Origin of the sequence: Flavobacterium sp., from assembly GCF_965277525.1 — a bacterium.
In the GTDB taxonomy this organism is placed as follows: Bacteria; Bacteroidota; Bacteroidia; order Flavobacteriales; family Flavobacteriaceae; genus Flavobacterium.
In genome coordinates this window covers 1,440,252-1,555,594 of sequence record NZ_CBDIDC010000005.1, presented here as the reverse complement: position 1 = coordinate 1,555,594, position 115,343 = coordinate 1,440,252, and the positions used below count along the sequence as shown (strand labels likewise).

At 33.2% G+C, this 115,343-nt stretch carries 114 protein-coding genes and 2 tRNA genes (2 of these 116 cut by a window edge); 60 read left to right on the top strand and 56 right to left on the bottom strand.

The genetic code is table 11. The features are described from left to right. The 3 genes from ACQY44_RS15080 to ACQY44_RS15070 form a co-directional block, all read right to left on the bottom strand. Positions 1–94: the start of a zinc metallopeptidase gene (locus ACQY44_RS15080; protein ID WP_428231203.1), read on the bottom strand. Its footprint begins 593 nt before the window's first position; only the first 94 of its 687 coding nucleotides appear in the window; it begins with the start codon at positions 92–94; its stop codon lies beyond the left edge, outside the window. 94 nt (positions 95–188) lie between these two features. Beyond that, positions 189–824, bottom strand: coding sequence for a response regulator (locus tag ACQY44_RS15075; protein WP_428231144.1), 636 nt, complete (start codon positions 822–824; stop codon positions 189–191). Continuing rightward, on the bottom strand, positions 817–2,826 hold the full coding sequence (locus tag ACQY44_RS15070) for a tetratricopeptide repeat-containing sensor histidine kinase (RefSeq protein WP_428231143.1): 2,010 nt from the start codon (positions 2,824–2,826) through the stop codon (positions 817–819). Before ACQY44_RS15070 ends, ACQY44_RS15075 begins: the two co-directional genes overlap by 8 nt. Positions 2,827–2,992: 166 nt before the next feature. Here ACQY44_RS15070 and ACQY44_RS15065 point away from each other — a divergent pair, with 166 nt between their 5' ends. Continuing rightward, complete coding sequence (locus ACQY44_RS15065; RefSeq protein WP_428231142.1) at positions 2,993–3,397, top strand: MmpS family transport accessory protein; 405 nt, start codon at positions 2,993–2,995, stop codon at positions 3,395–3,397. 191 nt (positions 3,398–3,588) lie between these two features. Here ACQY44_RS15065 and leuS read toward each other — a convergent pair whose 3' ends face one another. Continuing rightward, entirely contained in the window at positions 3,589–6,456 is a 2,868-nt protein-coding gene (gene leuS, locus ACQY44_RS15060; RefSeq protein WP_428231141.1) for a leucine--tRNA ligase, read from the bottom strand. A gap of 162 nt (positions 6,457–6,618) precedes the next feature. Here leuS and ACQY44_RS15055 point away from each other — a divergent pair, with 162 nt between their 5' ends. The 5 genes from ACQY44_RS15055 to ACQY44_RS15035 all read left to right on the top strand — a co-directional run bounded on the left by ACQY44_RS15055 (position 6,619) and on the right by ACQY44_RS15035 (position 10,082). After that, the gene (locus ACQY44_RS15055) at positions 6,619–7,494 is read left to right on the top strand and encodes a cell division protein FtsX (protein ID WP_428231140.1); all 876 of its coding nucleotides are present in this window, start codon (positions 6,619–6,621) and stop codon (positions 7,492–7,494) included. Positions 7,495–7,571: 77 nt separating this feature from the next. Further along, entirely contained in the window at positions 7,572–7,814 is a 243-nt protein-coding gene (locus ACQY44_RS15050; protein ID WP_428231139.1) for a DUF3098 domain-containing protein, read from the top strand. Between the two features lie 104 nt (positions 7,815–7,918). After that, positions 7,919–8,716, top strand: coding sequence for an undecaprenyl-diphosphate phosphatase (locus ACQY44_RS15045; RefSeq protein WP_428231138.1), 798 nt, complete (start codon positions 7,919–7,921; stop codon positions 8,714–8,716). Further along, positions 8,716–9,405, top strand: a complete 690-nt coding sequence (gene truB, locus ACQY44_RS15040; protein ID WP_428231137.1) for a tRNA pseudouridine(55) synthase TruB — start codon at positions 8,716–8,718, stop codon at positions 9,403–9,405. The genes ACQY44_RS15045 and truB overlap by 1 nt, the downstream gene beginning before the upstream one ends. A gap of 146 nt (positions 9,406–9,551) precedes the next feature. Beyond that, positions 9,552–10,082, top strand: coding sequence for a hypothetical protein (locus ACQY44_RS15035; RefSeq protein WP_428231136.1), 531 nt, complete (start codon positions 9,552–9,554; stop codon positions 10,080–10,082). A 460-nt stretch (positions 10,083–10,542) separates the two neighbouring features. Here the strand turns inward: ACQY44_RS15035 and ACQY44_RS15030 are convergent, their stop codons facing one another. Together ACQY44_RS15030 and ACQY44_RS15025 are read right to left on the bottom strand one after the other, a co-directional pair. Further along, positions 10,543–11,283 carry a phytanoyl-CoA dioxygenase family protein gene (locus ACQY44_RS15030; RefSeq protein ID WP_428231135.1) on the bottom strand — a complete coding sequence of 247 codons (741 nt, stop codon included), beginning with the start codon at positions 11,281–11,283 and terminating at the stop codon, positions 10,543–10,545. 1 nt (position 11,284) lies between these two features. Continuing rightward, on the bottom strand, positions 11,285–11,899 hold the full coding sequence (locus tag ACQY44_RS15025; RefSeq protein ID WP_428231134.1) for a thioredoxin family protein: 615 nt from the start codon (positions 11,897–11,899) through the stop codon (positions 11,285–11,287). A gap of 189 nt (positions 11,900–12,088) precedes the next feature. Here ACQY44_RS15025 and pyrH point away from each other — a divergent pair, with 189 nt between their 5' ends. From pyrH to ACQY44_RS15010, 3 genes are all read left to right on the top strand, one after another. After that, a complete protein-coding gene (gene pyrH, locus ACQY44_RS15020; RefSeq protein WP_428231133.1) occupies positions 12,089–12,796 on the top strand; it encodes a UMP kinase in 708 nt (235 codons plus the stop codon). Positions 12,797–12,957: 161 nt separating this feature from the next. Next, entirely contained in the window at positions 12,958–13,521 is a 564-nt protein-coding gene (gene frr, locus ACQY44_RS15015) for a ribosome recycling factor (RefSeq protein WP_428231132.1), read from the top strand. Positions 13,522–13,638: 117 nt separating this feature from the next. After that, complete coding sequence (locus ACQY44_RS15010; protein WP_428231131.1) at positions 13,639–16,131, top strand: DUF5686 family protein; 2,493 nt, start codon at positions 13,639–13,641, stop codon at positions 16,129–16,131. Between the two features lie 395 nt (positions 16,132–16,526). Here ACQY44_RS15010 and ACQY44_RS15005 read toward each other — a convergent pair whose 3' ends face one another. The 5 genes from ACQY44_RS15005 to ACQY44_RS14985 all read right to left on the bottom strand — a co-directional run bounded on the left by ACQY44_RS15005 (position 16,527) and on the right by ACQY44_RS14985 (position 21,607). Continuing rightward, positions 16,527–16,898: a hypothetical protein gene (locus ACQY44_RS15005; protein ID WP_428231130.1), complete on the bottom strand. Its 372-nt coding sequence runs from the start codon at positions 16,896–16,898 to the stop codon at positions 16,527–16,529. A 298-nt stretch (positions 16,899–17,196) separates the two neighbouring features. Continuing rightward, positions 17,197–19,467, bottom strand: coding sequence for a cation:proton antiporter (locus ACQY44_RS15000; RefSeq protein ID WP_428231129.1), 2,271 nt, complete (start codon positions 19,465–19,467; stop codon positions 17,197–17,199). Between the two features lie 113 nt (positions 19,468–19,580). Continuing rightward, complete coding sequence (locus ACQY44_RS14995) at positions 19,581–20,300, bottom strand: LytR/AlgR family response regulator transcription factor (RefSeq protein WP_428231128.1); 720 nt, start codon at positions 20,298–20,300, stop codon at positions 19,581–19,583. Beyond that, positions 20,263–21,021 (bottom strand): sensor histidine kinase, encoded by a 759-nt coding sequence (locus ACQY44_RS14990; protein ID WP_428231127.1) that lies wholly within the window; start codon positions 21,019–21,021, stop codon positions 20,263–20,265. Before ACQY44_RS14990 ends, ACQY44_RS14995 begins: the two co-directional genes overlap by 38 nt. Positions 21,022–21,277: 256 nt before the next feature. Next, entirely contained in the window at positions 21,278–21,607 is a 330-nt protein-coding gene (locus ACQY44_RS14985; RefSeq protein ID WP_428231126.1) for a DMT family transporter, read from the bottom strand. Between the two features lie 177 nt (positions 21,608–21,784). Between ACQY44_RS14985 and ACQY44_RS14980 the strand changes: the two genes are divergently transcribed. From ACQY44_RS14980 to rpoN, 4 genes are all read left to right on the top strand, one after another. Further along, positions 21,785–24,151 carry an efflux RND transporter permease subunit gene (locus ACQY44_RS14980; protein WP_428231125.1) on the top strand — a complete coding sequence of 789 codons (2,367 nt, stop codon included), beginning with the start codon at positions 21,785–21,787 and terminating at the stop codon, positions 24,149–24,151. A gap of 79 nt (positions 24,152–24,230) precedes the next feature. Beyond that, the gene (locus ACQY44_RS14975; RefSeq protein ID WP_428231124.1) at positions 24,231–24,710 is read left to right on the top strand and encodes a hypothetical protein; all 480 of its coding nucleotides are present in this window, start codon (positions 24,231–24,233) and stop codon (positions 24,708–24,710) included. Positions 24,711–25,059: 349 nt separating this feature from the next. Continuing rightward, positions 25,060–26,508: an asparagine--tRNA ligase gene (asnS, locus tag ACQY44_RS14970; protein WP_078006881.1), complete on the top strand. Its 1,449-nt coding sequence runs from the start codon at positions 25,060–25,062 to the stop codon at positions 26,506–26,508. Positions 26,509–26,603: 95 nt separating this feature from the next. Beyond that, positions 26,604–28,064, top strand: a complete 1,461-nt coding sequence (rpoN, locus tag ACQY44_RS14965) for an RNA polymerase factor sigma-54 (RefSeq protein WP_072965239.1) — start codon at positions 26,604–26,606, stop codon at positions 28,062–28,064. A 501-nt stretch (positions 28,065–28,565) separates the two neighbouring features. On the opposite strand, the gene ACQY44_RS14960 is transcribed toward rpoN, so the two are convergent. Both ACQY44_RS14960 and ACQY44_RS14955 read right to left on the bottom strand, forming a co-directional pair. After that, positions 28,566–28,994, bottom strand: coding sequence for a hypothetical protein (locus tag ACQY44_RS14960; protein ID WP_428231123.1), 429 nt, complete (start codon positions 28,992–28,994; stop codon positions 28,566–28,568). Between the two features lie 31 nt (positions 28,995–29,025). Then, on the bottom strand, positions 29,026–29,616 hold the full coding sequence (locus ACQY44_RS14955; RefSeq protein WP_089478978.1) for a thymidine kinase: 591 nt from the start codon (positions 29,614–29,616) through the stop codon (positions 29,026–29,028). 236 nt (positions 29,617–29,852) lie between these two features. Between ACQY44_RS14955 and ACQY44_RS14950 the strand changes: the two genes are divergently transcribed. The 8 genes from ACQY44_RS14950 (at position 29,853) to ACQY44_RS14915 (ending at position 38,002) form a co-directional block, all read left to right on the top strand. After that, positions 29,853–30,926 (top strand): hypothetical protein, encoded by a 1,074-nt coding sequence (locus tag ACQY44_RS14950; protein ID WP_428231122.1) that lies wholly within the window; start codon positions 29,853–29,855, stop codon positions 30,924–30,926. Positions 30,927–30,969: 43 nt separating this feature from the next. Beyond that, on the top strand, positions 30,970–31,701 hold the full coding sequence (rsmI, locus tag ACQY44_RS14945) for a 16S rRNA (cytidine(1402)-2'-O)-methyltransferase (protein WP_428231121.1): 732 nt from the start codon (positions 30,970–30,972) through the stop codon (positions 31,699–31,701). Between the two features lie 73 nt (positions 31,702–31,774). After that, on the top strand, positions 31,775–32,119 hold the full coding sequence (locus tag ACQY44_RS14940) for a HopJ type III effector protein (protein WP_428231120.1): 345 nt from the start codon (positions 31,775–31,777) through the stop codon (positions 32,117–32,119). 193 nt (positions 32,120–32,312) lie between these two features. Beyond that, complete coding sequence (recJ, locus tag ACQY44_RS14935) at positions 32,313–34,013, top strand: single-stranded-DNA-specific exonuclease RecJ (protein ID WP_428231119.1); 1,701 nt, start codon at positions 32,313–32,315, stop codon at positions 34,011–34,013. Then, positions 34,003–35,283: an MFS transporter gene (locus ACQY44_RS14930; RefSeq protein WP_428231118.1), complete on the top strand. Its 1,281-nt coding sequence runs from the start codon at positions 34,003–34,005 to the stop codon at positions 35,281–35,283. Before recJ ends, ACQY44_RS14930 begins: the two co-directional genes overlap by 11 nt. After that, positions 35,283–36,197 carry an alpha/beta fold hydrolase gene (locus ACQY44_RS14925; RefSeq protein ID WP_428231117.1) on the top strand — a complete coding sequence of 305 codons (915 nt, stop codon included), beginning with the start codon at positions 35,283–35,285 and terminating at the stop codon, positions 36,195–36,197. The genes ACQY44_RS14930 and ACQY44_RS14925 overlap by 1 nt, the downstream gene beginning before the upstream one ends. A gap of 153 nt (positions 36,198–36,350) precedes the next feature. Then, positions 36,351–36,707 carry a hypothetical protein gene (locus tag ACQY44_RS14920; RefSeq protein ID WP_428231116.1) on the top strand — a complete coding sequence of 119 codons (357 nt, stop codon included), beginning with the start codon at positions 36,351–36,353 and terminating at the stop codon, positions 36,705–36,707. Between the two features lie 83 nt (positions 36,708–36,790). After that, positions 36,791–38,002, top strand: coding sequence for a cytochrome c3 family protein (locus ACQY44_RS14915; protein ID WP_428231115.1), 1,212 nt, complete (start codon positions 36,791–36,793; stop codon positions 38,000–38,002). A 3-nt stretch (positions 38,003–38,005) separates the two neighbouring features. Here ACQY44_RS14915 and ACQY44_RS14910 read toward each other — a convergent pair whose 3' ends face one another. The 4 genes from ACQY44_RS14910 to ACQY44_RS14895 all read right to left on the bottom strand — a co-directional run bounded on the left by ACQY44_RS14910 (position 38,006) and on the right by ACQY44_RS14895 (position 40,355). Continuing rightward, the gene (locus ACQY44_RS14910) at positions 38,006–38,746 is read right to left on the bottom strand and encodes a UDP-2,3-diacylglucosamine diphosphatase (protein ID WP_428231114.1); all 741 of its coding nucleotides are present in this window, start codon (positions 38,744–38,746) and stop codon (positions 38,006–38,008) included. 65 nt (positions 38,747–38,811) lie between these two features. Continuing rightward, positions 38,812–39,264 (bottom strand): 6-pyruvoyl trahydropterin synthase family protein, encoded by a 453-nt coding sequence (locus ACQY44_RS14905; RefSeq protein WP_428231113.1) that lies wholly within the window; start codon positions 39,262–39,264, stop codon positions 38,812–38,814. Between the two features lie 31 nt (positions 39,265–39,295). Further along, positions 39,296–39,472, bottom strand: a complete 177-nt coding sequence (locus tag ACQY44_RS14900; protein ID WP_428231112.1) for a hypothetical protein — start codon at positions 39,470–39,472, stop codon at positions 39,296–39,298. Between the two features lie 118 nt (positions 39,473–39,590). After that, on the bottom strand, positions 39,591–40,355 hold the full coding sequence (locus ACQY44_RS14895) for an enoyl-CoA hydratase/isomerase family protein (protein ID WP_428231111.1): 765 nt from the start codon (positions 40,353–40,355) through the stop codon (positions 39,591–39,593). A gap of 107 nt (positions 40,356–40,462) precedes the next feature. Between ACQY44_RS14895 and ACQY44_RS14890 the strand changes: the two genes are divergently transcribed. From ACQY44_RS14890 to ACQY44_RS14860, 7 genes are all read left to right on the top strand, one after another. Continuing rightward, a tRNA-Ala gene (locus ACQY44_RS14890) sits at positions 40,463–40,536 on the top strand. Between the two features lie 89 nt (positions 40,537–40,625). After that, on the top strand, positions 40,626–41,513 hold the full coding sequence (locus ACQY44_RS14885; protein WP_428231110.1) for a hypothetical protein: 888 nt from the start codon (positions 40,626–40,628) through the stop codon (positions 41,511–41,513). A 152-nt stretch (positions 41,514–41,665) separates the two neighbouring features. Beyond that, on the top strand, positions 41,666–41,959 hold the full coding sequence (locus ACQY44_RS14880; protein WP_428231109.1) for a helix-turn-helix domain-containing protein: 294 nt from the start codon (positions 41,666–41,668) through the stop codon (positions 41,957–41,959). Then, on the top strand, positions 41,940–43,214 hold the full coding sequence (locus ACQY44_RS14875; RefSeq protein WP_428231108.1) for a DUF3987 domain-containing protein: 1,275 nt from the start codon (positions 41,940–41,942) through the stop codon (positions 43,212–43,214). The genes ACQY44_RS14880 and ACQY44_RS14875 overlap by 20 nt, the downstream gene beginning before the upstream one ends. A gap of 82 nt (positions 43,215–43,296) precedes the next feature. Continuing rightward, entirely contained in the window at positions 43,297–44,511 is a 1,215-nt protein-coding gene (locus ACQY44_RS14870; RefSeq protein ID WP_428231107.1) for a site-specific integrase, read from the top strand. Positions 44,512–44,623: 112 nt separating this feature from the next. Continuing rightward, positions 44,624–45,493: an AAA family ATPase gene (locus ACQY44_RS14865; RefSeq protein ID WP_428231106.1), complete on the top strand. Its 870-nt coding sequence runs from the start codon at positions 44,624–44,626 to the stop codon at positions 45,491–45,493. Beyond that, complete coding sequence (locus ACQY44_RS14860; protein WP_428231105.1) at positions 45,468–46,526, top strand: DUF3871 family protein; 1,059 nt, start codon at positions 45,468–45,470, stop codon at positions 46,524–46,526. Before ACQY44_RS14865 ends, ACQY44_RS14860 begins: the two co-directional genes overlap by 26 nt. 15 nt (positions 46,527–46,541) lie before the next feature. On the opposite strand, the gene ACQY44_RS14855 is transcribed toward ACQY44_RS14860, so the two are convergent. Next, positions 46,542–48,350 carry a hypothetical protein gene (locus tag ACQY44_RS14855; protein WP_428231104.1) on the bottom strand — a complete coding sequence of 603 codons (1,809 nt, stop codon included), beginning with the start codon at positions 48,348–48,350 and terminating at the stop codon, positions 46,542–46,544. Next, positions 48,334–48,849: a hypothetical protein gene (locus tag ACQY44_RS14850; protein WP_428231103.1), complete on the bottom strand. Its 516-nt coding sequence runs from the start codon at positions 48,847–48,849 to the stop codon at positions 48,334–48,336. Before ACQY44_RS14850 ends, ACQY44_RS14855 begins: the two co-directional genes overlap by 17 nt. Before the next feature lie 135 nt (positions 48,850–48,984). Here ACQY44_RS14850 and ACQY44_RS14845 point away from each other — a divergent pair, with 135 nt between their 5' ends. The 3 genes from ACQY44_RS14845 to ACQY44_RS14835 all read left to right on the top strand — a co-directional run bounded on the left by ACQY44_RS14845 (position 48,985) and on the right by ACQY44_RS14835 (position 52,489). After that, positions 48,985–51,048, top strand: coding sequence for a hypothetical protein (locus tag ACQY44_RS14845; RefSeq protein ID WP_428231102.1), 2,064 nt, complete (start codon positions 48,985–48,987; stop codon positions 51,046–51,048). Between the two features lie 534 nt (positions 51,049–51,582). Beyond that, complete coding sequence (locus ACQY44_RS14840; protein ID WP_428231101.1) at positions 51,583–51,978, top strand: hypothetical protein; 396 nt, start codon at positions 51,583–51,585, stop codon at positions 51,976–51,978. A 76-nt stretch (positions 51,979–52,054) separates the two neighbouring features. Further along, positions 52,055–52,489 (top strand): JAB domain-containing protein, encoded by a 435-nt coding sequence (locus ACQY44_RS14835; protein WP_428231100.1) that lies wholly within the window; start codon positions 52,055–52,057, stop codon positions 52,487–52,489. A 116-nt stretch (positions 52,490–52,605) separates the two neighbouring features. Here the strand turns inward: ACQY44_RS14835 and ACQY44_RS14830 are convergent, their stop codons facing one another. Beyond that, entirely contained in the window at positions 52,606–52,839 is a 234-nt protein-coding gene (locus tag ACQY44_RS14830) for a helix-turn-helix domain-containing protein (RefSeq protein ID WP_428231099.1), read from the bottom strand. A 104-nt stretch (positions 52,840–52,943) separates the two neighbouring features. Here ACQY44_RS14830 and ACQY44_RS14825 point away from each other — a divergent pair, with 104 nt between their 5' ends. The 4 genes from ACQY44_RS14825 (at position 52,944) to ACQY44_RS14810 (ending at position 56,391) form a co-directional block, all read left to right on the top strand. Beyond that, positions 52,944–53,204 carry a hypothetical protein gene (locus tag ACQY44_RS14825; protein WP_428231098.1) on the top strand — a complete coding sequence of 87 codons (261 nt, stop codon included), beginning with the start codon at positions 52,944–52,946 and terminating at the stop codon, positions 53,202–53,204. Between the two features lie 17 nt (positions 53,205–53,221). Further along, positions 53,222–53,668 carry a hypothetical protein gene (locus ACQY44_RS14820; protein WP_428231097.1) on the top strand — a complete coding sequence of 149 codons (447 nt, stop codon included), beginning with the start codon at positions 53,222–53,224 and terminating at the stop codon, positions 53,666–53,668. Between the two features lie 151 nt (positions 53,669–53,819). Then, positions 53,820–54,467 carry a hypothetical protein gene (locus ACQY44_RS14815; RefSeq protein ID WP_428231096.1) on the top strand — a complete coding sequence of 216 codons (648 nt, stop codon included), beginning with the start codon at positions 53,820–53,822 and terminating at the stop codon, positions 54,465–54,467. Between the two features lie 205 nt (positions 54,468–54,672). Then, positions 54,673–56,391 (top strand): hypothetical protein, encoded by a 1,719-nt coding sequence (locus ACQY44_RS14810; RefSeq protein ID WP_428231095.1) that lies wholly within the window; start codon positions 54,673–54,675, stop codon positions 56,389–56,391. A gap of 345 nt (positions 56,392–56,736) precedes the next feature. Here ACQY44_RS14810 and ACQY44_RS14805 read toward each other — a convergent pair whose 3' ends face one another. After that, positions 56,737–56,913, bottom strand: a complete 177-nt coding sequence (locus tag ACQY44_RS14805) for a hypothetical protein (protein ID WP_428231094.1) — start codon at positions 56,911–56,913, stop codon at positions 56,737–56,739. 261 nt (positions 56,914–57,174) lie between these two features. Between ACQY44_RS14805 and ACQY44_RS14800 the strand changes: the two genes are divergently transcribed. The 6 genes from ACQY44_RS14800 to tnpA all read left to right on the top strand — a co-directional run bounded on the left by ACQY44_RS14800 (position 57,175) and on the right by tnpA (position 60,509). Further along, positions 57,175–57,621, top strand: a complete 447-nt coding sequence (locus ACQY44_RS14800; RefSeq protein WP_428231093.1) for a hypothetical protein — start codon at positions 57,175–57,177, stop codon at positions 57,619–57,621. Positions 57,622–57,685: 64 nt separating this feature from the next. Next, positions 57,686–58,204 carry a hypothetical protein gene (locus tag ACQY44_RS14795; RefSeq protein ID WP_428231092.1) on the top strand — a complete coding sequence of 173 codons (519 nt, stop codon included), beginning with the start codon at positions 57,686–57,688 and terminating at the stop codon, positions 58,202–58,204. Between the two features lie 22 nt (positions 58,205–58,226). Then, positions 58,227–58,580 carry a hypothetical protein gene (locus tag ACQY44_RS14790; protein WP_428231091.1) on the top strand — a complete coding sequence of 118 codons (354 nt, stop codon included), beginning with the start codon at positions 58,227–58,229 and terminating at the stop codon, positions 58,578–58,580. 207 nt (positions 58,581–58,787) lie between these two features. Beyond that, entirely contained in the window at positions 58,788–59,159 is a 372-nt protein-coding gene (locus tag ACQY44_RS14785; RefSeq protein WP_428231090.1) for a VOC family protein, read from the top strand. Positions 59,160–59,328: 169 nt separating this feature from the next. Beyond that, the gene (locus ACQY44_RS14780) at positions 59,329–59,724 is read left to right on the top strand and encodes a helix-turn-helix domain-containing protein (RefSeq protein WP_428231089.1); all 396 of its coding nucleotides are present in this window, start codon (positions 59,329–59,331) and stop codon (positions 59,722–59,724) included. 332 nt (positions 59,725–60,056) lie between these two features. Beyond that, positions 60,057–60,509 (top strand): IS200/IS605 family transposase, encoded by a 453-nt coding sequence (gene tnpA / locus ACQY44_RS14775; protein WP_428231088.1) that lies wholly within the window; start codon positions 60,057–60,059, stop codon positions 60,507–60,509. Positions 60,510–60,722: 213 nt separating this feature from the next. On the opposite strand, the gene ACQY44_RS14770 is transcribed toward tnpA, so the two are convergent. Genes ACQY44_RS14770 through ACQY44_RS14760 form a run of 3 tightly spaced genes read right to left on the bottom strand, consistent with a single transcriptional unit; the run spans position 60,723 to position 63,563 of the window. Next, the gene (locus ACQY44_RS14770) at positions 60,723–61,679 is read right to left on the bottom strand and encodes a lipid A deacylase LpxR family protein (protein ID WP_428231087.1); all 957 of its coding nucleotides are present in this window, start codon (positions 61,677–61,679) and stop codon (positions 60,723–60,725) included. Further along, on the bottom strand, positions 61,669–62,451 hold the full coding sequence (gene mtgA / locus ACQY44_RS14765) for a monofunctional biosynthetic peptidoglycan transglycosylase (RefSeq protein ID WP_428231086.1): 783 nt from the start codon (positions 62,449–62,451) through the stop codon (positions 61,669–61,671). Before mtgA ends, ACQY44_RS14770 begins: the two co-directional genes overlap by 11 nt. Beyond that, positions 62,451–63,563: an NAD(P)/FAD-dependent oxidoreductase gene (locus ACQY44_RS14760; RefSeq protein WP_428231085.1), complete on the bottom strand. Its 1,113-nt coding sequence runs from the start codon at positions 63,561–63,563 to the stop codon at positions 62,451–62,453. Before ACQY44_RS14760 ends, mtgA begins: the two co-directional genes overlap by 1 nt. Positions 63,564–63,815: 252 nt before the next feature. Between ACQY44_RS14760 and ACQY44_RS14755 the strand changes: the two genes are divergently transcribed. Both ACQY44_RS14755 and ACQY44_RS14750 read left to right on the top strand, forming a co-directional pair. Beyond that, on the top strand, positions 63,816–65,717 hold the full coding sequence (locus tag ACQY44_RS14755) for a S9 family peptidase (protein ID WP_428231084.1): 1,902 nt from the start codon (positions 63,816–63,818) through the stop codon (positions 65,715–65,717). 179 nt (positions 65,718–65,896) lie between these two features. After that, a complete protein-coding gene (locus tag ACQY44_RS14750; RefSeq protein ID WP_428231083.1) occupies positions 65,897–68,338 on the top strand; it encodes an ATP-binding response regulator in 2,442 nt (813 codons plus the stop codon). Here the strand turns inward: ACQY44_RS14750 and ACQY44_RS14745 are convergent. The 12 genes from ACQY44_RS14745 to pdxA form a co-directional block, all read right to left on the bottom strand. Then, on the bottom strand, positions 68,335–69,678 hold the full coding sequence (locus ACQY44_RS14745; protein ID WP_428231082.1) for a sigma-54-dependent transcriptional regulator: 1,344 nt from the start codon (positions 69,676–69,678) through the stop codon (positions 68,335–68,337). The two genes, ACQY44_RS14750 and ACQY44_RS14745, sit on opposite strands and share 4 nt — an antisense overlap. Before the next feature lie 130 nt (positions 69,679–69,808). Next, positions 69,809–70,105, bottom strand: a complete 297-nt coding sequence (locus ACQY44_RS14740) for a hypothetical protein (protein WP_428231081.1) — start codon at positions 70,103–70,105, stop codon at positions 69,809–69,811. Between the two features lie 15 nt (positions 70,106–70,120). Further along, positions 70,121–70,417, bottom strand: a complete 297-nt coding sequence (locus tag ACQY44_RS14735) for a hypothetical protein (RefSeq protein ID WP_428231080.1) — start codon at positions 70,415–70,417, stop codon at positions 70,121–70,123. Positions 70,418–70,445: 28 nt separating this feature from the next. Then, positions 70,446–70,736, bottom strand: a complete 291-nt coding sequence (locus ACQY44_RS14730; RefSeq protein WP_428231079.1) for a hypothetical protein — start codon at positions 70,734–70,736, stop codon at positions 70,446–70,448. Positions 70,737–70,766: 30 nt separating this feature from the next. Continuing rightward, on the bottom strand, positions 70,767–71,063 hold the full coding sequence (locus ACQY44_RS14725) for a hypothetical protein (RefSeq protein WP_428231078.1): 297 nt from the start codon (positions 71,061–71,063) through the stop codon (positions 70,767–70,769). A 71-nt stretch (positions 71,064–71,134) separates the two neighbouring features. Next, positions 71,135–71,431, bottom strand: coding sequence for a hypothetical protein (locus tag ACQY44_RS14720; protein WP_428231077.1), 297 nt, complete (start codon positions 71,429–71,431; stop codon positions 71,135–71,137). A gap of 304 nt (positions 71,432–71,735) precedes the next feature. Further along, on the bottom strand, positions 71,736–73,085 hold the full coding sequence (accC, locus tag ACQY44_RS14715) for an acetyl-CoA carboxylase biotin carboxylase subunit (protein ID WP_428231076.1): 1,350 nt from the start codon (positions 73,083–73,085) through the stop codon (positions 71,736–71,738). Positions 73,086–73,170: 85 nt separating this feature from the next. Continuing rightward, entirely contained in the window at positions 73,171–73,659 is a 489-nt protein-coding gene (accB, locus tag ACQY44_RS14710; RefSeq protein ID WP_428231075.1) for an acetyl-CoA carboxylase biotin carboxyl carrier protein, read from the bottom strand. 23 nt (positions 73,660–73,682) lie between these two features. Next, on the bottom strand, positions 73,683–74,681 hold the full coding sequence (locus tag ACQY44_RS14705) for a beta-ketoacyl-ACP synthase III (protein ID WP_428231074.1): 999 nt from the start codon (positions 74,679–74,681) through the stop codon (positions 73,683–73,685). A gap of 173 nt (positions 74,682–74,854) precedes the next feature. Further along, the gene (rpmF, locus tag ACQY44_RS14700) at positions 74,855–75,049 is read right to left on the bottom strand and encodes a 50S ribosomal protein L32 (RefSeq protein WP_007137315.1); all 195 of its coding nucleotides are present in this window, start codon (positions 75,047–75,049) and stop codon (positions 74,855–74,857) included. Between the two features lie 9 nt (positions 75,050–75,058). Further along, the gene (locus tag ACQY44_RS14695; RefSeq protein WP_428231073.1) at positions 75,059–75,610 is read right to left on the bottom strand and encodes a YceD family protein; all 552 of its coding nucleotides are present in this window, start codon (positions 75,608–75,610) and stop codon (positions 75,059–75,061) included. 106 nt (positions 75,611–75,716) lie between these two features. Beyond that, on the bottom strand, positions 75,717–76,766 hold the full coding sequence (gene pdxA / locus ACQY44_RS14690) for a 4-hydroxythreonine-4-phosphate dehydrogenase PdxA (RefSeq protein WP_428231072.1): 1,050 nt from the start codon (positions 76,764–76,766) through the stop codon (positions 75,717–75,719). A 57-nt stretch (positions 76,767–76,823) separates the two neighbouring features. Between pdxA and ACQY44_RS14685 the strand changes: the two genes are divergently transcribed. After that, positions 76,824–77,414 (top strand): riboflavin synthase, encoded by a 591-nt coding sequence (locus ACQY44_RS14685; protein WP_428231071.1) that lies wholly within the window; start codon positions 76,824–76,826, stop codon positions 77,412–77,414. Between the two features lie 31 nt (positions 77,415–77,445). Here the strand turns inward: ACQY44_RS14685 and ACQY44_RS14680 are convergent, their stop codons facing one another. The 5 genes from ACQY44_RS14680 to ACQY44_RS14660 form a co-directional block, all read right to left on the bottom strand. Further along, positions 77,446–77,664 carry a hypothetical protein gene (locus tag ACQY44_RS14680; RefSeq protein WP_428231070.1) on the bottom strand — a complete coding sequence of 73 codons (219 nt, stop codon included), beginning with the start codon at positions 77,662–77,664 and terminating at the stop codon, positions 77,446–77,448. A 349-nt stretch (positions 77,665–78,013) separates the two neighbouring features. Continuing rightward, positions 78,014–78,087 (bottom strand) — tRNA-Ile (locus ACQY44_RS14675). 147 nt (positions 78,088–78,234) lie between these two features. Further along, positions 78,235–78,639, bottom strand: a complete 405-nt coding sequence (mce, locus tag ACQY44_RS14670) for a methylmalonyl-CoA epimerase (protein WP_428231069.1) — start codon at positions 78,637–78,639, stop codon at positions 78,235–78,237. Between the two features lie 34 nt (positions 78,640–78,673). Continuing rightward, positions 78,674–81,046 carry a hypothetical protein gene (locus ACQY44_RS14665; RefSeq protein WP_428231068.1) on the bottom strand — a complete coding sequence of 791 codons (2,373 nt, stop codon included), beginning with the start codon at positions 81,044–81,046 and terminating at the stop codon, positions 78,674–78,676. Next, positions 81,006–82,010: a hypothetical protein gene (locus ACQY44_RS14660; RefSeq protein ID WP_428231067.1), complete on the bottom strand. Its 1,005-nt coding sequence runs from the start codon at positions 82,008–82,010 to the stop codon at positions 81,006–81,008. Before ACQY44_RS14660 ends, ACQY44_RS14665 begins: the two co-directional genes overlap by 41 nt. 171 nt (positions 82,011–82,181) lie before the next feature. On the opposite strand from ACQY44_RS14660, the gene ACQY44_RS14655 reads away from it, so the two are divergent. Next, the gene (locus ACQY44_RS14655) at positions 82,182–83,870 is read left to right on the top strand and encodes an Ig-like domain-containing protein (RefSeq protein WP_428231202.1); all 1,689 of its coding nucleotides are present in this window, start codon (positions 82,182–82,184) and stop codon (positions 83,868–83,870) included. Here ACQY44_RS14655 and ACQY44_RS14650 read toward each other — a convergent pair. Beyond that, positions 83,867–84,634: a nitrilase family protein gene (locus tag ACQY44_RS14650; RefSeq protein ID WP_428231066.1), complete on the bottom strand. Its 768-nt coding sequence runs from the start codon at positions 84,632–84,634 to the stop codon at positions 83,867–83,869. The genes ACQY44_RS14655 and ACQY44_RS14650 overlap by 4 nt on opposite strands. 232 nt (positions 84,635–84,866) lie before the next feature. Between ACQY44_RS14650 and ACQY44_RS14645 the strand changes: the two genes are divergently transcribed. The 8 genes from ACQY44_RS14645 to ACQY44_RS14610 all read left to right on the top strand — a co-directional run bounded on the left by ACQY44_RS14645 (position 84,867) and on the right by ACQY44_RS14610 (position 95,752). Next, the gene (locus ACQY44_RS14645) at positions 84,867–88,022 is read left to right on the top strand and encodes a SusC/RagA family TonB-linked outer membrane protein (RefSeq protein ID WP_428231065.1); all 3,156 of its coding nucleotides are present in this window, start codon (positions 84,867–84,869) and stop codon (positions 88,020–88,022) included. Positions 88,023–88,056: 34 nt separating this feature from the next. Next, on the top strand, positions 88,057–89,586 hold the full coding sequence (locus ACQY44_RS14640) for a SusD/RagB family nutrient-binding outer membrane lipoprotein (protein WP_428231064.1): 1,530 nt from the start codon (positions 88,057–88,059) through the stop codon (positions 89,584–89,586). A gap of 196 nt (positions 89,587–89,782) precedes the next feature. Next, a complete protein-coding gene (locus ACQY44_RS14635) occupies positions 89,783–91,102 on the top strand; it encodes a GntP family permease (RefSeq protein ID WP_428231063.1) in 1,320 nt (439 codons plus the stop codon). Positions 91,103–91,106: 4 nt separating this feature from the next. Next, entirely contained in the window at positions 91,107–91,574 is a 468-nt protein-coding gene (locus ACQY44_RS14630; protein ID WP_089478791.1) for a RidA family protein, read from the top strand. A gap of 179 nt (positions 91,575–91,753) precedes the next feature. After that, on the top strand, positions 91,754–92,785 hold the full coding sequence (locus tag ACQY44_RS14625) for a PfkB family carbohydrate kinase (RefSeq protein WP_428231062.1): 1,032 nt from the start codon (positions 91,754–91,756) through the stop codon (positions 92,783–92,785). A gap of 9 nt (positions 92,786–92,794) precedes the next feature. Further along, the gene (locus ACQY44_RS14620) at positions 92,795–93,442 is read left to right on the top strand and encodes a bifunctional 4-hydroxy-2-oxoglutarate aldolase/2-dehydro-3-deoxy-phosphogluconate aldolase (RefSeq protein ID WP_428231061.1); all 648 of its coding nucleotides are present in this window, start codon (positions 92,795–92,797) and stop codon (positions 93,440–93,442) included. A gap of 4 nt (positions 93,443–93,446) precedes the next feature. Continuing rightward, positions 93,447–94,562 (top strand): D-TA family PLP-dependent enzyme, encoded by a 1,116-nt coding sequence (locus ACQY44_RS14615; protein WP_428231060.1) that lies wholly within the window; start codon positions 93,447–93,449, stop codon positions 94,560–94,562. 119 nt (positions 94,563–94,681) lie between these two features. Further along, the gene (locus tag ACQY44_RS14610; protein ID WP_428231059.1) at positions 94,682–95,752 is read left to right on the top strand and encodes a dipeptidase; all 1,071 of its coding nucleotides are present in this window, start codon (positions 94,682–94,684) and stop codon (positions 95,750–95,752) included. Positions 95,753–95,903: 151 nt separating this feature from the next. On the opposite strand, the gene ACQY44_RS14605 is transcribed toward ACQY44_RS14610, so the two are convergent. After that, positions 95,904–96,683: a DeoR/GlpR family DNA-binding transcription regulator gene (locus tag ACQY44_RS14605; RefSeq protein WP_428231058.1), complete on the bottom strand. Its 780-nt coding sequence runs from the start codon at positions 96,681–96,683 to the stop codon at positions 95,904–95,906. Positions 96,684–96,872: 189 nt separating this feature from the next. Between ACQY44_RS14605 and ACQY44_RS14600 the strand changes: the two genes are divergently transcribed. Then, on the top strand, positions 96,873–99,176 hold the full coding sequence (locus ACQY44_RS14600; RefSeq protein WP_428231057.1) for a family 20 glycosylhydrolase: 2,304 nt from the start codon (positions 96,873–96,875) through the stop codon (positions 99,174–99,176). Positions 99,177–99,239: 63 nt separating this feature from the next. On the opposite strand, the gene ACQY44_RS14595 is transcribed toward ACQY44_RS14600, so the two are convergent. The 3 genes from ACQY44_RS14595 to ACQY44_RS14585 all read right to left on the bottom strand — a co-directional run bounded on the left by ACQY44_RS14595 (position 99,240) and on the right by ACQY44_RS14585 (position 102,760). Beyond that, positions 99,240–99,986, bottom strand: coding sequence for a succinate dehydrogenase/fumarate reductase iron-sulfur subunit (locus tag ACQY44_RS14595; protein WP_428231056.1), 747 nt, complete (start codon positions 99,984–99,986; stop codon positions 99,240–99,242). A 92-nt stretch (positions 99,987–100,078) separates the two neighbouring features. After that, on the bottom strand, positions 100,079–102,079 hold the full coding sequence (locus ACQY44_RS14590) for a fumarate reductase/succinate dehydrogenase flavoprotein subunit (RefSeq protein ID WP_428231055.1): 2,001 nt from the start codon (positions 102,077–102,079) through the stop codon (positions 100,079–100,081). A gap of 15 nt (positions 102,080–102,094) precedes the next feature. Continuing rightward, the gene (locus ACQY44_RS14585) at positions 102,095–102,760 is read right to left on the bottom strand and encodes a succinate dehydrogenase cytochrome b subunit (RefSeq protein WP_428231054.1); all 666 of its coding nucleotides are present in this window, start codon (positions 102,758–102,760) and stop codon (positions 102,095–102,097) included. A gap of 321 nt (positions 102,761–103,081) precedes the next feature. Here ACQY44_RS14585 and ACQY44_RS14580 point away from each other — a divergent pair, with 321 nt between their 5' ends. Then, positions 103,082–104,443, top strand: a complete 1,362-nt coding sequence (locus tag ACQY44_RS14580) for a hydroxymethylglutaryl-CoA synthase family protein (protein WP_428231053.1) — start codon at positions 103,082–103,084, stop codon at positions 104,441–104,443. Positions 104,444–104,509: 66 nt separating this feature from the next. Here the strand turns inward: ACQY44_RS14580 and ACQY44_RS14575 are convergent, their stop codons facing one another. Then, on the bottom strand, positions 104,510–105,076 hold the full coding sequence (locus ACQY44_RS14575; RefSeq protein ID WP_428231052.1) for a hypothetical protein: 567 nt from the start codon (positions 105,074–105,076) through the stop codon (positions 104,510–104,512). Between the two features lie 101 nt (positions 105,077–105,177). Beyond that, positions 105,178–105,918, bottom strand: a complete 741-nt coding sequence (locus ACQY44_RS14570; protein WP_428231051.1) for a LytTR family transcriptional regulator DNA-binding domain-containing protein — start codon at positions 105,916–105,918, stop codon at positions 105,178–105,180. Positions 105,919–106,179: 261 nt separating this feature from the next. On the opposite strand from ACQY44_RS14570, the gene ACQY44_RS14565 reads away from it, so the two are divergent. After that, positions 106,180–106,386 (top strand): bacteriocin-like protein, encoded by a 207-nt coding sequence (locus ACQY44_RS14565; protein ID WP_428231050.1) that lies wholly within the window; start codon positions 106,180–106,182, stop codon positions 106,384–106,386. A gap of 80 nt (positions 106,387–106,466) precedes the next feature. Here ACQY44_RS14565 and ACQY44_RS14560 read toward each other — a convergent pair whose 3' ends face one another. The 3 genes from ACQY44_RS14560 to ACQY44_RS14550 are packed head-to-tail and all read right to left on the bottom strand — an operon-like array spanning position 106,467 to position 108,912. After that, on the bottom strand, positions 106,467–106,904 hold the full coding sequence (locus tag ACQY44_RS14560; protein ID WP_428231049.1) for a GNAT family N-acetyltransferase: 438 nt from the start codon (positions 106,902–106,904) through the stop codon (positions 106,467–106,469). Between the two features lie 27 nt (positions 106,905–106,931). Then, positions 106,932–107,549, bottom strand: a complete 618-nt coding sequence (locus ACQY44_RS14555; protein ID WP_428231048.1) for a hypothetical protein — start codon at positions 107,547–107,549, stop codon at positions 106,932–106,934. Positions 107,550–107,556: 7 nt separating this feature from the next. Further along, positions 107,557–108,912 (bottom strand): polymer-forming cytoskeletal protein, encoded by a 1,356-nt coding sequence (locus tag ACQY44_RS14550; protein ID WP_428231047.1) that lies wholly within the window; start codon positions 108,910–108,912, stop codon positions 107,557–107,559. Positions 108,913–109,105: 193 nt separating this feature from the next. Here ACQY44_RS14550 and ACQY44_RS14545 point away from each other — a divergent pair, with 193 nt between their 5' ends. Continuing rightward, on the top strand, positions 109,106–109,519 hold the full coding sequence (locus ACQY44_RS14545; RefSeq protein ID WP_428231046.1) for a helix-turn-helix domain-containing protein: 414 nt from the start codon (positions 109,106–109,108) through the stop codon (positions 109,517–109,519). 71 nt (positions 109,520–109,590) lie between these two features. Here ACQY44_RS14545 and ACQY44_RS14540 read toward each other — a convergent pair whose 3' ends face one another. Continuing rightward, positions 109,591–110,274 (bottom strand): hypothetical protein, encoded by a 684-nt coding sequence (locus tag ACQY44_RS14540; protein WP_428231045.1) that lies wholly within the window; start codon positions 110,272–110,274, stop codon positions 109,591–109,593. Between the two features lie 484 nt (positions 110,275–110,758). On the opposite strand from ACQY44_RS14540, the gene ACQY44_RS14535 reads away from it, so the two are divergent. Continuing rightward, the gene (locus tag ACQY44_RS14535) at positions 110,759–112,051 is read left to right on the top strand and encodes an aminopeptidase P family protein (RefSeq protein ID WP_428231044.1); all 1,293 of its coding nucleotides are present in this window, start codon (positions 110,759–110,761) and stop codon (positions 112,049–112,051) included. Positions 112,052–112,315: 264 nt separating this feature from the next. Continuing rightward, a complete protein-coding gene (locus ACQY44_RS14530; RefSeq protein ID WP_428231043.1) occupies positions 112,316–113,092 on the top strand; it encodes an alpha/beta fold hydrolase in 777 nt (258 codons plus the stop codon). Between the two features lie 77 nt (positions 113,093–113,169). Here the strand turns inward: ACQY44_RS14530 and ACQY44_RS14525 are convergent, their stop codons facing one another. Both ACQY44_RS14525 and ACQY44_RS14520 read right to left on the bottom strand, forming a co-directional pair. Then, positions 113,170–113,544: a hypothetical protein gene (locus ACQY44_RS14525; RefSeq protein ID WP_428231042.1), complete on the bottom strand. Its 375-nt coding sequence runs from the start codon at positions 113,542–113,544 to the stop codon at positions 113,170–113,172. A gap of 18 nt (positions 113,545–113,562) precedes the next feature. Next, positions 113,563–113,883 carry a hypothetical protein gene (locus ACQY44_RS14520; protein WP_428231041.1) on the bottom strand — a complete coding sequence of 107 codons (321 nt, stop codon included), beginning with the start codon at positions 113,881–113,883 and terminating at the stop codon, positions 113,563–113,565. A gap of 279 nt (positions 113,884–114,162) precedes the next feature. On the opposite strand from ACQY44_RS14520, the gene ACQY44_RS14515 reads away from it, so the two are divergent. Further along, the gene (locus ACQY44_RS14515) at positions 114,163–114,315 is read left to right on the top strand and encodes a hypothetical protein (RefSeq protein ID WP_428231040.1); all 153 of its coding nucleotides are present in this window, start codon (positions 114,163–114,165) and stop codon (positions 114,313–114,315) included. 7 nt (positions 114,316–114,322) lie between these two features. Here ACQY44_RS14515 and ACQY44_RS14510 read toward each other — a convergent pair whose 3' ends face one another. Continuing rightward, positions 114,323–114,997, bottom strand: a complete 675-nt coding sequence (locus tag ACQY44_RS14510; protein WP_428231039.1) for an ATP-binding cassette domain-containing protein — start codon at positions 114,995–114,997, stop codon at positions 114,323–114,325. 293 nt (positions 114,998–115,290) lie between these two features. Further along, positions 115,291–115,343: the final stretch of a PD-(D/E)XK nuclease family protein gene (locus tag ACQY44_RS14505; protein ID WP_428231038.1), read on the bottom strand. It continues 2,713 nt past the right edge of the window; 53 of the gene's 2,766 nt are visible here — the last part of the coding sequence; its start codon lies beyond the right edge, outside the window; its stop codon occupies positions 115,291–115,293.

The window sequence follows — 115,343 nt, the reverse complement described above, 5'->3', positions numbered from 1 at the left end:
TTGAATATAATTCAAATTTGCTCTTGAGTTTTGAACTCACTATCCAGCTGAACAACATAATTGCTCCAGCAAGAATTAAATATCCACTTCCCATATCTTTGTTTTGTTTGATTATTATTAAAGTTACAAAACAATCAGCAATTTCTGAACCAATTTCAAAAAATGTCATTTTGGCATTCTAAACTCAACTAATTTAAAAGGTTGTTTTTTAGCAGAAACGCAATCAATTCAGCTACATTTTTAGTTTTATACTTCTGAAGAATATTACGTCTGTGTGTTTGAACAGTTAGAAAACTTAAAAACAATTCATCTGCAATTTCCTGAGTTGATTTACCTTTTGAAAGTAACAAAGTAATATCTTTTTCTCTCCTGCTCAAACTTGGAATATGCTTTAAATCATCCGACAAGGGCTGACTGATAATCGTTTTAACTTCATCACTAAACACAATTTCACCCTCAATCGCTTTATTAATACAACGTTTAAATTCTTCAAACGAAGCACTTTTAAGAATATAACCATTACCACCATTCTGAATAAACTGCATCACCAGACTTCTTTCAGATTGACTGCTCATCCCGATAATAATGATTCGAGGATACCTTTGTTTAATTGTTTTACAAAGATCAACACCATTAATAACCGGTAAAAAAATATCCATTAAAATCAAATCAACCTGATTTTCTTCTATATAATCAACCAGAATTACTCCGGATTGCAATTTCCCTACGATCTCTACAGTTTCTAAATCCGAAAGCAATCCCGAAATTCCCGAAATCACAATCGGGTGATCGTCTACAATTATCGTTTTATATACATTATCCATTTGATACTGTTTCGTTTTTTATTTTTAATTCAATGTAAGCAGAAGTTCCTTTGTTTAATTCACTTTCGATTTCCAGTTTTCCTTTTAGAATTTCAACACGATTTTTAATATTTCTTAATCCCATTCCGCTGTTGTTTTTATTCGAAACATCAAAACCAATCCCATTATCCTCAACCGTAATAAAGAAAGTATCCTTGTTCTGAGAACAGGAAACCAAAATTTCTGATGCACCGGAATATTTTAGAGCATTATTCAATAACTCCTGAATAATTCTGTATATCACAATTTCATAATTCTTGGGTAAATTTGGTTTTTGCACCAAATACTGAAATTCAATTTTAGTCTTAGCATTTGAATTTGCTGTACACAAATCTCGCAACGCATGCTCCAAGCTCAACTTTAACAAACTTTCCGGCATTAAATTTTGCGAAATATTCCTTAATTCTTTAATCGAATTATCTAATAAGGTATTGATTTCTGCCGGACTTAGTGCATTTTCTTTCTCAGCCAGTTTCAAATGAATTTTTAATCCGGAAAGCATACTTCCTAATCCGTCATGTAAGTCTCTGGCGATTCTTTTTCTCTCGACTTCTTCTCCTTCAATCAAAGCATTAGAAACTGATAATTTTTGCTGATTTTCCAGTGCACTTAACTCCTGCTCATGATTAATTTCTTTTTGAACACTTAGCTTTTTCTGATTTTTATTCAGGATCCATAAAAACAGAACGATTAGAAACAACAGAACTGACAACACCGCAAAAAGAATAGAATTCAGACGATTATTATTTACCAACAATGCCGCTTTTTCGTTTGCTGACTGAAGTAAGGTTATTTTCTTCTCATTTTCGGCTTTTTTATATTTTGCCTCAAGTTCTACTATTTCAGTTTGAAATTTGGTATCATTCAAACTATCATTTATAACATTATACTTATTCGCATAAAAATAAGCTTTATCATAATTTTTAGTTGCATTGTAAATCTTCGACAACTCATTGTAATAATTCTTTTTATCTACAATAAAAGGCGTCTTTTCAAGGAGATATTCTAAATTAGCTTTTGCTTTATCATAGTTTTTTAATTTAAAAAGAACTTCATATTCAGCAAATTTCAATCTATTTAGCGCAATCTGATTGAAATGCTTTTCCGCTGATTTAATTCCCTTTTCATAACTCTCCAAAGCTTTTTCATGTTTATTTTGCTTCGCATAATATATTCCCTCCGAATAAAAATAAGAATCATTTAAATTCGATTCCGGATGATTTTCCAATGTAGAATAAGCCTTGTCAAGTACTTTCTTTGCATCATAGAATCTTTTTAATTCGACTAAATTCTCGGCATTAATAATATAAGTCTCCATTTTAGACTCTGCTAAAGTTGGGGATTTTTTAGTAGCCAATTCTATATAATATTGTGCGTCCCGCAAATACTCACTGGCTTTTTCACGATCGTTGTTATTCATAAAAATAATAGCAACAGCCTTATACAAACCACTTATCAATTCATAATCGCCGCTTTTTTTAGCAACAGGAATCGCTTCATTGACTAATATTCTCATATAGCCTTTTTCATTATTGCGTCTTTGCTGCATCACACCATAATTCTGAAGTACAATAGCCCGCAACCTGTAAGCTTCAGTATTGTTGTATTTTTTCAATTTAGTATTCGCTTCAAGCAGCGCTTTCTCAAAACCATTAGCATCTCCCTTTTCCAAAAAATTATACGAATTGTAAAAAATCGATGCATCATTCAAAAAAGGGAATTTAGTTTTTAGCCTGTTGGCCTGTTGCAGATATTCTTTGGATTTTTGAACATCCTGAATCATCAAATATAATTTTGACAATTTGAAGCTATAAATACTTTTTACACTATCAGAATGAGCATTTTTAGCAATAGCAGCAATACTATCGATGTAAATCCTGTCATCGTCTAAAGAAAGAATAACTTGTGAATAAGAAATGGCAGAAAATAGCAACAAAAATAAAAAGGAGTAAAATTTCTTCATGAAGGGTGGTTTCCCCAAATTTATTAAAATTAAAAATATTTCAAAAAAAACGACTCATTTTTACCTGATATCAGGTAATGCAAATTACACTTAATCAGGTATTGACGTTTCGTTAATAAGCGTCTAATTTTGTTAGAACAAATATTAATTATTAAAGAATTTTATTATGAAATCAATTTTGAAAACTCTGGCAATTGTACTGACTCTTGCTTTTACAGCGGTATCTTGCAGCAGCGACAACGATAACAACTCAGGATCAACCACATCAAGAGATGTTAAATATGAGATAACAGGAAATTATGCGGGAAAACTTAGTGTAACTTATCTTGAAAAAAGCAGCTCTGCGCTCATCGAAGATATTACAACACTACCATGGACTAAAGAATTCACAGCAAATGCTGATGCTCAGGCAGCAGCTGTACAAACAAGCGGTTACGGTGGTGTAAAAGGACAAACTTTAACTGCTAAAGTTTATATCGGAGGAAAAGTGGTAAAGGAATTAACTGCAACTGCAACTGAAGACGGGATTATTGTATTAGTACCAGGCACTTATGTGTTTCCTATAAAATAATGCTTAGTTGGTAATTTAATTTTAAAAGAAGGCTCTGTAAACCATAGGGAGCCTTCTTTTTTTACCACAATTGATTGTTAACTTCTTCAAATTTTTCAATCAGACTATTAAAAAATAGACATAAAAAAAAATTCCAAACCCCAACAAAAGTTGGAATTTGGAATTTTAAATTATTGGAGTATTAAAATTACTTACCCTACAAGGTTAATTATCTTCCCAGGAACAATAATCACTTTATTTGGTGTTTTACCATCTAATTGTTTCAATGTTCTTTCATCTTTCATGATGATTTCTTCGATTTCTTCCTTAGTTAAATCCAAAGGCAATTCGATAGTGAAACGCATTTTTCCGTTGAAAGAAACCGGGTATTCTTTATTCGTCTCCACTAAATGTTTGGCTTCAAAAACCGGAAAGGCAACTGTTGCAATAGAAGTGGTATGACCTAATTGAAACCATAATTCTTCTGCTATATGCGGTGCATAAGGCGAAACCAAAATAGCCAAAGGTTCTAAGATTGCTTTGGAATGACAGTTTTGAGCCGACAATTCGTTCACACAAATCATAAACTGGGAAACCGAAGTATTAAAAGAGAAACTCTCGATATCTTCTGCTACCTTCTTGATGGTTTTATGTAATGATTTTAAATTGTCTTTTGTTGGTTCGTCGTTGTTTACAATTAAACCATTATTCTCATCAAAGTACAAACGCCATAATTTTTTCAGGAAACCAAAAACTCCCGAAATTCCAGCGGTATTCCAAGGTTTAGCTTGCTCTAAAGGCCCTAAGAACATCTCGTATAAACGCAAGGTATCAGCGCCGTATTCATTACAAATATCATCCGGAGTTACTACATTATAATATGATTTCGACATTTTTTCAACTTCACGGCCTACAATGTATTTTCCGTTTTCATCAAAAATAAATTCGGCAGTATTAAAATCTTCTCTCCAGCTTTTGAACTTTTCAATATTCAATTCATCAGAAGAGTTTACGAAATGAACATCTACACGAATTGGCTGCACATTTTGGTCTGTAATTTTATTTTTAGAAACAAACGTATTCGTTCCTTCTAGCCTGTAAACATAAGCAGTAGTCCCTAAAATCATACCCTGATTGATCAGTTTTTTAAATGGCTCTTCAGTTGGCGCAAAGCCTTTATCTTTTAAGAATTTATTCCAGAAACGAGAATACAACAGGTGTCCGGTTGCGTGTTCACTTCCTCCAATATACAAATCAACACTTTCCCAATATTTCAACGCTTCTTTACTTGCAATTTCGTTCTCATTGTGCGCATCCATATAACGCATCCAATACCATGAACTTCCCGCCCAACCTGGCATGGTGTTCAATTCAAGAGGAAATATTTCGAAATTATCAACCAAATCCGTATTTACAACTTCATTGTTTTTAGTATCCCAAGCCCAGATTGTTGCGTTTCCTAACGGAGGCAAACCATCTTCGGTTGGTAAATATTTCTCTACTTCTGGCAAAATAATTGGCAAATGCTGCGCATCGATCATCTTTGGCAAACCATTTACATAATATACAGGGAAAGGTTCTCCCCAATAACGCTGACGAGAGAAAACAGCATCACGCAGACGATAATTTGTTTTTCCGGTCCCTTGTCCTATTTTTTCTAATTCAGCTATCGCCTTTTGAGTTGCCGCTTTATAATTTAATCCGTTTAAGAAATCAGAATTGGCAATTTCAACATTGTCTTTCGAACCGTAAGCCGCTTCAGAAATGTCAACATTGGCAAAAATATTCCTGATTTCCGGCATTCCGTTTTGACCTTTAAAGAAATTCGTAAAAGCGTAATCTCTTTCGTCTCCACAAGGAACCGCCATTACAGCACCCGTTCCGTAACCTGCCAAAACATAATCACCTATCCAAACCGGAATTGGTTCCTTTGTAAAAGGATGTTCTGCATACGCTCCGGTAAATACTCCCGAAATGGTTTTTACATCGGCCATACGCTCACGCTCTGAACGTTTTGCTGTTTTTTCGATATATGCCTCAACTGCTGCTTTTTGTTCCGGAGTTGTAATTTTAGCCACCAAATCATGTTCCGGTGCCAAAGTCATAAACGTTACTCCAAAGATGGTATCAGGGCGAGTAGTGAATACTTCGATAATTTCGTCATGACCTTTTACATTAAATCTCACTAAAGCTCCTACCGATTTTCCAATCCAGTTTCTTTGTGATTCTTTAATAGATTCGCTCCAGTCAACATCATTCAAACCTTGCAACAAACGTTCTGCATAAGCCGAAATTCGCATGCTCCATTGGGTCATTTTTTTACGAATAACAGGATATCCTCCACGTTCAGAAACTCCGTTTACGATTTCGTCATTTGCCAAAACAGTTCCTAAACCTGGACACCAGTTGACTTCTGTTTCTGCCAAATAGGTCATTCTGTATTGCAAAAGGATTTTTTCTTTTTGATCTTCAGAATATGAATTCCATTCTGCTGCAGTAAAAATGGCAACATTATCATCGCAAACTGCCTCAACCAAAACATTTCCTTCTTCCTCAAAAACAGTTATCAGATGCGAAATATCAAAAGCTTTGCCTTCTTTTCTGCAATACCAGGAATTGAACAATTGGATAAAAATCCATTGTGTATGTTTGTAATAATCAGGATTTGAAGTACGCACTTCACGACTCCAGTCAAATGAAAATCCTATTTTATCTAATTGTTTACGGTAACCCGCAATTTGTTTTCCTTCTTTATCAACTCCACCGTCAATATTTACACGTGTTGTATCTTCGGGACGCTGCCCTGTTTGTATGGCGTATTGTTCTGCCGGCAATCCAAAACTGTCATACCCCATTGGGTGCAAAACGTTAAAACCCTGATGTCTTTTGAAACGAGAATAAACATCTGAAGCAATATAACCCAGCGGATGCCCAACGTGTAATCCTGCACCTGACGGGTAAGGAAACATGTCTAATACATAATGCTTCGGTTTTTCAGAGTTGTTTTCTGCAGCAAAAGTTTGGTTTTCAGCCCAATATTTTTGCCATTTTTCTTCGATTTCGTTTGGATTGTATTTCATTATAAAAAAGTTCAAAGTTGCAAAGTGACAAAGGTTCAAAGTTTTTATCACTGAATTAAGTCCGCAAATTTACATTTATTGTACGAAAGTTAAAACTTTGGTCGTTATTAACTTCAAATAAAGAAATTCTTTATTATTTTTACCACATAATTTAAGCAAACTATGAGTTCTAACTTTGATAAATTTCAAAAGCGCAGGTTAATTTCCTCTTATTTTTCGGTTGTACTAAGTGTATTTCTGGTTTTATTCCTTTTAGGAGTGCTGGGATTATTCATTATCAATTCTAAAAAACTGGCTAATGATTTTAAAGAAAAAATCGCAATGACGGTTTTCTTTAAAAATGAAGCTAATGATAGTGTGATAAAAGCATTTAATACCCAATTGAAAAGAGCACCTTTCGCAAGATCTTATGTTTACGTTTCTAAAGAAAAGGCCGCAAAAGAACATACGGATATTATTGGAGAAGATTTCCTTACTTTTCTGGGAGAAAACCCGTTATTGAACTCTTATGACATTCACTTAAAAGCAGATTATGTTGAAAGAGACAGTATTACTAAAATTGAAAGCAGTTTACGCCAAAATACCATGATCGAAGACATTGTTTACGACAAACAATTAGTAAACCTGGTAAACGACAACATCAAAAAAGTAAGTATGTGGATTTTGATTATTAGCGGTTTCCTTGCCATAATAGCTGTTTTATTAATCAATAGTTCCTTGCGTTTATCGATACACTCCAACCGTTTCATCATTAAAACCATGCAAATGGTGGGCGCTACAAAAGCCTTTATCCGTAAGCCTTTTGTAATGCGTAGCGTAAAATTAGGAATGTTAGGTGCAGGATTGGCGATTATCGCTCTAATTGGAGTTTTACTGTATGTAGAAACCAATTTCCCGGGACTAGGCATTTTAGAAGACAAAGCTTTAATTGGATTGGTCTTATTAGCCGTTTTCGGATTAGGAGTTTTAATCACTTGGGTAAGTACACATTTTGCAACACAACGTTTCCTTAATTTAAGAACTGACGATCTGTATTAATTTTAGATTGTTCATTTTAGATTGAAACAGTTATAATAAAGACCTTTGATTTTGCTCAGGTTTACAAAATAAAAACAATGGAAAATAATAAAAAAGAACAAAAACAAGAATTCCTTTTTGATGGTATTAATTACAAAATTCTATTAATCGGGATTGGTGTTATTGCATTAGGCTTTATCTTAATGTCTGGTGGAGGAAGTAAAGACCCTAATATTTTTAATGAAGATGTTTTTAATTTTAGACGTATCCGTTTAGCTCCAACAACTGTTTTAATTGGTTTTGGAATCACGATTTATTCTATTTTCAAAAAATCTAAGTAGACTTCCTTAGACTGTTTAGACAACTTAGATCTTTAGATTATTCAATTAATCTCTTTAAAAAGTCTGTCATTTAAGAAGTCTAATAATCTGACAATCTAAATTAAATGAATACATTACAAGCTATTGTTCTTGCTATAATTGAAGGAATCACAGAATTTTTACCTGTTTCTTCAACTGGCCACATGATTATTGCCTCTTCTTTTTTCGGAATTGCTCACGAAGATTTTACTAAACTTTTTACGATTGTTATTCAGCTTGGCGCTATACTTTCTGTAGTTGTTTTATATTTCAAACGTTTCTTTCAAACACTGGATTTTTATTTCAAACTTTTAGTAGCATTTATTCCAGCTGTGGTTTTAGGATTATTATTAAGCGATTTTATTGATGGTTTATTAGAAAATCCCGTTACCGTTGCCGTTTCACTTTTAATAGGAGGATTGATTTTATTGAAAGTTGACGAATGGTTCAACAAACCAAACACTGCCGAAACATCTCAGGAAATCACCTATTTACAAGCTTTCAAAATTGGAATGTTTCAGTGTCTTGCTATGATTCCGGGAGTTTCAAGAAGTGGTGCAAGTATTGTGGGCGGAATGTCTCAAAAATTAACCCGAACAACAGCAGCAGAATTCTCATTCTTTTTGGCTGTACCCACTATGTTAGGTGCAACAGCAAAAAAATGCTACGATTACTATAAAGCGGGGTTCGAGTTATCACACGATCAAATCAACTTATTGGTTATTGGAAATGTTGTTGCTTTTATTGTAGCTCTTTTAGCCATTAAAACCTTCATTGGATTTTTGACTAAAAATGGCTTTAAAGTTTTTGGTTATTACCGTATAATCGCCGGAATCGCTTTATTGTTGATTCACTTTTTCATTCATAGACTTACTATTATATAATGACAACTGAAGAATATTTAGACGGACAAATTTTATTGATAGACAAACCTTTAAAATGGAGTTCGTTTCAAGCTGTCAATAAATTAAAATATCTTTTGATCAATAAAGTCGGACTTCCTAAAAAGTTCAAAATTGGTCACGCCGGAACATTAGATCCTCTGGCAACCGGCTTGCTACTGATTTGTACCGGAAAATTCACCAAAAGAATTACTGAGCTGCAAGGACAGGCCAAAGAATATACAGGAACTTTTTATATCGGTGCCACTACTCCATCCTATGATTTAGAAACCGAAATCGACGAAACTTATCCAACTTCACATATCGATGAAGCTTTGATTCATGAAACCGTGAAACAATTTTTAGGAGAAATTGATCAAAAACCTCCTATTTTCTCCGCTATCAAAAAAGATGGTGTTCGCTTGTATGAACATGCTCGTGCTGGGGAAACAATAGAAATTGCCAGCAGAAAAACTACCATTCACGAATTTGAGATTACCCGAATTGCTTTGCCTGAAATCGACTTTAGAGTCGTTTGCAGCAAAGGAACTTACATTCGTTCTCTAGCGTATGATTTTGGAAAGGCCATGAATTCAGGATCACATTTAACCGTTTTACGCCGGACAAAAATTGGGGACTATGATGTAAAAGATGCCATTGATGTTACTTTATTTGAAGAAAGCTTACAATAAAAAGCCTTTTTTATCTATTTTAAATATTCTTTTTTGCTCTCTACAAATTATCACGATTTTTAAATATCTTTCACAAAATCATTTTGCAAATTCTGAGCTTACTGAAACAAAATATTTCACAGCAAAGACAAGCCTAAATCAATTTTATGAAATATTGTTTATTCGCGATTTTTACTTTTTTTTACTTCGCCACGACACTTTACGCTCAGGAAAGAAAATTCACTTACATTCAATTTGATGTTAATGCCTCAATAACAGGAAATCCGGATTACGGTGACGCCCCTAAATATGAAGGCGACAAACAACCATGGCTTCTACCAGATGGTTTGGGTTCAAAACTGGGTTACGGCATTCATTATAATCAATGGGTAACTTTAGGGATTCACAGTGGCCTTGACTGGAAATGGAATGAAAAACTAGTAGCTGTTCCGGTTTACCTTAATTTTGGATTAAGCCCTAAAATTGCAGAGAGCACGAGAATTACCATGCAAGTAGGTTACGGAAAAAGTTTTGCCCTGGGCCGGGGTAATTTGAGTGGTACATACAAAAAAGCCAGAATTGGAATTACAGGAGATGATAAAACATTATTCATAGAAGTAGCTGATTTTGGTTATCCTCTTCATGAATTTAAAAGTGTTGGCAGTCTCAGTTTTGGGATTTCTGTAATAAGTTTCTAATTTGAATAGCAATTTAAATCAAACCTATTATAAAATAAAGAAGCACATTACAACTCAAACAATAGTAATGTGCCAACTTCTAAATCAAAGTAGTTTTACTCCATAGCTTTTGTTTTTTGAAGTTAATAATGAGAAACATTCTTTCCTCCAAACAACAAACCTGAAACAAAATCATAAAACCTTTCGAATAACTTTTTCATAATAGTGTATTTTTTAATTGTTAAACATTAAATAGACACCAATAAAAAGAGTAAATCAAAAAATAAATAATAGAAGTGGGATTCTTTTACTAAGTTACAAAATATTTAAAACAAACCAAATATTTTAACAACTTTTTAAAATACAAAACCCTAAACAACAGCAAATTAAATATAAAACAACGAATCAAAAGGCTTAATTCATTAAAAAGCGATTGTTGTTTAAATTTAAGATTTCGTACTATCAATGGTATTATACTGATTTATAAAAAATCGAAAATCTTTTTGTTTCTTATTGCTTCAAAAACTTTAGACGATGGCAGGTTATTTCTGTCAACAAAATTTTTCATTTGGGGAATATTGTCGCAGAAAATGATATCTAAAGAAAATCTGTTATTTCCATAAATACCGCGATGAATCATATTGGCTGAAAAAACTAATAAATCCCCACGGTCCAATTTTACAATTTCACCACGTTCCAAATCATCACTTTGATTACAACCTTTTAAAGAGTTTCTCACATCAAATTCTTTTTGCAAATCCCATTCACGATGTGTTTTAGGAATCAGTTCAATTCCAAGTTCACTTTTCACAGGAATTCTGAAATGAACTACATTTTGAGTCTTTATCGCCTGCTTTTGGTCCTCAACTGACATTCCTGTATATTGAATATCGCGATGCCAATAATTTTTCTGATCTCTGCTTTTTGGGTCGAAAAAAAGCTGCGTGTTCAAAAAAATTGGGGTATTAGGAAAAATTCCTTTTAAGAGTTCCTGAAATTTGTCCTGTGAAATAAAATTAAAAAGAGTAATTTTTTCTTCTTCATTAAGATAATTACCGGAAGTCAGACTATGACTGTTTAAAATTCCGTTTTTATAATTTTCGGCATGATCAGTCAACCACAATTCATGAAATTTAATCAGTATTTTTTCAATACCCGCAACTTCATTTTCAGAGAAAAAATTCTCTAAATAGAAATATCCACTCTGTTCATAATTATTCATATCATTCTCGACTTGTGATCAAATGTAGTAATTCCATAAGTTCATTTTGAGTACTTACGCCTTTATCTGCGAGATACCACAACTGAAGATCTGTTTTAATTTTTTCATCAATAACACCAAATTCTTTTTTATGATTTGCCATTAATTCGGTTGCACCTTTTGGTCTTGGCCCCCAATCTGCACGAACTATACCTGTCTCTTTACAAATAATTATAACTTTGGGTATCGCTTTTCCTCCATTAGTAAGATACTCATTCATTAGCTCCTCATTTTCATCACGCAGCACAATTCGAAGATCGATTTTTTTATGTGATGTCATAGCCATTTTATTAATAACAGGAAGTATTTGTGCCGCATCGCCGCACCAGCCTTCAGAAATGACCAGCCAAATAAATCGTTTATCCAGATTTTCTATTTTAGAAGCGATTTCATCGGTAAGTTTTATCGTTTTATCCAATCGGTTCATTCTGGCATCATTTAATTTACTATAGTTCGTTAATGCTTCAGATTGTTCGTTACCGGTTGACTTTCCATCGACCAACAAATCAGCCACTAATTTTCGGTATTCAGGATAGGTATAACTTTTAAATAATGCTTTGGCAATAGTATTTTTCATATTTGTTTAATTTTTGAATTGCATAAAATTACAAATTTCAAGAAGACCCAAAGAATGACTTTTGTCACCTTCAAAAAAATCCTCAAAAATCCCTATAAATTTAAAAATAAAAGAACAAGTATTTTTTTGAAAACATTATTTTTAAAAATCAGAATATGTCTATATTTGCACAAATTAACGCAACAACACATGAAATATAAAAGAATTCTTCTAAAACTGAGCGGCGAAGCCTTGATGGGTGATTTACAATACGGAATTGACCCTAAAAGACTGGCCGAATATGCCGAAGAAATTAAGCAAATTCACAGTAAAGGGGTAGAAATTGCTATTGTTATTGGAGGAGGAAATATTTTTAGAGGCGTTGCAGGAGCAAGTGCCGGTATGGATAGAGTACAAGGCGATTATATGGGAATGCTTGCTACGGTTATAAACGGAATGGCATTACAAGGTGCTCTTGAAGAAAAAGGGATGAAAACCCGTTTACAGACTGCCTTAAAAATGGAGTCTATTGCAGAACCTTATATCAAAAGAAGAGCTGATCGTCATCTTGAAAAAGGAAGAATTGTAATTTTTGGAGCAGGAACAGGAAACCCTTATTTTACTACCGATACAGCTGCTGTCTTAAGAGGAATTGAAATCAATGCAGATGTAATCCTAAAAGGAACCCGCGTTGATGGTGTTTATGATTCTGATCCTGAAAAAAATGCATCAGCAGTAAAATTCGATTTTATTTCGTTTGAAGATGTCCTTAAAAAAGGATTAAACGTAATGGATACAACCGCTTTTACTTTAAGCCAGGAAAACAAATTGCCAATCGTTGTTTTTGATATGAACAAAATTGGAAATTTATTAAAAATTTGCGAAGGTGAAAACATAGGAACTGTAGTAAATATTTAGACTACTTAGATTATTCGAATTTTAGATCGTTAGATTTCTCTAAATTTCAATAATTGCCCACATTTTAAAAAAAATAAAAAATATATAGTTAGTATAATTAGATGATACTATTTTTAGAAATCTAAAAATCTAACCATCTGAAAATCTAAAAATCTAAAAAAATGACTGAAGAAATAGAATTTATATTAGATAGTACTGAAGAATCAATGAATGGTTCGATTGCGCATTTAGAGAAAGAATTTCTTAACATTCGTGCAGGAAAAGCTTCTCCGGCAATGCTAGGAAGTGTTTTTGTAGATTATTACGGATCAGCAACACCATTATCGCAAGTAGCAAAAATTAGTGTTCCGGATGCCAGAACAATTACATTGCAACCTTTCGAGAAAAACATGTTACAGGTTATCGAAAAAGCAATTATGGTGGCTAATATCGGTTTTAATCCCATGAATAATGGCGATGTAATCATTATTAGCGTGCCGCCTTTGACAGAAGAGCGTCGTAGAGATTTAGCGAAACAAGCAAAATCTGAAGCTGAAGATGCAAAAATTGGTGTACGTAATGTGCGTAAAGATGCCAATACAGATATCAAAAAATTAGAAAAAGAAGGAACTTCTGAAGACGTTTGTAAATCTGCTGAGGAACAAGTTCAGAATCTAACCAATACCTATATCAAAAAAATCGATGAATTATTGGCTGCAAAAGAGGCCGAAATCATGAAGGTATAATCATTTGATCATAAAATAAATATCCGTTTAGTTAAATTGTACTAGACGGATTTTTTTATTCTTATTTTTGCATACCAAAATCACATTCTTTTCGTTTTTGAAACTATAATATCCTGTATGAAGCTATTTTGTTTATTGTCATTGTTTTTCACGCTTACTATTCAGGCGCAATTTCAAATAAACGGAATTGTAACCGACCCCAACAACAAACCACTCCCTTTTGCTACGATAACGACTTCTGACAATATCAATACCATTACTGATGTTGACGGAAAATTCATTTTTAAACCTTCTGCAACTGCAAGTAGTTTTTCTGTCTCCTATATCGGTTTTCAAACCAAAATTGTTGCTATTACAGACAAAAAATATTATTTGATTGCACTTTCTCAAAAAACCGATGATCTGAAAGAAGTAGTCATTTCTAATGAAAATCCGGCTTTAACGATCATAAGAAAAGTGATTGCAAATAAAGACAAAAACAATCCACAAAAAAAACTGACTAGTTTTGAATATAAAAGTTACAACAAACTTATCGTTACTGCCAATCCTGATTCTATAGACGGCAGAATCGATTCTACTGCAGCTTATAAAGATTTCAATAAAAAACGCATCAATATCGATTCGTCTGATTATAAATTCAAAGAGATTGTCAGCAAGCAACATTTATTTCAAACCGAAAAAGTTTCACAATATCAGTTTGGAAACAACAAGCTAAAAGAAACTATTTTGGGTACCAAAATGGCGGGATTTAAAAATCCAATTTACGAAGTTATTGCCTTCAATCTGCAGTCAATATCTATTTATGATAACAAGTATGAGCTATTCGAAACCAAATATGAAAACCCCATTTCGAACGGTGCAACCGCAAATTACAACTATAAATTACTTGACACCGTAAATATAAAAGGCCGCGAGACTTATATGATTTACTTCAGGAACAAACAAAAAAGAAAATCATCGGGTCTGGAAGGCGTCTTGTATATTGATCAGGAAAACTTTGCTATAGCCAAAGCTGTAATGCGCATAAAAGGCGTTCTCGATATTAGCGGCATTCATGAATTTGAATATGTACCGAGCGAAAAAGTATGGTTTCAGAGCAATACTACATTCAAAATCGTAAAAGGAAAAAATGACGACGATATTAAAATTTTAGGAGGAACGATTCAGTTTGACGGAGATATTGAAGACAACTTTGAACCCAGAAAAAAATCAGCATCGGATTTTACCTATTTACTCTCAGAAAGCAATAATTTCGACATTCATTACAACACACATGAGCCTATAAAAAATCCGGCGCTTTATATTGAAATTAAAGACGATGCCCACAAAAAACCGGAAGAATTCTGGAATGCGTACAGAAAAGAAAGTTTAGACTTAAAAAGCCAAAAAACCTATCAATTAATAGACAGTATTTCTATCAAGAAAAGAATTGAAAATCGTTTGGGATTTGGCCGAAAAATAATCAATGGCTATGTCCCGATTGGTCCCGTTGATCTCGACCTGAAAAAAATTATCAGTTACAACAACTACGAAGGCTTTCGATTAGGTCTTGGCGGAATTACTAATGATCGTTTTTCTAAAAATTTCAGAATCGAAGGATATTCAGCATACGGAACAAAAGATGGTGAAGTCAAATACAGCTTAGGAACCGGAGTTTTACTCGATAAAAGCACCAATACCTGGGTAAACGGATATTATACAGATGATGTTCGCGAAATTGCAAGTACTGTTTTTGCCGTTGACAAACGTGTTTTTAAAATTTATGATCCCCGCCCGATCAACATTAGTACTTTCTATAAGTATGTAGGCTGGAAAGCGAATGTTCAAACCAAAATCATTCCCAAGACCGAAGCAGTCTTAGAACTGGCAAGAAACGACATTGAGTCCCAATTTGATTATCTTTTTAATTATAACGGCAAATTATATTCCAATTACGTCATGACAACCGCAATGGTTTCCATTGTCTGGGCACCCTTTAGCGATTTTATGCAAACGCCTGGCGGAAGAAATGAATCGGAAAAAAGATTTCCGAGATTTACTTTTCAGTACACCCAGTCTTTACCTGATGTTTTAGGAAACGATTTTACTTTTGGAAAAATAGATTTCAAAACCGAATATGAAAAAAAATACCTAAACGGTCAAAAAACAAGTTTACTATTACAAGGAGGATATGCTATGGGTGACGTTCCGCTTACCCATTTGTACAACACAATGCCCAATAACTTAACCAAAGAAACGGTGGTTCAGCGTATTACTTTTGCCGGCCGCAACAGCTTTGAAACCATGTATTTTAATGAATTTTTCTCGAGTCAATACATCTTTTTTCAAATCAAACATGGTTTTGACCGAATAAGAATCCTCAAAAAAGTTCGTCCTTCGTTAGTATTAGTTACGAGAATGGCATGGGGAACCATGGAACATCCCGAACAACATGTAGGTCCAAGTTACAAGACCTTAGAAAGAGGTTTCTTTGAATCCGGAATCGAACTCAACAAGATTTATAAAGGTTTTGGTCTGGGAGGTTTTTACCGCTATGGACCAAATCAGTTGTTGAAATTTGAGGACAATATTGCCGTTAAGATTTCTTATGTTTTAGATTTGGGGTTATAACTAAAATCGAATATTTTTATCTGACGCCCAGTTTGTCATTTCGACGTAAGGAGAAATCACAGTCGTAAATCGACAAAGATTAGCAATTTTATTTGGGGAATTTCTGGTACGATTTACTCATACAAAAACAACAAGATTGCAACCACAAAAATTTTAATTGGAATTTTCAGGAGCTATTTACTTCGTCAGTCACTATCGCTTGTGTCCTGCTATCCGCTTGTATCTTTTCCTGCTAAAGGAGCAAGAAAAAGGACACCGCTTCTGTCAGGGCTAAGATATCTGTTTTCATAAGAACCTGAAATTTTAAACTGCCATCCAATTTGTCACTCATACACTGGTGCGAGCGTCTCTCTCGTTCCCGTAAAGTTCTCTCGCCCTAAAAAAGTTTACATTTTTTATTGCTTTATAAAATTCCCACGCAAATAACCTTTTGATTCCATTTTTGTATCTGCAGTTTTCAAAAAATTAAATCTTAGCGGCACACCTCCCTTAATTTCTATATAATCCAATATGTAAGAATCTGAAGTTCTTGAAATTACTTGTATTGTACTATTTGTAAATTTATAAGACTGTTTACTTAACGAAACTTCACCATTACTTGTGGTATATAGTATGTCACGTTTAGAAAACACTAAAACATCACCCGATACGTTGTCTTTCCACTTACCTTGAATCCAGGAAGGTGGATAAAAAACACCAGTATCATCATTATTTGAAGAACAAGAGACAAGAATAATAACTGATATAACAAAAATCAACTTTTTCATTTCTATTTATTTAAGGACAATTATCAAATGTAAGAAAAAGAGGCTTTAATTTTCATCTCTACCCAAAATTTATATAAGATTTAACTTAAAAATAAATATAGTACTGTTATACAAAATAACAATGAAGCACACCAAAACCTGACATCTTAATTTCATAAAGGCAATTGCCAATCTTTGTGGAGTTTATCATGTACTACTTCTTCGAGTCCGGATGAAAAAAATCCCAAACTCCAATCATAACAATTGAAATTTGGGATTTTATCCGATAGCTATCGGGATTTGGAATTTATTTCCCCCTTTATGGTTTCAAAATCAAAACCGAAGGTGTATTATTCAACCACGTACTTTGAGATTCAATTAGTTTTTTCCAACTGTCTAAACTAATAATCATCAGATTCTGATTTTCTAAAAACTCTTTTTTGATGGTTCTGTCGTGCATAATCATAATATGATTGGGTGCAATTTGTTCGATAGAACGAATCGTTTCCTGAATATCTCTGGTGTTTTTTACTTCACCACTAGCATCAAGAACTGTAATCTGAGAGCCGTTATTGTTGATTAGTTTTTTAGCATATTCAATTAAAAAAGAATCTTCCTTACTAAAAATTGGCATAAAAACCTGATTGACTTCTTCTAAGTCTTTGTCGATAAAAATACCCACCGGCATTTTACTTTTAGCAATAATATGACGCGTTCTTTCATCAAAAGGAGAATTTTCGAATAACCCTTCTTTTCCGGTAAACTTATCAATCAAACGATCCGGATTTACGATTCGGGTTGTAAAACCAAGAATCTTTCCAAGTAACGTTCCTTCAAAAATAGATTCTCCCAAGCCTACTAGCAATAAGTCATATTCGCCTTGATTCGCTGTATCAAGAATATCTGTATCAATATCATTGGTTACTTTAAAAATACTCACCATATTCTGACTCAGGCGTTCCGATTCTTCAATGACCGGAACTAACATTTTTCGTTCGTAATCTTTTACATCAAAAGAATGTATTTCAGTACTCAATGATAAATGCATCGCTGTTACAATCGAATTATCGCCTTGTTTTTTAACTAAACTATTCGCGATTTTCAACAATTTTTTACCTCTTTCAGGAGTGGCAAACGAAAGTAAAATCTTGTATTTGCTCTTATTCCCGATTTCCTGAGGAACCACATTCACTTTATCTTTAAAAATAAAGCCTATAAAATCTAAAGCGGGACCTGTCATAAAAGTGGTTACCAAAGCCATAATGACCATCATGGTAAAAATCTCTGTAGAAAGAACGCCCAGATCATAACCAATATTCAAAACCACCAGCTCCATTAAACCACGAGTGTTCATTAAAGCACCAATCGCCAAACTATCTTTCCAGCTTTGTCCCACGAATTTCGCAGCCAAAGCACTACCTAAGAATTTCCCGGCAACAGCAACTGCAATAATTACCGCCGTGACTTTCCATAAATAAGGATCATTCAGTAAACCTATTTGTGTACGTAAACCTGTAAAAACAAAAAATAACGGTAATAAAACAATGATCGCAACATCTTCAACTTTTTCGATAAAGATATTTCTGAACTTGTTGTTTTCCGGCATAATCGCTCCGGCCAAGAAAGCACCAAACAAAGCGTGGATTCCGATTAATTCAGCAGCATAAGCAGAGAATAAAAGGGTTAGGAAGAAAATAGCAACAACCGGTTTATTCAGACTTTCACGAGTTGAATTTAAATCTCCAACACGTTTCAAGAACGGACGAACTATTTTTAGCATAACAATTACATACAAAATAGCCAAACCTATTACATATAAAGCACTCGTAAACGAACCTGCTTTCACAATCGCAATTACAACAGCCAGGATACACCAGGCCGTAATATCATCTGCTGCCGCACAAGTTATGGCAATAGTGCCTAATTTAGTTTTTTGCATGCCCCGCTCCTGCACTATTCTGGCCAATACCGGAAATGCCGTGATACTCATGGCAATTCCCATAAACAAACCAAACGACGCAAACTCAACCCCAACAGGAGCAAAAGTATGGTAGATAAAATAAGCCAATGACAGCCCCAGAGCAAAAGGAATGACAATACTGGCATGACTTATTACTACGGCATCGTGTGCTTTATTTTTTAATACTTTCAGATCTAGTTCCATCCCAATAACGAACATGAAAAGGATCAAACCAATCTGGCTTAAGAATTGTAAGTTTCCTAATGATTCTTTTGGAAATAAAGCTGCTGAGAATTCAGGAAAATACATCCCAACCAAAGAGGGGCCTAAAACAATACCTGCAATCATTTCGCCAATTACAGATGGTTGTCCTATTTTTCTAAAAACCCATCCAAACAAACGCGCCACTAAAATAATAGTCACAATCTGAGCCAATAAAATAGCAAGAGGATGTTTTAAATTTTCGACCATTGAATTAAGAAAATCATTCCAATGATTGCTTTCGATTTGTTTATGTACGATTCCGCGCCCCACTTCAAGTGCGGCACCTTTTGAAATTACCCAATATATCAGAGCTGTAAAACCACCAATAACAGTAACGTAAAACAAAGAGTTTTTTATGTTATTCATAACTCGTTTTTTAATTTTAGTGGTGCAAATATCAGAACTGAGAATTAAGTGATAAAGTAATTTTAAACCTAATTTCTAATGTATGTAACAAGTCCGAAAAACTTTGTAATAAGTTATAATTTTACCTTCTTTAAAAAGTCAGAACGATAGGTTTCGCTTAAAATTAAGGTGCTGTTTTTATCCTTTTTTTCTAAATGATGCAAAACAATTTCGTTATGATTAAAAAATTTAATTGCCTTTACAGCGACTATTTCTTTTTTGTTAATACGACAAAAATCAGCTTCGGGCAATTCATTTAAAAGCGTATCAAACTTTACATTTTTCAAATTCAGAAAACTGCCATCAGCTAAAAGAACCGTTTTATCACGACTATCGCTCACCGCTGTTTTGATATATTGAATCTGATTAAAATACAACAAGGTTTTTCCTTTGTCTGTATTTAACTGAATGAATTTTTTAGGTGCATCCGGTTTATGAAAACGCTCGAAAGCTTTTGAGATCGCTTTTTGCAAACGTTCCAGTTTTACCGGTTTTGTGATATAATCTACTGCATCAATATTAAAAGCATCCGCAGCGTATTCTTTATAAGCTGTACAAAAAATCACCAATTTATTGTCCAGCATTTCGGCCAGATGCAAACCATCAATTCCGGGCATTTCGATGTCTGATATTAGCAAATCAAAATCGAGATTCGGAATATCGGCAAGGAGTTTCTCAGGATTGTTATACGTTTTTACAATTTCTACTTCAGGAATTTGTTCGCAAAGCATTTTGAGGTATGTTAATCCGGGTAACTCATCGTCCAGCAGCAAGCATTTCAGTTTTGTATTCAAGTAAATCTATTTTAAGATGAGCAATATAAACGTCGTTTTCTACAAACTTATCAAGTTTGAAGTTATTCTTATAAATAATACGCAGTCGATGTTCTAAAGTCGCATGACCAAAACCGCTGCGTTCTTTTTTGAGTACTTTTTTATCTGATATTTTATTCGAAACCGTCATAAAAAAGGCATTATCCCTAAACTCAAAAACAACCGAAATAAAGGCATCCGCGCTTTGCAAATCAGCATGTTTAAAAGCATTTTCGATTAAATCAATCGAAATTAAAGGCGCCAATAAAGGCTGATCGTATAATTTATCTTCTTTGTTGATATTGGTTTTGATCTTCAATTCAAAAAGCGGACTTATTTTGATTTTATTGATTTCGATTAAGTTCAGTGCAAAATCAATTTCTTCTTTTGCCGTGACAAATTTCTTTTTGCTTTCGTATAAAATATAATCCAGAACATTGGCCAGTTTATCCAATGCAAAATAGGTTTGATACGCGTGCGACTGAATCGAATTTAAAATATTCTTAAACAAATGCGGATTCAGTTTTGATTCTAAAGTTTCTAACTGCAAATCGTTGACTTTCATTTCGAGTGCATAAAAACTTTTCTCGGCATCATCTTTTGCTTTTTTGAATTGCATCAATTGATACATTAAAAAACAAATGATTACGATAAGCAATAAAAGAATCGCCAGAAATATAAAAGTGATAGTGTTGTCTTGCATATGTTATGTTTTTTTGCAACGAATTTACTTCGTTTGTTCGCTGTCGCTCGAGTCACAAATAAGCACGAATTATAATATCTGCCTGATCTGAAAAATCTGCGTGCTATTTTTTTGCCACTGATTAAAATGATTAAAAAGATTTTTTCTAATAATTTGCCAGCAATTAATCTGTGTAATCTGTGGCATATTTTATTATTTTAAAAATAAAAAAAATCCGCGCGCACCAGCTTAATCCGTAAAACCTGTGGGCCAATTTTTAATGACTGGAAACAAACTTCAACCCAATAATCGAAGCAATTAATGTTGACAGAAAAAATATTCTCCAGAAAGTTGCCGGTTCTTTAAAAACCAAAATCCCAACCAAAACGGTTCCAACTGCTCCAATCCCTGTCCAAACAGCATATGCAGTTCCTATAGGTAAAACTTGTGTGGCTTTATACAATAATAACATACTGATCGAAAGACAAACAAAAAAGCCAATCATCCAATACGTCGAAATCATTCCTGTTGTTTCTTTGGCTTTACCCAAACAAGATGCAAATCCAACTTCAAAAAGTCCTGCAATTACTAATAAAATCCAGTTCATGTTCTTTTCGTTTTAAATTCAGTACAAATATGAGAAAAGCTAACGTAGAATCGCACAAAATAGATCATTTTTCGTAAAAATGACCGTACCTATTATGTTAACAAACAGTAAAAACCGAACTGATTATTTATGATTTAGAGCACTTTTCACTACATTTGCATCCATTTTAAAGATTTTATGAAAAACGCAGTACAAGTTGGATTCTGGGAAAAACTAGCCCGAATCATACTTAAGAACCGAATAGTAATACTAGTAATCCTATCTGCTTTAACGATTTTCCTTGGTTATCAATGGAAAAACCTTGCTATGACTTATACAGAAGCCAATTTGCTTCCTAAAGATCATATCGTAAATAAACAATATCAAAAATTTCTGGACAAATTTGGTGAAGAAGGAAATTTAGTGGTCATTGGATTTCAGGACCCTAAATTCTTTACACCTAAAAACTATGCCGCCTGGAATGAATTAATGACGGGTTTAAAAAACGCTAAAGAAGTTGATTTGGTCGTTTCATTAAACGATTTAAAAAAACTAGAGAAAGATACTGTTAACGAAAAATTCGTTCTGACTCCGTTTATTGATCCAAACAAAACACTTGATCCCGAATATTTAAAAAAAATACAATACGATTTATTTCACAATTTGCCTTTTTATGAAGGATTATTGTTTAATAAAGAAAGCGGAAGTATTCGTTCTGCCGTTTACATCAATAAAGCGCTTGTAAACACCGCTGAGAGAAAAACATTTATTCTTGAAAATCTGGTTCCGAAAATCGATAAGTTCGAAAAAACAACCGGAATCGATTTGAAAGTTTCCGGAATGCCCTACATCAGAACGATTAATGCCGATAATATGAAAGGTGAAATCGGCCTCTTTATTGGTGCGGCCTTATTCACCGTTTCCTTGATTTTCTTCTTCTTTTTCCGTTCGTTCAGAGCCACCTTTATCTCGATTTGTATTTTGATCATTGGTGTGATCTGGTCTTTTGGAACACTTGGGTTATTTCATTATAAAATTACGATTCTAACCGCTATTATTCCGCCATTAATTATTGTAATCGGAATTACAAATTGTATTTTCCTGATCAATAAATACCAGCAGGAAATCAAATTACACAACAATCAGGCAAAAGCTTTGCAACGTATTATTTCTAAAATCGGAGTTTCTACTTTGATGACAAATTTGACTACGGCGATAGGTTTTGCAACTTTTATGATTACGGGTAATGATTTGCTCTTTGAGTTTGGATTGGTAACTTCGATCAACGTGATTTCAGTTTATTTACTGACACTTTTGATCGTGCCTATTGTCTACAGTTTCATGTCGATTCCAGGTGAAAAACATTTGTACCATTTGAATAAAACCTACATTGCAACTTTATTGAATTTTGTAGAAAATGTGGTAAAAAACAAGCGGAAAACAATTTATATTATTTATGGTCTGCTTTTGGTTTTTAGTGTCATTGGGGTTTCGCAAATGAAAGTTTCCGGAAGTCTGATTGGAGAAATGCCAAAAAGCGCTTCATTCTATAAAGATATCTTATTCTACGAAAAAGAGTTTAACGGGGTAATGCCTCTCGAAATCATGATTGACACCAAACATAAAAAAGGTGTTATGAAGTTATCGACCATGCGCAAAATGGATGAATTACAAGCGACTATTGATAGTTTGCCTGAACTTTCAAAACCGGTCTCAGTCGTAAATTTGGTTAAATATTCGAAACAAGCTTTTTACAACGGAAATCCGGAATATTATCAATTGCCTACTTCGCAGGAACAGACTTTTATTTTATCCTATGCGAAGAATGCAACGAAAAATAGCAAAGACAACTTAATGAAATCTTATGTTGATTCGACTGGACAATATGCCCGCATTACGACTTTCATGAAGGATATTGGAACGCAGGAAATGGCCAAAGTGGAAAAGAAACTTCATGCTAAAATTGATAAAATTTTCCCTAAAGATCGTTATGAAGTGACTTTGACCGGAAAGGCACTAGTGTTCCAGAAAGGAACTTCTTATCTGGTTGACAACTTAATCGAATCGTTAATTTTTGCGATTTTAGTAATTGCAGGATTAATGTTGTACTTGTTCAGATCGTTTAAAATGGTTATGGCATCAGTCATTACGAATATTTTGCCACTTTGTATTACATCCGGATTAATGGGATATTTTGGAATCCCGTTAAAACCTTCAACAATTTTAGTATTCAGTATTGCATTTGGAATTTCGGTTGATAATGCAATTCAGTTTATGGCGAAATACAAACACGATCTAATTCAAAGCAACGGAAAAGTCAAAAGATCTGTTTTCAGTGCTTTGAGAGAAACAGGAATCAGTACTTTTTATACTTCGGTAGTTTTGATCTTAGGTTTTGCGACTTTCACGCTTTCAAGCTTTAGCGGAACAATCGCACTTGGTGGATTAATTTCCTGTACTTTGGCTTTTGCAATGTTTGCTAATTTATTGGTTTTACCTGCTTTGGTTTTGACTTTTGAGAAAAAGAAGGCTAAGAAAGAGGATTTGGAGAATTTGGAGGGGTAGATTTTTTGCCACGAATTACACTAATTTTCACTAATTTATAGCTCAGAGCTAACGTTGCACTAACTAATTAAAAAACACTATGAAGTCAAAGCTTGATGCGACTGAATTTAGAAATAAAATTAAAAGCAACACGGTAATTGGAAATCCAAAATTTAAATTTATTAGTCCATTTTGGTTATTCAAAGTATTTGAAGGGTTTTGGAAACCTTTTTATGGGAATTTTGACGATTCAACATTTCGTTTAACAATTAATTCAACTGTATCACCAACATTTTATACAATCAAAGGCAAATACAAAACAGCAAATAATACATTAAATATTAGTTACATCATTGAACCAACTCATAAATTCTCAACTATCTGGATAAAGTATTTTCCAATTGTCGCATTTGTATTAATAAATTCAGTGCTAATTAGCATAGACAAAACCCCGGCAGAAGTATATATCGTTTTTAATTTATTCCTTGTTATTAGTGTGTTTTTGTCCAGATGGCGTACTAAACGAGAAATGAAAAAATTAGAACAAAAATTCAATGAAACATTCGAAATCATTACTTAATTTAAAGAATTAATAATCTCTCTACAATGAGATAACCATAAATATGTCATTCCGAGGAACGAGGAATCTCAGCAAGGGGCTCTACAAAGATTGGCGATTCTCTAAATGGAGTTTCTTGCGGAGATTCCTCGTTCCTCGGAATGAAAAAAAAGAGAGAAATAATAGAAAATAACTGTCTCTTATAAGAACGATTGCCCTAGCCCCCGATAGCAGCGGCATCCTTTTTATTGCTCCTTTAGCAATAAAAAGATATAGCGGATAGCGGGAAACAGCTTCTAATTTTAATTATTATCGTTTATATTTGCAGTTATTACACAACAAATAATTTAATTTCAATATTATATATAAAATGAAACACACAAAAGTTAAAGACTTATTAAACAGTACGACGACGCTTCAGGAGGTTAATGCAAAAGGATGGGTGAGAACTTTTAGAAATAATCAGTTCATCGCGCTTAATGACGGTTCTACCATTAATAATATACAATGTGTTGTTGATTTTGAAAATACTCCGGACGAAACTTTAAAAAGAATCACAACCGGAGCCGCGATTTCTGTAATTGGTACTTTGATTGAAAGTAAAGGTGCGGGTCAGAAATACGAAATTCAGGTAAACAAACTGGAAATCTTAGGAGATTCTGATGCAGAGAAATTTCCGATACAGCCAAAAAACAAGCCCAGCTTAGATTTCTTGCGCGAAAATGCACATTTACGTGTTCGTACAAACATGTTTGGTGCTATTATGCGTGTGCGCTCTGTATTGTCGTTTGCGGTTCACAACTATTTTCAACAAAAAGGTTTTGTGTATGTAAACACACCTATTATTACAGGTTCTGATGCTGAAGGCGCAGGAGAAATGTTTAAAGTTACGGCTTTGCCTTTTGACAATACACCAAGGACAGAAGATGGAAAAGTAAATTATAAAGAAGATTTTTTCGAAAAAGAAACCAACTTAACGGTTTCGGGACAATTAGAAGGAGAAACTTATGCAATGGCTTTGGGTCAGATTTATACTTTTGGACCAACTTTTAGAGCAGAAAACTCCAATACTTCGCGTCACCTTGCAGAATTTTGGATGATTGAGCCGGAAGTTGCTTTCAATAATTTAGATGACAACATGGATTTGGCTGAGGATTTCATTCAGTATGTAATTAAATATGCTTTAGACAATTGTCAGGATGATTTGAAGTTTTTAGAAGGAAGACTTTTAGACGAAGAAAAATCAAAACCTCAGGCAGAAAGAAGCGAAATGGCTTTGTTAGAGAAATTGAACTTCGTATTGGAAAACAATTTCAAACGTGTTTCTTATACCGAAGCAATTGACATTTTGAGAGATTCTACTCCAAATAAAAAGAAAAAATTTCAATACATCATCAACGAATGGGGAGCTGATTTACAATCAGAACACGAGCGTTATTTGGTTGAAAAACATTTTAAATGTCCGGTAATCCTGTTTGATTACCCGGCAAATATTAAAGCGTTTTATATGCGTTTGAACGATAACACGGAGCCTGGAAGAGAAACCGTTCGTGCAATGGATATCCTTTTCCCTGGAATTGGAGAAATCGTTGGCGGATCTGAAAGAGAAGAGCGTTACGACGTTTTGATCGAAAAAATGAAAGCTTTAGAAATCGACGAAGAAGAACTATCCTGGTATTTAGACACCAGAAGATTTGGTTCAGCAACTCACGCAGGTTTCGGATTAGGATTTGAGCGCCTTGTATTGTTTGTAACCGGAATGACAAACATTAGAGACGTAATTCCTTTCCCGAGAACTCCTGGAAATGCAGAATTCTAAAAAAAAGTTTTAAAATTTGTTTCAGGTTTCAGGTTTCAGGTTGTTGGACGTTCAGCAACCTAAAACCTGAAACTTGAAACTTTTAACAAATATCAATGCTAAAGCAATTTTTAAATTTAAAATTATCCCAAAAATTATCTCCTCAGCAAATTCAGCTGATGAAGCTAATTCAATTGCCTACGCAAGCTTTTGAACAACGTTTATTAGAAGAAATGAACGAAAATCCGGCTCTGGAAGCCGGAAAAGAAGATGAATACGAGGCGGATGAATTCGCTAATGAAGAATATGACGATTACGATGATGCAGAAGGCGACAGAATCGAAGCAGACGACATTAACATAGACGAATACTTAAGCGACGACGACACTCCGGATTATAAAACTCAGGTAAACAATTACAGCGAAGACGAAGAAAGAGAAACTCCTTTTGCTTCACCAATCAGTTTTCATCAGGATCTAATCAATCAGCTGAATACTTTTATTTTGAATGATGAAGAACGCGAAATCGCTGAATTCCTTGTTGGAAGTATCGATGATATGGGTTATATTCGTAGAAGCGTTCCGGATATTGTAGATGATATGGCTTTTACTCAGGGTATTTATACTGATGAGAAAATGGTCGAAAAAATGCTTCAGGTCATTCATGAACTAGAACCTTCAGGCGTTGGAGCGCGTGATTTACAGGAATGTTTGTTATTGCAATTAAAGCATAAAACACCAACGGAATATGTTGATTTAGCGATTGATATTATCGAAAATCAGTTTGATGCTTTTACCAAAAAACATTACGATAAGTTATTGCAGAAATATGCGGTTTCGAACGAACAGCTTAAAAAAGCCATTCACGAAATCGAAAGATTAAACCCGAAACCGGGAGGATCTTATACCGGAAACAATAAAGTTACCGAGAATGTAGTTCCTGATTTTGCTATCAGAATTGTTGATGGAGAACTGGAACTGACCTTAAACGGAAGAAATGCTCCGTCTCTACACGTTTCTAAGGATTATCAGGAAATGATGCAGACGTATAAAGATTCCCGTGATAAATCATCAGCACAAAAAGATGCGGTTCAGTTTATCAAACAAAAACTGGATTCGGCTAAATGGTTTATCGACGCCATCAGACAACGTCAGGAAACGCTTTTTGTAACAATGAATGCCATTATGCATTATCAGGAAGAATATTTCTTAGACGGAGACGAAACCAAACTAAAACCAATGATTTTAAAAGACATTGCAGATATGGTTGGTTTGGATATTTCGACAATTTCGCGTGTAGCCAACAGTAAATATGTTGAAACGCCATACGGAACAAAACTAATTAAAGAGTTCTTCTCTGAAGCCATGAAAAATGATCAGGGAGAAGATGTTTCGACTTTAGAAATCAAAAAGATCCTTAAAAATACGATTGAAGAAGAAGATAAAAAGAAACCTTTACCAGACGATCAGTTAGCAGAAATCTTAAAGGAAAAAGGATATCCTATTGCCAGAAGAACGATTGCAAAATACCGTGAGCAACTTGATATTCCGGTAGCCAGAATGAGAAAGAAAATTTAAAATTTAACCATTTAAGTTTATTTTCACCATTAAGAGATTAAGGTAAATTAAGCTCGCTTTGAGCTTATAATACATAGCAAACCCGACAGGTTTTAAAATCTGTCGGGTTTTGGTTCTTTATATCATTTCGTGTTAAACCGGACTAAAGTCCGGCCCTACAAAATAGTTCGAGCCGAAGGCTCTTAATAAAGTTCCAAAGGAACGATTTATATTGTAGGGCCGGACTTTAGTCCGGTTTAGTTTAGATGTAGTTAAAAAAAAAAAAAAAATTACCCAATAGCATTATGGTATCATTTATTATTCCGAAGGAATATTTGATCGGTAGAAAAAAACATTACGATTTCCGAATTGTGTCCTCTAGGGACACTTGTTTTTCATGAGATTAATCGGGAAAAATCCATTCGATTATTCAAACATTCCTACAGAATGAATAACGGCTTTTAAAAACAACAAACCCGACAAATTCAAAATCTGTCGGGTTTTGTTTTACAAAATCTTCAACTATTTGTATTGATCAGGAGTTATCGTAATCTCGAACAAATAATCTGCCTTTTTATCATCATAATTATAAATCAAAGTAAAATTATTGTCCCTAAATGCTTTTAGACCGGGATTTGCTTTAACAGTACTCAACAGGCTTTCCTGGATATTCTGTTTTATTACCTCAATCTCCGCAGTAGCTTTCTCGACATTTAACAAAGTCAAATTATACTGCACTACTTTATCTTTAGGCAAAGTCACATTATCCAAACGGATTCCTTCCTGGATTACTAAAGGACAATTGTCATTGTACTTAGCGACCAATTCAATCATTTCCTTATCTGCAGCAGGTTCCTTAAAAGAATAATACAGGATTAAAGCTAATGAAAATGCTACAATTGCACTTATTATTAAAACAGTTGATTTTTTTCCTTTAGTAGCTTCCTGCATCTTTTAGTTTGTTTTTGTTTTGACCAAAAATTTATTTATCCTGAATCTTTTTCATTGCATTATAATACGCCGCACGACTCAGTGGCTCATATTCTTCGGTTTCACCGAGCATTACTAATTTATCATTATCCGTTTTACGGAAACTGTAATTGGCAAGATTTCCTGTTCGTGTACAAACCGCATGAACTTTTGTTACATATTCTGCCGTTGCCATAAGCGCCGGCATTGGCCCGAAAGGATTCCCTTTAAAATCCATGTCAAGTCCTGCAACTATCACACGAATTCCCTGATTGGCAAGATCATTACAAACTGTAACAATCTCATCATCAAAAAACTGTGCTTCATCAATACCTATCACGTCGCAACCCTGAGCTAAAATAGCAATATTAGCCGCGGCCGGAACCGGTGTTGAACGAATTTCATTGGCATCATGCGATACCACCATTTCGTCATGATAGCGGGTATCAATAGCAGGTTTAAAAATTTCGACTTTTTGTTTGGCAAATTGGGCGCGTTTTAATCTGCGGATTAACTCCTCGGTTTTACCCGAAAACATTGATCCACAAATAACTTCAATCCAACCAAATTGTTCTTTGTGATTTACTGTATTTTCGAGAAACATTTTGTATTTTTCTACCTTTAAAAATGAATAGTTTTTATTACTTTGTACTGGTAATAAATCGACGTGAAAAATTGCTGTTTTACACTTTTTCAAAAGTAGAAAATTTTTATCAAATCGGAGATTCGCAAACGCTTATTAACAGAAATAAAAAAATATCTTTTAGATTTCTACCGGGAATAAAGACATTCAAATACAAAATATACTAAAATACCCTATTCACTATAATTTCAACAGTTATGAAAAAAAAATTGGAAGCCGATTTAATCAGCATTGCACATCGAATTTTAAAGCTTAAAAACAAATCCGATATCAATCAGTTGTATCTTGAGACGCAGAAATTATATGAGAAACTAGCGGTTTTAAAATTTGTAGACGAGAATTTCGATACTGTGAAGCCAACAATTGGTCACAGTGAAATCAATTCTCAAATTGAATCTATTTTTGACAAAGAAGAAACAATTCCGACAGAAGTTGAAATTGAAACTCCGGTTGCGGTTGAAGAAACTCCAATTGAAACAATAGCCGAACCAGAAACTGCAGAAGTTAAAGCTGAAGAAATCGCTACTGAAGAAGTTGAAGTTCCGGAAGAAATTATTCCAGAAGAAATCGTTGCTGAAATAGCGGAGGAAGTAATTCCTGAACCCATCATCGAAACTATTCCGGAACCAGTTGCTGAAGTTGTTGAAGAACCGGTTATTGAACGAACAGAAGAACCTATTTTTGAATCTAAAAAAGAACAAAATACTCCTGAGGAACTTTCTTTTACTACCATTAGTGATTTAAAACCTATTCCGGACTTTATTCCGGCATTTGAATTAGAGGAAGTAGAAGAAACTGAAGCTGAAAAAGAAGCACCTAAAGCAGAAACCTCATCTAAACCAAGTCCCATGACCATCTCGTTTGAAGATTTTGGGGTTAATTATGCCGATGCCCAGTTTGTAAAAGTAGAAAGTTTCGAAAACGTTACTCCTACTCCATCTCCTGTTATCAAAGAATTTAAAGAAGAAAAAGCTCCTGTAGAAACCGTAGTTCTGGAAACTCCGGCACAACCAAAAACAGTTACTTTAAACGAAAAACTGGCAAAAGGTTTTCATGTTGATTTGAATGACAGAATTGCCTTTACCAAAAACCTTTTCGGAAACAGTTCAGAAGATTACAGCCGTGTTTTAAATCAGTTATTGACTTTTGACTCGTATGGCGAGGCTCAGGAATTTATCGAAAACATGGTAAAACCTGATTATAACAACTGGGAAGGAAAAGACGATTATGCAGAGCGTTTCCTTGGAATTGTAGAGAAAAAATTCTCTTAATCCTTTTCACCTTTTACATTTTACATACAGCACATTAAAAATTATGTCTAAATTATATATCGTTCCAACGCCAATTGGCAATCTTGAAGACATGACTTTTCGTGCCATCAGGATTCTGAAAGAAGTCGATTTGATCTTGGCCGAAGACACCAGAACTAGCGGCAAGTTACTGAAGCATTTTGAAATTGGCACGCACATGCACAGCCATCACATGCACAACGAGCACAAAACAACCGAGAATCTGATTGCACGCTTGAAAGCCGGCGAAACTATTGCCTTGATTTCAGATGCCGGAACTCCAGCCATTTCTGATCCGGGGTTTTTATTGACACGAGCTTGTGTCGAAAACAAAATCGATGTGGAATGTTTACCTGGCGCAACTGCTTTTGTTCCCGCCCTAGTAAATAGCGGATTACCAAATGATAAATTTGTTTTTGAAGGTTTCTTACCTGATAAAAAAGGACGCCAGACCCGGTTTTTGGCTTTAGCCGAAGAAACCAGAACGATGATTTTATACGTTTCGCCACATAAACTCGTTAAGACCTTAGCCGAATTTATACAGTATTTTGGAGAAGACAGGCAAGTTTGCGTTTCAAGAGAATTATCAAAACTACACGAAGAAAATGTTCGTGGAACAGCAAGAGAAGTTTTAACCCATTTTGAAAAAACAGCACCACGCGGCGAAATTGTCGTAGTCGTTGCCGGAAAAACAATAACAAAAGAACCGAAGAAAAGTAAATTTTCTAAGGATGATGATGAAAAAGACGAAGAATAATTTTCGCCACGAATTCACGAATTTTTAAATTAATTCGTGAATTCGTGGCGAAAAAAAACTAATATCCAACAATATGAGCATACAAACCTTTTTAGAAAAACTAAAACAAACTCCAACCGAAATAACATTCCCAGAAACTATTGCAGTAATTGAGGAAAACTACAACTTTACACCTACTGCTTTCCAAAATGGAACACAACATAATGCAGCCGGAGAAAATTCAGGTTCTTGCAAATTATTTTCTTTTGCGAAATTGCAAAACTTAAGCAAAGAAGAAACTTTAGCCTGTTTTGGTGCTTTCTATTTTGATGAAGTTTTAGGAGACCCAAACGGAACGAATCACCAAAACATTAGAAATTTCATCAATCTAGGCTGGGACGGGATTAAGTTTGAAGGAAATGCTTTGGAATTAAAGTAATATCAAGAAAACTTTGTCAAAGTTTGAAACTTTGACAAAGTTAAAATCCGAATATTTGTCACAGATTAAAAAAATCCTTTAAAATCTTTTAATCCCGATAGCTATCGGGAGTGGCAATAAAAAATACGTTTCTGATTAAACGATTTTCGATTTCTAAAATCTAAAATCAACACTCTAAAATCTAAAATCAACCATGCGTTGGACATTAAAACCAAAACCTTCTGAAGATAAAGTCAAACATTTGGCGCAAGCCCTGAATGTAGAAGATTTTGTAGCAACACTTTTGATTCAGCGTGGCATTGAAACTTTTGAAGATGCCAGGAATTTCTTTCGTCCTAACTTAGAACATCTTCATGATCCTTTCTTAATGAAAGACATGGATAAAGCGGTTTCCCGAATAGAATTAGCGATCGAAAATCAGGAAAACATCCTGGTTTTTGGTGATTATGATGTTGATGGAACAACGGCCGTTTCTTTAGTTTCGGCTTATTTAAAATCGCATTATCCCAATATTGCCACTTACATTCCGGATCGCTATGCTGAAGGTTACGGAATTTCTTTTAAAGGAATTGACTTTGCCGATGATAACGGATTCTCGTTAATTATCGCCCTTGACTGTGGTATAAAATCCATAGATCATATCGCCTACGCAAAAGAAAAAAATATCGATTTTATCATCTGCGATCACCACAGGCCAGGAGAATTTCTTCCGGATGCGGTTGCCATTCTGGATCCAAAAAGAGAAGATTGCTCTTATCCTTATGATGAATTGTGTGGCTGCGGTGTTGGTTTTAAACTGATTCAGGCATTAGGCACAAACCGGGGAGAAACTATAGAAGATTTTCTTCCGTATCTCGATTTAGTTGCTACAGCCATTGCTGCCGACATTGTACCTATTACAGGAGAAAACAGAATTTTAGCGTATTACGGATTACAGGTGATCAACTCAGATCCGAGACCCGGAATTAAAGCTTTAGTACATCAGGTCAAGAAGAAAACATTGGATATTACCGATGTTGTTTTTATTATTTCACCCCGAATAAATGCTGCCGGAAGAATCAAACACGGTAATCATGCCGTTGAATTACTCACTGAATTTAATTTCGAACAAGCGCAACAATTTGCTTCAGAAATTGAGCAATACAATTCAGACCGAAAAGATCTGGACAAACAAATTACAAAAGAAGCTTTTCAGCAAATCGTGACCAACAATGAACAGGAACGATTTTCGACTGTCGTTTTTCAGGAGGACTGGCACAAAGGCGTGATTGGTATTGTCGCTTCAAGACTGATCGAAACCTATTATCGTCCTACTTTGGTTTTTACTAAAAGCGGTGATAAATACGCGGCATCTGCAAGATCCGTAAAAGGATTTGATGTTTATAATGCTCTTGATGCCTGTTCTCAACATTTGGAACAATTTGGAGGACATATGTATGCCGCCGGAATGACTTTAAAAGCAGAAAACTATACTACTTTTAAAGAAGCTTTTGAGAAACAAGTTTCAGCAACTATTTTACCCGAAATGAGAACGCCGGAAATAGAAGTTGATGCAGAAATTAACTTTAGTGACATTACGCCAAAACTAGTCCGGATTTTAAAACAATTTGAACCTTTTGGCCCTTTAAATATGACACCTGTTTTTATGACCAAAAATGCAAAAGACACAGGCTACGCCAAAACTTTAGGGGCAGACGAAGAACATTTGAGACTTTTTGTCAAACAAAACAACTCAGACGGAATTGCTGCAATAGGTTTTGGTCTGGGAAAAAAATTAGACATCGTAAAAAATCAAAATCCTTTTCAGTTAGCCTATTCACTATCTGAAAACGAGTGGAACGGAACAGTTTCGACTCAACTTATGCTAAAAGACATCAGAACAAATGAAAACTAAAACAAACAAGCAAGATCCTTATCAGGCGTTACGCTACAGAGAATTTAATGTTTTTTTATTATTGCGTTTTGCCATGGTTTTTGCCTGGGCCATGCAGTTTATCGTGATAGAATGGGAAGTGTATAGCTTAACCAAAAACCCGCTTTCGTTAGGAATTATTGGCTTAATGGAAGTTATTCCGGCCGTGGGAATGGCATTATTTGCCGGACATATTGTGGATCAAAAGGAAAAGAAAGGATTATTGGTAAAATGTATTCTTGGATTTTCTGTAATTAGTTTTGGATTATTTTTAGTGACCTGGCCAAAAGTTGTTGGCGATTTATCTCCAACTGTTATTTTATATTCCATTTATACTTTAGTTTTTTTGGGCGGATTAGTCAGAGCTTTTCTCGGCCCAACTATTTTCTCTCTTCTATCGCTCATTATTCCCAAAAAGGCATATCCAAATGCTGCAACCTGGAGCAGTTCGGTTTGGCAAATTGGGGCCGTTATGGGGCCGGCGCTGGCTGGATTCTCAATCAACTGGATTGGCGTTCACTGGTCAATGTGCCTGGTTTTTGGATTCTCCATTCTTTCTTTAATTGCCTTATCGCAAATCAGTACAAAACCAATCACAAATCCAAAGATTGGAGAATCGATAAAAGATAGTCTTACGGAAGGTTTAACTTTCGTCTTTAAAAACCAAATTGTTTTAGGTGCCTTATCGCTTGACATGATTGCTGTACTTTTTGGAGGCGCTGTAGCGTTATTACCTGTTTTTGCGCAGGATATCTTAAAAGTTGGCGCTGAAGGTTTTGGTATATTAAGAGCGGCTCCTGCAGTAGGAGCTTTCATTACGATGCTCGTTTCTGCTTATGTGCCTTTATATAAAGATGCAGGAAAGAAACTTTTGGTTGCCATATTTGTTTTCGGATTATCCATCATTTTATTTGGTCTTTCTACATCATTTTGGCTTTCTGTTTTTGCTTTATTTTTGAGTGGACTTGCTGATGGAATTTCTGTAGTTATTCGTCAAACCATTTTACAGCTCAAAACTCCCGATCATATGCGTGGACGAGTTGGTGCTGTAAATTCAATTTTTGTGGGATCTTCTAATGAATTAGGCGCTTTTGAAAGTGGTGCAACAGCAAAATTAATGGGAACTGTAACATCTGTTGTATTTGGAGGAAGCATTACACTTTTGACTGTTATTGTAACAGCATTAAAATCGCCGACTTTTAGAAATTTAGATCTTAATAAAGATATGGATGATCATCAGAATATGGAGTAATGAAAAAATTATTATTGGCATTCTTTTTTATAATTTCTGTTTTCGCAAACGGACAAAATCTTTACATCAAAACCTACGGAAACAAAAAGGAGAAACCTTTAATTTTTATCCACGGAGGTCCAAGTGGAAATTCGACTTTATTTGAAGCTACAACAGCTCAAAAATTAGCTGATCTGGGATTTTATGTAATTGTTTACGACCGAAGAGGCGAAGGACGATCTGCAGATCCTGATGCAACATTCACTTACGCAGAAGCTTTTCAGGATTTAAATGCTATTTATAAAAAGTACAATTTAAAGAAAGCTACACTTCTCGCACATAGTTTTGGTGGTTTGGTGGCAACACTTTATACCGAAAAATATCCTCAAAATGTCAATTCTCTAATATTGGCAGGCGCTTTATTTTCGCAACAGGAAACCTACGACCATATTTTGAATTCCGTAAAGAAAAAATACGAGGCCGATTCTGAACAACTCGATAAAATAAGTTCGGTAGAAAAACTCCATAAAAATTCAGCAAAATATCGAAAAGCATGTTTTGATTTAGCAAGTGAAAATGGTTATTTTAAAATGCCGAATTCAACTCAGGAATCAAAAAAATTGTACGCTGATTACGAAGCAAGTGGCTTTTTCAAAACCAACATCCGAAACAAAAATGCTCCGTTGCTTTTTTATCAAAACGAGAAGCAAAATAATATTGACACCCGGCCTTTTTTAAAGAAAATAAAATCTCAAAGCGTTTCTATTTATGCTATTTATGGAAAAAACGATGATATTTTCTCTGATAAACAAATTAGTTCTATTAAAAATTTAGCTGGCGAAAATCATTTTGCTTTGCTTGAAAATTGTTCGCATTATTTGTTTGTAGATCAACAAAATGAGTTTCTATCTCAAATAAAGAAGTGGCTCAAATGAATTTTTAAAACAGATAATTGATATAAATTTTTTAATAATCCATTAAATGAACTTGTATTACATTTATGGTGAAACATTTTTTCAAATTTTATGATTTTTTATTTAGAACTAATATAAATAGTATTTATATTTGTTGTAATAAAAGTATCTGTAATGAGAGAAATAGAACAGCTATACCACAACAATTTCGGGATTGCCTTTTACTGGAAAAAGGAAAACGCAACTATAACTGATAAAGTACAATTGGTTTTTAAGGAAACCGGATTTTATTTTACGGTTCAGGAATTGAATTATTTTTGTGATTTAATCGAAGACAGCATGATCGAAAATGCTTGTTGTGAAGCTTGTGAATTAAAAAACTCATGTCATAAATTTTTACTTAAAACCCCTTGCGATGCAATAGATTTAGCCGTTTCGGTAACAGAATTAAAATCAATCAAGGATTTGGTTGAAGGCTCTTTATTCAGAATCGAGTTGGATGAATATGTTTACGGAGTTGGCTTAAACTAAGAAACATTCTAAATATTTTAACAACATCTTTTCATTATTGAAATATATTTTGATTTTCTTCAAAAAAAAGTATATTTACTATAATGAAAAAAGCACTTATTCTTTTTACTATTGTTGTATTGATTTCTTTTCTAACGAGCTGTAAGAATGAATCTGACAATTACATTGATCCACGCGGAACTGATTATGCCGGTTCTGAAAGCTGTATTCAATGTCACCAGACACAATACGAAACCGCTTTTCACAGTTCACATTTTAAAGCAACTTCTCCCGCTACCAAAGAAAATATTTTAGGACATTTTACCAATGGCCACAATACTTTTGTTTACGACAAAGACACGAAACTCGTAATGGAGGAACGCAACGACAGCCTGTATCAGGTACTTTATAAAAATGGAAAAGAAGTGGAAGCACATCCTTTTGAAGTACTTTTTGGAACCAAACACGCTCAAACCAGTGCTTTCTGGAGAAATCATTACACTTTTGAGCTGCCTGTCTCCTATTATAAGTCCTTAAACAGCTGGGCCACAAGTCCCGGATATTCAGCATCAAAAGTAAATTTCGACAGAAAAATAGCAAAGGAATGTTATGGTTGCCATAGCTCGAATATTGCCAGCAGATATATCACGACAAGTTCAGACAGCATTACTTTTATGAATATGGAAGTGGAGGATTTTATGAATCCAAAAACATTAATTTATGGGATCGATTGTGAACGCTGCCACGGACCAGCCAAACAGCATGTTCAGAAACACTTAAAGTTCCCGGATTTAAAGATTGCCCAAGACATAACTTCATTCAGAAAGCTAACCAGACAACAAAGAATTGATGCATGTGCTGTATGCCATTCCGGAAATGACAAACTAAAGGTAAAATCACGTTTTGAATATAAACCGGGAGATGATTTATTAGATTATTTTAGAGGAGTTCCCGGATCAAATGACAGTATTCATTATGACGTACACGGAAACCAGTTAGGATTGCTCGCTCAAAGCAAATGTTTTAAAAAGAGCGAAACCATGGATTGTATGACTTGTCATAATCCGCATGCAAATGCTTCTCAGAATCTGGTAAGTTATTCTAAAATATGCATGAGCTGTCATCAGGGAATTCAGCACAACGCTGTTACTTTAAAGACAACCTCAGCAAGTGTATTGGCTAATAATTGTGTCGAATGCCATATGCCTAAGAAAATGTCGAATGCCATTACATTTCAGCTTTCTCAAAATAAAAACAAATCAAATTATATTTTGAGAACACACAAAATTGGGATTTATCCTAAAGACAAAAAGTAATTATTATTCGAATTTTTGAAGTTCAAAAGTCTCACCATCGAAAACTCCATAAGTAAAATAGCCAATCCAGTCACCCAGATTTACATATTTGGCATCTGCTCCAACCTCTATAATCATAGGTAAATGACGATGACCAAAAATAAAGTAATTGTAATGTTGGGTTTCAAGCTTACGTTTGGCGTATAATACCAGCCATTCGTTTTCTTCACCTAAAAACTTTACATCTTCAGCGCCAGAAATCAGTTTGTTTTTAACGGATAAATATTGCGCCAGACTTACCCCAACATCAGGATGTAACCAGCGGAAAAGCCATTTAGAAAACGGATTTGTAAATACCTTTTTCATTCGTTTATAGCCTTTATCTCCGGGACCTTTTCCGTCACCATGACCGATTAAGAATGTTTTACCGTTAAAGGTAAATTCTTTATTATCATGATACACCGGAATATTCAGTTCGGTTTGAAAATAATCGTGCATCCATAAATCGTGATTTCCGACGAAAAAATAAATCGGAATCCCACTATCCCGAATTTCAGCCAGTTTCCCTAAAACACGTACAAAACCTTTGGGAACAACTGTTTTATATTCGAACCAAAAATCGAATAAATCTCCCAGTAAAAAAATAGCTTCCGCATCTTGTTTCACCACATCTAACCACGCCACAAATTTTTGTTCACGCGGCAAACTCAACTCAGGAGTTGGAGCTCCAAAATGCTGATCAGAAGCGAAATATACTTTTTTCATGTATTGTGAGATGTGGGATTGTGAGATGTGAAACGTTTTACCTTTCACAATTTACTTTTTTCTATTTACAAATTATCAGATGCATACCATTCAGCAAACGAAGATTCAGTTTCCTGAAGTTTAAGGGAAAAAAGAGAAATATCTTTTGGTAAACGCGCCCTGATTCGGTCTGCAAAATCAACCACCATGTTCTCGCTTGTTGGCTGATAGTCTACTAAAATAACATGATGACCACGGTTTTTTAATTCATTTGCCAATTCGATATGCGGGGTTGTTTCGTTAAAAACCGTTGCGTGATCAAACTGATCGACAATTTCTTCTTTTACAATTTTCTTTAGATCCGAAAAATCAATTACCATCCCGAATTTCACATTCGATCGGTCTGTGATTGGCGAACCAATAACTGTTACCGATAATTTATAACTGTGCCCGTGAACGTTTTTGCATTTTCCGTCGTAACCGTACAACGCATGTCCGGTTTCGAAACTAAATTGTTTTGTAATTCTGATATTACTCATCGATTTGATTTTTAGGTTGCAAATTTACAAATTAATAACCGTTTTTATCTCTTTTTTTAGCACTGTTATACATCCAGTACGCAAGTCCTATTAAAACTACAAAAGGAATAAACGATCCGATGAGCACTCCTATCTGATAACCACCATCAGGAGCGTTCTTAATTTTCTCTGCAACATCTACTTTTTGGAATAATGAAATGATATACATATTAATAATTTTAAGCTAAAAAATTCCAATCCCGAAGCTTCGGGATAAATCCCAAATTCCAATAGCGAACTCAATACTATTGGAATTTGGAATTTCCTATTTGAATTTTTATTTATTTTTACTTTTTAAACTGTGTCAGAGCCTTTCTCGAAAAATCAGACAACACTAATTTTCCGGTAATTGATGCACGTTCTATAAGTAATGATTCCCAATGCTCAGTTCCTTCCCAAATAATTTTCTTCATTTCTTGTAAAGCTTCAGGATTATATGAACTTAACTTTTGAGCAAAACTTGCTACAGCATTATCAAGATTCTCTGCATTATGAATTTCAGAAAACAATTTATTCTCCAAAGCCCACTCTGCCGATTTCCATTCGTGTGCCGCCAAAGTCATTTCGGCCATAGCCATCTTTCCTATTTTGCGCGAAACAGCAGGCTCAATCACAAACGGACCAATACCAATTGCCAATTCAGATAATTTTATGGCACTTTCCGAAGTAGCCAAAACATAATCGCAAGCTGATATTATTCCAACTCCTCCTCCAACAGCTTTTCCCTGAACGCGGCCAATAATAAGTTTAGAGCAGTTTCGCATTGCATTTATCAAATGTGCAAAACCTGAGAAAAATTCAGTTCCCTGTTCTTCATTTTCAACTTGCAACAATTCATCAAACGAAGCACCGGAACAAAAAACTTTAGCACCATCGCTTTGCAAAACAATAACTGAAACATTTTCTTTAAGGCTTAAAGAATTAATTTCGGATGTTAATCGATCTAATAATTGACGTGGAAAAGAATTACTCGCCGGATGACCAAATTGTACTGTTGCAACACCATTATTAAAAGTAGTTTGTAAAGAACCGTTTTGATTTTCTGAACTCATAAAAAATAATTTTGATCGTAAAGTTACGGTTTTGGCAACTATTTTCACCTGAACGCGTTTTGAAATTTGTTTTTTGAAAAATAATTGACTTTATTTGCTATCGCTTTGGGGGATTAGCTCATTTGGCTAGAGCGCTTGCCTGGCAGGCAAGGGGTGACCGGTTCGAATCCGGTATTCTCCACGAATAAAATCAAGCACTTACATGAAAATTGTAAGTGCTTTTCTTTTTTGACTGCAACTATACTGCAACATTTTTATATTTTTGTACTTATGAGTAGTACTGATTTAAAACCTTTAGCATATTTTCAATATATTATTGATAGTAATAATCTTTTAGATGTAATCGAAAAAGAATTTCATTATTCGGACTGTATTGGTTTCGAATTAACAACTCCTACAGAAATAAAATACACTGTCGAAAATTCTGAAGGATCTTTTGAACAGAAGTCAATTCTAACAAAAGATTTACTTTACTCAAAACTATATAGAGAATTTGAAATTGCTAAAAACAATCTCTATAGTTTTTCTCTTAACAATTCAAAATTAAGTATAGAAAATTATCTCACAATCCAATTCAACTCATTACAAACGATACTTAATGAAAAATCAGACTTTATAAATAATCATATCTATTTCATGTTACCATTAAGAGGTATTCTAAAATACATTAACACTATTTTACTATTACCAGAAATGAAAGAATTTGAATTAGATGAGTCCAAAATATCATATAATCTAATAGATCTTGCTGAACAAGCCTCATTTGAATCAACTAAAAAATCTGACATTGAAACAATCCACTCCATATTTGATTATATGAAAGGAAATAATGAGAAAAGGGAAAAGATTTTAAGTGATGAAGATTTTCAATTACTTATAAAATATACAACTGAACTTATTAAATTAGAAAGCGTACCTCAGATAGATAAGCAATTATACCCAAAAATTTCAAATGATTTATTAAGATTCTCCTTTTGGGTTTTGCACAAAGAACTTTACACGACAAAAAGAATTAGAAAATATTTTTATGATTTCGTCAAGGTTATTTTCTTAAACTTTAAAGATAGTGATACTAGTTCAATAGAAAGTCAGTTTGGAACAAGTACTCGAGTAAAAAAAGATAAATTTATTCCTCAAATTATTTCAAAACATCTATAAAGAGAACTCAAATTAGTTTTCTACAAAACCTCTACAATATTTATAGGTTCTCTACAAATTAAAATTACTTCTACAATACTTCTATTCCAACATTTGCACCATTAATCAGATACCTGAATTTAATGCGCGCAGGGTATCGTAATATTTAAATTATGAAAAATATAATGAAGGAACAAAATTTCCAAAGTGAGCAAAATCTGCAACAAAAGGAAATATTGAGCTTTAAAGAAGCATTAGTTTACTTAGATGTATCAGAAAGTTTACTCTATAAACTAACTTCGAATAGAGCTTTAACTTTTTACAAGCCAAATGGCGGTAAGCTATACTTTAAAAAATCTGATCTACATGATTGGATGACAAAGAATGAAATAAAGTCTATTCTCGTTTTAGAAGATGAAGTGAATAATTATTTAAAAGAGAGAAAAGATGGAAAGAAGATTAATTAACAAAGAGGTGTATAATAACCTACCAGAAGATTTAAAGTTAATAACTGAATCATTTGAAGGCAGAGAAAAAGATATTGTTTTGGTGTCAAGCTTAGGAGTTTTAAGTGACTGCCTACCTAATATCAAAGGATATTATGATGGAGATGATATATTTGCCAATTTATATGTTTTAATAATTGCACCACCTGCATCTGGTAAAGGTGTGATGAATTTTTCAAGAATTTTAATTGAACCCATTCATAATAAAATACTCGAAGACAGTAAAGCAGAATTGTTACTTTGTGAAAGCGAAAAAAAGAAAAGTAAAGACAGTAAAAATGACATTTGTCCAAACATCAAAATTAAGATACTCCCTGCAAATGTAAGTACAGCAGAAATGTATTCTTTTCTTGGCAGTTCAGAGCACGGACTATTAATCATGGAATCTGAAGCCGACACTCTTTCTAATATGCTAAATAATGATTGGAGTAATTATTCAGACGTTTTAAGAAAAGCTTTTCACCATGAACCGATCTCTATAAGTAGAAAAATAGAAAAGGTCTTTGAAGAAATAAATCAGCCTAAATTATCAATGGTTATAAGTGGTACTCCTAATCAATTACAACCATTAATGAAATCCAAAGATAATGGTCTTTTTTCAAGATTTCTGATTTACAGTTTTGATGAAATTGCCGAATTTAAAGATGTCTTTGCCATAAAATCAAAGGACAATAGAAAAGCATTTGAAAAATTATCTAAAGTAATATTTGATTTATATCGTCAATTAACAGAATTAGAAAATCCTATAGAATTTCAGTTCACTGACAATCAAATAAAAAGATTTACCAGGAGATTCAAATTTATAAGAGAAGACGTTATTGTAAATCATACGGCATCTTTCTTATCTAACCTAAACAGACATGGCTTGATAATGTTTAGAATTTGCATGATTCTAACTGCATTAAGAAATAAGGATAGAATAACATTAAAAGAAGTCTTAGTTTGCAACAATAGAGATTTTTTAAATGCTTTATCACTAACCGCTACCCTTCTAAGACATTCTCAATTTACTTTTGACACAATAGAAACAGGTATTTTATCTACTCAAGATGAAGAAATTTTGGATAGTTTAAATAGTCCCTTCACAAGACAAGATGCCATTGCTATAGGGGAAAAAATGAGTATTCCTATAAGAACAATTGATGACAAATTAGTGCAATTTCAAAATAAGAGATTCACTAAAAAAATCAAAAAAGGATTGTACAAAAAACTGTAATGTAAGTATGTAACTACTGCAATTAATGTAATACTGCCTCTCTTCTGGGGCAGTATATTTTCGGAATTTAAAATTTAAAAAGATGACAAATACAACTGTAAAATTTGTACTTGATAGTAAACCTATGTCTAATGGTTACCACAGAGTATATCTAAGAATAATAAAAGACAGAAAAAAGAAGAACTTAAGTTTAGGACTAAAATGTTTAAAAGAACATTTTGAAAATGAGCAATTCAACAAAAAACATAAAGATTATAAAGTTGAGAATGACTTACTAACAAATCTTAAATCTAGGGCAAATCAAATCATTAGAGATTATCAACTAGATAATTCAAATTATAACTTAGAAGATTTTGAAGTAAAATTTAGAGGCAAAAACAATGTAGAAAAAAATGCAAATGTTATTCAATTCTTTAATGAAATTATTGATGAGATGAATAGATCTGGTAATATAAGTAATGCCAAAGCCTATCAAAGCACAAGAGATTCATTAATTAAATTTAAAGGCAAGAAAATCAAATTTAAAGAGATAACATCAGCTTTTTTAGAAAAATATGAAGTTTATCTAAGAGAAAATGGCAACAAAAATGGAGGTGTTTCATTTAAAATGAGAGGACTCAAAGCTTTATTCAATAGAGCAAGAAGTAGACAGCTTATTCCAAAAGAACCTTATCCATTTGAAGATTATAAAATTTCAAAACTTAAATCTAATGTAACCAAAAGAGCTTTAACAATAGAAGAGTTTAAGAAAATTAGGGATGTTGATTTAAGCAAACATCAACATTTAATCGATGCCTACAACTATTTCATGTTCTCCATATATACTAGGGGAATGAATTTTAAAGACATGATGACTCTAAAATTCTCAGATATTCAAAATAATAGAATTCATTACACTAGATCAAAAACAAAAGGAAAGTTTAATATAGAAATAATTGAAAATACACGTAAAATCTTAACCTATTACAAAGAACAAAATAGACATACTAAATATGTATTTCCAATTTTATTACATGAAGATTTAACACCAAAACAAATTGATTATAGAAAGCAAAGAGTCCTAAGAACTTATAATTCAAGATTAAAAGAAATTGCAAAATTAGTAGGTATAGATGCTAAACTGACTTCCTATGTTGCCAGACACAGTTTTGCTACGATCTTAAAAATGAAAGGAACTCCTATAGAAAAAATTTCAGAAATGATGGGTCATGCAGATGTAAGTGTTACAATGAATTATCTAAAGGAATTCTCAAATGAGGATTTAGATATGGAAAATAGAAAATTCATTGATTTATAATTACTTAAATAAATCATTTTTTACTAAGGTTAATCTCATGTCGAGATTAACCTTTTTTCATTTAAAAATTAAACAGTTAAAGAAATTATTAACAACCAATAAATTTGAAAATATGCAATTAAGACAATCCGAAAGGAAGAAAGCCAAAATAAAAATGGCTCTTCAAGGTTCATCAGGAAGTGGTAAAACATATTCAAGTCTATTACTTGCACAAGGATTAACTAATGGTGATTTTAGTAAAGTAGCAGTGATAGACAGTGAAAATGGAAGTGCAGATTTATATGCCCATTTAGGACAATATAATGTGCTTTCATTAAAGCCACCATTTACACCAGAAAATTACATCAAAGCAATAGAGGTGTGTGAAAAAGCAGGAATGGAGGTTATAATTATTGATTCTATTTCTCAATCATGGGAAGAACTATTGGATTATCATACTTCATTAGCAGGTAACTCCTTTACCAATTGGGCAAAAGTAACACCAAGACAAAATGCATTTATTGATAAAATTTTGCAGGCAGATGCTCATATTATAGCTACTATGAGAACAAAACAAGATTATGTTTTGAATCAGAAAGACGGGAAATTTATTCCTGAAAAAGTTGGACTAAAAGCCATTCAAAGAAATGATTTAGATTATGAATTTACTTTAGTCTTTGAAATAGACATCAAACATTTTGCCGTGTCAAGTAAGGATAGAACTGGTTTGTTTATGGGTAAGCCTGAATTTGTAATAAATTCTTATACCGGAAAAAAGATCTTGGAATGGTGCAATAGTGGAACTAATTTGCAAGATGCAAGACAAAAGATCAAAACTACAAAGACAGTTGAGGAATTAAAAATTCTTTACAACCAATATAGCAATTGGAGAGAATTATTGGAATATGATTTCAAACTTCAAAAAGATACTATTAACTCAAAAGAATTATTATTAACCCCTAAAACATTTAGTATTAATGGAAGCACTACTCACCACAATTGAGCAGAAAAAGAACCAGGAAACATATAAATTAACACCTGTAAGGTATGATAGTATATATACAATTCCTGGTACTACTCAATCTGAAAGAAATATTATCCCAATTGTCACACAATTTCCTAACAAATCTTTTATTGAAGCCAATACTACAGAAATCACTCTGGATCACTTAAACAACAACTGTGTTATACCTGTCTTTTCAAAAGATAATGAAAGAACAATTGCACATCAGGAATTTATAGAGATTGCTCTCGAATCTCTTTCAAGAGTGTTTCCAAACATTTATTTTGATAAACCAGAAATTAGAGTAAGCCATCAAATTAAAGGTAGAACACCAGGAGCAATTCATAAAAATGTCAATGATTTACTGGAACATGAAAGAACTCAATATTTTGAAAGAATGGCTTTTATTATTAGAGTTCCTGGTATTGTAGACACAATTAATGGTAATGAAATTGCTCTTACAATTGGCGGAGTAAGAAGTTATAATTTGGAGAATTTGTACAGCAAAAAGACACTTGAAAAATTCAAATTTTTCATTGGATTTCAAAATAAAGTTTGTTGTAATTTATGTGTTTGGAGTGATGGTTTTGTAGATGACATGAAAGTTAATTCATACCAAGAACTGCAAAGCAAGATTTTATCTGTTATACAAAATTACAATGCTGAAAAGCATTTATTAGGAATGAAAGAGTTGTCTCGACACTCTTTGACAGAAAATCAATTTGCTCAGTTAATTGGTAGAACAAAATTATATCAATATTTGCCAAAAAATGACAAATCGACTATTCCAATTTTGAATTTTACAGATGGTCACATTAATACCATTGCCAAAGATTATTATGAGGATTCAAGTTTCAGCAGAAATGAACAAGGAGATGTAAACTTATGGAATCTGTATAATCTTTTTACTCAAGCCAATAAAAGCAGTTACATTGATACTTTTCTTGACAGAAATGTGAATGCTTTTGATTTTACTCAAGGCATTCAAAAAGCACTAATTGGTAATGGAGATTATCATTGGTTTTTGAGTTGAGAAGAACCAGACTCCTTAATTGGAGTCTGGTTTACTATCTTTTGGTAATAAATTTAGTTTTATCAATTCATCATGCAAATTTTCCTTCGACACGATATTTTCAGTAGATATTTGAATGCATACAAAAATCAAAATTATGAAAATTATGAAAATTGGTAAAAACTCAAGAATATTATAAGTATTGTCTTTCCTTATCAATTTTAAGATTAAAATTAAAAAAATTGATAAACAAAGTCCGAAAATTGTAACGAAAGAAATTGCATCATATATATTATCTATGAACTTAAATCCACTTATAGATCCCATAATAAAAGAAATAACCGCAGTGAACAATGAAATCATTTCAACTGCTTTTTTTTCATTTTCTTTTATCTGTTTTTTTAAAGTCTCACTGTATTTATTGTTTTTTAATTCAATTAATTTGTATTTCAAGTCATTAATATCTTCTACTTTATTTGCGATAAGTAATTTGTTTTCTGTTATGCTAATAGGTAGCAAAAAAGATGTTGGAAAATAAACATTGTCACCCATGAATTCAATAGAACAATCAGTTACGTCAAATTGATATAGAATATTAAATGATCTATATGTCCATTCAAATTTTTTATTGCACTCATTATTTAAAATTTCACAATCTCTAATATAATTTTCTAATTCTTCTGTAGAAATTTTATTTTGTAAAATTTTACTCCTAACCAATTTTAGTTTATAATCAAGAAACTTATAATAAATAAAATAATTATTACTTTGTGAATAATTGCTATAGCCTTTAATCTCATTAAAATAATTATTTATTGTATCCTCACCTCTATTTCCATCTTTAATTAATAAAGAAAATAAATTATTAAAATAATAAAGTTTGTTTTTTTTATCTAATCTTGATGATTTTATGGTGGATTTTAAACTTTCTAATTTTGAAAAGTCTTTTTCAATATCCTTGTAAAATTTTATAGTAAAAAACAATTTAAAATCATTGCTCAATTGATTATCAGTTGTAGAAATTAATTGAGGTGAAGAATAAATTTCATCAATATCATCACTTCCTTCAAAATAGTGAAGCTCAATTTTTTTAACCCAATCCTCAAAAACTGGATAAAACTCCTCTCCAACTTTAATTTTTTTCGACAAATCTACCTCTTCATTAGCAAAAATATATTTCTTAGAAAAATTTATATCTACATTTTCTTTTATGAAAATCCGATTATACTTTTGTCTTTTTTTCCACTTATATTTAAGAAATGTCAATTTACATCTCAGTATATTTTTTTTTGTAAAAGGCTTTATTTGATGAAAATCATTAATCCTCTTTTCTAAAACACCTAAATGTTCGTAATATTCAATACTTTCTTCCAATAAGTATTCTAGCAAAAAGGTATTAGAATATTCAAACAATTCGTTAAGTCTTTCCTCTTTTGATGTTAGGAATGTAAAATTTCTATGGATGATAGTATATTGAAATTTTGATAGCTCAGAAACGCTATTAAGAAAAAAAACAATACATTTTTCAAATATTTCTTCTAGTAAAACTTTACTTTTATTAAAAACCGTAGTTAATTCATCCTGAATAATAATATTAGTAACAGATAAATTATTATTTGTTGTTTCTATTTCAGTTGTTAATTTAGTAATTATATCTTCAATCTTTTGATTTTTAAGAAAATCTACATAGTCACCTGAATGTATAAATATTATTGAGGATGCAATTACTTTTTCAATATCTAAATCAAAGAGATTTGATTGAATAGTAATAGGAGGAGTTTGTGAATTTACATGATTTATTTTTAAATTAATATCAGTAAAGCAAGACTCAATATGTTGAATCATAAAAATAAAATTTTTCCTCGGTTATAATTAGTTCATTTTGCATTAATTTACTATTCATAGAATTATAGGTAGTTATCCAACTGCTATATTTATGAGTTAAATTAACCAACTGCGTGGCAGATAAATTAATCAAATATTTATTCTTGCTCTTTAAAGTTTCAACAATATTGTCTAGAAACAATACATCAATTTGAATATTTTCTAAAGAGTCATGTAATTCATCATATTGCACCTTTTTCTGTAATAAATCTATATATAATTGATCTTTTGAAGCATATATATCAACTTCAACAGGACCTAAAGCCCAAGCCTCAAATGTAAATCCATTACTTAATAAGCTATTATTATTAAATTTAATTGGAGCTAATAAAAAAATAAGTTTAAGAGCCTTTAGAATACTCAAATCATTGTCCCTATTTTGTTTTTTTGAAGGGTTTATTTCAAAATACCAATCGCACAGTTTTAATAAAATATACTTTGTAGCATCTATTTTGTTCATAATGAAATAATTACAGTAAATTGTAAGATTTTGTAAATATATAATACTTATTTCTAAATTCAGTAATTTACATAAAAAATGTAATTAATTAATTAATCGAGCAATTTTTCTACATTTGTTTAAACACATAATATTATGAAAGGTCTGCAAATCTTAGAGCAAAAAGTCAATTACAGAGGACTAATAAACAGTATTGACATTAAACCTGACGAATATTTGTTACCTCTACATGAAGTAATAGTAAATTCTATTCAAAGTATTGAGGACAGAATTAATCCAATTGATAATGGCTCAATAATCATCAAGGTACATAGGAATTTTCAACCTAAGCTGGATTTAGAAGATGAAGACGAGAGCTATAATCCAATTTCTGGATTTACTATAATTGATAATGGGGTTGGTTTTACGAACAAAAGAGAAATTGCTTTTAGTACTCCATTCACTAATTTTAATTATGAAAAAGGAGGAAAAGGAATGGGTAGATATACTGTACTTGCATGTTTTGGAAGTATGGACATTGAAAGTTCTTTTAGTGATGAAGATAAAACATACAAACGTATTTATAAATTTGATAATATAAATGGTCTACAAAAATACCCTGAAGAAATAAAAAAAATCAGACATGGCTTTAAAAATAGCACTGTAATAAAACTAAATAATTTCTTACCAGACTATTATGATTTTGCCAGAAAATCAAAAATTAGCATTAAAGATATTGCAGATAATATCATCCAGCACTGCTTACTATTCTTTATAGGTTCTGAAAACTCCCCTACAATAAGAATTCTATATGAAGAAGACAACATTAAAGATGCTATAATATTAAATGATATATATAAATCTGTTATTGAGATTGAAAATACCGAGAAAGAAATTAGTATTGGAAATATCACAGAAACTTTTAATCTAAATTATATTAGAAATTACAACGGTGCTCATTCTCATTCTATACATTTATGTGCCAATAAAAGAGAAGTTGGAAAAAAACAATCTTTGACTAATTACCTACCATCATTTAAAGAGCTGTATAATGATAATAAAAAATATCATTTATCGGTATATGTAGAGAGTGATTTTTTAGATAAAAAAAATCATCCTCAAAGGAATAAATTTATGCTTCCTGAAAATTCAGCAAAGAAAAATGATTTTGATGAAGTTTCACTAGATGAGCTTTTTAAGCATATTTCTGAAAATATTAGAGTTAATTATTCCCAATTTATTGAAGAAGCAGAAAAAGAAAAAAGCGAAAGAATAGAAAAATATATTTTAAACCCAAATAAGCCTAGGTTAAGATATAGGCATTTATTAAATGTTAAAGATGCTTTTTCAGACATTCCTATCAACGCATCAGATGAGACATTAGAAGCAAGATTACATGAAAAAGAATTTAAATTAGAACAAAGAAGGGAAAAAGTCTTTGAAAAAGTTTTCAAGAAAAAAGAGTATGACAAAGAGGAATTTGGAAACATTGTAAGTAACATACTAAAAGAAGAAGCAGCATTCTCTAAAGATAAATTAGCTGACTTAATGATTAAAAGGAAATCCATTATTAAATTATTTCAAAAATATTTAGAGTGGAGAGAAGATGGTAATTTCATGCTTGAAGAAGATTTACATAATATTATTTTCACAATGGGGGCTGAAACTGATAATATGCCAATTGAATATCATAATTTATGGTTATTAGATGAAAGATTTACATTCCATACTTATACATCGTCTGACATAAAAACTAAAACGAATAAAAATCTTGACAGTGAAGGTAATAAAGAGCCTGATGTTTTGATTTATGATGTTCCTTGGGCATATTCTGACAATGCAGATAAAATTAATTCTTTAGTCGTTTTTGAGTTTAAAAAACCAGGAAAAGAACTTAGTAGTAAGACAAATCTAGATGAATTAGTTTTGAAATATTTTCAAGATTTAATGCAAAGTAAAGCAAGGAGTAAAAAAGGAACACTTTTAAACATTGAGGACAATACCCCAAAATTTGGCTATATAATCTGTGAATTAAACAGAGATAACATTGAGCACAATTGCAAATGGAATGGTTTCAAGAAAACTGCCCACGGACATTTATATAAAATCAATTCTGATCTCAACTTACATATTGAAGTAATGACTTATGAACAAATGCTAGATTTTTCTGAAAAAAGACATCATACTTTTTTTAGAGCCTTAGGAATTGATTCAATATAAACTATATCTCCTTATTTTGAAAATCTTTTAAGCCAAATATTCATTTAATGTTTCTCTCCTATTATTTTTTTTTATAAAAAAAATTCAAGAGCTCAAACCACCTCATACAAAGCCTCCACCCTCACTTATATAAAGAAACAGCCCCACCGAATTATATAGAAAGCCATTTTATTTGCACCAAGAATAAATAACTCTATGAAATTCTACCAAGTTTACTTTCAACTCAAAGATCACTAAATATTTTGTTCCAAAATTGTATATCCTTTTGAAATTAATATTTTTTACAAAATACTTATCATCTCTATTGCTACAGTTGTTTGTTTACTCATTCTATTTAAATCATATTTTGAAATTGGTTAATCTTCAGAATACTTTACAAAAACTAACTACCTTAAAAACCCCCACTCATTTGGAGCAATGATAATCATTGTGCTAAAATGAATTTAAACAGTTGCACAAAATTCAAGGTGATAGTTGACATTTTCATGTATCTTAAAACTTCTTTTAGCAAAATTCAATTCAAAAACTCAAAAAATGGTAACAATTATTAATTTTAAAGAAAGACAAACAGAAGAAGGGAAAGTATTTTTCGTTTTAGAAGCTCAAGGGGGAATCGAAATGATTCAAAGTAAAGTAACTGGTAATTTCTATGCCACAGCAAAAAAAGCATTTATTCCTGCAACCTTTGATGAAGTTACTTGCAAAGCACTTATTGGAACTCAAATGCAAGGACAAATTATAAAAGAAGAATGTGATCCTTATGAGTACATAAACAAAGAATCAGGAGAAGTCATCATGATGCATCATAGATATGTTTATGCACAAGAGGAACTAGAGGTAAAAAGAATACAAGAACCCATTCATGGCAATTTCAAACCTAGTCAAGATGTATTTTCAAAGAATGGAAAACTTGAATTAGAACATGCTTAACAATTTTAGAACTATCTGCTTTATATTGAATTGATTTTCAACATAGGGCAGGTTTTCTTTTTTACAAACTCATTTTATGGAAGTAGCAGAAATAAATGTTAGTTATTCAACTAATCAAACAGAAAAAATCAACCTAAGTAATTGTAGGCAAACCTTTGAATTTATTTTATCTCAATGGAATTTAAACATAATAGATTTTCAAGAAGAATGTAAGGTTGTTTTACTTAATAGGATGAATTGTGTCCTAGGCATTTATAACCTATCAAAAGGTGGTAGCTCAGGAACTGTTGTTGACATTAGAATTATTTTAGGTATTGCTTTAAAATGTAATGCTTCAGGAATCATTTTGGCTCATAATCATCCTAGTGAAAATCTTAAACCAAGTGAAGCTGACAGAAAAATCACCAGGAGGTTAAAGGACTCTTGCGATTTATTAGAAATTACTTTAGTAGATCACATTATAATTAGCAGAACAAGTTTTTTTAGCTTTACACAAGATGGTCTTCTTTAAAGTTTTCCAATTTCTTGTATTTCAGAAAGTTTAAACATCTGTATGCATTTAAATATTACTATTTACTAATTAAATCCTAAAACCTAAATAAATTAAAGATTAATATTAATAGCTTTTTATTTTTCTGAAGTTAAATTAAAATTCAGTAATTCTGATGTTTTTACCTCTAGTTTTTCAGAAATGACATAAAGCAAATAGCTTGAAGGATTTGTATTTCCTGCTTCAATTCGGTTCATATTAGTCCTCTCAATATTACACAAGATTCCTAATTCAGTCTGAGAAATATTTCTATCTTCTCTCAACTGTCTTATTCTATTACCTAATGCTATTTGAAAATCCTTTTTATTCAACCTTTGATTATTATAAAATCAAAAGTTGTGATATTTGACAAATTTATTGTTATCAAATATGATACTATGTATATTTGTAGCTAGTAAACAAATCTTATTAATCTATGAGAGAAACAAAACAAAGGAAAAAGGTTAAAGATATTCTCTTTAAAATATTTGCAATAATTCTTATCACATTCTTCACAGGTATTGAGAATGCATTGATTATTTTCTTGATACTAATGGTATTCTATCTTGTCTATGAAGTAATATGGAATAATATAAGATGGGGTCAATTTTCACGTGAAAGTTGTATAATGGGTGATGGTATTACATTCAACCAAAGTAATCATAAGAAAAGAGAAGAAGATAGTATCAAACTTTAATGTAAAAACCAAAAATCATGTATTATAAAAAAAAATTAAACAAGTTGTTGTTCTTTATTTTATTTAGTATTTGCAGTATAACTTATGCACAAAACAGTGCAAAAATTGATGTGAGCTTTAGGTTGAAACCTGATAGAAATGTTGCTAAGGAAAATATCAGCTTCTATTTTGATGTTGAGAATGGAAAGCTTTTTATTAGTGACATTGACTTACAATTAAATAACAGCTATTTAATCAAATTTGACAAGACATTTTATGATAATGCAGGTTTATATAATATGGTGTTTTCTACAGATGTAGTAAGTCATACTTTAGAAAAAAGACCAAAATCTGAAATTGGGTTGTTTTCAATTATTTATGATGAGAAAAATGGAAATATAGTCGGAGTTAAAACAGTTTTTCAGAATAGTAATTTAGAAACATATTTAACACAATACGGCGCAAATTTATTAAACAAAAATTGATTGAAATATTTTATCATAATTTACAGCAACATTATCCATTTGCCTCCTGGTAAAAATAGCTGTTTTGTAAAGGCTCTAAAAACTAAAATTTCATAATATTAATCAACACATAACAAATCAACTTATATAGAACAGAATTTAAAACTTAATGATGAAGAAAATAATAAAAAAAGCAGTATTAGTTGCATTCAGCGGTATTCTACTAACAAGTTGTGCAGTAGGAAGAAAAGTGAAATACAATGACCTTAAATTAGATTTATTTGATATTAAAACCAAAAATATTGACCTAGCCCTTTTAGACCATAGAGAGGCCGTTACAGATGGCTCAAGAAAACCAGATTTTGTGGGATATATGAGAAGTAATGTTGGAATAGCCTACCCAATAGGAACAGAAAGTAAAAACAGTTTAATGCTGGACTTAACTAATAACATAGTGAATTCATTAAACAGATATGATATCAAAGTAAATAGCCTTTCAACAAAATGGGAAGAAGATGAAAAAGAAGTCAAATCACAATTATTAAACTTATCAGGAGATAAAAAGATTTTTATAGTGTTTGACCAATTAAACACTGATGGTTATATGATTCAATTCTTATACTATAAAATAAACTTATATATCTATGATAAAGATGGTACTTTATTGAAATATAAATCAATAGATGGTAAAGAAAAACTAGGTGGAAATGTAGCATTTGGTGCAGGTGCATATAAAACTTATATGCCAGAAGCTATGACAAAATTATTTGAAGACATATTTAAGGACAAAGAAGTAATTGAATTGTTAAATAAAAGCTGATGATTTTAATAAAAAGCCTTATCGATGTCGTGTTTGTAAGGCTTTTTTTTCATTCCAAGAATTAATGAAAGAGTGAAATTTGAATGTTGTTTGTTTCCATTTTCTTTTATTGTAGATTTACTAAACTTAATTAAATCTTATTTAAATCTGAATATTTAAAATTGTAAGATATTTAAAAAAGAATTATTATATACCTGAAATAATTATGGATAAACCTAAAATATTGACATTAAATTTAACAGAAAAATCTAATCAATTATTAATCGAAAATGGGTATGATATTTTTGAGGGTAGTTTAGGCAAATTAATAGACACTCAAAACAAAAAGCATGACTTTAAATATTGTTTGACAAATCACAACTTTCCTGCAAATGCGCATGAGTTTGACATCATTATAATTGATTTATCTAATGAAGAGACAATTTTTTATTCAAAAGATGAAAATACTCGTACTGAAAACAAAAGCAATGATAATCTATATATGTTATGCGAATATCCTCAAACAATTTTAGATCCTAAAGGATGGAGTGCAAAATTATTGGCAGAGGAAATAGAGGAATTGATGGAGAAGGAATCTATGATCGTTGTATTTCAAAATGAAAATGTACTTATTGATTATAAAATAGTTGAGGAAAATGGTGATAGACCAAAAACTAAAGAGGTTACTAGAATTTCAAATTATGAATTCATGCCATTTTTTCCTTTTATTAAAAATAAACATGGAGTTATTACGAATGTAGTTCCAGAAGGAACTGAATTTGCTAAATTATTAAATAAGTATAACTCAGATTTTACCTATGAAAACATATATAACCATCCTCTTACATACATAGTCGACGATAGAATTTCCGATCCTAACTTTCATCCACTTTTAAGAAACACTAATAAGGAAATAGTGTCTTTCGTTAAATTTAATGAGTCTTCAAGTTTGTATTTATTTCCAAAAATGATAGACAATTCTAATTTTTTATTAGAATTCATTCAGAACATTGCGCCTGAATATCAACCAAATTTATTTCCCAATTCTGGACTTAAAAAATGGACAACTGATATAGAATATGCATTACCAAACCATTTTAAACTTTTAGAGAATAAAAAACTTCTATTTGAAGAATTTGAAAAAAAGGATAAAGAACTAGACATCCAAATCTTAGAAAATAATAGTAGATATGCATTTTTACATGATATAATAACCGAAACAGGAGATGAACTTGTTAAAGCTATAATTAAATTTTTGAAATGGCTAGGTTTTGAAAATGTTATTGATATGGATACTCAAGTAGTTACAATTAAAGAAGAAGATATTCAGATTGAAAATGAAAGTGGTCTTTTGGTAATTGAGGTTAAGGGTATTGGTGGCACTTCAAAAGATTCAGAATGTAGTCAAATTTCTAAAATAAAATATAGAAGAGCAAAAGCTCGTGGAAAGTTTGATGTCTTTGGGCTTTATATTGTTAATCATCAAAGACATTTACCTGCTTTAAACAGGGAAAACCCACCCTTTAAAAGTCAGCAAATGCTTGATGCTACAGATGATGAAAGAGGTCTATTATCAACTTGGCAATTATTTAATTTATATTATGATATCGAGCGTGGCATAATAACCAAGCAAGAAGCGATAGAAGTGTTTTACAATTATGGCTTGCTTGAATTCAAACCAAAAAATATTGTTCTCTTAGGAATAATTCAAGAGATTTTCTCAAAAGGAGATATTTTTATTTTAAATTTAGATAATGTAAAGTTAAAAATTGGAGACGTTTTATTTATCGAAAAAAATGGTAGGTTTGAAAAATTGGAAATAATCGAACTAAAATCAAATGATAAAGCTGTTGTTGAAGTTAGTAACGGAGAGATTGGAGTAAAGGGAAATATAAAAGTTACCAAAATGTCAAATGTTTGGGTAAAAAAAATTCATGAGTCATGATAAGTAAGCATGCTGATTTTACTTAATGATTGTATTCAATTCTATACATTCATTTTAAAATTACAGGTATTGCAACAATTGCAGACTTACATATAAATAAATAAATCAGCTGAAACAATACTGGAACAAATTCACTGATTAAATGAAATACAATGAAATTAAATACTAGAAATTTCTTCAACAGGTGGACTGATTTCTAATGATTAAGACTAATTGAAAGAGAATGAAAAAGAACTATAATTGCCTGGCAGGCAAGAGGTGACGAGTTCGAATCTCGTATTCTCCACAAAAAAACCGTATTACTTCAACAGAATACGGTTTTTTTATTTTTAAAAGGAAAATATCCTATCGCTCACTCACATTATCCTCAAAATCAGGTTCGTCTTCTTCTGGCTTTTTAAAATCATTATTCAATAAATCAGTTAGCTTCTTTTTCTCCTTTTGATTCTTTTTATTTGTCAATACGATTAAAACAATTACAACTGCAACTACAATTCCTATTATTACCCAATTGATTTCCATGACTTTAATTTTTCATTAAAGTTAACATTTTAAACATAAAGAATATTATCTAAAAGTTAAACCTCAATGTTATAAATGATCAGGCTATTCTATTTTCAAGAAACTAGTCACCACTTTCACTAAAGCTATAACACTAGATTATAAGTTTTAAATTTTTGTCAGAAATCTTTTTTATATTTAAAACTTATAAAAAGATTTGTACCTCTCAGCTTTTTTTCAAATTTGTCCAAAAAAAATATCAATACCACTAAAGCGCTTAACATGCTCCAAATAAACAAAATGCTTAAAAATCTAAAAAAACCTTTATCAATTGGCCTGCTATTTTTCATAAGCACCATTTTAGAAATTTACTGGTCAGTAGGACAATTTTCAGGCAGAATGTCAAGTGGCAATCCCGATGCCTCTTTTTTTGATGATGCTTATTTGATGTCGCTGTTCTCCACCATCTTCCTGACAATTGTATTTCTTTTTCTTTCCTTCATTAAAAACATCTATTTAAAAGTCACAATTCAATTAATATTCTTAATTTCAGTATGGTTTTTCTGGAATTATACCGTTTTTGTTGATAGGGAATCATCGTGGAGTACGTATACTTTTAAGGAAGAACTTTATTATACTTTTTCAATTTCGATTTTACCGGTTTTGGTTTTGTCTGTTGCTACAATATTGGGTTTAAATTATATCTTAAAAAGTCGTGAGTTCAAATAAAAAATCCATAAGACTTCTAAGAATTTATTTCATTCTTAGCTCTTTACTTGCAATAGATTGCATCATGTATGCTTTTAAACAAATTAGCCTGCGTGGTTACTATAGCGATGTAATCTTATTTTGGCTTTGGTTTCCAACAAGTTTTGTGGTTATTGTAGTGTTTTGGAAAAAAATCATGGCAAAATTGCTTTTAGGAGGTATAATAACAGCTTTAATATTAAGCATTTTACCCATGATGCTGCCCTTTTATGCTTTTTTATTCTCAACTACATCATTAGGATTGGTAATGAATAAAAATCTAAACGAAAAATATCGGGCCCAAATCGTAGGTTACAGTGTCATGACGACTCCCTGGCTTGAAGTAATAGAAAAACAAGGCATAATCGAAAGAAGAATATTCAAAAGCACTGATTTTGATCTTATGAACCATAATCCCAATATAAAAATCAGAACAGCAAAAGATATCATTTTTAACAATGAAACCGACAGCACAATGACTCTTACGTTATTTTATGGAGGACCAAACAAAACCATTACTTTCAACAAAAAAACCGGAAATATTACTGCAATAAAACCCAATTGAATTTAACTTAAACCGAATCGATATGACACTATTACTCCGTTGGTTACTCGTGCCTATAATAGCACTAATTGCATTACTGTTCTGGAAAGGCAGTCCACTACTCATAAAATCAGCTTTACTAATTATTCCGCTGGCACTCATCATTGGCTGGTTTGGACATGAAGGTGCTTTTAGTGGAGGTGGCGGATTAGCGAAAGCGTACGGTTTGTTGGCCTTAATAGCATTTTTAATTTGTTATGAAATCGGGTTATTATTTCATCGTTATTATCTGGTCAAAAAAAGCATTGCCACCGCACAAGATGATATATTGCTTATCATCGGGTTGGTTTTATTAGTCGTATCACTTGTCTATTTTTTGATCGTAATTTCGAAATAACAAAACGTTATTGCCTTATTGTGTTTATTTTAAGGAGCAGAAGGTTTTGTTTTCAAAAGACAAGTTGTCCCGCTCTCGGCTATATCTTTTTCCTGCTAAAGAAGCAGCAAAAAGGATACCGCCTCGATCGGGGCTAGATGAGATATTTTAGTTTTCATAACACCTTTTTAGCTTTATTGTCTAATAATTTTAATTAAAAATATTTCTATGAAAATTTCTTTTTGGCTTTATTCCTCTAACCTCGAAGCTTCATTTGATTTTTATCAAAAGGTTTTCAATCTTAAAAATGAAACCTTTACCAACAAAACAAAAACTTTTTTTGTACCCATTGACCATTATGCCGAATTAAAAATAAGCACCTTGCAAAAACCCCTTAACGAAGGAAATATCGAAATAAACGAAGCCGATATTGATGATATATATAATCGCCTTATAAAAAACCAACTTCTGCAAAACGATGAATCAGATGTCGAAAAATTACCACGCGGTACATTTTCTGGCCCTTGGGATTTTCCTGGCGGAAAAGCACTATTTCTAAAAGATCCCGACAATCATTTTATTGCTTTTATGGAATGGTAATTAAACCATTTCATTTACTTTAAAATGAAATGGAACCATTTTCGAATTTGCTCTATTTATAAGAAAAATTGTATTTTTGTTTTCGACAACATAAAATTGTATCGTACGGGAACAACCTTGTTTTTTACCTAAAAGAATTTTGTAAAAGAATTTTAAATACCTTTGAATTATGAGCACAGCAACAAAACCAAATCATATAGGGCGAAAAATTAGCCGTATTCGTGAACTTCGAGATATGAAACAAGAAGCTTTGGCACAAGCTTTAGGAACAAACCAGCAAGCTATATCTATTATAGAAAACAGCGAAACTGTAGACGAAGAAAAACTTATCGAAATAGCAAAAGCACTTGGTGTAACTGCAGAAGCCATAAAAAGTTTTTCAGAAGAAAATATGATTACGTATTTTAATACTTTCAACGATAGCCACGGAAATTTTGGAAAATTTGAAAGTGGTTCTGTTTGTAACTTTAATCCACTTGATAAAGTGGTTGAACTTTACGAACGTTTGGTTCTTGCTGAAAAAGAAAAAGTAGAGTATTTAGAAAAATTATTGAAAGAGAAATAGTTTCAAATAATATTTGAAATGCAAAAAGCCATTCTAAAATTTTTAGAGTGGCTTTTTTAGTTATAGAATAGTGTCTGAAAATATGGCTTATTTTGACAAAAAAAATAACTTTTGAAGTAAGAGCAGAAAACGGAAATACTATATTTTTACTGATATAGAATATATTTAATTATTTAAAAACAAAATAATATCAGAATTAATTACATCTTACAATAAAACAAAGTTATCAATCCTAGAATGGGCTGAAAGCTCAAAATCAATAGCGTAGTGCATCGCACTACAAACTAAAACTAATCATGAATATTGCCCTGAAAGGGCTAAAGCAAAAAAACATGTCACAATCACTATCAAAAGTATATGTTCATCTAACATTTAGTACCAAAGGACGTTACCCATTTATTGACAACATCATACAAGAGAGATTATGGCAATATCTTGGCGGAATTTGCAAAGGATTAGAATGCAATCCAATTCAGATTGGAGGATACAAAGATCACGTACATATCTTATGCTTATTATCTAAAAAGATTACTCAAATGAAATTGGTAGAAGAAGTAAAAAAGCAATCTTCAAAATGGATAAAAACGATAGATACAAATTACGCAAAATTTTATTGGCAAGATGGTTATGGTATATTTTCTGTTAACCCATCACAAGTAGAAATAGTAACGCAATACATTAAAAATCAAGAAGAACATCATAAAAAACATACATTCAAAGAAGAACTAGTGGCTTTTTTAAATAAATATCAAGTAACGTATGATGAACGTTTTCTTTGGGATTAGGCTTTCGCCCTTACAGGGCTAAAAACAATCCTGTTTTTCTTCATGGTGCTTCGCACCATGCTAATGCTAAGGCTCTTTCAGAGCAGTTTACGCGTACTTTAATTTTATAATTTACGTATGAAAAAAAAATCCTATTACACAGATTTGCAATCTATCCCCCCACAAAAAGAATTAATTTCAAGTATTTTTTGTCTTATCGACCTCACAGCAAAACTACTTCAACAAATACCCAAATCGTATCGATCCAAAAAAGTAACCTGAATTGGTATTTGTCTCCGGATCTCTCAATTCTCTTCCTCTATAAATAAAAGAATACGACATATTGAAGTTATTGTGTCGATACTTTAAACCAAACTCGGCATTAAAACGAAGCGGTTCGAGCTCAAAAGTTATGGGACTTGTATTGCTAAACATACTTCCTTCGATCGTGGCATCATAAAATTGGTAATTAACGCTAGGCATTGCATAAAAGTAAAACTCCCTGATATTGTATTGCGGTTGAGAACTTACCGAAGCGTCGTGCAAATTCGAATCGTAAATTGGCAGTAATTTTTTGAAACCAATTCGGGTTAAGAATCCTGTTGAAACGCCGTCGAAGATAGTTCCCAGATTGACTTCTGACTGAAAATGAAGATCGATAAAATCATTGTGCTTTTTAGGAAATAATTTCTTTGAATACATCACATGTAACTGAACGGCAAATGCATTGTGCAATTGATTTTCCCAACCAAAAACTTCTTTATACCCTATAAGATGATGAAAACTTTCCTGTGTTTCTCTGCCTAAAGCATTTGGTCCCATGAAACCCAACTGAAAGTCGGTTTTCAGGACAGATTCGCTTTGATAAAAAAAACTTCTGCCCGCTTCGGCAAAAAGATAACCCGTAAAAGGCCGGTCATTGATATCAACAGCAGTTTCATTAATAAACCTCGGATTATAGATATATTGCCCAATGCGGAATTCGGTGATTTTCTTGTTGATTTTTTCGTTGTTGTTCTTCGATAGAAATCGGTAAAAAAGCTCTAAACCGTTCGTATAATACATGTCATTTTTAGACGATGTATATAAGTCATTATCGGTAATTAAACCAATTTCGGTGGTTTTTGCCTGTCCAAAAGCCAAAGTTGTTGCCAGTACAAAGAGCGTAATAAAAGTTTTTTTATTTCGCATGATAGTTTATTTTCCCAACAGCACGCATTTCACGAACAATTCTTTCTTTTCGTCTGTTAATATAACTTGAAGATCCTGTGGCTTTAAATTTTCTTGGGTTGGGTAATATTGCAGCAATTCCGGCGGCCTGCATTGGCGTTAAACTCGACGCATCACGACGGTACCAATGTTCTGTTGCGGCATAAGCCCCGTAAACACCATCTCCCATTTCGATACTGTTCAGGTAAACTTCCATAATACGTTCTTTGCCCCAGATCAGTTCGATTAAAACCGTGAAATACGCTTCAAGACCTTTACGGAAATAACTTTTTCCCTGCCATAAAAACACATTTTTGGCTGTTTGTTGCGAGATGGTACTTCCGCCACGAATTCTACGTCCGCGTTCGTTGCTTTTGTAGGCTTTTTGAAGTGCCTTAAAATCGAAACCATTATGCTTTAAAAAAGTTCCGTCTTCACTGGCGATCACTGCTTTTTGCAAATTCATCGAAATCTTTTCGATAGGTTCCCAATCGTGATCAAAATAAACTTCCTTACCTCCCATTTTATTTTCTATGGCACGAATAATCATTAGCGGTGTAAAAGGTACTGGTACATATTTAAAGAATATGACAGACGCAATCGAAACTCCGAAGAACCATAGAAATAATTTTATAAAAAACCATTTTACTTTTTCGCCAAAAGAGCGATTCCCTTTTTTTGGTCCTGCTTTAGGTTTTGGTTTCGGTTTGTTTGCGGTTGTTGTTTTTGGTATCGGTTTTTTGGTTACTCCCATTATATTAAATCTGCTAATTCTGTTCCTATTAAGCTCCCAATTGCTACACCCATTCCGCCTAAACGCACTCCACAAAACACGTTTTCAGACAATTGAGTAACAACGGGATTTTTACTATTTCCTATTCCCATTATCCCACTCCAACGGTGTGCGATTTGGAAATTCTGATTTGGTAAAATTACATTTTTAAGTAAATCCTCCAATTTATTTTGTACAATTTTCGTCTGGCCAAATTCTGTTGTTTTTTCAGTTTCAAAATCTAAGTTTCTTCCTCCGCCAAGTAAAATTCTATCGTCTATATTTCTAAAATAATAATAACCACGGTCCAGATGAAAAGTTCCCTTAATATCTAAATTTTTTATAGGTTCTGTTATTAAAACCTGCGCTCTTGCGGGCTGAACGGCGCCTTTTGTTATGGCGTTCGCAAAACCATTTGTTGCGAAAAGTATCTTGCCTGATCTAAAACTAAAATCCTGCAATACAATTTCGACCTGATTTCCTAAATCGGCATATGACGTTACAGTTTGCTGATTCAGGATTAGAATGTTCTCAGAAACAGCTTGTCTGAGTAATTCCTGCATCATATTTCCGGTATCAATCTGGGCTTCAAACGGATTAAAAATCAAGTATTCCTGAATATTTCCAAAACCAAAACGATCTGTTTCTTTGGTAAATACATCGGCTTTAAAAAGAGGTTTTAAAATATCATTGACAAAAGGCAATCTCGAAATACATTCACTAAATCCGCTTTCGTCTTCTTTCAGAAACAATTCATATCCGCCATGGGGTTTAAAATCGATGGCGGAATCCCCTAACCTTTTTCGAAGCAATTGCAAACCTTTCCAACGTTTTTCGATGAGATTTATTACGTCTCCCTCTGAATGTGTTTTGAGGTCTTCCATAATTTCAGAAAGACTTCCAAAACAGGCAAAACCGGCATTTTTAGTACTCGCGCCTTGTGGCAGCATTCCTTTTTCTAACACCAGAATTTTCGCGCCAGGAAATCTTTCGCGCAAGCGTAATGCTGCATGCAAACCTACAATACCGCTGCCTACAATGGTGTAATCAACATTTGTAAACCAGTTTTTTAATTCCCAATAGCTTAGTTCCATCTTTGTTTTAAAATAAATTCCAATTTAAAATTCCAATTTAGGAAATAAATTTAAGGCTTTGATTTTAATCGCCACGAATTCACGAATTGTTTTTTTTGAGAATAAAAATTCGTGAATTCGTGGCGGAAAACTTTTAAATAAGTTTTGAATTATGAATTTTCTAAAAAAACTTTAACAATAATTGAAATTTGGAATTTATTAATTGGAATTTAAAAGTTGTATTTTTAGCCCCACGAATATTAGAATTTTATTATGAAAAAAGTATTATTTACAACCTTAATAATGATGAGTTTAAACGCTATCGGGCAGAATGTAATGTCTCCGGAATTGTTATGGAAATTAGGAAGAGTGAGTGCTCTTGGACTTTCAAAAGATGCGAAGAATGTTGTTTTTAAGGTTTCGACTCCTTCAATCGAAGAAAACAAATCGTCTTCTAAATTTTACATTATTTCCGTAAATGGCGGAAATGCAACTGAAATCAAAGACACAAAAGAAGTTTTGGCCGATAAAAACATTTCGCCTGACGGAAAATTTTTAGTGTACAATGAAGAAGTAAAAATCGACAAAGTGCTGGGAAAAGATTTTTATCCAAAGCTTGACAAATCTGATGCTCAAATTTATGATGGTTTAGATTATCGTCATTGGGATACGTGGAACGAAGGTAAATTTAACCACGTTTTTTACAAAGAAAACAAAGAAGGTGCAACCGGAATTGACATTTTGAAAGGTGAAAACTTCGATTCTCCTCAAAAGCCTTTTGGCGGTGACGAAGATTATATCTGGTCTCCTGACGGAAAAAGCATTTTATATGTATCGAAGAAAAAAGCAGGAACGCAATATGCGATTTCTACCAATACCGATATTTATGAGTACAATCTGGAAACTCAAAAAACGATAAACAGAACCGAAGGAAACTTAGGTTATGATACGGCTCCGCAATTTTCCCCTACAGGAAATTTAACCTGGTTACAAATGAAACGCGACGGTTATGAGTCTGATAAAAACGACATCATTGTTGATTTTAAAGGCATCAAAACAAACCTAACAGCAAACTGGGACGGAACTGTAGATAATTTTATCTGGAGTAAAGATGGTAAAAACGTATTTTTTGTAGCTCCTGTTGATGGAACAAAACAACTTTTTACAGTAAACTTTCCGGGATTAACAAGAATTGCAATTCAGGTTCGTCAATTAACGAACGGAGATTTTGATGTCAATGATTTAGTTGGTTTTGCTGGCGATGACATCATCGTTACAAGAAACGACATGAATCACGCTCCGGAAATTTATTCTTTTAACTTAAAGAAAAACAGCTGGAAACAATTAACCAATGTTAATACTGACACTTATAAAACTTTAGCACTTAGCAAAACAGAAAAACGTTATGTTACCACTACTGACGGTAAAAAAATGCTGGTTTGGGTAATTTTACCTCCAAATTTTGATGCTTCAAAAAAATATCCAACTTTATTATTCTGTCAGGGCGGACCGCAATCTCCGTTGACACAATCCTATTCTTTCCGTTGGAATTTCCAGTTAATGGCTGCTAAAGGTTATGTAGTTGTAGCACCAAACCGTCGCGGAATGCCGGGACATGGTGTTGAGTGGAATGAAAAAATCAGTAAAGACTGGGGCGGACAGGTTATGGACGATTACCTTTCTGCAATCGATGATGTCTCTAAAGAAAATTATGTAGACAAGTCCCGTTTGGGTTGTGTGGGCGCAAGCTACGGAGGATATTCGGTATTTTATTTAGCCGGAATTCACAAAAACCGTTTCAAAACTTTTATCGCTCATGATGGAGTTTTCAATACCGTAAGTATGTTAGGAACTACTGAAGAAGTTTTCTTTAACAACTGGGATTTTGGCGGAGCTTATTGGGAAAAAGACAATGCTGTAGCTCAAAAAGCATACACTACTTTTAATCCTGCAACTTTGGTTCAAAACTGGAACAGACCTATTTTGATTTTCCAGGGAGGAAAAGATTTCCGTGTACCAATTGGGCAGGGACAAGAAGCTTTTCAGGCCGCTCAGCTACGAGGAATCAAAAGTAGATTTGTATATTTCCCTGATGAAAATCACTGGGTTTTACATCCACAAAATGCTCAGGTTTGGCAAGGTGAATTCTTTAAATGGTTAGACGAGACCCTTTAATCCAATAAATTACAAATAAAAATAGCCGCAGATTTTATATAATCTGCGGCTATTTTATTTTTAAGACCTTTTAATTATATAAAACATTAGTATTAATTTATATTTCTAAAACAGAAATTTTGAATAAATTGCAGCAATTTCCCATCATAAAAACTTCCAAATCCCCACAATAACAATCTATGGAGAGCAAAAAAAGTTATACCGCACTCAAAGTTTTATTTAGTTATGTTGCATTACTGGCTTTGGTTGTTACTGTTGGATGGTTTTTATATTCTGAAAATGTTGTGTATAATAAACTTGAAAGTAAAATTGCTTTCGAAAAAACCAAAATTCTCAGGGTCAGTAAATTGTTTTCAAATGTTTATAAAACCGAAAGTTTAGCAAGAAAAACAATCCAAAACAATTCTGAGGAAGATTTTAAAAGTTACCTTATCGAAACTGATTCTTTAAAATCAAGAATTGATACGTTAAAACAAATTGTTACTACACAATATCAAAAAACATTACTGGATAGTGTAACTTATTTATTGTCTGAAAAAACAAAAAACATCAGACAATTAAAAACCATAAAAAACAAGGCCGAAGATGAAGTTTCGGTAAACACGGCCATTGATGAAATTACTAAAATGGAGTTCAAACTCCGAAAATTAGAACTTCAGGATTTCAACAAAAACCCGAATCAATTAGGCAGTTATCAGCGAAATGTACTTCAGAAATATGTTGACTACCTCAATCAGAATATTCCGGATGACAGCACGAATACATTAAGCAAACAAGCATCGGATTCGATTTTAGCGAATTCAAAAAAACTGCTAAGCAATGTAAAATTAAAGGCCGAAAAGAAAAAAGAATCCCTGAATTTTGAAGAAAACAAGTTACTGAAAAATGAAATTGCCATTTCGGACCAACTTCGAAAAGTGCTTCGTATTATTGAGAGAGAAATCATCATCAACTCAATCAAAAACAATTCATTAAAAGAAAAATCACTTAAGAAAGTTAACGAAATCGTAACCGTTTCGGCTATTGTAGGTTTGGTACTGACCTTATTTTTTTCGTTTTTGATTGTGAGCGATTACTCTAAATCTCAATTGTATAAAAAGCAACTTGAAATTGCGAATTTTAAGACAAAGAACCTGCTTAAAAGTCGCGAGCAATTAATTTCTACGGTAAGTCACGATTTAAAAACGCCTTTGAGCACTATTGTGGGCTATTCAGAACTTTTAGGCAATTCTGATGTCAATACAAAACAATCGTATTTCATTAAAAACATCAAAAATTCCTCAGAATATATCACACAACTGGTTCAGGATTTATTAGATTTTTCTAAAATTGAAGCAGGAAAAATTTCGATTGAAAAAGTTCCCTTTTCATTACCTGAAATCATTGATGAAGTAGCTAAAAGCATTCAAACGGTTTACAAACAAAAAAATATTGACCTTATTATCAACGTTGATGAAAAACTGAATACAAGGATTGTTGGAGATCCTTTTCGACTGAAACAAATTTTGAGTAATATTATTGGTAATGCCTATAAATTTACTGAAGAAGGCTTTATCAAAATCAGCGCCTACACTACTGAACATGATCATTTTTTCGCCATTAGAATCGAAGATACCGGAATTGGAATCGAAAAGGGAAACCAGAAATTAGTTTTTGAAGAGTTTGCACAGGCAAATGAAAACATTGAAAAAAAATATGGCGGAACAGGTTTAGGGTTGTCTATTTGCCAAAAAATAATAGCTACTTTAGGCGGCGACCTAAAGCTCGAAAGCATTTTTGGGAAAGGAAGTACTTTTGTGGTCCAGCTTCCTTTACAATTTGATAATAGCCCGAAATCTACTCCCGAAACTAAAAAAGTTGTAATTCATAATACTCAAAAACAAACGTTTATTGTTTTAGACGACGACATCAATCTTTTAAATTTAACGAGCGGTGTCTTAAGACAAGAAGGCCATCAGGTTTTGTCTTTTAATAGCGCAACAAAAGCATTGGAAGCGATTCAGAACACGAATTTTGATTTTGTGATCACTGATATACAAATGCCGGAAATGGATGGTTTTATGTTTCTGAAAAAATTAAAAAGTTCCGGATATTCAACTTATAAAAACCAGCCCGTGATTGCGCTTACCGGAAGAACAGATCTTGATGCCACGATTTATAGCGAAGCCGGTTTTACCACAGTAATACAAAAGCCATATTCTCCAAAAATATTATTGGAGACCATTCAGCTTATTTTGGAAAATGATACCCTACCCAATGTTGACCTTAATGAAGAGGAAGAAAAAACGAGTTCTAAATTATATTCTCTCGAAACCCTGAAAGAATTCTTAGGCAATGATAGTGACGCGTTAAACGAAGTCTTAAAATCGTTTATAGAAAGCAGTAAAGAAAACCTGATTTTGTTAGAAAACGCAATAATCGAAAAGAATATTATTGAAATCAATTCGATTGCCCACCGAATTGCGCCTATGTTTAAACAAATTCAGGCGCGTGAAATTGGTGAAATTTTGAAAGTTTTAGAAAATAAAAATCTGGGAACTTCTGACTTAAAAGATATTTTTAAAGTACTGAGATCTAAAACAGATGTTCTTTTTGCAGCTTTAAAAAAAGAAATAGTTTAGTTTATATCGTATTGCTTTAGTTTATTATAAAGTGTTTTTCTGGTAATTTTAAGCAATTTTGCCGCTTCGGATTTATTATTCTGTGCTTTTGATAAGGCATGAATAATAGCTTCTTTTTCGTTTTCAGACAAAGAGAAATTGCCGTTATTATTTTGTTGCTTCTGAATTTGAAAAAACTCAACAGGAAGAACGTCGCTCTTGATAAAATCACCCTGAGTCAGAAGTGTGGCGCGTTTGACACAATTCTGTAATTCACGTAAATTTCCCGGCCAATTATAATTTTGAAAAATAGTAACCACTTCCGGTGAAAATCCGATGATGTCTTTATTTAATTGTTGATTGGCTTTCTCTAAAAAATAATCCGCAAATACCATTAAATCTTCGTCCCGGTCTTTTAATGAAGGAGATTCAATAGAAAACTCATTGATTCTATGATACAAATCTTCTCTAAAATCACCATTTTTAACTGCCTCGCGTAAGTCCTCGTTTGTAGCCGTTATAATTCTGATATCAACATTAATTTCTTTATTACTTCCAACAGGTTTAATCTTTCGTTCCTGAAGTGCTCTTAATAACTGTATTTGATTTTCGTAGGACAGGTTCCCTATTTCATCTAAAAAAAGAGTTCCTCCATTAGCCGCTTCAAAATAACCCATTTTGTCGTTGATCGCTCCTGTAAAAGAGCCTTTCAAATGGCCGAAGAATTCACTTGCCGCCAATTCTTTAGGAATAGCACCACAATCAACCGCAATAAAATTATTGTTCTTTCTTAAACTTTGCTGATGAATGCTTTTAGCAATAATTTCTTTTCCTGTTCCGCTTTCTCCAATAATCAAAACCGACATATCTGTTGGACTTACCAAATGAATATGGTCTAATAATTTTTTGGAAGCAACAGAAATTCCTTTTACAAATTCATTGTCAGTCGTACTTTGTTTCTTTACAACTTTCTTCTCTTTTGCCGGGGCTTCTTCTGCCTCTGAAGTTTTTAAAGCATTTGTAATCACCAATAAAACCTCATCAGGATTGAAAGGTTTTGAGATATAATCTGCTGCACCATTTTTAATGGCTTTTACAGCAGTATTTACATCAGAATAACCGGTCATAAGTATAACAGGAATCTGAGGATAAGCCGCTTTAAATTCAGACATTAGTACAATACCGTCAGAATCAGGCAAACGCAGATCTGTCAAAATCAAATCGAAAGATTCATTTTTGATTGCTAATCTTGCTTCTGCAGCTGAGAATGCAATAGTAACCTCGTATGATTTTTTAATTAGAAACTTCTCTAATAATTTACAAAACGAAATATCATCTTCTATCAGTAATATCTTTGGCATTTGTTTTTAGGGACTTTTTTGCTAAAATAAGACTATTAAAATTGTCTTTTCACAAAATTATGCAAAAAAAAAAGAGATTGCATATTGCAATCTCTTTTTTACCAAAAGCATAAATCTAAATTCACCTAATTTATATCTTTAACCAGTTGCCATTGACATCTGAAAAAACAGTAGCCTTTTGGTCACCAACCGATATTTCTAATTTATACTCTTTCTTTTCATTTACAAATGCCTTATCCAGTTTAGCACCGGGATAAGCAGTTTGCAGGGCAGTCTTTACAGCAGCAGGTATAGCTTCAGCGCTTACCTCTGTATATTCTGCCTGAACAGAAACAGCGATTTTAATGTGTTCTGAAGTTACCTCAGTATTCGCATACGTAGATAAACTTCCTAAAACTATTACTGCAGATAGAATTAACTTTTTCATGTCGCTATCTTTAAATTATTTTTTAATAATGCTTCCGGAAGCATCTGTAAATACAGTATACTTTTTGTCACCACTAGAAATCTCTAACTTGTACTCATTCTTTTCATTTTTATACGCTTTTTCAAGCTTTGTATTTGGAAAAGATTTTTCGATAGTAGATTTTACAGCTGCCGGAACAGCATCTGCGCCAATTTCAGTAAATTCATCCTGAATTATCACTGACTGAGTCATTGAAGTTTTTACTACAGAATTTGCTGCCTGAACTGACAAACCTCCTAAAATGATTGCTGCTGATAAGATTAACTTTTTCATAATAATAGTTTTTATGGGTTACTTATAATTACTTTTTAATAATGTTACCAGAAGCATCTGTATAAACAGTTGATTTTTCACCTCTTACAGTGATCTCAATTTTATACTCTTTCTTCTCGTTTACATATGCTTTATCCAATTTCACACCTGGATAAGCATTGTCTAATCCTGTTTTGACTGCTGCCGGAACAGCATCAACTTCTTTATATTCGTCTTGAACGTTTACTGAATGAACCATTGAACTTTTCACGTCAACATTCCCTGCTTGCATTGACAACCCTCCTAACAGGATAGCTGCCGATAAGATTAACTTTTTCATAGTGATAGTTTTTATATTATTAATTGCTAATTATTTTTTAATCCATGATCCATCTGCATTAGCAAAAAGAGATCCTACTTTGTCACCTACTGTAACATCTAGTTTATATTCTGATTTTGCATTTTTGTATGCTTTTGAAAGTACGGCATCCGGATACGCTTTTTTAAGAGCATCTGTAACTGCAACTGGAACTTCTTCTAATTTAATTTCAGTGTATTCGTCCTGAATTGAAATTGTTTTTACGATTGTATTTGTTATTGGAGAAGTTGATGCAAATGATGTTAAACCTCCCAAAACGATTGCGGCTGATAAAAATAAATTTTTCATGATAGTTATTTTTTAGTATTGTTAATTTTATTTTAGTATTACTAATTTGAATTTTCAAGCAATCGATCTGATTACTTTTTAATCCAGGTTCCATCTGCATTTGCAAAAAGGTTACCTACTTTGTCACCAACGGTAACATCTAACTTATATTCTGCTTTTTCGTTTTTATATGCTTTAGTAATTACAGCATCCGGATATGCTTTTTTCAAAGATTCTGAAATAGCAGCTGGTAATTCCTCTAATTTGATTTCTGTGTACTCTTCTTCAACAGAAATGGTCTTTACAATAGTATTTGTAATAGGAGAAGTTGAAGCGAATGAAGTTAAACTTCCTAAAACAATTGCGGCTGATAAAAATAGATTTTTCATAATGTGTATATTTTAATTATTTAATAGTTGTTTACGCTTTAGATAATGAAATTATTATGCCGTAACACAAACCCCACCTCAACAACCATGTAAAACACTGTAATTTAAGCATTTAATTCTAATATGCCAAAAAACAGAATTATAAATAAGTGTGTAATATGGTGGGATACTGTGTAAAAAGTAAACACAAATAGTGTTTACCTGCTATCTTTAAACAACAAAACCCAATAGCCTATATAAAGCTATTGGGTTAAAATAATGTGGTAAAATAAAAAAGGCTGTCAAAATTTTGACAGCCTTTATATTATTCTTCTATAGGTTTCATTTTAAATGTATCCATAAATGCAGTAGTATAATCTCCTGCGATATATCTTGGATCATCCATTAATTGCCTATGGAAAGGTATTGTCGTTTTTACACCTTCAATAACAAATTCATCCAAAGCTCTACGCATTTTGCTAATCGCTTCCTCACGTGATTGTGCAGTCGTAATTAACTTTGCAATCATTGAATCGTAATTTGGTGGAATTGTATAACCAGAGTAAACGTGAGTATCTAAACGAACTCCGTGACCTCCAGGCATGTGAAGTGTAGTAATTTTTCCTGGTGAAGGACGAAAATCATTATAAGGATCCTCAGCATTAATACGACATTCGATAGCGTGTAATTCCGGTAAATAGTTTCTTCCGGAAATTGGAATTCCTGCAGCTACCATAATTTGCTCACGAATTAAATCGTAATCAATAACCTGCTCCGTAATTGGATGCTCTACCTGAATACGAGTATTCATTTCCATGAAATAGAAATTTCTGTGCTTGTCTACTAAAAATTCTACTGTTCCGGCTCCTTCGTATTTAATGAATTCAGCAGCTTTTACAGCAGCTTCTCCCATTGCAGTACGTAATTCATCTGTCATGAAAGGTGAAGGTGTTTCTTCAGTCAGTTTTTGGTGACGACGTTGTACAGAACAATCTCTTTCAGAAAGGTGACATGCTTTTCCGTAAGAATCACCAACAACCTGAATTTCGATATGACGTGGCTCTTCAATAAGTTTCTCCATGTACATACCATCATTTCCAAATGCAGCAGCAGCTTCCTGACGTGCACTTTCCCAGGCTTTCAATAATTCTTCTTCTTTCCAGACAGCACGCATTCCTTTTCCACCACCACCGGCAGTTGCTTTAAGCATAACCGGGTAACCAAATTCTTTGGCTAATTGTTGTGTCTGTTCAAAAGATTCTAACAATCCTTCAGAACCTGGCACACATGGAACCCCTGCAGCTTTCATTGTAGCTTTTGCAGAAGCTTTGTCTCCCATTCTATCAATCATTTCAGGAGCAGCACCAATAAATTTGATTCCGTGTTCCTGACAAATTTTTGAGAATTTAGCATTCTCAGAAAGAAATCCATATCCTGGATGAATTGCATCTGCATTTGTAATTTCTGCAGCGGCAATAATATTTGACATTTTCAAATACGATAAGTTACTTGGAGGAGGACCAATACAAACCGCTTCATCAGCAAACTTAACATGTAGGCTTTCAGCATCGGCTGTAGAGTAAACTGCTACAGTTTTGATTCCCATCTCTTTACATGTACGAATTACACGAAGTGCAATTTCTCCTCTATTCGCAATTAATATTTTTTTAAACATCTTATTTATATTAAAAATTACAAATTCCAATCTCCAAATTCCAAATAATTGGATTTTGTGATTTGTCCATTGGAATTTTTAAAAATTATGATGGATCAACTAAGAATAAAGGTTGGTCAAATTCTACAGGAGACATATCATCAACAAGAATTTTTACGATTTTACCTGAAACTTCTGATTCGATTTCGTTAAATAATTTCATTGCTTCAATTACGCAAAGAACATCTCCTTTAGAAATAACACTTCCAACTTCAGTAAAAACTGGTTTGTCCGGAGATGGTTTTCTATAAAAAGTTCCAATAATTGGAGATTTAATAGTAATGAATTTAGAATCTTCAGCAGGAGCCTGAGCTTCAGAATTTACATTTACAACTACCGGAGCAACTTGCTGAGGAGCAACTGCTTGTGGCAATACACCTTGAGCTGGCAATTGTTGTACGTAAGTAGTTTCAGTTACATTTCCTTCTAAAGTTGTTCTAATAGTGATTTTTACATCATCCATTTCTAACTTTACCTCTGCAACTCCCGAATTTGCTACAAATTTAATTAAGTTTTGAATTTCTTTTAAATCCATAATGATTTGTTTTTAGTTTTAATTTATTTCTTATCGTAAGCCCATTTTAGGTAAATAGATCCCCAAGTGAATCCACCACCAAAAGCGGCAAAAATAATATTATCTCCTTTTTTGAATAAGTGTTCAAAATCGTTTAATACCAAAGGCAATGTAGCAGACGTAGTATTACCATATCTTTCAATATTCATTAATACTTTCGAATCTTCAAGATTCATCCTGCTTGCAGTAGCATCAATAATACGTTTGTTTGCCTGATGTGGCACTAACCAATTAACATCTTCATTAGTCAGATTGTTTCTTTTCAGAATCAATTCGCTTGCATCGGCCATATTAGTCACAGCATATTTAAAAACGGTTTTTCCGTCCTGAATAATATTGTGTTGGTTGTTCTGAACGGTTTCTAAAGTAGTTGGCGTCAAAGAACCTCCGGCAGGAATTTTAAGAAAATCACGTCCTACACCATCGCTGCGTAAGTATTCATCCTGTAAACCTAAGCCTTCATAATTGGGTTCGAATAAAACAGCACCCGCTCCATCTCCAAAAATAATACAAGTTGCCCTGTCTTTATAATCTACAATTGATGACATTTTATCAGCACCAATTAAGAGTACTTTTTTGTATCGCCCTGACTGTATATAAGCTGCAGCAGTTGACATTCCGTATAAAAAACTTGAACAAGCCGCTTGCAAGTCGTATGCAAATGCATTTGTAGCCCCAATTTCTGTAGCAACATAAACTCCTGTAGAGGCTACCGGCATATCTGCAGTAGCTGTTGCCATTATAATCATATCAATCTCTAAAGGATCAATATTTGCTTTCGCAATTAAATCTTGCGCTGCTTTTATAGCAAGAAACGAAGTTCCTTTTTCAGCATCTTTAAGAATCCTTCTTTCTTTAATACCTGTACGGGTAGTAATCCACTCGTCATTAGTATCAACCATTGTTTCTAATACTTTATTCGAAAGAACAAAGTCAGGAACGTAAGCTCCAACAGCGGTAATTGCGGCTGTGATTGTATTCATTATATTCTATTATTTCGCATCAAATACAGGGTATTTGAAAAATTTTTAAAAGACTTGAAAATTACAAAAAAAAACGAAATTAATTTGTAGATAATTTCTTAAAAAAAGAAAATTATAACCAACAAAAAAAACTCTCACTATGTGAGAGTTCTAGTATCATTTACGAAAACGTATTAAGCAACCGCTACAGATTTATCGATAACAACTTGCCCTCTGTAATACATTTTACCTTCATGCCAGTAAGCTCTGTGGTATAAATGTGCTTCTCCAGTAATAGGACATGTAGCGATTTGAGCTACAGTAGCTTTATAATGTGTTCTTCTCTTATCTCTTCTTGTTTTCGAGATTTTTCTCTTAGGATGTGCCATTTTACTATATTATTTATCCGTTAATAGTTTCTTTAATTTGTCCCAACGCGGGTCAATATCTTCTTCTTGTTTACTCTCTTCTTTTTCTTCTTTGACGTTGTTTACTGTCAGTTCATTTAATTTTTTCAAAGCTTCTGTTTGCAAACTTCCGTCTTTTACTCCTGGATGAACTCGTTTTAGAGGTACCGAAAGGGCAATCATTTCATAAATGTATTGTGCTACATCTATTTCATGCTCTCCATGTGGCAGAATCAACAACTCTTCGTTATCGTTGTTGAATTCATCTCCAAAGCGAACAATTAACTTCATTTTCCCTTTTAAAGGCAAATCAAAATCTTCGCTTGTCAGATCACAAGGTACATTTACAGTTCCTTTGTGTTTGAATTCCAACTCTAACATGTTGCTTTTCTTATCTAAAACTAAACCTACTTTGATATCTGAACTTTGAAATTCATCGTAATCAAAGTTCTCAAAGAACATGTTACTTATTTGATACTCAAAATGGTGTTTTCCTAGCTTTAACCCTATGAAAGGAATTAAAAATTCTTTTGTTTTGCTCATTTCAACATCAATTTCACCAACTCTTATCTAAAACTCAGATAGCTGAATTGGGGTGCAAAGATATAAAATTATTATAAAACTAATAATCTTATTCACCTTTTTTTGTTTATAACTGTTTTTCTTTTATTTTAAGAGGTTTTTTAGTAATCTCTTCATACTGATTACGCGAGTGAAAAATGTCGATTGCAAGATAAACCGCCTCTTTAAATGAATTAAAATCTGCCATGTCTTTTCCAGCAATATCATAAGCTGTACCGTGATCCGGCGATGTTCTGATCTTATTTAAACCAGCTGTATAATTAACCCCTTTCCCAAAAGACAATGTCTTAAAAGGAATCAATCCCTGATCGTGATATGTTGCGACAACGGCATCATATTTTTCATATTGACCACTTCCAAAAAAACCATCTGCAGGAAACGGACCAAAAACCATCGTTCCGGCATCAAATATTTTCTTCAAAGCAGGTTTTAAAACCAAATCATCTTCTTTACCAATTACACCTCCATCACCAGCATGTGGATTTAATCCTAAAACAGCGATTTTTGGTCTTACGATACTGAAATCCTGAATTAAAGATTTTCTTATGGTCTCAATTTTCCTTGTAATTAATTCTTCTGTTAAATGCGAAGAAACCTCACTCAAAGGAACATGATCCGTTAATAAACCAACTCTTAAGTTATCCTGCACCATCATCATTAGTGCATTTCCTTCTAACTCCTGATTTAGATAATCTGTATGTCCCGGAAATTTAAAATCTTCTGATTGAATATTGTATTTATTAATTGGAGCTGTCACCAAAACATCAATCTGATCGTCTTTTAGAGCTTTCGTAGCTGCAACAAATGACTTTATAGCATACTCTCCAATTTTCTCATCGTTTACCCCTAAATTAATATCCACTCCTTCTTTCCAAAGATTGAAGACATTTACTTTTCCCGGCACCACCTGATCTAATTTGTCTACTCCATGAAACTGAACTGTAGACGTAAAACTTTTTTTAACAAAAGATAATATCTTGGCGTTGGCAAAAATAACCGGCGTACACATCTCTAACATACGAGAATCTTCGAATGTTTTTAATATAACTTCGCTTCCAATACCGTTTAAATCTCCAATTGAAATCCCAACAATTATATTTTCTGCTTTTTTATTCATGTGCTCAGGTTATTTATTACTAATTTTGATGTGCAAATTTAGTAAAATAAAACAACAATGTTCACAGGAATTATAGAAACCCTTGGAAGGATTCACGAAATAAGAAAAGATCAAAATAATCTTCACATTACAGTCGACGCTTCGATCACAAACGAATTAAAAATAGACCAAAGTGTTTCGCACAACGGAATATGCTTAACCGTTGTAGCCATAAAAGACTCATTTTACACAGTAACCGCTATCGAAGAAACGATTTCGAAAACAAATATTGGAGACTGGAAAGTTAACGACATTGTAAATCTTGAAAGAGGAATGAAACTGGGCGATCGTCTTGATGGTCATATCGTACAAGGTCACGTAGACCAAATTGGCACGTGCATCAAGATCGAAGAAGCAAACGGAAGCTGGAACTACACTTTTGAATACGACAAAAACCTCAGCAACATCACCATCGAAAAAGGATCTATAACCGTAAACGGGGTTAGTCTTACGGTTGTAAACTCTAAGACAAACGAATTTAGTGTTTCGATTATTCCGTATACTTATGAACACACTAATTTCAAGAATTTTAAAGTTGGTACAAAAATAAATTTGGAATTTGATGTAGTTGGAAAATACATTTCCAGACTTTATTCAATAAACAAATAAGACTTAATGTACTCACAAAAAAAGCTTCAATTTACATTGAAGCTTTTTTTATTTTATTTTTATATATAATCATCATTCCCAAAATCAAGCCCGCCAGAATCAAAAGCACAACATAATTATCGATTGGCACAATATCCGGATCATTAGGATCATCCGGCGGCGGGGGCAAAGTTCCCGGTTGCGCTAAAACACTTAGTACATTAAGCAAAACTAAACATATCGTAAAAAAAACAGTCTTTATTATCTTCATAATTTTAACATGCTGCTATACAGCAAGGTAGGTTGTTAAATTTATCCACTTTAATATAATTCGCACAAAAACAGGGGCTTACACATAATTCTTTGGCAAATGTATACGTTTTTTACAAAAACACAAGATTTACAGCAAAAAAAACTCACCAAAAACAACCTCAACTTTCTGACGTAAGAATTAAACCCTAAAATCACAACTTCACGATTAATTCCTTACGTATAAATTTACAATTTAGATTTTTTAAAAAAGTTAATCTAAAGAGAAACTTACATGAATTTAGATAAAAACACAAGAAGTGGAAGAAATACACAAAAAAAGCCTTTACATTTCTGCAAAGGCTTTGTTGTGGTCCCACCTGGGCTCGAACCAGGGACCACCTGATTATGAGTCAGGTGCTCTAACCAGCTGAGCTATAGGACCGGTTTGAGGATGCAATATTACTACTATTTTTCATTCACTCCAAATATTTTGGGATATGATTTTTATTTAATTTCAATAGCATTCACTCTTTTATCACAAGATAATTGATTTTCAACATCTTATTTCACATCTTGAAAAGAGATTTTTTTATTTAATTTCCTGGCAAAGCTCAACTAAAACCCCATTTGTGTTTTTTGGATGCAGAAAAACGACTAATTTATTATCAGCTCCTTTCTTCGGAACTTCATTGATCAATACAAAACCTTCATTTTTTAATCGGGTTATTTCGGCATGAATATCATCAACATCGAAAGCAATATGATGAATCCCTTCTCCTTTTTTCTCTAAAAACTTCGCAATTGGACTTTCAGGATTTGTCGCTACTAACAATTCAATTTTATTGGTTCCGGTTTGAAAAAAAGAAGTTAAAACCCCTTCACTCTCGACAGATTCCATTTTGTATGACGGAACGCCTAATAACTTTTCGAACAATACATTTGCATCATCCATGCTTTTTACTGCTATTCCGATATGTTCTATTTTATTTACCATTTGATTTCAATTTAAAACAAAAACTCAATTACAATTATTGATTCACATAAGTATTAAAATAACCGCATTCAGCAATTACATCCTGATAATATTTGGTGTCCGAATAATCTTTTTTCAACGCTTTAAACCCACTCCAGGCAATAAAATTGATTTTATCATCTTCTACTTCCCACCAATTCTTTAAATTATTATACTTATTATTATAATACTCGTTACGCTCACATTTTGCCAGCATATAAATACATTTTGCCTTTTGTTCTTTTGTGGTTGCAGCCTCAAATGCTTTTTGATAATACATTTTAGAGACATCACAATTGGTAATCATTTTTTTCATTGCATCCCTAAATGAATATGGATTTGAACCATAACCCACAATACTAATTTCATAGAAAGTTCTGCCATTTCCGAAATGAGTAATATTATAGAACGCATTCCCTAATAACAAACTATTGGTATAAACATCCTCATTCTGAGCCAGTTTATCCTTCATTGCTTTTATTGTATTCAAAAAATCGATTTGTGTATATTTCTTTTTTTGATACGCTGCATGATCACAATCATGACAATCTTTTATATTTCCGTTAAACGGATTCCCTAAAAAGGTATAATATTGAACCGAATCTGCCTGCTGAATAAAAGCAATTGCTTCCGGAATCTTATTTTTAAAAGTTGCCTGAACCGCCTGAAAACTATTAATATCCTTTAATTTAAGGTAATAAATCCCGGTTCCTAATTTCTCGATTTCAGTTTTATTTGACTTAGCTAAAAATGCTTTCATGTCTAACAGATTCTTTTCGTTGTCATAAAAAGCATTTCCTCCACCCCAATAATACATATTAGAATGAGAATCTCCACCAAATAATTCCACCATCACAGGACTTCCTTTCGCTCTATATAAAGTAGCCAAATAATTCTTACTCCATTGCGCTGCGTTTTGATAACGGAATTCCTGACCTTTATAGTTTTTTGGAAGCTCCTGGTACAACCAATTCAAATCGGCCAGGATTGTTTTTTCGTTTTTATCCGTGAGTTTATCAATTTTACTCATGTTATTCACAAAGCGAAGCAATCGCAATTGATAACTCGCCAATTCCGTTTTCGGCAATGTTTTCTCTGCTTTGTTTAAATTGATATCCGCGGCAGCATAATCTCCTTTTAAGGTTTGTAGATATCCTAATGAAATATCCCATAAATATGGTTTTTCTGTATTTCCTGCTGCTGCAATTTTCGCTACTAAATCAAACGCCTTAGTATTGATTTTGGCTTTGTTTGCCTCTCTGTTCTCTGCAACTGTCTGCTTAATAATTGGCGAATTATAATCACCGGACTTTGTTTGCACTTCAAACGAATTATTTATACTTTGTTCCTGGTTATTCACCAGTCTGGTTAATAAATAATTCAGATGCCCGCTTTTAGGATCTAATTCATAAATTTTTCCGATTGCCTGAGTTTCATCTTTATAAAAACCATGAACTGCCCAAAGCGCAGCCTTTTCTTTATTATTCTTCCCCATTGCCAAAGACTTATTCCAATCAGCATCATTTTGAGGATGAAAACTATATGCTGTGACAACTCTCAATTCAGGACATTTATCAAATACCTGCGCGTATAAATAATTCGAGGTTGAATATTTTTTCTGTTGGTAATTGATTCCTGCAACATAAGAAAGCGCTCTGTAATACAAGGTATTTTTAGGCACCGAAGCTTCTGTTTTATTAAAAAATTCAATCGTCTTTTTCTTATTGCTGCTATAAAAATAAGCCTTCACGGTAAGAAACCAATATCTGTTTTTTAAGAATGAATCTGAAGTTGTGTTATAAACATTCTCGATCGACTGAATCATTTTCAAATCATCAAAAGTTTTCGCTACAACAGGCTCATAACTCCAATAATCATTATTAATAGAAACTGTTTCTATTTTTTGTGCCAAATATAAAAACTCAATAAAACTCTTAACCCTGGTATCTTTCAAACTGATCTTTTTGCCCCATTTTAATGAAGTTGAATTGTCTTTGTTATTTTTTAAAAAAACATGAAGCTGCGTAATATCCGTTTTATTTTCAGGTGCTTTTTTCTCAGAAGAATATTTTGAGGTTTCATCTCCAATTAAAAAATAGCTTACTGTTGCAGTATCTGCCTTTCCTTTTAGATAACCTGCCCAATCTGATTTTATATCGTCATTAAACCTGGAATTGTGTTGTGTATCAAAACCGATTCCGTAAAAAATATCGCCCGACAAAAAAAGTGGCGAATAGGATTTATCCGCAAATGTCTCTGGTGTAAAATTAGAATTATAACCAAAAAAATCCCAATCATCACCACCTCCACAAGCATAAATTATTCCGTATACAGAAAGTAAAGCAGCACTAGAAACAAGAAATAACTTGTTTAAAAATATCCTTTTCATAATTTTTAATATTGAATTCGTCTAAATCGTAAAATATAATTTCTCTTGGGGCCTGAACTAAATTCTCATCTAATTCTTCTGCCATTTCTTTTAAATCCTCTGAAGAAATGGCTTCTATTTTCAGCAAATCATTTTCTTCATAAAAAAAGCCATTCTTATAGTTTGATTTTTTTACCTTAAAAAACATAGCGTTAATTTGCTCAAAATTGGCATCTTTTTTAAGTTCATCAACATTTAGTTTAGATCGCAAACCAATTACTTTTTGATTTCTGATATGAACTCCCCAGGAATATATTGGCAAAGCAAAATCAAGATGCAGTGGATATTTCTTCAAACTTTCCAGATATCTTTCGGCGATTTTTCTACTGTAAATAGAATTCAGGGAATCTGGCGCAATAGTCCCCATATTATAATACATCAAAACCCCGGAATCGACATTTGGAATTTTCGTTTTCTTAAAATATTTCACCTGATGCAAACGAATTGTTGCCGAAAGCTTTTTATGCGAAAGCTTTTTAAATTGTTCTATAAATTTAAGGTAATTGTCTTTACTTTTCAAAGTCCAGTCACAATCGATTTGAATTTCCTGGCAAATGATTTTATTCTTTATATTAATTTCTTCTACTAATCGAATTGTCTTCTGAGCCAAATCATCAATATCAAGATGAGGCAACGACATCACTTTATTTTGAATAAAAATTACGGGAACAATAGTAAAATTATTGACATTTTCCTGAAAATGAATTGGACTAACCGGAATTGGATCTTCTGTTTTTGGATAAAGACCTATATCAAAATAGCGGATATAAAGCTTACTTACTTCATTACTACGCACAACTTCTTTTTCTGGCTCCGATAATTTAAAGATGGTTTTCCAATAATAAAAAGCAACAATTGGCTTTTCATTTTTACCACAGGAAATCAGTAAAAAAAAGAGTATACCAACAAAAAATCTTCTTATCAAAACGGGGAAAAATTATATTTAGAATCAAAAGTAAGAAATTATATCATCTTATAAATTTCAAATGCAAAAAAATACCAAGAAACAAAAGCTTTAAATCCTAATAAATGGATAAAAAATTTCAATTAAAGCAAATATAATCGTTATTTTGTGCAATCAAATTTAGAAACCGTTATGTTGAAAAACAACTTCAGATATATTGCATTTTTACTCGTATTTTTAATGTTCAGTTGCGCCAAACGAGGCAGCATCACCGGCGGATTAAAAGATACTCTTGCTCCGGTTTTAAAATACAGTTCTCCCAAAAACATGAGTACTAATTTTGAAGGAAATGAAATTATTTTAGGCTTTGATGAATACGTAAAACTTAAAAATTTAAACAAACAGCTTATTATTTCACCTCCAATGAAACATGAGCCGTTGATTTTGCCTACGACAGCCAGTAAAGTTATCACGATAAAAATAAAAGATACTTTACAGCCTAATACCACCTATAGTTTCAACTTTGGACAAAGTATTGCGGACAATAATGAAGGAAACGCAATCAACCAATTCAAGTATATTTTCTCGACGGGATCTTATATTGACTCACTTACTATAAGTGGACAAATCAAAGATGCTTACGAAAAAAATGTAGATAATTTTGTATCTGTAATGCTTTACGAAGTGAATGATACTTTTAAAGATTCTGTAATTTACAAACAGAGCCCGAGATATATTACAAACACTCTGGACAGTTTAAGAACTTTTAAATTAGAGAATTTAAAGGCCGGAAAATATCTACTAGTAGCAATGAAAGACAAAGCGGCAAATAACAGGTACAACCCAAAAGATGACAAGATTGGATTCCTAAAACATTATATTACGGTACCCAATGACACTGTATTTGAGTTAGAATTATTCAAAGAAACGCTTCCACTAAAAACTTTTAAACCAATTCAGGCATCCGGGAACAGACTATATCTTCCTTATGAAGGAAAACAGAATTTTAAAATTTCTAAACCTAAAATTGTTCTTAAACACAATAACGATGTTTTAGAAACTATCGTGACCGCTTTTCCCAAAAAAGATTCTTTGCAAGTTTGGTACAAGCCGATAAAAGCAGATTCATTATCTATGGAAGTTAGCGCTGCTAATTATGACAAGAAGTTTACTTTTAAAATTAAGGATCAAAAGAAAGACACATTAAATATTACAGCACTACAAAACGGAGTTCTCAATTTTAGGGATCGGTTTACCTTAGAATCAGCAACTCCATTGGTAAAATTTGACAAATCAAAAATCAAATTAGTCAACAAAGATTCTGTTGCTGTAGATTTCACTACAGAATACGATGAATTTGAACAAAAATTATATGTTGATTTCAAAAAAGAACCAGTCGAGAAATACAATGTTACCTTTTTTCCAGGTGCTTTGACTGATTTTTACGAAAAAGCAAACGATACACTTGTTTATAAATTAACAACAAAAGAATATGCAGATTACGGAAATCTCGTTCTGAATCTACGAAATGTAAAACGATTCCCGATAATCGTTGAGATTACCAATAAAAAGGGGGATGTTGTATTGGCTAGTGCATATTCCGAAGGAAGTACAAAAATAACCTTTGATTTATTACAACCTGAAGCATTTACAGTACGAATAACGTACGATGACAACAAAAACAAAATGTACGACGCCGGAAATTTCCTCAATAAAACCTATGCTGAAGAGGTATTTTATTACCAAAAAGAAGTTGATGTCCGAACAAATTGGGACGTAGACGAAACAATAGATTTAAGTATTCCGTTTAATCCTGAAGTCGAGAAAAAACAAGTTGATAAGAAGAAAAAAGAGGATGCAAAGAAGAGAAAAGCATTCTAGATTTTAATCTCAAAAACATCTTTATCATTAAGGAAATCGAGTTTTTTTCGAGTTTCGAGCATTGCATCTTTGTCTAGATCAACAATAAAAACAGCTTCGGTTTCCTGAGGTGCCAAAGTAAAATTTCCTAAAAAATCAATTACTTGCGAATGCCCAATGTGTTCGTAATTATTTACATCAAGTCCTACTCTATTTACACCAACAACATAACTTAAATTCTCAATTGCTCTTGCTTTTAGCAAAGAATCCCAAGCATTGGTACGTACTTTGGGCCAATTGGCAACATATAATAGTAAGTCATAATTTTCGACATTTCTGGCAAAAACCGGAAAGCGCAAATCATAACAAACCTGCAAGCAAATCTTCCAGTTAAGATATTCTACGATTACCTTTTCATTTCCGTTGGTATAGAATTTATCTTCGCCCGCAAGCGAAAACAAATGGCGTTTGTCATAATGTTGAATTTCACCTGACGGCAATACAAACAACATTCTGTTATAATATTTTTCATTTTCGACAATAATCAAACTTCCCGTAATAGCGAAGTTTTTTTGTTTTGCCAAAGATTGAAGCCACAATACGGTTTCGCCTTCCATAGTTTCAGCCACTTCATGTGCGTTCATGGTAAATCCGGTAGAAAACATCTCAGGAAGCACTACCAAATTTACTCCCGAATCAATCTGATTGATCTTTGATTCAAAGCTATTTCTGTTTTTAACAGCGTCTTCCCAATGGAGATCTGATTGTATAATTGCGATTTTCATATTCCAAAAATACGAATTTTAAGATTAAAATATTTCTTTTCGAAAAAGCATTATCTGCAAAAATTTCTCAAAACACCTCGCAAAACCACACATCTTTTAGATATTAAAAATACTTCACGAAAAAATATTGCAAAAAATATGTGCTTTTTGCAAAAAATATGCAAATGTGAAAAATAAATATTTATATTTGATCGCCAATAAAAACCAAAAAAAACATGAAAACCACAGAATTATGAAAACAAAGCTAATTTCATTAGTGTTTATTGGGGGGATGATCTTCTCAGCAAATGCAAAAGAGACTGCAATTAAAAAGCACCTTTTTGAACAAAAAAGCAATCAGACAGAAATTTCAGGCCAAGTACTTGGTCTTGATGACGGAATGCCAATTGCCGGAGCAACAGTTTATGCAAAAGGCAATACTAAAATAGCTACCATAACCGATGAAACCGGAAAATTCAAACTCAATGTTCCGGAAAACGAAACTCACATTGTCGTTACTTACATGGGTTATGCATCTTTAGAATATAAAATAGACAATACTCAAGATTTAGTAATACGATTAAAACCAGCCGAAAATGTTCTAGATCAGGTTCTGGTAACAGCATTAGGAGTTAAAAAAAGCAGCAAATCTGTTGCCTATGCCGTAACTGAATTAAAAGGAACTGAATTTACAAAAGCGAAAGAAACCAATATCGCTAATGCATTAGTAGGTAAAATTGCAGGTGTAAACGTGAGCAGCACTGCAACTGGCCCTAATGGTTCTAGTAGAGTTGTAATAAGAGGTAACGGATCGCTAAACGGAAACAACCAACCCATGTATGTCGTGAATGATTTGCCTATTGACAACACACAACTAAACTTACCGGGAATTGGAAACGGTCCCGGATCTACCAGAATCAACGTTGACCGAGGTGACGGAACATCTGTAATCAATGCAGACGACATTAAAACCATTACTGTTTTGAAAGGGGGAACCGCCGCTGCATTATACGGTGCAAATGCTGCAAACGGTGTTATCCTGATTCAGACCAAAAGAGGAGCCGCTCAAAAAGGAATTGGAGTTGATTATAATACTTCATTTACTTTCGAAACGCCATCGATCATACCCGATTGGCAGTATGAATACGGTTCCGGTGCAAATGGAAAAAAACCAACCAATCAGGCCGAAGCCATTGCTGACGGACGCTGGTCCTGGGGAGCAAAAATTGACGGAACAGATGTTGTTCAGTTTGACGGCGTAGCAAGACCTTATGTAGCTCAAAAAAACAATATTAAAAACTTCTACAATACAGGAACAACTTTCATTAACTCGGTTGCTTTATCTGGAGGAAATGAAAAAGCCACGGGACGTCTTTCATTTACAGACATGGAAAACAAAGGTGTTGTACCCAATTCTGATTTTAATCGTAAAAGTATCAATATAGCCAGTAATGTGAATGTAACGAACTGGTTAAAATTTGATGTTGTAGCACAATATAACTTAGAGAAATCAAATAACAGAGTAACCGTTTCTGATGCAGAGGCAAACCCAAACTGGGGAACTTACATGATCGCTAATACAGTTGACATTAGAAATCTTGCTCCCGGATATGACGCAAACGGAATTGAGCAGGCATGGAATCCTGTTGCCGTGGCTACAAATCCTTATTTTGTAGTGAATAAAATTAAAAACAACGATACTAAAAATCGTTTTATCGGAATGTTGAGTGTAAAATTGAACTTTACACCTGAATTATTCCTTCAGGGTAGAATTGGTCAGGATTTTACAGATTATAACTTCTTTGGATATATCCCGAAAACAACTTTAAACAATCCTGTTGGATATGCACAAGGTTCAAGAGTTAAAATATCCAACCTGAATTCTGAAGCTATTCTTAATTATACCAAGAAAAATATCGTTGATAATTTCTCTTTAAACGCTTTAATTGGAGTGAACTCACGTACCAATTTAAGAGACGAAACAAGATTTGAAGGTTCCAACTTTGTACTAGATGATTTTTATGCCATAACCAATTTAGCCACTCTTACGTATAGCTATCCTTACGGAAAAACCAAAACAAATTCCGTTTATGGTGCCGCAGATTTTGACTATAAAAACATTGTGTTTTTAAATGTTACAGGTCGTCAGGATTGGTTTTCTACACTTTCTAAAGAAAACAATACAGTATTCTATCCTTCGGTTGGGACAAGTATAATCGTATCAGACATTCTAACAATGCCTGAATTTATTTCATTCGCCAAACTAAGAAGTTCATGGGCGCAAGTGGGTGGTGCTACACCGGATCCTTACGCATTGAGTCAATCGTATTCTATGATTCAGGGCGGACATAATGGTCAGCAATTACAAGGGCCAACAAGCTCAAGAGTTCCTAATCCAACTTTAAGCCCGTTGACTTCTACGACATTTGAAATTGGTACTGACTTAGGATTTTTCCGTAATCGCTTAAATCTTGATTTAGCATTTTACAATCGTGCTACAACAAATGATATTGTCGAAACTACAATCTCTAACGCTTCGGGATCTAGTACCGCTTTATTGAATCTTGGAAAAATGAGAAATAAAGGGGTTGAATTTTTATTAAGTGGAAAAATAATTAATTCTGAAAATTTCTCCTGGGATGCAAGTTTCAACGGATCGTATAATCAAAACACAGTTGAAGCCCTTACAGATCAGTTGAACTCCATTACGATGGCAACTGCTGTAAACGGATATGTAACCATAACAAGTGATGTTGGTCGTCCATATAGTATTATAAAAGGGTACAAACCTCGTGTAGATGCTAACGGAAATACGGTGTATAACATAAGCGGCGGTTCAGCAACTGTAGCACAAGGCCCTCTTCAGGAACTAGGTCAGGGAGTTCATCCTTGGGCAGCCGGACTTAGCAACGAATTCAAATACAAAAACATCTCATTCAGCTTTTTGATCGATGGTAAATTTGGAGGAAGTTTATATTCTGGAACTGATTTGTACGGAACTCGTATGGGATTAACAAAATTAACACTTGAAGGTCGTGAAAACGGTTTACCAATAAAAGGTGTAGATACAAACGGAAACCCTGTTGATATGGTTATTGCTCCTGAAAACCTAAGAACGTACTATGATGGTTTAAGAAATATTTCATCAACATTTGTTTACGATGCAAGTTTTGTAAAACTAAGACAAGTAATTCTGGGTTATGACTTACCAATTCAAAGAATAAAAGGCTTATCAAAACTTCAGGGAGCTTCTGTTTCATTTATAGCAAGAAACTTATTCATTCTTTACAAGAAAACACCAAACGTAGATCCGGAATCTGTGTTTAGTGCCGGAAATGCTCAGGGTGTAGAACAATTTGGAGTGCCAAAAACCAGAAGTTTCGGTTTAAGTTTAAATGTCAAATTTTAAACTCACTTAATTGCTAATTTTTAAATTAAAAGATATGAAAAAGATAACCATATTATATATCACAGGTATACTTTTAGGAAGTATGACAGCCTGTACAAAGGATTTTGAAGAAATCAATACGAACCCAAACGTGGTTGACAAACCCAATCCGAACTACATTTTCAGCAAAGCACAATTGGATGGCTTAAATAATAATTACTTTTTTACAAACATCCTTGAATGTGGCGGAATGATTCAGCATTATGCCACTTATAAAGAAGCCTCTGGTGTGGGAGACAAATATTTAAGTAATGAAGTTTACTTTTCGGCATACTTTAATCAGTTATATCCAACCGCTTTAAACGAAGTTGAAATTGTAATTAATGCTCTAAAAACAAATCCAAATGATAGCAATAAACTTAATATCGCCAGAATCTGGAAAGCTTATTTGTATCACAGAACTACAGATTTATACGGAGACATTCCGTACTCAGATGCTGCAAAAGCAACTAGTTCTCAAGTTTTTCTACCAAAATATGATAGTCAGGAATTTATCTATAAAGATTTACTAAAAGAATTAGATGAAGCTGCAACAGCATTAGATCCTGCGAAACCAAGTTTTGGCAAAGCCGATTTTATTTATGATGGAGATGTTGCAAAATGGAAAAAATTCTCTTACTCTTTAATGCTTCGTTTAGGATTAAGATTAAGTAAAGTAGACCCTGCCTTATCAAAAACATGGGTAACCAAAGCGATTGCCGGCGGAGTAATCGTTAACGGAACCGATAACGCCATCATGAAATATACAGACGGACCAAATGATTTCAACAAAAACCCAGTTGGTTTTGACGCCAGAAGACAAGATTTTACAGCGGGATCAAATGGTCAGAAAAATGTAGAAGGCGGAAAATTAGCCCAAACATTTATTGATTTATTAAAATCTACTGCCGATCCAAGAATTAGTGTTTACTCAGGCGTTTGGCAAGGAACAACGCAAAACACCACTCTTGCGATACAAAAAGGTTTCCCGAACGGAACAAAAACAGCACCAACAGCAGTGGAGCAAGGCACTTATTCTGAACCTAATCAAAGTACCGTTTTTAAATACGATGCCCCATTAATGCTTTTAAGCAATGCCGAAACAAATCTATATTTAGCCGAAGCTGCTGCAAGAGGATGGTACACTAATGAAACTGATAAAGACTTATACGAAAAAGCAGTTAAAGCTTCTTTTTTAAACATGGGAATCTACGGAGCTGCTTATGCTATTACAGATGCAACTGCTTATTTAACACTAAATCCGTACAACGCAGCAGGATCATTTGATGCAAAAATGAATCAAATTCATACGCAGTTTTATGTTGCCTTATTTGTAGACGAACAAGAAGTTTATGCCAACTGGAGAAGAACAGGTTATCCTGTTTTAGTTCCTGTAAATTTTCCTGGCAACGTTACAAACGGCACAATTCCAAGACGTTTGAAATACTCTACCAGCGAATATTCAGTGAATTCAGCTAACTTAGCAGAAGCAGTTAAGCGTCAGGGCGAAGATAGTTTTACAACAAGAATCTGGTGGGATAAATAATAAATCAAGAGTCAAAATGTGCCTTTAGGCACTTAATGTCGGTAGTTATAAAGTTTCAAATTCGTTGCGTGCCGTAGGTACGCAACAAAACAATAATTATTGCGTACCTACGGCACGCCATATATTGTGATTCACGGTTTTTACCAATATCAAGTGCCTAACGGCACAAATTAAAGACTCTTAATACAAAAGATAAATGAGCATTTTAATTCTTACGGCATGCATTGCGTTTTTAATCATTCAGATAGCTTGGCTTAAAATCAATCCGTTTATTGCCTTTATCATAACAGCTCTATTAGCAGGTCTTTTTTTAGGCCTGCCAATAGAAACGTTGTCTCAAACCGTACAAAAAGGTTTGGGCGAAATGTTAGGATCTATTACTTTGATTATTGTTTTCGGAACCTGTATTGGTAAACTTACGGTTTCATCAGGTGCCGCAAATGTTATTGCCAAAACAGTTATGGGATGGACGGGCAAAAAATACGTTCGCCTTGGCTTAATGATTACCGGATTTATTGTTGGGATACCACTATTCTACAGTGTTGGATTTGTTTTATTAGTTCCATTAATCTTCTCAGTAGCCCATCAATTTAAACTGTCAAAAGTATATCTGGGAATCCCTATGCTGGCGTCGCTTTCAGTAGCACACGGTTTTTTGCCGCCACATCCGTCACCTATGGCATTAAGCACTATTTTAAATGCTGATATCGGACTAGTTTTAGTCTACGGAATCATCATTGCGATTCCAACTATTTTTATTGCGGGATTGTTATTTTCGAATTTACTCAAAAACATCAAAACCGAATCAGATCATGAAATATTGAATGTCGAAGAAGTGGTCAATGAAGGCAAACTTCCAAGCTTTTCGATTAGTTTATTCTCCGCCTTATTTCCAGTTTTTGGTTTAACACTAACCTCCATATTACCTATGATCTCTAAAAATGAAACTCTGGTTAATATCTGCAAAACGGTTGGAGAACCCAGTATGATTATGCTGATTTCTTTATTGATTTGTACCTATACGTTAGGAATCAGAATGAACAGAAACATCACATCTGTTATGGATGATTATGCCGTTGCGATAAAAGATGTCGCCTTAATTGTTCTAATTGTTGGTGGAGCCGGAGGTTTAAAAGAAGTAATGATCGTAAGCGGCGTAAACGAAACTATAGTAGGGGCGCTAACACAAATAAACATTCATCCCTATTTATTGGCCTGGATGATGGCGGCAATCATACGCGTTTGTGTAGGTTCTGCTACAGCAGCCGGATTAATGACTGCGAGCGTTTTACTACCTTTACTACAAACCACCGGACTCGACCCTAACTTATTAGTTCTATCCGTAGGAGCCGGAAGTTTAATGTGTTCGCACGTAAATGATCCAAGCTTCTGGATGTTCAAAGAATATTTTAATATCAGCCTAAAAGACACGTTCAAATCATGGACCGTCATGGAATCTCTAGTATCTGTTTTAGGAATCATTTTCGTTTTTATTTTAAACTCAATAATACATTAATATCATGAATTTATTACCACAAGAAAAATTTGAAACTCTTGGTTTGTCTCTTCCGCCGGCGCCTCAGCCATTAGGAATATATAAACCTTATTTAGTTGATGGTAAATATTTATACCTTTCAGGTCACGGGCCTGTTAACGACGATAAATCCTTAATTATTGGCCGAATTGGTGATGACATGGATATCGAAGAAGGAAAATTAGCAGCAAGACAAGTCGGCTTAACCATGCTTTCTACAATTGTAACCAATTTTGGAAGCCTGAACAAAGTAAAACGTGTTATAAAAGTTTTAGGAATGGTCAATTGTAATGGCGAATTTTTAAGGCATCCCTATGTAATAAACGGTTGCAGCGAATTGTTCGCCGAAGTTTGGGGACAAGAAAATGGAATTGGAGTAAGAAGCGCCGTAGGAATGGGTTCTTTACCGGACAATATTCCTGTTGAAGTTGAAGCCGTTTTCGAATTATATTAAAGAAAAGTTATGCCACTACCGATGGCTATCGGGATTCACAGATTAAAATGATTTTTTTTCGCCACGAATTACACGAATTTTCACGAATTAATTTTTACATACTGATTTGTGTAAATTAGTGTAATTCGCGGCAAACAGAATTTTTAATCATTTAATCTGTGGCAAAAAAAATAATAACCATGAATACAAATACATCACAGACAAAAATTGCAACTTTTGGAGAATTATTACTCCGAATGAGCGTTACAGATGGAAACAGGTTTACGCAGGCCAATGAAATAAAAGTTCATGTGGGAGGTGCCGAAGCCAATGTTTGTGTTTTACTTTCTCAACTCGGGATGCAAACCGATTATATTACACGATTACCCGAAAATGATTTGGCACAATTGGCTTTAAACGAATTGCAGAAATACAAAGTAAACACTTCAAAATGTGTGTATGGCGGAGAGCGTTTGGGATTGTATTTTGTCGAAGCCGGAAATCAAATCAGGCAATCGCAGGTTATTTATGACCGAAGCAATTCTTCATTCGCTACCATTCAGAAAGATCAAATCAACTGGGATTTGGCTTTAGCCGATGTCACGCATTTTCATTGGTCGGGAATAAGTCCGGGAGTTTCTGAAGCAGCAGGCTTGGCTTGTAAAGAAGCGATTCTGACAGCACACAAAAAAGGTTTACCAATTTCTTCTGATTTTAACTTTCGATCAAAATTATGGCAATACGGAAAACATCCATCTGAAATTATGCCCGATTTGCTTCAATACAGCACGATCACCGTTGCAGATTTAGATGCGATTGAAATCTATTTCGGAATCAAAACGGATAATACAGAATCTGATGAAAATCGTTTTCAGAAAACATTCGAATTATTAAAAGTAAAAATGCCTTTTCTAAAAACATTAGCGATGAGTTTTAGAAAATCAGATGGACCGGCACATTTATACAAGGGATTACTGATTCATGACGATAATTTTTATCAAACACAGGAACACAAAATACACGTCGTAACAGATCAAATTGGTTCCGGAGATGCTTTCAACGCAGGATTATTATACGGATTATCCAATAAATTATCCGGACAGGAATGTATCGAATGGGCAACGGCATGCGGCGTAATCAAACAAAGTATTCACGGAGATTTTGCCATAACGAACCTTAACGAAATAAGTCATTTTATTAAAAATGGCTCAAGTAATAGAATTAATAGATAAATAAAGAATATGTACAGCATTTTAAAAAAGCAAGGCGTACTACCATTAGTCACACAAATCAATATTGAAACCGCTCAGATTGTATTGCAATCCGCGGCTGATGCTGGCATAAAAATTATCGAGTTTGCTGCTCGTGCAGATAATGCGAAAGAAGTTTTTACTCAAATGATCGCCTTTAAAAAAGCGAATAATTTAAATGTCAAAATAGCTGTTGGATCTATTTTAAGTGTTGATGATGCCGAAACTTTTCATCAATTAGGAGCAGACTGTATTGTTTGCCCTCATACTGATTTGGAGATTGGCAATTATTGTTTTAAAAATAATATTTACTGGATTCCAGGCGCTGCAACTTTAAATGAAATATTGCATGCCAATAAACTAGGAGCCGAAATTGTAAAACTTTTTCCTGCCGATAAAATTGGCGGTCCGGGATATGTAAAAGCCATTAGAGCACCTTTCCCAAATTTGAAAATAATGCCAACCGGAGGTGTAACACTCGAAGAAAGCAATCTAAAATCATGGTTCAAATCCGGAGTTGTTTGTGTGGGAATTGGCTCTAATTTATTTTCAAAAGAAATGCTTTTGAATCTAAATTACGAGCAATCATTAGAGGCCTTTCAAAATTTAATTGAAGTTGTAGAAAAAACCAGAAACTAAAGTTATGCAAGACAATTGGTGGAAAATTAATTCCGAACTCCGCATTGATACGCCATTTTTAGCGGTCTACGAAGATCGTATTCAGTCTAATATTGAGCATTTGATTGAAGCAGTAGATGGCAAAACTCAAAAATTAAGGCCCCACATTAAAACGCATAAAATTGGTGAGATTCTGGATTTGTTCAAAACCTACAACATCAATAAAATAAAATGCGCCACAATTGCTGAAGCTGAGCTTGCGGCGATACACGAAATTCAGGATGTGCTTCTCGCCTATCAGCCTGTTGGCGCAAAAAAAGAAAGATGGATTACCCTGATTCAAAAATATCCGAATACAACTTTTTCGACTATTGTTGACAATTTTGATTCGGCGAAAGCCTTAAATGAAATTGCTGAGAAAAATGATTTACAACTTACCGTTTATCTGGATCTGAATACCGGAATGAACAGAACCGGAATTTCGATTCATAAAAACTGGAAAGCTTTAATTGATGAAATTATTCCATTAAAAAATATTCATTTTGCCGGAATTCATATTTATGATGGCCATTTAAAAGGTGATTTAGATCACCGTGTTTCCACAGCCGAAAATTTATTTTTTAGTATAAACGAAGAAATTGAGGTAATCAATAAAGAATTAGGTTACGAATTAAAAATTGTTGCCGGAGGATCGAATACTTTTCCGTTTTACGCTACACAAAAAAACGTAGAATGCAGTCCGGGAACTTTTGTTTTTTGGGATTCGAATTATCAAATTCATTTACCGGAACAAAATTTTGAGCCGGCGTTGGTTATTGTTGGAACCATCATTTCAAAACCAACAAGTGCTACATTTTGTATTGATATTGGGTACAAAGCCGTAGCTTCTGAAAACCCAATTGATAAAAGATTAGTGATTTTAAATGATGAAAACCTAATCCCAACAGCACATTCCGAAGAACATTTAATTATAGAAAACAGAGGAAAAAATGAGTATGCTATTGGCGATATCATTTATGCCCAGCCTTATCATGTTTGCCCAACTTGTGCCCTTTATGATTCGGTTCAGGTCGTGAACGCAGCACATGAAATTTGCGATCAATGGCAGGTCGTGGCCCGCAGCAGAAAAATTAATATCTAGCAGCAGAAAAAGGAGAATAAAGAAAAAAGAATAGAAAATAGAGCGAAGAAGAAAAAGAACAGACCTCATAATAACACTTGTAGAGAACCTCTGAGCCTTTGAACCTTAAAAAAAATACTATGTTTATAATAGACGCCCATTTAGACCTGAGCATGAATGCGATGGAATGGAATCGAGATTTAAGAAATGACGTTCCTACTTTGCGCCATCTTGAAAAAGGAATGACAGACAAACCAGATCGCGAACGCGCCACGGTTTCGTTTCCTGATTTGCGAAGAGGAAATATTGGTATTGTGGTTGCCACGCAAATTGCACGATTCGTAAAACCGGACAGTATTATTCCGGGTTGGAATTCTCCTGAACAAGCCTGGGCACAAACTCAGGGACAGCTTGCGTGGTACAAAGCGATGGAAGAAGCGGGAGAAATCACGGCAATTACAGATAAAAAATCTTTACTGAAACAAATTGATTTATGGAATGATGGAACCCCAAACGATAAAAAACCTATTGGCTATATTTTGAGTCTGGAAGGTGCTGATTCTATTATTGATGTTTCGTATTTAGAAAAAGCATATCATTACGGATTACGCGCCATCGGACCTGCACATTATGGACCGGGACGTTACGCAAACGGAACAGATGCCACCGGAAAAATGAATCAAAACGGTCTTGATTTATTGAAAGAAATGGAGCGCTTGAATATTATTCTGGATGCAACACATTTATGCGACGATGCTTTTTGGCAGGCTCTAGATCATTATAACGGACCCGTTTGGGCAAGTCATAACAATTGCAGAAGTTTAGTCGATCACAATCGTCAATATAGTGATGAAATGATTCAAGCTTTGATTTCTCGTGGAGCCGTTATTGGCGGCGCTTTAGATGCATGGATGTTGGTTCCGAATTGGGAAAGAGGCGTTTCGACACCAAAAGGTACAAATTGCAATCTTGAAACCGTTTTCAAGCACATGGATCACATTTGTCAATTGGCCGGAAATGCGAATCATATTGGCATTGGTTCTGATCTTGACGGCGCTTTTGGTACAGAACAAGGTCCGTATGATTTAGATACGATTGCCGATTTGCAAAAACTGGTTTTGATTTTTAAAAACAACGGATATTCTGATGACGATTTGGATAAAATCTTTCACCAAAACTGGATTAATTTTTTAATGAAAAATTGGGATTAAATAATATGAAAGTTCGCAAAGAATACAAACGTCTTTTTGCCACGAATTTCTCGAATTTTTATTTTGAAACTGTTTAAAAACTAGCCTCAAATTGCACCGACTTTTTTGATCTATACAATCAAAATAACTCGTGAAATTCGTGGCAAACTTTTTAAATAAAGACTAAACTTGGAACTGCCTTCTTATACGATTGTAATTTTTCGTCGTTTGGATCAACTTCCGTGACAACGTAATCAACCTCAGATAAGTTGGCAATTTTCATTTTTAGAACGGTATCTAGTTTTTCAGAAATAGTCAAAATAGCTGTTTTTTCAGAAGCCTGAATCATTGCTTTTTTAACCTGAACGGTTTCCCAGTCAGAATCTGAGAAACCACCGTCGATATCCAAAGCGTTGGTTCCTAATATTAATAAATCGACTTTAATATTCGCTAACTGATTATAGACATCGCCGCTCACACACATTTGACTGTAAGATGAAATGCTGCCGCCAATCATGATAATTTTAACATTTGGTTTGTCCAGAAGTTCAACTGCAGACAAAACAGTAACAGTAAAAATGGTCAAATTTAAATCATCAGGAATCAAACGGATGAATTCACGAATTGTAGTTCCGCCGCCAATTAACAAAACCATTCCGTCATGAAGTAAACCTAAGGTTTTTTGCGCAATAATTTGTTTGGATTCACCTGCATAAGTTTGATTATTGGTCGAAGAATGGTGATAGGCTTTTGTCATCGCACCACCTTTTACTTTAATCAATAAAGATTCTGATTCAAGTTCATTAATATCACGTCTCACAGTATCTTCTGAAACAAATAATTTTGCTGAAAGTGTTTCAAAACTCACACGGGTATGCAAGTTTATCTCTTTTAAAATAAGATTTTTACGTTCTTCCTTAGTGTAATTTATCACTTCATTCTCAGTATTCATGCAAATTTGTTTTTGTTGTAGCAAATGTAAACAATAAATGCAATATTATTGCGAAACAAATTATAACAGTGAGTAAGAAAAAAGTTAATTCATCTATTTTAAAGACATTTAAACACCAATACCTTTTGCAAAAAAAATGCAAACCCAACCAATAAATTCTATTTTTGTTAAACAACCAAAATAACAACCATGCAAAAAAGTCTATTACTCTTTTTAATATTTTGTTTATCTTTCGGAAACGCTCAAACCTCTTTTGTAAACAATACTATTATTCCTGCTCCCAATTCATACAAGGCAACCGGAGATAGTATTCGTTTAAACGGAAAAATGAAAGTTGTTTTTGAGAATAATAAATTCAGTGCAAAAGAATTCAAAACAGCTCAAATTTTTGAATTGGCTATAAACTCCAATACTTCAAATAAAAAAAGCAATATCGAAGTTTTATTCATTGCCAAAAATCCATCGGAATCTTTAAAAAAAGAAGCGTATAAAATTGTTATTACTCCAAAAAAGATTACCGTTACCGGAAGTGAAGAAGGATTATTTTATGCTGTTCAGAGTTTATTACAGCTTTTACCCAACAAACCAAAAAATCAGGAAATAAAATTGCCTTGCGTGACCATCGAAGACGAGCCCAGATACAACTACCGCGGGCTTCACCTAGATGTTTGCCGTCATTTTTTCTCTGTTGATGTTATAAAAGATTTTATAGCACAAATGGCTAGTTATAAATTAAATAACTTTCACTGGCACTTAACAGACGATCAGGGGTGGAGAATTGAGATAAAAAAATATCCAAAACTAACTGAAGTAGGTTCGAAAAGAGCACAGACTTTAGTAGGAAATAAATTCGAAAGATTCCCATATTTTTTTGACGGAAATCCATACGGAGGATTTTATACTCAGGAAGAAATTAAAGATGTAGTAAAATTTGCCGAAGACCATTATGTAAATATTATTCCGGAAATCGAAATGCCTGGTCATGCAACCGCAGCAGTTACGGCTTATCCTAATTTATCCTGTTTTCCGGATCGACCTTATAAGGTTATTGAATCGTGGGGCGTTTTTGAAGATATTTTCTGTGCCGGAAAAGAGGAAACTTTTACTTTTCTGGAAGATGTTTTGACCGAAGTTATGGCTTTGTTCCCGAGTACCTATATTCATATTGGTGGAGACGAATGCCCGAAAGCAAGATGGAAAGAATGTCCGAATTGCCAACAGCGAATCAAAGATTTGGGTTTAAAAAACGAACACGAATTGCAAAGCTACCTCACAACCCGAATTGAGAAATTCCTAAATGCACACGGAAGACAAATTCTGGGTTGGGATGAAATGCTCGAAGGTGGGCTTGCGCCAAATGCCGCTGTAATGTCCTGGCGAGGTGAAGCGGGCGGAATTAGCGCCGCCAAACAAAAACATCTTGTGGTTATGAATCCGGAACAAGTGCTGTATCTGGATTATAATCAGGGTTATTCACCCCAAGAACCTTTAACAATTGGAAGATTAACTACGGTGGAAAAAATGTACAACTACAACCCAACTCCTGTTGATAGTTTAACAGTTGAGGAACAAAAATACATTTGGGGAGTTCAATCTAATCTTTGGTCTGAGTATTTAACAAGTCCGGCCAAACTGAATTATATGATTTATCCGCGTCTATTTGCTTTAGCAGAAATTGCATGGACAGAACCACAAAACAAAAATTACCATCATTTTATTCTGAACCAAATTCCGTATCATCTGGAAAAACTGGAAGCACAAAAACGATTGTACAAAGTTCCGAGTCCTTTTGGTTCTAATGAAACGGCATTAATTGCTTCAAAATATGTTTTGGATTTAAAACCAACGATTAAAAACGGACAAATCTTTTATACCATTGACGGTTATAATCCAGATGAAACGGCTGAACTTTACACTAAACCCGTAACGATAAATATCCCAAAAGGAGAATTTAGAATTATCAAAACGGTTCAGATCAGTCCTAGCGGAAGAAGAAGTTCGATCAGTAAAATATTGGTGAGAAACCCGGATTTAAAATCGGCTTTAGCTATAAAACCAACCAAAAAAGGTTTGAAGTTTGATTATTATACCGGAACATTCTTCCAGCAAGTTCAGGATTTAGATTTAATAAAACCCGTCAATTCAGGCATTTTTGAAGGCGTTATAAGCAGCGAAAAATGGAAAACGAAAACAGAGCGTTATATCGGCTTAAAATTCGACGGATACATCTATGTTGCGGAAACGGCAAATTATACGATTTCGACGCTTTCAGATGATGGCTCGAAGCTTTTTATCGATAATGAATTAGTGGTTAATAATGATGGTATTCATTGGCTCAATGAAGCCTATGGAGCTATTCAACTTGAAAAAGGTTTTCACAAAATAAACATCAATTATTTTGACCAGATTGGCGGCACTACTTTAACTTGCTTTATCCAGCAGGAAGGGAAAGAAAAACAAGAAATAAGCGCTTCGCAATTGTATTATGAATAAGAGCATAAAAAAGGATCAGCTATGAACTGATCCTTTTTTTATTTAAAAATAAAAGTCTTTAAATTATCCTTTTAAGCTTGCAGATAAATATTCACGGTTCATACGTGCAATATTTTCAAGAGAAATTCCTTTAGGACATTCTACTTCGCAAGCTCCAGTATTGGTACAGTTACCAAAACCTTCAAGATCCATATGGTGAACCATGTTTAAAACACGGTCAACTGCTTCTACTTTACCTTGTGGTAACAAAGCAAACTGAGAAACTTTAGCAGCTACAAATAACATTGCTGATGAGTTTTTACAAGTTGCAACACAAGCTCCACAACCAATACAAGCAGCAGCATCAAATGATTTATCAGCATCGTGTTTGTTGATCGGAATCGTATTCGCATCAATTGTATTTCCTGAAGTATTTACAGAGATAAATCCTCCTGCGTGTTGAATTCTATCAAAAGAACTTCTGTCAACCACTAAATCTTTAATTACCGGGAAAGCTTTTGCTCTAAATGGCTCGATAAAAATCGTATCACCATCTTTAAACATACGCATGTGCAACTGACAAGTAGTAACTCCTCTGTCCGGTCCGTGCGCTTCTCCGTTGATGAATAAAGAACACATTCCGCAGATTCCTTCACGACAATCGTGGTCAAATGCTACTGGTTCTTCACCTTTGTTGATTAATTGTTCGTTAAGAACATCAAGCATTTCAAGGAAAGACATATCTGGTTCGATTCCGTCGATTGGGTATTCAACGATTCCCCCTTTATCTTGGGCGTTTTTCTGACGCCATATTTTTAATGTAAGTTTCATACTGTTTTAGTTTGAAGGTCATAAAGTCGAAAGTCGAAAGTCAGTTGACGTTTTGCCATTTGACTTTAAGACTTTTGTCTTTTGACTAATTGCTATTTGTAACTACGCTGTACTAATTTAATGTTTTCGTAAACCAGAGGTTCTTTGTGTAATACCGCATCACTTGGTTTTCCTTTGTATTCCCAAGCTGCAACGTATGCAAAGTTTTCGTCATCACGAAGTGCTTCTCCTTCTTCTGTTTGGTATTCTTCACGGAAGTGACCTCCACAAGATTCATTACGGTGTAATGCATCTTTTGCGAACAATTCTCCTAACTCTAAGAAATCGGCAACACGTGTCGCTTTCTCTAATTCCTGATTAAATTCGTTAGCGCTTCCAGGAACTTTTACATCTTTATAAAACTCCTCACGTAAAGCAGCAATTTCTTCGATAGCTTCAGCTAAACCTTTAGCATTACGAGCCATACCTACTTTATCCCACATGATTTTTCCTAATTTCTTATGGAAATAATCTACAGAGTGAGTTCCTTTATTATTGATAAATCTGTCGATTTGATCTTTTACTTCTTTTTCTGCTGCTACGAATTCCGGTAAATCTGTAGAAATTTCTCCCATTTTAATATCCGGAGCTAAATAATCTCCAATAGTATAAGGTAATACGAAATATCCATCAGCTAAACCTTGCATCAAAGCAGAAGCTCCAAGTCTGTTTGCTCCGTGATCAGAGAAGTTAGATTCTCCAATAGAGAAACATCCCGGAATTGTAGTCATTAAGTTATAATCAACCCATGTTCCACCCATTGTGTAGTGAACCGCAGGGTAAATCATCATTGGTGTTGTATAAGGATCCTCATCAACGATTTTGTAGTACATCTGGAATAAGTTTCCGTATTTACTTTTCACGATTTCAGCTCCTAATTTTGTTACCAATGCAGCATCATTAGCATCTAAACCTTTTACAAAAGCTTCCTCAGTTCCGTAACGTTTGATCGCTGCAGCAAAATCTAAGTAAACAGCTTCTCCGGTTTTATTAACTCCAAAACCAGCATCACATCTTTCTTTTGCAGCACGAGATGCTACGTCACGAGGTACTAAGTTACCAAAAGCAGGATATCTTCTTTCTAAGAAATAATCTCTCTCAGCTTCAGATAAATCAGTTGCTTTTTTCTTTCCTTCACGAATCGCTTTTGCATCTTCTTGTTTTGCAGGAACCCAAATACGACCGTCATTACGTAACGACTCAGACATCAAAGTCAGTTTTGACTGATGATCTCCTGAAACCGGAATACATGTTGGGTGAATTTGTGTGTAGCAAGGGTTTGCGAAAAACGCTCCTTTTTTGTGTATTTTCCAGGCTGCTGTTGCATTACTTCCCATAGCATTTGTTGACAAGAAAAATACGTTTCCGTATCCTCCGGAACCAACTACTACCGCGTGAGCAGAATGTCTTTCTATTTCTCCAGTGATTAAGTTACGAGCGATAATACCTCTCGCTTTTCCGTTCACGATAACAATATCTAACATTTCGTGACGGTTGTACATTTTTATTTTTCCACGACCAATCTGACGGTTCATTGCAGAATAAGCTCCTAACAATAATTGTTGACCAGTTTGTCCTTGTGCGTAAAAAGTACGGGAAACCAAAGTTCCTCCAAAAGAGCGGTTATCTAATAATCCACCATATTCACGAGCCAATGGCACCCCTTGAGCTACACACTGGTCAATAATATTAGTAGAAACTTCAGCCAAACGGTGAACGTTTGCTTCACGTGCACGATAATCTCCTCCTTTTACAGTATCATAAAATAATCTGTAAACCGAGTCACCGTCACCTTTATAATTTTTTGCTGCATTGATACCACCTTGTGCTGCAATAGAGTGCGCACGACGAGGTGAATCCTGAAAACAAAATGCTTTTACGTTATATCCCTGCTCAGCCAAAGTAGCCGCAGCTGAACCTCCAGCCAAACCTGTACCAACAATAATAATATCTAAATTACGTTTGTTTGCAGGGTTCACTAAATTAATATGATCTTTATAATCTGTCCATTTGTCCGATATTGGGCCATGTGGAATTTTTGAATCTAATGCCATTATAATTGATATTAATTATTGTTTGAAATGATGAAATAATGCGATAATTACGAAAAGTGCCGGTACTACAACTGCAAACCCGTAACCCACTTTACTTAAAAATCTGGAATATTTATTGTGCATCCCCATTGATTGAAGAGATGAACCGAATCCGTGCCAAAGGTGAAATCCTAAAAGGATAAAAGACACACAGTACAATGCTGTACGAACCGGGCTTTGAAATTTATGAACTAATTCGCCATAATACCTTGTAGCATCCGGTGCTGTACCTGCAATATATTTATAGGTAACTTCAGGAAACCAAAAATCGTAAAAGTGCAATCCTAAGAAAGCTAAAATAACCAATCCAGAAATAATCATATTTCTAGAACTCCATGAAGCATTAGCAGCTCCGTTGTATTTTGCATAAGCAATTGGTCTTGCAGCGCTATTTTGTGCAGTCAATACGAATCCCATTACGAAATGGAAAATTACTCCGATTGCCAAAACAGGTTGCATTACATATTGAATTAGCGGATTGTACCCCATAAAGTGAGATGCTTCGTTAAAAACATCTTTACTAATAATAGAAATAAAATTTAAGGAAACATGCAGCGCTAAAAACGTGATTAAGAATATTCCCGAAAGGGCCATAGCCACTTTCTTTAAGATGGAAGCATTCAATAGTGCAGATTGTGCCATAATTGTTTAAGTAGTTTGTTTTAAAAAATTATACAAAAATAAAGCAATTAGACATGAACTACAACCATTTCGTTGTTATTTATAATCATTTTAAAGAGCTTTCTAAGATATTATTGCAAATTATTTAAAAACAAGAAAATAGATTTTTTTCACGAGCCATTTTAACAAATTCCTGGTTTATATATAATTACTAAATTGTTATTTTTTGCAGGTTTTTGATTTGTTTTCCTCAAAAATAAAGTCTTCAGCGATTTTATTGAGTTAAAACAAGTGAATTTTAATAGCATAATTTTACCTTTATCGGCTTGAAAAAAAATCAGAATGAAAACAGGAATTGACGCTATCTCTTTTGACGTAGCCAACATACATTTACCCATAAAAACTTTGGCTATTGCCAGAAATATCGAACCCGAAAAACTAGAAAAAGGTCTCGGATTAATCAAAATGACTTTACCGGACGTTCATCAGGATGCCGTTGTGTTTGGAGCAAATGCTTTGACTAAACTTATTACTGATAACAATATAAATCTAAACGAAATTAGCCGGATTTATGTGGGTACAGAAAGCGGAATCGACAGTTCGAAACCCATTAGTTCTTTCTTAATCAGTTTGATGGAACAAAAATTCGGCGAAGATTCTTTGGCTGAATGTGATGTTGTCGATTTTACATTTGCTTGTATTGGCGGCGTTGACGCTTTGCAAAACTGTATTGATTTTGTAAAACTAAATCCAAACAAAAAAGCCATTGTAGTAACTACTGATTTTGCCAAATACGATTTAAACTCTACCGGAGAATATACGCAAGGCGCCGGAGCTATTGCAATGTTAGTAACTTCGAACCCCAGAATTATTGCTTTTGATGAAAATTGGGCAACGAGTACAAAAGGGGTTTTTGATTTTTTCAAACCTTACAGAACTATCTCAAAAGAACAGATTGCGCAAAACGAGAACAATGATCCTTGGTTTGATAATCTGGAAGCCGAAATTGAGATTCACAAAGATCAACCGGTTTTTGACGGACAATATTCGAACCAGTGTTATATGGATCGTACGCGTAATGCTTACTTTTCATTCAAAAAATTAAAAAACACATCCGAAACTTTATACAAAACCTGGAACAGCATTATTATGCACCTTCCTTATTCTTTTCAGGGACGCAGAATGTTATCTGAAATTTATGCTTTAGATCACGCTGATAAAATTATTTCAGAAAATATTGAACCGGCAGATTATCAGACTAAAATTAAAGAAGTTGGAAAATCTGATGAATACAGAAAGTTCGTTACAGAGAAATTACAACCTGCAGAATTGGCTTCGTCTTTAATAGGAAATCTTTATACAGGTTCTATTTTCATGGGACTTTTATCGACTTTAGCTCATTATTATGATACAAAACAAGAAGTTGCCGGAACTAAATTTGGTTTCCTTGCTTATGGAAGTGGATCTAAATCAAAAGTTTTCGAAGGAACAATTCAACCGGAATGGCAATCGGCTTTAGCCAAAACCAAACTTTTTGAAAATCTGGAAGAAAGCATAGAAATTGATTTTGAAACTTATGAAAGCCTTCACAAAAAAGAACAAAAACAAAGTATCAGAACTCCTAAAAACGAATGGATTTTAGATCGAATCGAAAAAGAAATTCCGAATTTGATTGGAGCGAGATATTATAAATGGATTGGATAACTTCCAAATTTTGAAATCCCAAATTCCAATAAAAGCTTAAAAACCGCAGCAGAACTGCTCCGGTTTTTAAGCTTTTTCATTCTCCACTACTTTCCTTTCGTTCCTAAAAAGCAACAAACCCAATCCCACAACAAAAATCACACAACTCAACAACATATAAATTCCATTTTTCAAAACAAAAAACGAAAAACCTATTGCAGGCGCTGAAAGAATAACCATTAATGAACTTACAGTATTTGTTTTGATAAAATTAAAAGCATGTACCGCCAAACCAACAAAAAGCAACGAAGGGCCAACAACTACAAATGGATAAAGAATAGAAGGCGTATTACTGATTTGATTACTTAAAGCTTCTTTGCCAACATCATCGTTACCAAAACTCCACATTATAAAATCGATTGTACAAAGACCAATATGAGCAATAACACCTAAAATAGTTAGAATTGAGGCTACCAAACTCAGTATGCTTTTAGGAAAAACAGCATTGAAAAATAGCATTAAACATGCTCCAGTTAAGTTAAACCAATGCGCAAAATCGATTGGTAGTTGAAAGTCCGGTAAAACTTTTGAAAAGAATAAATAACTGATCAGTAAAAATAATAATCCGAGAAGGCAAAGCTGTTTTGTTGTCATAATTAATTTTTTAAATTGATGAGACAAAACTAACAAGAGAATCTCCCGGAAACTCTCATTTTATGGGCTTTGGTACAAAACTATCGGTTTTAGGTACGGAATTATAATGCCAATAAAGCTTCTTTATAATTTTTAGAAACAGGAAGCTCTATTTGAGTTAAAATAAGGGTATTTTGATTTCTCCAGGATTTAAAATGCACAGGATTTATTAAATGAGAACGATGTATTTGCATTAAAAAAGAAAAATCTTCCTGCACTTTTTTGAGTGATGTGCGAAGTAGTTTTGAGGTAAGTTTACCATTTTCAACATAAAAAATTTCGACATAATTTTGAGCGCCTGAAACACAAACCAGATCTTCTTTTTTGATTTTTAAAACATCTAACCTATTTTCTCCTCTAAATAGTAACACATCCTCTTTTAGCGGAATTAACTTAATCAAATATCTTCTTGCCAGAATAATTACGGGAGTCAAAATTAAAGCAACTTTTATAAATATTATCGAAAAGAATTCTGAAAAATTATAACCGCCATTTAGAATTGGACTTTTATAAAAGGTAAAAACTCCAATTAAATATATCAAATAAAAAAGAGAAATGGCTGTTATTTCTAAAACAATATTCCACTTTCCAATTCTTTTATAAAAGTTTTCTTGAATAATAGCTAAAAAAGCATAACATAAAAATGCCACTATGCTAAAACCAAAACTAATTAAAAACCAGGCTCTAAAATTTATAGTACCGTCGTCGAAAGGTTTTATGATAAAAGCAAAAACAAATAACCAGACACCAATTAGCAAACCAACTATTAAATGATGTTTTATGTTCGGGTTTAATTCTTTCATCTTTTTTAAGGTAATTATTAATGTACAATATTAAACTTTAATCTTACTTTCTTTAAATAAGAATCACGAGTTTTTGAGATATTTTCGAAATGAGCAATTAAAATAAAAACACAAAAAACAAGAAGATTGCAGATTGTTAAAAAAATCAATTAAAACCTCAAAGCTTTTTTTTGTAAGTATTTGTCTAAAAATAATTTGTATTTTTATCAAACTAATATCCAAAAAACTTATACACTAGGAAAATCAAAAAACAAATTACCTATGAAAAACTTACAAAATTTATCAAACCTACAAAAATTATCAAAAGAAGAATTGAAATCAATTAATGGTGGTGGCATTGGCTCAACCTGCGAACCATGGCCGCTATGTGAGGGTGAAGAAAAAACTCTTATAGGCACAAACTCATGTGGTTGGTATATATACCAGACATCAGGAAAAGGTCGCTGTATGGAATATGGATTATCATAACACATAATCCTCAATTTATTAAAACTGCTATCTTGTCGATAGCAATTTTTTTATGTTCAATTTTTTCATCACCGGAAACCTTACTTATAAATCGTAAACTTATTATGCGTTAAGCCAAAACCAAGATTTTCGTAAATCAACACGTTTTCTACCCGTCTTTTATTGGTGGTTACTTCTATACTTTTCAGGTTATTTTGATCGGCATACTGCATGATTTCATTTATTAATTGTCTTCCAATGCCTTTGCCGCGATGATTTTGATCAATAAAAAACTCCTGAATTTCGCCAACCAAACCGCAATGATGCAGGAGGTTTTGTGTATGAAAACTAATAAGTCCTACACCTTCATTTTCATTTTCTGCGAGTAGATATAAATTCTTTGGGTTCGAAATATTTTCATTGAAAATTTTCCTGAAAACTTCAAAATCTAAAATTTCATTTTCGAGTTCACAAATTGACTGGTAAACAAAATCAAAATCTTGTTTTCCTACTTTTCTAATGTTGATATTTAACCCCATAAACCTATAAATCAAAACGTTAATTTATTAATACATTCGAGAAAGAGCGACACTTCTATTACCAATCTTTTCAAGATCTGCTAACCATTCAATTGCAATAAATTTTGAACAATCATTTTCCAATTCGTTAGCCCAGTCAATTAAAATAGTAGCTCCATTGTTTTTAATTTCATTCTTAGCAAATTGATATGTTTTATCAAAATATGCAGCTCCTTCTCCCCTAAGGTCAAAAGATACATATTTTGTTTTTGAAAAAACTGCACATAATGAAAGTCGTTTTCTCTCACTGTTATCAAGATTTTTCACCTTGTCTTTTTTAGTAAAATTATCGATTTCGAAAATTCTTGAAACTGAATTTTTTAGATTTGCATTCCTTTTCAAATATCTGCCCACACTCGTCGGATTAAATATTCTTTTTAGTGCTGATTCTTCGATTGGTGCTGCAAAAGTCAACGGCTTTATTATTTTTACATTCTCATGATATGCTTTTCCTGCAAAAATAGCCACCAATTGCGCTTTCATTTCGTCAAAATGGAAACCTCCTTCTAAATAAATAATAACCAATTCTCCTTCTCTTAATTCAAATGGCGGTATAAAATAATGATATGTCCTTATTCCTTTACTTTCTATTATAAGTTCTTTCATAACATCTTTATAAATAATCATTCAACTCAAGACGCTCAAATTTAACTTTATATTTCTGAACATAATTATTCCATTCCTCTTTTTGATTTTCATTGTTATAAATGGATGAAGCATATTTTACTATTTCTTCACTAAAATGATTTCCAAAAACAGCGTCAAGATTATTTATTCCGGAATCAATTACGCGCTTTAAAATAAATAATTTATCTTTTCCGTTTTCTTTACAAACCTTGTCGAGCCATAATCCTTTACCTATTTTTACATATTCTTCAAGTAAACTTTCTGTAATAAATTCAGAAGGAACATCGTTGATATTTGGCTCATGTTTACCGTTTTTGAATGTCGTTAAAATCAGTTCTTCAGAATAAAATTCAACCGGAATCAACGAAATCAATGTTCCGCTTTTGGCTGCTTTTAAACAAAGTTCTTTTGTTATAAACTCATCCGGTATTTTCTGAATCGCAAATCCATCTTTATCAACTACTCTCTCGCAAAGTTCAGCCGTAATAAATTCCGGATTAACATATGGCAACGCATGAAAGGTTTTATTCAATGCCAACTCACACAATTCTATATTCTTAAATTGAGGCGGAACTAACTTTAAATCCCTATAATTTGACATTACTCGTTTCTGCCAATATTCAGACGTTTTTGCAGGTGGATTATTTTGTTTTAAAATGAGTTCTCCGTTTTCTAACTCGCGCTTTAATTCTTCGAGAGTTTCTATTAACGGATTATCGAGATGTTTTCGCAATTCGACTGAGATAATATCCTCATCAAGATCCTCATCATATTCGCAATCATTTTTTGGGTCGAAATCATTTGCTCTGTCATTATAATAAAACAAGTCATTTTTTCGCTCTGCAAAATTGGCATTATGATCTTCTACAATAAAAACAGGAGCTTCGATAACACCCGAGCATTTAAAATTTCCGTGATTATACGAAGTCATCACCACTTCTTTGGCTGTAACATTACCTTCTATTTCGACATGTGAACCACCTAATAACAAACTCTGACAGGTAACATTTCCTTTAATAAAAACATAAGGTCCGTAATCGCCTTCGGCATTTATGATGGTTCCGTTTGTGAAGCAATTTCCGTTTATTAAAATCCCTTCGATTCTTATTTTTTCGATTTCCTTTAATGACAGATTTAATAAATTCGAAAGCCATTTTTTCTCTTTCTCTTCATAAAGATCTAAATAAAAGTTGCCTTCAAAATTTACATCTTTGTCTGAAACTAAAAAGAAATCCTGATCGTCCCATTCTTCAAAATAATCAAATCCTTCGTGGTCGATTAGAAATGGATATTGTATTTTGACTTCTCTTATGGTTGTTAGTTTGAAATTTGGATGCTGCATTTTATTTTTATTAATCGAAATTGATTTTTTTTTCTACTATCAAGATTACACAATTCTACTATCAAAATCAACAATAGTCAGAAAAATTGTATTTTTACAATCGAGAAAACAATTTACAAAATGTATCGCACAAGCAAATACTTGTTTTCTACCAAAACAAAAAATGTAAAAGAATTTTAAATATCTTTGAACTATGAGCACAGATACAAAACCAAAACATATTGGGCGCAACATTAGCCGAATTAGAGAGCTTAAAAACATGAAACAAGAAGCGCTTGCTTTTGCAATTGGCGTAAGTCAGCAAACCATCTCTAATATTGAAGGAAGCGAAAGCGTTGATGACGAAAAACTAAAAGCGATTGCCGACGCTCTGGGCGTACCTGCTGATGTAATCAAGAATTTCTCAGAAGAAGCTGTTTTTAATATTATTGGAAATACTATAGAAATCGAAAATAATAACGGTTCTGCAATTAGTTATAATTGTACTTTTAATCCATTAGATAAACTTCTTGAAGCTTTTGAGGAGAATAAAAAACTTTATGAAAGATTGCTTCAGGCTGAAAAAGAGAAAGCTGCTTATTTGGAAAAATTATTGAGGGAGAAATAATAATTTTGTGAAAAATATATTTATAGAAAAACCGAAGTTTTTGATGCTTCGGTTTTTTTATGGTTATTTTTTTATTTCTTAACTGACTCCATTTTTTTTATTTTAGCCTTTAGCATTTTTAATTCTTGTTCCTGTTTCTCACCTCTCTTATTTTGCTTTTCCAGTTTTTTGTTCTGCTCAATCGTATATAAAGTCAACTCTTCTATTTTTTGTAACAGCTTCATCTGAAATTCTTTCATTTCAAGTCCGTTTGCAATCATTTCTTTTTCTGAAGCAATTTCTGGAAGGTGTTTATTTCGAGTTACAAATTCTTCCAATTTATTCAAATCCATCAATTTGTAATCATCATTAAAAACAAAATCACACCCCCCCAGTAAATCAACTTTTATCTCTTTTGCTCTAATTGTACCGCAAACATCTAGTTTGTAAGCTGGATTAACTGTCCCAATTCCAACGTTTCCTCCATTTGGCTGTATGATTGTACCGCTTTTCCCAAAATTAGTTCCCCCATCAATAATAATACCTGTATCAAAAGCTATTTTTAACTGTTGAAAATTTGGCCCATTCCAACCTCCACTCGTTCTATATATTCCATAAGATAAAGGAGATATTTTGTACCAGGTAATTCCATCGGGAACATCTCGCCCATCATCAACATTATTAAAATTTATCGAATTATGTAATTCGTAAGTTTGTGCAGTCATGAGCTGAAATAAAGTCAGCATACAAAAAATAAATAAATTTTGAATTCTCATTTTCAGGATAATAGTTTTTAATAATTATTTTTTTTTAATATAAAATGAGAAACATTTGATTTTAAAGAACTTTATGCTTTCATTTTTATATTAAATGCTAAAGTAGTATTTCAATTGATATATTTTAATTAAATTCAAACATATTCTTACTAAATCTAATGCGTAAGGGATAGAGGCGGTATTGTTTTATTTTTCCCGATAGCTATCGGGACGGAATAAAAGATATAACCGAAAGCCCGACCCGTAGGGACACGCCCAAAAGCTTATCAATCTTTGTAGAGTTACTTTCGGAGATTTCTCTCCCGAAGCTTAGGGATCAAAATGACAATATTGGGTTAGATGTAATAAAACCAAGATAAATAAATCTGCTCAATCTGCGAGAGTAAAAACTTCAAACAAATAAGAAAACTTTAATAAATCAATCATACGTCACTTCTTCAAAAATCACTAATTTTGAAATTCGAAGTTCAAAAACGAAATAATTATGAAATATCATCAAATAAACAGCGCTCTTTTTGTAAAAAATCGCAGAAAATTCACGGCAGAAATGAAACCTAACAGTGTTGCCGTTTTCAACTCAAATGACATTTATCCGGTTAGTGCTGATAGTACTTTGCCATTTGCGCAACACAGGGATATTTTTTATCTGAGCGGTGTAGATCAGGAAGAAAGTATTTTGCTTTTGTTTCCGGATGCGCCGTATGAAAATCAAAAAGAAATGCTTTTCCTGAAAGAAACCAGCGAACATATCGCAATTTGGGAAGGTGAAAAACTGACAAAAGAACGTGCTTTTCAGGTTTCAGGTATCAGAACTGTTTATTGGTTGCAGGATTTTCATAAAGTTTTGAACGAAATGATGACGTATGCGGATACGATGTACATTAACACAAACGAACATTACCGCGCAACAGTTGAAACTGAAACTCGCGAAGCTCGTTTTGTAAAATGGTGGAAAGAACGTTATCCTGCTCACAATGTGGCAAAAAGCAACCCAATTTTGCAACGTATTCGCTCTGTAAAAGAAAGCGAAGAAATCGATTTGATTCAGCATGCTTGTGACATTACAGAGAAAGGTTTCCGTAGATTATTATCGTTTGTAAAACCAAATGTTACCGAATATGAAATCGAAGCTGAACTGGTTCACGAATTTATCCGTAACCGTTCTAAAGGTTTTGCTTATACACCAATTATTGCTTCGGGAAATAATGCTAACGTTTTGCATTACATCGAAAACAATCAACAATGTAAAGCCGGCGATTTAATTTTACTGGATGTTGCGGCAGAATATGCGAATTATTCAAGCGATATGACGAGAACAATTCCGGTTTCTGGAAAATTCTCAGATCGTCAAAAAGCAGTTTACAATGCTGTTTTGAGAGTAAAAAACGAAGCTACAAAAATGTTGGCTCCGGGAACGCTTTGGAAACAATATCATATCGAAGTAGGTAAAATCATGACATCTGAATTACTTGGTTTAGGTTTAATTGACAAAGCCGATGTTCAGAACGAAAATCCGGAATGGCCAGCTTACAAAAAATATTTCATGCATGGAACTTCTCACCACATGGGGCTTGACACGCACGATTATGGTTTGCTACACGAACCTATGAAAGCTAACATGGTTTTTACTGTTGAACCTGGAATATATATTCCGGCAGAAGGTTTCGGAATCCGTCTGGAAGACAACGTTGTGGTTCAGGAAAAAGGAGAACCTTTTAACCTGATGCGCAATATTCCGATTGAAGTTGATGAAATCGAAAGTTTGATGAATTCTTAAGAAGGAAGAAAATAGAAGAAAGAGTATAGAATCAAGATACGGCTAACAGAAATGTTGGCCGTCTTTTTTTTGAATTAAAGTTTAAAAAATTCGCCACGAATTTCCCGAATTTTCACTAATTATTATTCATTTTTATTTCACTTATAAAAAATACGATTAAAATTCGTGCAATTCAATTTTTGAAGTTGCCTTTGATTCGCGTAAATTTGTGTAATTCGTGGCGAAAGAAATTTAATTTTCGTCGACAAACCTTAAAACACTATTTTGAAAACTCTTTTATATAAAAATACCAAGATTTCTTATTCTGATTCAGGTCAGGGAACTGCAATTGTTTTGCTTCACGGCTTTCTTGAAAACAAAAAAATGTGGAAGGATTATGTTGCTCTTTTCTCTGAAAAACATCAGGTTATTACGATCGACTTATTAGGGCATGGCGAGTCTGATTCTTTGGGATATGTGCATTCTATGGAAGAGAATGCCAATGTTGTTCAGGAAATTTTAAAACATTTAAAGATTGAAAAAGCCACAATTGTGGGTCACTCTATGGGCGGTTATGTTGGTTTGGCTTTCGCCGAATTATTCCCGAAGAACATCAATAAATTGGTTCTGCTAAATTCTACATCAAAAGCAGACAGTCACGAGAAAAAAATAAACCGAAATCGCGCTATAAAAGCGGTAAAACAAAATTATGTCAACTTTGTAAGTCTTGCTATTGGTAACTTATTCAGCGAAAACAACAGAACCAGATTGACTGAAGAAATTGAAGAAGCAAAGATACAGGCTTTAAAAACGCCTTTGCAAGGAATCGTAGCTTCGCTTGAAGGAATGAAAATACGAAAAGACAGAGAATCGCTTTTACGAAAAAATCTATTTCCTGTTTTATTGATTTTAGGCAAAAAAGATCCTGTTTTAAATTACGAAGAAAGCATTTCTCAAATCGAAAATACAACTGCAAAACTGGTTTCTTTTGATGATGGACATATGAGCCAGATTGAAAACAAAGAAGAATTAAAGACTATATTATTAGATTTCTTCAAATAAATCAGAAAGTATAAAAATCAAAAAAGGCCGTTCAAAAAATTTTTGAAACGGCCTTTCCTCATTATTGGGGGCAAAAATTATAGTTTTGAAATAATGTCTTTTTTGAATTTAGACAAAGTAGCTCTTGTTAATCCAAGATTTGCCTTTGTTGAATCAACAGCTAAATAAATAAAATATTTACCATCTTCAGATACATCTATAATGTGTATTTGATCTGTTAGTGTAATTAAGATATCATTGATTTTTTGATCTAATCCTAAAGCTTTAATAGCGCTTAATTTTGCTTTTACAACTTCTAGATTATAAGCAGATGCTAATTCCGGGTCAAAATTTGGATTTAAAGAAAGGGAAGAATAAGACATTCCGGTTTCAACTTCAGTTATTGAAACAGCAATAAATCCGTTAATATTTTCTTTTAAATCGTTTTGAAAATTCTGTAAAAAATCTGACATGTTTTAATTGTATTTAAATTAATTGTTAAAAACGGTATCCATCTTGCGTAACAAAAGTCCCATTTTACTTATATCTTTAGAAAGTAGCGCAACGCAGTTGTCTGACTCATCTTTATTAGCCACCACAATACCCTCTTTGTTCTTAATCATTACTTGTTTAAGATCTCCATTATTAACATCTTCAGACATCTCTAAGCACATTTTCAAGATCATTCCAATCATCGCCGCTACATTCCCGTCATACTCTAAATTAACCGATTCGAGCAAGATGCCATCTATGTTAAAACTCAATCCGGATTCAGCTCCGGTTTCCTCTACAAGTGTATTTAAATCAATCATATTGCTATTGTATCATTTTTAAGAAGGGTCAAAGATATTTTAATAAACAGAATTGTCCGATAAACACTTGTTAAAAAAAACACACACGTAACCATTTGAACCACTTTTATTTATACGATAGTGTTTCTTAATTATTAAAATAAACTTTGTAAAAAACGTTAATAAAAAAAGAAGATTTATCTAAAAAAATAACTTTCTGTTTCAGATATCTTAAATATTATTTTAACATTTATTACAAATCTTCTTTACAGGAAGTTTTTCATAGCTTTGCACAAAAAAATGAACGAAATGAAAACTGTTGACGAAGTACGTTTTGACCTGAATGTAAAATTGATGAAATTTAGAAGATTTCGTTTTGAAAACGGAAGCATAAATAATCCAAACGTGCAAGAGCAAGCAAAAAAAGGTTTTTTTAAAAAGATCTTTAGCTAAAAAATATTTACAATAAAGCTGAACTAGTAAGATACCCTTTATCTACAAGTTCAGCTTTTTCTTTGATATAGTGCGACTTACCATCTTTCATCAAAAGCAATCGAGTCGAAATTTTGATTACATTTTGATAATTGTGATCCGTAATGACAATTCCTTTTCTGTGCGAATTTACTTTTATCAATTCATTCACCACATCTACCATCACAGGAGACAATCCGTTATAAGGTTCATCCAGCAAAACAAACTTTGAGGGGTTAAAAAGCACTATTTTGATTTCGAGGTATCGCAATTCTCCACTAGACAGATGATCTATCTTTTTATTTAGAATTGACTGAATAAATTTATCCTTACAGAAAAACGTTATCTTTTGTTTATCGATCGATAATGAAATCGCCTTTTTTACAGACAAATGATTTGGGATGAATTGCTCCTGCGATAAATAACTAATCTCATTGCATAAATTATTTTCATTGTTTTTCGACACAGAATCAATCCTAATACACTTATTTGGAGCTGATACAATTCCGAAAATAATTTTCAGCAAAGTTGATTTTCCAGAACCATTTCTTCCTAATAAACCAATAATTTCAGACGTTTCACATTTCAGATAAACATCTGAAAGAATTACTCTTTCGCCAAACTTTTTTTGAATTCCGTCAACTTCTAAAATGTGCTTTTTCAAAATAGGCTTTTTATTAAAAAAGTAATTAAACCGATAAAAATCGTCGTACAGAAAGTCAAAAGATAACTGCAAGCTAAAAGGAGTATTTTCGAAATTCCGTTATTCGAATAAAACAGATAATCGTTTTTACGGTATAATTCCTTAAAACCAATACTCATCAGAAAGCCAAAGCTTAAAAAGACCACAAAGAAGTAATCAAAGCCAGTCAGTAAAACAGCAATAGCACAAACTGATAAGTTGATCACTAAAGTGGTTTTGAAAAATTCAAAAATGTTATTTAACTTTCTGATAGCCTAATTTATTTTTTCCTCAAATGGAATATTAACATTAAAAATTTCAGTCAGTA

Coding starts and splice junctions, on each gene's coding strand:
- ACQY44_RS14950 (WP_428231122.1), top strand. CDS start 29,853: ATGAAAAAAAAATTGGAAGCCGATTTAATCAGCATTGCACATCGAATT.
- ACQY44_RS14835 (WP_428231100.1), top strand. CDS start 52,055: ATGGAAGTAGCAGAAATAAATGTTAGTTATTCAACTAATCAAACAGAA.
- tnpA (WP_428231088.1), top strand. CDS start 60,057: ATGTCACAATCACTATCAAAAGTATATGTTCATCTAACATTTAGTACC.
- truB (WP_428231137.1), top strand. CDS start 8,716: ATGACAACTGAAGAATATTTAGACGGACAAATTTTATTGATAGACAAA.
- ACQY44_RS14860 (WP_428231105.1), top strand. CDS start 45,468: ATGGAAGCACTACTCACCACAATTGAGCAGAAAAAGAACCAGGAAACA.
- ACQY44_RS14580 (WP_428231053.1), top strand. CDS start 103,082: ATGAAAACAGGAATTGACGCTATCTCTTTTGACGTAGCCAACATACAT.
- ACQY44_RS14720 (WP_428231077.1), bottom strand. CDS start 71,431: ATGAAAAATCTATTTTTATCAGCCGCAATTGTTTTAGGAAGTTTAACT.
- ACQY44_RS14910 (WP_428231114.1), bottom strand. CDS start 38,746: ATGAAAAAAGTATATTTCGCTTCTGATCAGCATTTTGGAGCTCCAACT.
- ACQY44_RS14865 (WP_428231106.1), top strand. CDS start 44,624: ATGCAATTAAGACAATCCGAAAGGAAGAAAGCCAAAATAAAAATGGCT.
- ACQY44_RS14640 (WP_428231064.1), top strand. CDS start 88,057: ATGAAAAAGATAACCATATTATATATCACAGGTATACTTTTAGGAAGT.
- ACQY44_RS14845 (WP_428231102.1), top strand. CDS start 48,985: ATGAAAGGTCTGCAAATCTTAGAGCAAAAAGTCAATTACAGAGGACTA.
- ACQY44_RS14990 (WP_428231127.1), bottom strand. CDS start 21,021: ATGCAAGACAACACTATCACTTTTATATTTCTGGCGATTCTTTTATTG.
- ACQY44_RS14610 (WP_428231059.1), top strand. CDS start 94,682: ATGTTTATAATAGACGCCCATTTAGACCTGAGCATGAATGCGATGGAA.
- recJ (WP_428231119.1), top strand. CDS start 32,313: ATGCGTTGGACATTAAAACCAAAACCTTCTGAAGATAAAGTCAAACAT.
- ACQY44_RS14760 (WP_428231085.1), bottom strand. CDS start 63,563: ATGGAACTAAGCTATTGGGAATTAAAAAACTGGTTTACAAATGTTGAT.
- ACQY44_RS14825 (WP_428231098.1), top strand. CDS start 52,944: ATGAGAGAAACAAAACAAAGGAAAAAGGTTAAAGATATTCTCTTTAAA.
- mce (WP_428231069.1), bottom strand. CDS start 78,639: ATGGTAAATAAAATAGAACATATCGGAATAGCAGTAAAAAGCATGGAT.
- ACQY44_RS14905 (WP_428231113.1), bottom strand. CDS start 39,264: ATGAGTAATATCAGAATTACAAAACAATTTAGTTTCGAAACCGGACAT.
- ACQY44_RS14600 (WP_428231057.1), top strand. CDS start 96,873: ATGCAAAAAAGTCTATTACTCTTTTTAATATTTTGTTTATCTTTCGGA.
- ACQY44_RS14650 (WP_428231066.1), bottom strand. CDS start 84,634: ATGAAAATCGCAATTATACAATCAGATCTCCATTGGGAAGACGCTGTT.
- ACQY44_RS14770 (WP_428231087.1), bottom strand. CDS start 61,679: ATGCGAAATAAAAAAACTTTTATTACGCTCTTTGTACTGGCAACAACT.
- ACQY44_RS14750 (WP_428231083.1), top strand. CDS start 65,897: ATGGAGAGCAAAAAAAGTTATACCGCACTCAAAGTTTTATTTAGTTAT.
- ACQY44_RS14515 (WP_428231040.1), top strand. CDS start 114,163: ATGAACGAAATGAAAACTGTTGACGAAGTACGTTTTGACCTGAATGTA.
- ACQY44_RS14785 (WP_428231090.1), top strand. CDS start 58,788: ATGAAAATTTCTTTTTGGCTTTATTCCTCTAACCTCGAAGCTTCATTT.
- ACQY44_RS14855 (WP_428231104.1), bottom strand. CDS start 48,350: ATGATTCAACATATTGAGTCTTGCTTTACTGATATTAATTTAAAAATA.
- ACQY44_RS14800 (WP_428231093.1), top strand. CDS start 57,175: ATGCTCCAAATAAACAAAATGCTTAAAAATCTAAAAAAACCTTTATCA.
- ACQY44_RS14820 (WP_428231097.1), top strand. CDS start 53,222: ATGTATTATAAAAAAAAATTAAACAAGTTGTTGTTCTTTATTTTATTT.
- ACQY44_RS14590 (WP_428231055.1), bottom strand. CDS start 102,079: ATGGCATTAGATTCAAAAATTCCACATGGCCCAATATCGGACAAATGG.
- ACQY44_RS14595 (WP_428231056.1), bottom strand. CDS start 99,986: ATGAAACTTACATTAAAAATATGGCGTCAGAAAAACGCCCAAGATAAA.
- ACQY44_RS14985 (WP_428231126.1), bottom strand. CDS start 21,607: ATGAACTGGATTTTATTAGTAATTGCAGGACTTTTTGAAGTTGGATTT.
- ACQY44_RS15050 (WP_428231139.1), top strand. CDS start 7,572: ATGGAAAATAATAAAAAAGAACAAAAACAAGAATTCCTTTTTGATGGT.
- ACQY44_RS14525 (WP_428231042.1), bottom strand. CDS start 113,544: ATGTCAGATTTTTTACAGAATTTTCAAAACGATTTAAAAGAAAATATT.
- ACQY44_RS15065 (WP_428231142.1), top strand. CDS start 2,993: ATGAAATCAATTTTGAAAACTCTGGCAATTGTACTGACTCTTGCTTTT.
- ACQY44_RS14885 (WP_428231110.1), top strand. CDS start 40,626: ATGAGTAGTACTGATTTAAAACCTTTAGCATATTTTCAATATATTATT.
- pyrH (WP_428231133.1), top strand. CDS start 12,089: ATGAAATATAAAAGAATTCTTCTAAAACTGAGCGGCGAAGCCTTGATG.
- ACQY44_RS14705 (WP_428231074.1), bottom strand. CDS start 74,681: ATGAATACAATCACAGCCGCAATTACCGCTGTTGGAGCTTACGTTCCT.
- ACQY44_RS14805 (WP_428231094.1), bottom strand. CDS start 56,913: ATGGAAATCAATTGGGTAATAATAGGAATTGTAGTTGCAGTTGTAATT.
- ACQY44_RS14560 (WP_428231049.1), bottom strand. CDS start 106,904: ATGGGGTTAAATATCAACATTAGAAAAGTAGGAAAACAAGATTTTGAT.
- ACQY44_RS14570 (WP_428231051.1), bottom strand. CDS start 105,918: ATGAAAGAATTAAACCCGAACATAAAACATCATTTAATAGTTGGTTTG.
- ACQY44_RS14745 (WP_428231082.1), bottom strand. CDS start 69,678: ATGCCAAAGATATTACTGATAGAAGATGATATTTCGTTTTGTAAATTA.
- ACQY44_RS14870 (WP_428231107.1), top strand. CDS start 43,297: ATGACAAATACAACTGTAAAATTTGTACTTGATAGTAAACCTATGTCT.
- ACQY44_RS14680 (WP_428231070.1), bottom strand. CDS start 77,664: ATGAAGATAATAAAGACTGTTTTTTTTACGATATGTTTAGTTTTGCTT.
- ACQY44_RS14940 (WP_428231120.1), top strand. CDS start 31,775: ATGAGCATACAAACCTTTTTAGAAAAACTAAAACAAACTCCAACCGAA.
- ACQY44_RS14875 (WP_428231108.1), top strand. CDS start 41,940: ATGGAAAGAAGATTAATTAACAAAGAGGTGTATAATAACCTACCAGAA.
- ACQY44_RS14585 (WP_428231054.1), bottom strand. CDS start 102,760: ATGGCACAATCTGCACTATTGAATGCTTCCATCTTAAAGAAAGTGGCT.
- ACQY44_RS14915 (WP_428231115.1), top strand. CDS start 36,791: ATGAAAAAAGCACTTATTCTTTTTACTATTGTTGTATTGATTTCTTTT.
- ACQY44_RS14645 (WP_428231065.1), top strand. CDS start 84,867: ATGAAAACAAAGCTAATTTCATTAGTGTTTATTGGGGGGATGATCTTC.
- ACQY44_RS14975 (WP_428231124.1), top strand. CDS start 24,231: ATGAAGTCAAAGCTTGATGCGACTGAATTTAGAAATAAAATTAAAAGC.
- ACQY44_RS14665 (WP_428231068.1), bottom strand. CDS start 81,046: ATGAAAAGGATATTTTTAAACAAGTTATTTCTTGTTTCTAGTGCTGCT.
- rpmF (WP_007137315.1), bottom strand. CDS start 75,049: ATGGCACATCCTAAGAGAAAAATCTCGAAAACAAGAAGAGATAAGAGA.
- ACQY44_RS15055 (WP_428231140.1), top strand. CDS start 6,619: ATGAGTTCTAACTTTGATAAATTTCAAAAGCGCAGGTTAATTTCCTCT.
- ACQY44_RS14960 (WP_428231123.1), bottom strand. CDS start 28,994: ATGCAGGAAGCTACTAAAGGAAAAAAATCAACTGTTTTAATAATAAGT.
- ACQY44_RS14575 (WP_428231052.1), bottom strand. CDS start 105,076: ATGACAACAAAACAGCTTTGCCTTCTCGGATTATTATTTTTACTGATC.
- ACQY44_RS14810 (WP_428231095.1), top strand. CDS start 54,673: ATGGATAAACCTAAAATATTGACATTAAATTTAACAGAAAAATCTAAT.
- ACQY44_RS14605 (WP_428231058.1), bottom strand. CDS start 96,683: ATGAATACTGAGAATGAAGTGATAAATTACACTAAGGAAGAACGTAAA.
- leuS (WP_428231141.1), bottom strand. CDS start 6,456: ATGAAATACAATCCAAACGAAATCGAAGAAAAATGGCAAAAATATTGG.
- asnS (WP_078006881.1), top strand. CDS start 25,060: ATGAAACACACAAAAGTTAAAGACTTATTAAACAGTACGACGACGCTT.
- ACQY44_RS14955 (WP_089478978.1), bottom strand. CDS start 29,616: ATGTTTCTCGAAAATACAGTAAATCACAAAGAACAATTTGGTTGGATT.
- ACQY44_RS14895 (WP_428231111.1), bottom strand. CDS start 40,355: ATGAGTTCAGAAAATCAAAACGGTTCTTTACAAACTACTTTTAATAAT.
- ACQY44_RS14900 (WP_428231112.1), bottom strand. CDS start 39,472: ATGTATATCATTTCATTATTCCAAAAAGTAGATGTTGCAGAGAAAATT.
- ACQY44_RS14980 (WP_428231125.1), top strand. CDS start 21,785: ATGAAAAACGCAGTACAAGTTGGATTCTGGGAAAAACTAGCCCGAATC.
- ACQY44_RS14545 (WP_428231046.1), top strand. CDS start 109,106: ATGAGCACAGATACAAAACCAAAACATATTGGGCGCAACATTAGCCGA.
- rsmI (WP_428231121.1), top strand. CDS start 30,970: ATGTCTAAATTATATATCGTTCCAACGCCAATTGGCAATCTTGAAGAC.
- ACQY44_RS15070 (WP_428231143.1), bottom strand. CDS start 2,826: ATGAAGAAATTTTACTCCTTTTTATTTTTGTTGCTATTTTCTGCCATT.
- ACQY44_RS15010 (WP_428231131.1), top strand. CDS start 13,639: ATGAAGCTATTTTGTTTATTGTCATTGTTTTTCACGCTTACTATTCAG.
- ACQY44_RS14625 (WP_428231062.1), top strand. CDS start 91,754: ATGAATACAAATACATCACAGACAAAAATTGCAACTTTTGGAGAATTA.
- ACQY44_RS14630 (WP_089478791.1), top strand. CDS start 91,107: ATGAATTTATTACCACAAGAAAAATTTGAAACTCTTGGTTTGTCTCTT.
- ACQY44_RS14740 (WP_428231081.1), bottom strand. CDS start 70,105: ATGAAAAAGTTAATTCTATCTGCAGTAATAGTTTTAGGAAGTTTATCT.
- ACQY44_RS15005 (WP_428231130.1), bottom strand. CDS start 16,898: ATGAAAAAGTTGATTTTTGTTATATCAGTTATTATTCTTGTCTCTTGT.
- ACQY44_RS14735 (WP_428231080.1), bottom strand. CDS start 70,417: ATGAAAAAGTTAATCTTATCAGCAGCAATCATTTTAGGAGGTTTGTCA.
- ACQY44_RS15035 (WP_428231136.1), top strand. CDS start 9,552: ATGAAATATTGTTTATTCGCGATTTTTACTTTTTTTTACTTCGCCACG.
- accC (WP_428231076.1), bottom strand. CDS start 73,085: ATGTTTAAAAAAATATTAATTGCGAATAGAGGAGAAATTGCACTTCGT.
- pdxA (WP_428231072.1), bottom strand. CDS start 76,766: ATGAATAAAAAAGCAGAAAATATAATTGTTGGGATTTCAATTGGAGAT.
- rpoN (WP_072965239.1), top strand. CDS start 26,604: ATGCTAAAGCAATTTTTAAATTTAAAATTATCCCAAAAATTATCTCCT.
- accB (WP_428231075.1), bottom strand. CDS start 73,659: ATGGATTTAAAAGAAATTCAAAACTTAATTAAATTTGTAGCAAATTCG.
- ACQY44_RS14550 (WP_428231047.1), bottom strand. CDS start 108,912: ATGCAGCATCCAAATTTCAAACTAACAACCATAAGAGAAGTCAAAATA.
- ACQY44_RS14925 (WP_428231117.1), top strand. CDS start 35,283: ATGAAAAAATTATTATTGGCATTCTTTTTTATAATTTCTGTTTTCGCA.
- ACQY44_RS14840 (WP_428231101.1), top strand. CDS start 51,583: ATGGTAACAATTATTAATTTTAAAGAAAGACAAACAGAAGAAGGGAAA.
- mtgA (WP_428231086.1), bottom strand. CDS start 62,451: ATGGGAGTAACCAAAAAACCGATACCAAAAACAACAACCGCAAACAAA.
- ACQY44_RS14755 (WP_428231084.1), top strand. CDS start 63,816: ATGAAAAAAGTATTATTTACAACCTTAATAATGATGAGTTTAAACGCT.
- ACQY44_RS14730 (WP_428231079.1), bottom strand. CDS start 70,736: ATGAAAAAGTTAATCTTATCGGCAGCTATCCTGTTAGGAGGGTTGTCA.
- ACQY44_RS14540 (WP_428231045.1), bottom strand. CDS start 110,274: ATGAGAATTCAAAATTTATTTATTTTTTGTATGCTGACTTTATTTCAG.
- ACQY44_RS14635 (WP_428231063.1), top strand. CDS start 89,783: ATGAGCATTTTAATTCTTACGGCATGCATTGCGTTTTTAATCATTCAG.
- frr (WP_428231132.1), top strand. CDS start 12,958: ATGACTGAAGAAATAGAATTTATATTAGATAGTACTGAAGAATCAATG.
- ACQY44_RS15045 (WP_428231138.1), top strand. CDS start 7,919: ATGAATACATTACAAGCTATTGTTCTTGCTATAATTGAAGGAATCACA.
- ACQY44_RS14565 (WP_428231050.1), top strand. CDS start 106,180: ATGAAAAACTTACAAAATTTATCAAACCTACAAAAATTATCAAAAGAA.
- ACQY44_RS14685 (WP_428231071.1), top strand. CDS start 76,824: ATGTTCACAGGAATTATAGAAACCCTTGGAAGGATTCACGAAATAAGA.
- ACQY44_RS15025 (WP_428231134.1), bottom strand. CDS start 11,899: ATGAAAAATACTATTGCCAAAGCATTATTTAAAAGTTATACCTATCCT.
- ACQY44_RS14655 (WP_428231202.1), top strand. CDS start 82,182: ATGTTGAAAAACAACTTCAGATATATTGCATTTTTACTCGTATTTTTA.
- ACQY44_RS14535 (WP_428231044.1), top strand. CDS start 110,759: ATGAAATATCATCAAATAAACAGCGCTCTTTTTGTAAAAAATCGCAGA.
- ACQY44_RS15030 (WP_428231135.1), bottom strand. CDS start 11,283: ATGAATAATTATGAACAGAGTGGATATTTCTATTTAGAGAATTTTTTC.
- ACQY44_RS14520 (WP_428231041.1), bottom strand. CDS start 113,883: ATGATTGATTTAAATACACTTGTAGAGGAAACCGGAGCTGAATCCGGA.
- ACQY44_RS15000 (WP_428231129.1), bottom strand. CDS start 19,467: ATGAATAACATAAAAAACTCTTTGTTTTACGTTACTGTTATTGGTGGT.
- ACQY44_RS14620 (WP_428231061.1), top strand. CDS start 92,795: ATGTACAGCATTTTAAAAAAGCAAGGCGTACTACCATTAGTCACACAA.
- ACQY44_RS14815 (WP_428231096.1), top strand. CDS start 53,820: ATGAAGAAAATAATAAAAAAAGCAGTATTAGTTGCATTCAGCGGTATT.
- ACQY44_RS14795 (WP_428231092.1), top strand. CDS start 57,686: ATGTATGCTTTTAAACAAATTAGCCTGCGTGGTTACTATAGCGATGTA.
- ACQY44_RS14850 (WP_428231103.1), bottom strand. CDS start 48,849: ATGAACAAAATAGATGCTACAAAGTATATTTTATTAAAACTGTGCGAT.
- ACQY44_RS14920 (WP_428231116.1), top strand. CDS start 36,351: ATGAGAGAAATAGAACAGCTATACCACAACAATTTCGGGATTGCCTTT.
- ACQY44_RS14555 (WP_428231048.1), bottom strand. CDS start 107,549: ATGAAAGAACTTATAATAGAAAGTAAAGGAATAAGGACATATCATTAT.
- ACQY44_RS15075 (WP_428231144.1), bottom strand. CDS start 824: ATGGATAATGTATATAAAACGATAATTGTAGACGATCACCCGATTGTG.
- ACQY44_RS14695 (WP_428231073.1), bottom strand. CDS start 75,610: ATGAGCAAAACAAAAGAATTTTTAATTCCTTTCATAGGGTTAAAGCTA.
- ACQY44_RS14790 (WP_428231091.1), top strand. CDS start 58,227: ATGACACTATTACTCCGTTGGTTACTCGTGCCTATAATAGCACTAATT.
- ACQY44_RS14725 (WP_428231078.1), bottom strand. CDS start 71,063: ATGAAAAATTTATTTTTATCAGCCGCAATCGTTTTGGGAGGTTTAACA.
- ACQY44_RS14880 (WP_428231109.1), top strand. CDS start 41,666: ATGAAAAATATAATGAAGGAACAAAATTTCCAAAGTGAGCAAAATCTG.
- ACQY44_RS14615 (WP_428231060.1), top strand. CDS start 93,447: ATGCAAGACAATTGGTGGAAAATTAATTCCGAACTCCGCATTGATACG.
- ACQY44_RS14780 (WP_428231089.1), top strand. CDS start 59,329: ATGAGCACAGCAACAAAACCAAATCATATAGGGCGAAAAATTAGCCGT.
- ACQY44_RS14930 (WP_428231118.1), top strand. CDS start 34,003: ATGAAAACTAAAACAAACAAGCAAGATCCTTATCAGGCGTTACGCTAC.